Source organism: Bacilli bacterium (genome assembly GCA_035326105.1).
Taxonomy (GTDB): domain Bacteria; phylum Bacillota_I; class Bacilli_A; order RFN20; family CAG-826; genus UBA7706.
Genome location: DAOKYO010000002.1, coordinates 173,015 through 288,357, shown reverse-complemented (window position 1 = coordinate 288,357; position 115,343 = coordinate 173,015). Strand labels below are relative to the sequence as shown.

Genomic DNA, 115,343 nt, shown 5'->3' with positions numbered 1-115,343 from the left:
TTTGTTTTTGTTACCGGTAGCCAAAACAATTTTTTTCATTGAGTTATTCCTCGACTTCACATTCCTATTCTACGCTTTTCAAGGACTCAATCATATTGATTTTTTTTAAGATGTGATGAGCGATAAAAATTACGATGATGGCAAAGATTACCGACATCAGTCCCGAGTAAATAAAACTAAGTGGTTTTATGTGATGAATGAAACGGATGCGCTCGATTTCCACCGTATTGACAATAAGATCAGTTAAAAAGTAGCCCATCACCAGTCCAAGAGCAATTCCCCCTAGGGTCAAGAGAATTAGTTCTTTATTGATATAGTTATCTACTTCCCGATTGTTAAAGCCCAGCACTTTCAACGTAGCCAGTTCGCGTTTTCTCTCACTGATATTGATATTTGTAAGGTTAAACATGACAACAAATGACAGCATTGCGGAAAGAATGAGCAAAATAAGGACAACATTATTAAGGGATTGCAAAGTGTTTTCCACGGACTTAATTAAGGAACTGATAGAAGTAACCGTCATCACTTTACTATGGGCTAAAAGCGACAGCGCCAATTCGGATTGAGCTTCACTCGATAAAGGAAGCGTTTTTACGTAAATGGTATTGGCGCTAAAAGCCGTAAAGTTGCTTTCAAAAGTTGCCTTATTCATATAAATCAAATGGCCAACGTAATTTTCGGCAATGGCGGAAACTTTTAAGGTATGGGCAACATTATTCGTGTCAACGATGGATATCTCATTACCCGCACTTATCTTTGCTAGGGCGGCTAACTTGTCGGTGATAACCACCGCATTATTTTGAAGAAAAATAGTATTTTTCGTATCAACATCGCGTAGATTTACCATAGTTGCCAAATCAGTGCTGGGAACAAAAACGTTAACTTCATAGTCATCAACAGTAGCAGGCACCATATCGACAGGTAAAAAATCAGTAATCGCCGGATCAGAAAAAGTTTGGTTGAGTTCTTCGTCACTAATGCCACTTTGAACCAAAACGACCTGATCATAGGTAAATATTTGACCATAGTTGGTGCTAGCGATATCGATGATGGCATCGCGAAGTCCAAATCCCGATAGCATTAGGGCTGTACATCCCATGATACCAATTATCGTGGCGACAACCCTTTTCTTATAGCGGCCGATATTACGTATGGTAATTTTGTTTGAAAACTTTAAATGCTTCCAAATAAAGGGCAGTTTTTCTAAAAAAATACGCTTTCCTGGTTTGGGGGCTTTGGGGCGCATTAACTGCGATGGGTTTTCCCGGATTGTTTTGCCGACCGAATAAATGGAGGAGCCAACGATACACGCTAAAGCGATGGCTATGCCCATGCCGACATAGGTCATTTGGTAGGTAAAAACGAAGTGAGGAATGGAAAAAATAATTGTATAAATATTCCAAATTAGTAAGGGGATAATGTAAAAACCGAGAGTTGATCCGATTAATCCCCCCAATAGAGTTGCCAACCCGCTATATGTGACATATTTTCCCATAATGTGGGCGTTAGAAAAACCCAGCGACTTTAAAGTTCCGATTTCTAAGCGATTGTCTTCAACCATCCGTGCCATCGAAATTAAACTAATAAGAATGGCGACAATATAGAAAACAGTTGGAAAAACCTTAGAAAGATTATCGATGCTTCGGCTGGAGCCGATGTAGTCACTATAAGTGGCATCATCTTCCCGATCATATATTTTTATGATGTTATTTGAAAAGGTATTCGTGTTGTCAATCGTCGATTCATTTACAGCCGATGAGTGGTTTTCCGTCGATTGATCCAAAATTTGCAAAACCGAATTTTTGGCTTTTGCAATCAAGTCAAGATAAGCAGAACTTGATGTAACTTTTTGTTTTGCTTTATCGACAGTCATATATAGATCAGTATAAGTAGAATAGTTAAAATTGTTTTTAGCAATAAATGAGTAATAGTTGACGATACCTGCACCAACATTGGTGTTGCCACGGGAGCCGCTTCCTAGAGCAGTTCCAATATAAAGAGGAGACATGACTTCCCCCACGATTATAAAATCACTATTTTTTAAAATACTCTGCTCGTTATCAAGCGTAATGGAGTCGCCGAGCAGTAAATTATTATCCGTTAAATAACGTTTTTCAATAACAATCTCATTCTCGTTTTCCGGCAATCGCCCAGCAATCAAATCAAGGTTATTAATTTCTTCCGGTAGCGAAATAGTTCGGATAACAAATTGCTTTTCATTAATTAGCGAAAGGCCGTCATAATACTTGCTTCCCTCAACATTGTCGATTTCAGGTAGGGCTTTTAATAGTAAAACAGACTCATCGTTAAACCCGTAGGTGGCTTGAAGATGAAGATCGTAGGTCTGGTGTTGGTCAAAAAAATTATCCAACGAAGTGAGCATATCCGGGCTAGTGGCCTTTAATCCGACAAAGGTTCCCACCCCGAGTAAACTCATGATTAATAGCGAGATGAAACGGCGAAAAGAGGAGAAAATTTCGCGTTTAGTTGAAGTGAGTAAGCGATTCTTTCCCATAAGCTTTACCATTCAATTGATTCAATCGGGGCCGGGTGTTCGTTAACGATTATTTTTTCGACACCACCATTTTTGAATTTTATAATGCGGTCAGCCATCGGAGCAACCGCTCCATTATGGGTGATAATAAGCACAGTCATTTTCTCTTTCCGGCAAGTGTCTTCCAGCAGTTGAAGAATTTGTTTACCGGTTTTGTAGTCAAGGGCTCCGGTGGGCTCATCGCAGAGCAGAAGTTTTGGATTTTTGGCAAGCGCGCGGGCGATGGCAACCCGTTGCTGCTCGCCGCCCGAAAGTTGCGAAGGAAAATTGTTAATACGGTCTTCGAGACCGACTTTATCCAAAACCAGTTTGGGATCAAGTGAATCTTTGCATAGTTGAACCGCCAGTTCGACATTTTCGACTGCGGTTAAATTTTGAATAAGATTGTAAAACTGAAAAACAAAACCGATATTATTCCGGCGATAATTGATTAGTTCCTTCTCATTAAGTTTTGAAATTTCTTTGCCATCGACTATAACCTTCCCTGCGGTAACCGAGTCCATGCCTCCCAAAATATTGAGACAAGTGGTTTTTCCCGCCCCACTCGGTCCAAGAATAACAATTAATTCTCCCTTTTCAATTGTAAAAGACGCCTTATCAAGGGCTTTAATATTGACTTCACCCATGTGATATATTTTGTCGACTTCAATAAAAGATATGTATGCCATAAAAACACCCTTTTATATTATATATTCAAATGTCCTTTGGCACACGATTTTTGAAATCAATGTCCGCGGTAATTATAAAATTAAAAAAACAAAGAGACGGCTAATTATAAAATATTTTAATGTTAGCACCGCTTCCACTGACACTATATAGGGTTATGGATAAAGTGTTGTCACTGACTAAAATTAGGGTGGCATTTGTCGTCCCTTCCATGTCGCTGGCAAAGGGGCGATAAGTTCCAAAGTTACTGAAGCCATCGCTTCCAGAGGATAAGGTTATAGTAATCGTGTCATTTGTTTTTACATAGGTAAAGTAGATTGTATATATTCCGTTTGCACTGCTTCGAACAAAAGTACCGCTTCCTTCTTCCTCAAAAGAAATCGTAAAGGTGGTGTCAACACCGCCAATCCTGGTTGTTAAGGAATAAGAACCTGTCAGTTCATTATTTATAGGTGGAAGGTTGTTGTCGACAACATTAATATTGTAGGATGCGGTCCGGGTTATTCCGCCTTCCGTATAACTGACAATAACGATTTGATTTCCGGCTTCACTCATCTCATAACCAGAGAAAGTTACAAGATGGGTGACATTTCTTTCTGAACCATCACTATAATGGGCGATTACCTCTCCTTCAAACGAATAAACATCGCCTAAGTCAAATGAAGTTTGCATATCAAAAAGCGATATCGATGATAAGGTAATATCACTTCCGTTTTCATTGGATAGATGAGCGGAAATAGTTGCGCTATGATTGGGCATAATGAAGTAATAACTATTATTGCCAAAAGGATTTTTAATAATATTTATCGAGGAATCTTCCACGATAAAAATACTCTCTAGAGTAAACGCATCATTTACGGACACCGTAAAGCGAACCTGTTCTCCTTCAAGAACATAGCCTTCTACGGGCGATATTAAGTTAATTGAGGCACCGATAATTTGGTCGTCAACTTTCAAAAGGTGACCAGAATTATCAATAATTAAAACGAGAGTGACACTTTCTAATGCAATCGCACTTGGTTTAATCTCCCATCTTCCTTGGCTTGAATCGAAAATACATGAGGCATTGCTATCTTCCAAAATTGATAAACTAGAAACTATGAATCCCTCTTCGACGACAAATGAGGCATAAAAGAAACCACCGTCTATACTTGCATCATAAGAAGATAGAGGAGTTCCATTCAAATCAGTAATGCTATAACTCAGTAAATGTGCGTTTGATTGAACGGATATTCTGGGATAATTATCGCCACCAGGGTTATAGTCATCAGGTGTGTAGATGTTAAAACGCATTTGGATGTATCCAAGATAACTACTTTCATTTACATAACTAAAATCAGTAATGGCTACAAAGGAGTCATAAAGAATATTATTCTCTGTATTAGCTATCATTTTTATGCCATTTGATGAGGTTACTTCGGTATAGCCAAAAGTGGCCAATAGAGCAATATAGTTTGTAGCAGCATTTTTGGCCAACTGATAATCACTGATATAGAAGCGGATAAAGGACGTGCTGGTGTAGAAAAAATAATCATCACCATCACCGTATAGTTGATTCATGTTTGCCGTTCGGTCATCAAAATTGGCAACGGAAGTGCATTCGCTACCGAAGGGAACAAGCGGAATAAGATTACTGATGTCATTAGCAATTAAGTAATTATTTAATGCTTGTACGGAATCGACGGCATTATTCATAATTCGACATGAAAGCAGAGCTTGGAAAACACCGTTGGGATAATAATGACCGATTGTATGCTGACCATACTCTTCGCCTGGATGAACATAAACCATTTCAATGGTGTAAATTGTAGTTTTTTGGTCTTCTTCATCAACTTCAATTAATTGATATTTATTGACATTAGTTCCCATCTGAACAAAGCCAACATTTGTTAGTAAACTTGTATAAGCGGGAATCTGATTTCCACATCCATAATCGGTTAAAAGAAGATCAACGCCATTGTATGTTTCTTTGCTTTTAAGGGACAATGTATAACTGGCGTTAGGAAGAAAAGGGATTATATTTCCCTTGTAATAGTAATTAAATAGACTAATATCGTTGCTGCTCCAAGAAGTGGGATTAGAAAAAGTTTGTGTTGGATTAGTGATGTAGTTCTCTAAAACACTATTGGATGCAAGACCAAGATTATAAAGAGTAAGAGTCGTATAACCATTTTCAAAAGTCTCCTCTCCGGTTTCACTATCGATGTAGGCTACTTGAAAGGTAAAGCTAAATATTAATTCTTCATTTTCAATCTGGGCGGTTATTTCACTGGGGGCTATAAACCAGGCCGAGTCAATGTAACCAGAAAAGTTTGAGGCTACAGCAATGACGTCTTGGTCGACGCAATAATAAAGCGAAGCATCGTTTTCATCTTGCCGATAATCAGCTAAAAATAAATTTTCTGCGACTACGTCATATAGCGAGGATATGCCTATTTCATAGTTGGTGGCATAAAAACCGTTGTAAACGACGCTTCCCTCGCTTTGAACAAAGTATATATATCCTTGGTTTTTCTGAAGAATAATCCCGCTATAGTTTCCATAATAGTTGCTATAGTATGCTTGATTATTGAGGTTTATAAAAGTATCGGAATAGACATCACCAGGTGTTCCTTCCAGGTAAGAATTGACATGAATGAAGTAATTATGACTGTTTAAAACATTATTTTTAAAATCGTTAAATTGAGTGCTTTCTAACGATGAGTTCGTATCTATAGATGAAGATGGACTACTTTCAAAACTATTAGATGAAAGCGTCGAGTTCCGATTGCAACCGGAAAGAAAAAGCATAAGTCCTATAAGAACTACCGAAAAATTTTTTTTGCTCATTTTGTAACCTCTTTTATTTTCGAATCAAAGCCTATCTTTGATAAATGAAATAATATTAGAAACACCGACGATATTTATTCACACTGATAGTTGATAGTTATGGAACTAAAGTAAGTGTTACTGGAACCATCGGAAATAAACTTAATATATCTATTCGCAGTGGAAGGAATTTCAACCAATGTTGTTCCCGAAGCTACACTCGTATTGACCCATTCCGAACCATCTTCAGAACTTTGAATAATAAATCCCCCATTTGCGGTTCCATAGGTGATAGCCACTGAGGTTATGTTTTGGAAACTGCTGACGTCTTGATCGTTCTCCGGTGAAAGGGGATCGATATAAAATGTGATTGAAGCACCTTCATCCTGTTTAAAACGTGTTACATCATTTCCAAGAACGGTGGTATATGAGACCACGATATCAGCAAAAACTTTGTAATTACTTTGGCCTAAGCGCGAGGATATTGTGTATGCGTTTGCTGAATATGCGCCACTTTCAAGTGTGGATTGCGATTTCTTAAAAGTCACAGAAAACTCTTGCCCAGGGGTTGCACCGACGACGAATTTGGCTGGGGAATTCAATATTGAATTTGAACATATCCCGCCAAAAACTCCGACTGAAACAAGAGCAAAAACGTCAAAAGCCTTTATTTTTTTCCCATTGTTGCGAATAACCATAATAAGTCCTCCATTTTGTAAAATATGCGAATAAATGCAAAGCGCCCAATCCGCATTAATTGTATTTATATACATATATAATCATTTTAGTTATTTACCTAAATGAGATGTAATAAAACAATGCTTTTTGGTAATGGAAAAGTGTTCAAGAAAGTAAGTGTATCCACTTCCTTTTCAATATTGTTAAGTCAACTCTTTCTGTTTCTTTTCTAATCTCAGTCAGATGACTGTCGATTTCTTTGATTCTAAGATTTAAATTCATTATTGAATACTCCTTTTTGCTTTGATTAGTATTCGTTTTCTTGCCAGTATTGACTTCTCGTTTTGTTCTTCCTTATCCAAGGCAGTAAGTTCCATTTCCATGTCCAAACTGCGAGCATAAACGAATGTGTCCTCATAAGCTGGTGCATTCACGATCAATACATCGTATAATCTTTCGATAGATTTGATATGACGTTTTGGAATCGTACCACTTCTCTATCCCATGACCGATCTTTAACTGTGAAAGCAAAGTTTATCTTATCCAAGAGACCTGCGACCACAGTTCGATAAATTTCTTTGTTTGAGCTTGTTTCAAGGAGTTTGGCAGAAACTTTAAGCCCAATATCATCAACAAGTAACGTGAGTGATCCATTTCTTGTTCGTGCAATCACTAAGATATTATCCTGTTGGTTATACTTGAGAGGAACATCTTTCATATTGGTTGAGGTTAATGCTGCTGGTTCAATGACTTCAATGAATCCACGCTTTTCGTTCCTATTAGTGTTTCTATATTAAATACAATGGGATAACCTTCTAAAGTCATCCCTTCTGTTTCTTGATTAAATCTAATCTCTGATAATCTGATTTCTTTATTCATAACGATAAAAACTCCTCCGATACATTGATTTTATCGAAGGAGTTTCTTAAATCTGATACCCAGACTGAAGACTCGTGAAGAAAATTTATTGATTTTTATCTAATTTGTATTAAGATAGGCAATCGCAACATTTATAGGCACTGAAAATGCTATGCCATATACTGGATTTCCAGTACTATCCTTTATTCTAAAGGTGGTTATTCCAATTAACTCACCATATTCATTTAATAGAGCACCGCCACTATTTCCGTCATTTATAATCAAATCACACTGTATGACATTTCTTTCTAAATCATTATAGTTTATGTTTACTTGTGGTAGACTCACAATACCTTTTGTTATACCTATTCCATGATTCAATCCATTTCCAACCGCATAAACTATATCACCAGAATGAATTTTGGAACTATCTGAAATAGTTGATGGTTTTAACTTTATATCCGTAATATCATTCATTTGTAAAAAAGCAATGTCCAAATTTAAATCATATTTGATTAAATTTACTTCTCTATATTCATCTTCATATGAAAATCTTATTTCGAAATACTCATATGAAATATACAATCCAGATTGCTTATAAGTGACCATGTGTGCATTTGTTACTAACGTTCTATTTCCATCAATGATAACTGCAGATCCATATGTAACCAGTGTTTCCCCTGTATTGGATTTTAATTCTACAACGAAGTTTTGAGATGCTTCAAATACTTCCTTTGAAGTTGGCGTTTTCCATAAGAACATATAAATTAAAACTAAAACTAAAGCAACCCAAGTTACTGTAGAAATAGTCAATATTATTTTTAATATTCTACTTTTACTCATAAACATTTATGAACTATGATTTATTGGTTATTGATTTCCAATATTTGGAACCCCAACATGTATTCCATTTGTCCATAATCCATCTCCACCATATGCCATTTCAGGATACTCATCCTCGGAAAATCTTAAAATATATAAAGACCAAATTCCAACATTACCAGAATCACTAGTATCTTTGACATACCAAATAATTGCTATACGATAAATATCCTCGGTTGTTGTAACATCATAGGACATGTTAAACCATTTCTTTTCGACTCCAGAATTTCTGTCAACTTCGGATCCTAAACCACCTGTTGTATATGTATCAAAAATTCCATCATAATAGTTAAGGAGTTCTACAACACTAGAATCAAAATCATCTATTTGAGTCGAAATATTGGGAGCAAAAAGTTGCTTCACTTGATTAATATCTTCGCTTTGTATAGCAGTTAATAGTTTTTCTAAATTATCTTCAGATATTTCACTATCACTTTCAAAATTACATGATACTAAAAATAAGGCACCACTTGTGAGCAGAAAAACTAGTGTTTTACGTATAAAATTAAACATTTTTGTTTCCTTTTTAAATGAGTTTTTACGATGATCTTGGTTTACCAACTTGAATGCCTGGTGTCCATTCTCCATCGCCACGATATGCATAATCGGGATTTGAATCTTCACTGAGTTTTAGGATGTACAAAGACCATATTCCCACATTAGCACCATCGCCCGTATCTTGAACACACCAATATATTGCTGTGCGATATACATCCGTAGTTGTTGTAACATCATAAGATATATTGAACCATTTTTTTGTGATTCCAGAATCTACATCTATATCCGTTCCTAATCCCCAATTTCTGTATGATGAATGATTCCCTTGATAATATGCAAGCAGTTCATCAATATCATCATCAAAATTAGATATGTTATTAATTTTATTATGGGCAAATAAAGCATGGATAGTATCTTTGTTTTCCGTCTCAATGGCATTCAGTAAACTATCAAGTTTATCTTCAACTATTTTATTATCATTATCAAAAAAGGCAAAATCACACCCAACCAGTGTCAAACCTAATACAATAAATAGTAAACATGTAATACAATATTTTAATATGTTTCTTTTCATAAACACTACTACAACACCCCTAGTCATTATATTGCTAATCTTGATAGACCTTTGCAATATTAATTCCATTTGTCCACATGCCATCACCCCAATATGAATAGTTTGGATTCCTATCATCCGAAAACTTAATAATATACAGCGACCATATTCCAACATTATCAATATCATTTGAGTCTTTTACATACCATCTGATACTGATTCTGTATATATTGTCGATAGTAATTATATCATTTGACATATCTTGCCACTTAATCACTCTATCACCATTTTTATCAATATTTGTTACTGGTCCACTATCCTCATATGATTCATAACTACCTACATAATAATCAATTAGATTTTGGATTTGAGTATCAAAGTCTTCAATATTTTCTAAAACATTTGGTGCAAACAATTCTCTAATATTCAAAGCATTTTCAGAATCTAATGCAGTGATTAGTCTTTCAAGATTCACTTGTGCAATTTCTTCATCATTATCTACTGAAAAACATCCAACTAACGAAATCGAACTGACCAGTGTAAAAACTATATATATAAATGATACTAATTTATGTTTCATTTGTTTCTCCTAAATATTTTACGTTCATTTCAATTTCTAAAAGGTGTAATTGGCAATCAAACCGTCGAACCCCCAACCATAATTTTTGTACTTGTTACTGAAAGCATTGAACATTGATGTGTTATTAAAAGTGACCGAAAATGACGCTTTCAAATCATCTCTTTTTACATTTTGATACTTGTAATTAAACCCTGTGATCCACCATTGTTTTGCCGTTGGTTCCCAATTGATAATGTTTGTGTTCTTATAATTCAATTGTAATGTCATAGTCATAGCTAAGTTTTTATCGACTATCCAAATTATATCACTATATGACCATCGTTTATAAATGCCAAGTTCTGCTCCAGCGCCAAGGTTTAGATAGTCACCTTTCCAAGCCCATAAAATATAATCATCAATACCATCAGAATTTATATCAAATGGAAATTTTTTTGATCTCATACTTGTTGAAGCATTGAAGACGGTATCATAAAAATCTGTGTATCCAAAATACTGTTGCCAACCATCAAACGACGCATGATAAATTCCTTGATCGTCTTTTCCCATGTTCAATAGCCAGGCACCTACACTCGCGGCAAGATCTGGTCCCAATATAGTAATAGCGACTGTAGTGGCAATTCTAACGGCTGGTTTTAATAAGGATGCAACTGCGTTTACTATTGCTGTTGCCGCTGTAGAGACGGCATTCACTACCGTATTAACAAGTGCAGAAAACCAATTGTTTTCATCAAATAAACCAGATTCGGTCAAGTCAGATAGCCACAATAACTCATCATCAATTACAAATAGAACATCCGGTTCGTTTGCGGCATTCGGGGTTATTATTCCAGGTATTGTTTCAAAAATTGGAATGTCCTCTATACCTTCGATAATAACACTTAAAAGTACTGTGTTTTCTTCGTCAGTATAATTTATTTCATAACGAACCATAAACGTATCTTCAGTGTTGTCAAGTCCAACCAAGTCGAGTTCATCAAGTATTGACATATTAAATGATTTCTTGGCAATTAATCCTAAACTATTATCCTTTACTTGCAAAGAATGCTCATCGAATTCTTCTAAAAAACTTGAATCCAGTTCATAGTTATCAGTATAGTAAACTGTTCTTGTTTGCTGTGTTTGTTCAACATTAAAATGTGCATTAAAACCACTAAATGTTAAAATTGTTGCAAGATAAACTAAAGCCAATGCAAAGTGTTTTTTCATCGCATCCTCTTTCTAGCTATTCATTAAATTGAGTTGTAAAGACCTCTTGATTCATTTTTACCACTTACTATTATTTTTTTGCAAGCACTACCATTTAGAATATCATATATTGAAAAACCATTTTTTGTGTAAAGTTGTAAACAATGTAAGACCAAATTCTTCAAAAAAAGAAGAGTGATTTGATAATATCATTAGGCAATCATTCCTTTCTTGATTAATTGGTTTTTTCTAAAGGTGTGAGCCTCCCGATTGAAGAACGGCAGATATTGTTTGATCTAATAAAGTAGGCTTTCATTTGTTTGATTAAGTCGTTGCAGTTATAAAACTTAAGGGTTGAATAGAAACGATTGTTGTCATTGCGATGGCGGCGTTCAATTTTGCCATTGTGACGAGGGGCGCGGGGCCTAATCAGTTTGTGTTCAATGCCTAGTTCGCTACATAAAGTGTCGATTGGGTGGATTGTCTGATTTGCTTGATTTTAACAATCTCGTAGTAACCATTTGCCTTAAGAGCCAGCGCTAGAGACTAACTGGGTGACGGGTATAACCAATCGAAAGTCTTAGCTTGGAAAACAATTCATGAAGTCCAATCTTGGGATTACGTCGCATCAAATCAACAATTTTCTTGATTTCATCTGTGGTATGGCTGTTGGACTGAGAAGTATGAGGGCGAGGTGATTTGTCGAGAAGTGATTCTTTGGTCCTGTCAAACACTTTATTCCATCGCATTAGAAAAGCTTTGGATAAGGGACACTCCCGCGTGACATACTTAATTGAATATCTTTTTGATTGTAAAGTAGAACAGCATAATAACGAGTCTATGCCTCGCACGGGAAATACAATAAACTTTGCAGGGGTGATTTGTATACCTTTCTGTAAAGATTTCAGGCCTTACAGAGATACTGTAAACCACCTCTTTTTATTTCTAAGAAAAGTCTCACAGCAATTGTAAAGAAACAACATTAAGGGCCTTTATTTTTTTCATTATTGCGAATAACCATAATAAGTCCTCCATTTTGTAAAATATGCGAATAAATGCAAAGCGCCCAATCCGCATTAATTGTATTTATATACATATATAATCATTTTAGTTATTTACCTAAATGAGATGTAATAAAAAAATGCTTTTTGGTAATGGAAAAGGGTTCAGGAAAGTATAAGAAAACAACTTGCATTTTTTGAAACTATTTTTTATAAAAAAGTTAGAATGAACTGATTTTGATGTATTTTGTGTGACAAACCGGATTTTTCTTTTCTTTTATTGGTTTTCAAATTGGTTTTCCCGCTCTTAATTTTGTCTAAGGAATTCCTTACTATTCTTATATCGCATCCATGATTGAAACAATTATTAGTTTTATTTTTAAGCACATTAAGCATCAACAGCATAATTATTTCGGTAACAAACGAAAATATATTATCGATACAAACATCTAACTATTATTTCCACTTGCGTTTTCCTTAAACTCCCTCTTTTTTATAACGATTGAATCGGTTGTCGATCACTTTGCAAGAATAACGCTAGATTTTCGTATTCTCATTCCCGCTTTAATTCCACGATCAATTATCTTTTGAATCTATATGGAATATTCTACGCATAAGCCGGTGGGTGATAAAATTAAAATATATAAAAAAGCAGAAAAGCAAACGGATAACAATCTCATCTGAATCGGCATATGGTGAAATTTTTACATATTTCATTTAAGTTGGGATTTATTAAAAATGTAAGTTTGTAAATGATGTGAGACCAGAATTAGAAAGAAAAAATGAGTGATATGTTAGGCTATAGATGCTACAAGATGTTTTTCATCATGTTCTTTCCATGTTTCCTCATAACCTAGAATCAATTGATGCGTTTCTTCTGTAATTAATAAATCATAGACATCTGTATCTAAATATCTTTTAATCACTTCATGAATTATAAAGAGATGATAGTTTCTGTTATATCAGATATAAGTTATCCAGTTGTACTTTAGGTTGAACACCTTGTCGTTTATACTTTTCTAAACATTATCGACTTCAATATTGAGTCTATACAAATATGAATTTATTTGTGTCAGGCTAATTTTTTGTACAAAAAAAGCCCTAAATTGGCTAATTTATGTGCATTTTCGGTTGTTTTATCAACCAATCTAAGACTATTTTGGAGTCTCTTTTCACCTTAACTGAAGTGGCTTTTTAAGGCGAAAATATTACAACTGCTGCGAAAATGTCGAAATGGGAAAAAAGTGAAAATTAAAACTTTTTTAGCTGAAAAGCTATTTTCTCGATTAATGTATTAACAAAATTTTCAATTGCATATTACTCTGTAATGAAAGGTTCAAATCAAAAATTACTGGCACATTTAAATATAGAATCTAAATAATTTTTATAAGAATAAGATGCAAGATAACTTTTTTGTCTTATCAGAAAAATATTGATAAACTTCCTGATAGCAGAATTGAATAATACTTGTAGTAATTAACAGATTATGACGATTAATTGTTTGGTCTATGAAATAAAAAAGTGGGAAATCAAATAAGCTTGCCCCCCACTTGATTTCATCGGCCCTAATTTTTTTAAAAAACTTTGCTACGAAGAGTGTACTGTTAGTTTGCCTATACAGATTCTTCCTCTATTATTGTTATTTGTACTGATCATTTGGTTTACTTCAGCGTAAAATCTAAAACCGTAAACTGGTTTATTGAAATTAACGGTATACGTTGTTGGATTATCCCTGTTTCTTGGCAAATTTGTTGTATCAGAAAGAAGATCAAGCTTTCTGTTCCAATCTCCCTTTGCATTAATTTTATATGCATCTGTTTGTACTTGTAACTCAGCCTTACCAGTATTTTTATCTAACAACTCAACTTGAAATTCACGCCAATGTGTCAATTCCACATTAATTTGAAAAACTGGAACTGAAAATTTGTATTCAATAAAAGCATATTTTACTCCATCTCTAATTGGTGATAGAACAACGTATTGGTTTTGAATGAAACCAGTCCTAAATCTTCGTGTTCTTAATCCTATATGGTCTACATTAAGATGAGTGTTATATAAAACAGCAGTCCTTATGTCGGTCGGATAATAATCAATAAATTCATAATCGCTTTGATTTATAACTGTCTCTTCAGAAAACTGTTCTCCTGATGAACTAATAAACTTATTAATAGTACTGGAATAATAATTGTTCGTTCGCTGGCGAGGTAAAGCATTCATATTTAGGCTATAGTAATCAGCAATTTTGATATTAAAATATTCATCTATGTTTCTCTCTGTTTGATTTATATTCCATCCCATATTTCCATACAAAATGTCATTAACTTCATCGTAGCAATAAGCAACAACTAGATGCCCACTTGCGGCCTCGTTAGGGTCTTTAATTCCATTGTTATTAGTATCATTATAGTGACTCCCGCCAACAAGAACTGGCTTTCCCGATTGAACTAGCGCAATTATTTCATTTCGAAGACGCGCTTTTTCTAGTGGGGTTTCTTGCTGAAGTTTGCTTGTATTAAGTGTAACAACGTTTGCAATTGCTTCGTTGTTAAGCAAATAATCATTTATAGTATTTACAACTATATTGTAACTAACACCAATTCCATTCAAATAACTTTGATTACCAGAAGAATAATAATCATAAGTTTGTGATGGTTTAATTGATCCATTATTTAATGCAATAGAAAACAACTTACCAAGAAATGTATCATTATCTATTAATAATTTAACTTCTTGCATAATGCCAAATTCAAAAGCCCTTGGAAAATCACTTGAAGCAATAAACTCATCTCTCGTCATATCATCAGGTTTTATTTTCTGAATAATTGCATTTTGTGAAGGCATAGTGTCATTCTGAACGCCTGGTGATGCGACAGTAAGATTTTGTAAACTAGCGCCGATAATTGCTACTGGAGAATCATACTTTTCATCAATTATTGCATCATTCCAATACGTATCATAAAAGGACAGCAACATCGAAATCCCTGTGTAACCACATATCCCAAAAGAATTAGATGGCTTATTGGTCGCCAAATTTCGATAATAAGTTTCTAAAAAACTAGAGTCTTGTGAAAAATTAGGATCACCCAAGCCGGTGTCATCTGGGGCTGGTTCATAATACAAATCATTCTTTCTTTCGATCAAAGTCTGATTGGAAAAATCATCTGCAAAAACCTCATTTTTAATATCTTTTTGTTGAGGTGTGTACATTCCTGTTAAAAGAATTGAGCCAATAAGTAAAAAAACATTCATAAATATATTCCCTTTAATAATCAACCTTCGATTCCGAAATAATAAATTTCGTGATCAGAGATTATTGTTTCTGGTGTAAGCTGAGTCTCATTGTTAGTTATATAACGATCATAGTAAAAAAAGGTAAACATGAAATATCCGTTAATAAGAGGTGGAACCTTATAGTTCAACACTTTATTATCTTCCAAGCCAAAGATTTCCTCTTGTGTTAATTTCTGCCCTTTTTCAAATATTAAGATTGTTTCCGCAAGAATTGTATTGCCAAATCCGCCCCCTACAGTAGAAAAATTAGTGGCATCTAATTGAATAAAATGAATGTCAACTTTGTTGTCAGTAGGACTTTGTTCTGAAACACTAATAGTTGAACACCCCAATAGACAAGAAATAATAAAACTTAGTAAAAGTAATTTGGTGGTATTTTTAATCATAAACTATTATCCCCTTATATATACTTTTTACATTATTTACAAAAAAAATTGTTAAGTCAAGTTTGGGCAAATAATTCTTTTCCAATTGCATCTGAATATTCTTTAATAACAATAGTTATAATCACTGATCAATTAAGCGTAATTATTGTCTAGAATTACGGCACAAACGAAAAAATCGAACTATTGATGCACTAGTAATCGTACTACTAATATTTGTTTTATTTGTAAATGTACATCACGTTTTTATAAATCATTTTTTCAAATGTTATCAGTGGATAAATGTCCTTTCTCATCATCAGTTCTCATTTCATTTATCTTATTAGTTTGAGAAACTACTTCTATTTTTCGCACTGCTTGTGCAGTAGGTGTTTATACCAACTCAATATGGATTTTTACCGCATGACTTATTTTCTATGGGTTGGCTGAGAGCATACAAATTAAAAAAAGAACCAATCGTCTTGTTCGGTTCTAATGTTCTAAATAGGACTAATGTTTGGAAGTTGAGTCTTGACTAGATTTAATAGTTACTGTTTATTTCTAAATGAACTTAAATGCTCTAGTGTCGACTGCACTCAGCAATGTGAGCTCCTGTTGCCTATTTGAATAATAAAGGTTTAATATGTTTGTTTTGCTTCTACAATAAAATTATTAATACTTTTGTAGTTTTAATTCTAATATTTTCGATTCTTTATTTGCCATTAAAAGTGGTGATTTTAGCGCAATTTTTGATTTACACGATTTTTCCACTATTTGCATACCTATTACCCATAGAAGTATATCATTTTCTGCTTTAAGCATCCAAAAACCGCTATTACTTAATAGATCATCTACAAACATGTTTTAAATATATATCTTCTTAATTGTTTAATAATAATTTATTCTTAATTTTTATGTTAATGCCCTTTATTACCTACTTGCGCACCTTCCACAAATTTAATGTACTTTGGATTTTTAGAAAAATCTTGCCACTCGATAAGAAAATCTGCTTTTGAATCAATAAAGTTACTATTTTTACTAATGAAATTTTCTATCAATAAAACATCACTTCTATCACAGTGTTCTATTTTATTAAAAACATCAGAATGAGGATTAAATATAATTAGAGAAATATTAAACATTGTATTTTTAACTAGTTGTTCTATTTTGGTTGATTTAGTAACATTATAAATGGAACTGAAGGGCTTGAGGTCGAGCAGATCCTTAAGGACTACGCAGAGAGCAAGCTCTGGGTGGACTCCGCTCGCCTGTCAGAGCTCTATTCGTCCCTGGAAGGGAAAAGCCCCAGGGATCAGCTTTCGATCTATTCCGAGATTTCCTCTCTCCTCGTTTCCATTGCCAAGAGAAAGCTCGTCGATGTCTCAGGGAAGCGCATCTTCGATCTGGCTGAGAAAGTGACCAGTACATTTGATATCTATTCTGCCAAGGAACTCTTCCCGTCATGCATCATCAAGGGGAATGATGTCTATCTAGGAGCATCTCTATTCGGCTCTAGGACATGCGATGTCCCTTCTCCTGAGAGCATCCTCTTCTCTGGGGATAAGGAAATAGTGGAGAGATACAGGAAGGCCGTCCTCCGCTTTCACCTCTTCATCGGTCTGTGAGGTTCGTCCTTCCGTACCCTCGTTTTTGGCGGTTCGTCCTTCCGTGACTGAATACTAGAAAAGAGGGAATCTGAAGGATGAAAATACCAATTCGGGCAAACAATTGAAAATGGCAAAGAAAAACCACTCAGTGATGAGTGGTTTTCTCTCGATAGATACTGGCTTTTTCGGTAGTGGTTACCTTAGCCATCAACAGCGATTTGGAGCAGGTGACGGGAATCGAACCCGCATAATCAGCTTGGAAGGCTGATGTTCTACCACTGAACTACACCTGCATCATGGCGGACTAGAAGGGAATCGAACCCTCGATCTTCTCCGTGACAGGGAGACATGTTAACCGCTACACCACTAGTCCACATGGCTTTGCGAAAAAGATTGTATCATACTATTAGCTTTTGGACAACAAAAAAATAGCGGATATCCGCTATTTTCTTACTTTGTGTTTAAAGCCCAAGCTTCCAATGGTCCCTTAGGAATATAACCAACTTTTGTTCCGACAATTTTTCCTTCGTTGTAGAGGATCATAGTTGGAATTGAGTAAACGGAGAATCGAGCGGCAAGTTCGCCTTGCTCGTCGACATTTACTTTCAAAACAGTAAGTTCTTTTCCCTCCCCATCAATCTGTTCAAGCACGGGGCCAAGCATCCGGCATGGGCCACACCACGGAGCCCAGAAATCAACTAGTACTCTTCCCTGTTTGGTCAATTCATCGAATTGTTTGGCGTTTTCAACATGGACAATCATATTTTTTTCCTTTCTTGCCTAATGGGCAATTAGATACATTACTAGAGCTATAATCGCAATATGAGTCGGATAATACAAGTAATAAGTTATTTTAAACCATTTTGGGTTGTATCCGATTTTTCCACTGTAAAATAGAAGCGGAATGGCTGCTAATAATGCGTAACTTTGAACCGCTTGATTTAAGACATCAAGTTGAGGATCAATCGCAACGATAATATAGCAAACTAACTGAATGAATAAAAGAAAAACGCACTCAATAATATTTGCAAAATTTTGAAATTCGCGGGTTTCGGTAAAAGCGGGGTTATCGATATTGTATTTTTTTAAGCTTCGATAGACATATTTTGTAGCAACGATTCGACCTAAATAAAACCCAAGTATCGTCGCTAATCCATATATTCCATACATCGGTTCCAAAAATTGGGGAAGGGGAAGTCCCACGTAAGAGTATAAAATATCGTAAACAATTAAATATATGGCCGGAAGCATAAAATACCATATTTTTTTATCGGGTTTTCTAAAAAAGTAAACCGTCATAATGCTGGCAATTAAAGTGAAAAAGATATTGCCATTAATTGCACTTTCGCCGTAACCCAATTCTAGAATCATTGATGGAATCAAGATTACAAGAGCTAAAAGTGCCAAACGCGTTAAATACTTTTTAATGTTTTTGGTGTGCAAAGCCCCCTCGAGAGCCAGGAAAGCATATATCGGAAAGGCGATACGACCAACGATTCTAAGCGGAACCAGCACACTTTCATCGGTAAAGATGCCAAAATAGTATAAAAAAGCCGCCAAATGGTCAATCGTCATTGTGATGATAGCGATGACCTTTAAAAAGAAAGATGAAAGAAAGTTTTTCGGTGTATGGTTCATCATAGGTACGCGGTAATAAGAATTGCGACATAGCTAAATAAATTATTTAACACATGGGCAATGATTGAACTCGGGGCTCCGTCGCGGTCATAAGCATAGCAGAATATGATACCCGCAATAAAGTAGGAGGGTAGATTTAACAATTCGTTCGTTAAGTCGGCAGTTGCAAAGTCAAAATGAATAAAACCGAATACCAACATAACCACAAAGTAAGCTAGGTATTTGTTTATTTTCCTAACGCCGTCAAAAAGGCCGACTCGATAAGTCAATTCTTCAACGATAGGTCCAAGAAAAGGAATCCAAATAAAACTGGTAACGGGGTGCGATAGTATTACGTTAACCACGGCATTCTGATTGGCGTTATCGGTTACTCCACCCTTATATATTACATTAATGAAAATACTGTAAGCAGTAGAAGCAATCATCGCCAGTAAGCCGTAGGATATACCTCGAACCCAAGTTCTCTTTTGTTTAAATGCTTTTTTAAAACTGGGGAGCAAAGGATAGGTGAGACCAAAAAGAAGCGCCAAAGCGGCCATATAGCGAAGGCCATTGACTGTGCTCAGATAGTCGACACTTGACTGATACACCAAAAGGGGAATAACGCCCTCTTGTTTAACAAAGAACACTGCCAAATTGCCAAATATAACTGAAAGAATATCCAGGCCTAAAAAGCCCAAGATAAAAACAAAAAAGTTAGTTGTGCCACTAATACGTGGATAAGTAACTTTAGGTTCTTTTACCCTTTCGATGTCATAGTTAGCCGTTGAAGTTTCATTCATAAATAAGCATCCCCTACATGTATGTAGTATATATTTTTGGAAACAGTCGTGCAAACAAATATCATCATCGTAAACTTTTTTGTATCATCCTTTTATAATTTTACGAAAAATATATACTATTGTTATGGAGGATCGAGTTTATGAGCATGAATTTTTCCCTAGACCCGACTGATTTCGTAAAAATTCTAAATGGCATCGCCATTGGGCTGGCTGCCCTACTGGTAATCGCCTTTGTCGTAGGTATCTTTCGCAAATTTTGGCGTAATACGTTGAATTTACTTATTTTCGTTGGACTTTTGGTGGTTATATTTTTCACGATTAATCCTCTGCTGAATTGGTTCTTGGCCCTTCGTTTGCAAAGTATTCCTTTGGTCGGAGGTTTCATCCCCGCAACATTTAACTTGACGATATCGGGGACCAGCGTCCCGATTTCCACCTCGACGGTTGAATTGACTCTAAGACAGATGATTGAAAGTTATTACACGGCTAACGGCTTAAGCGTAGCGGAATCACCGGATTTTAGCAGTTACGCATATGGTCTGGCCTTGGTCTTTGCTCGTTACGCTTTATATTCTTTACTAGTAACATTGGCCATAATCATCACTCCGATCATAATGCTTTTGTTCCGTCTTATCGGCCTTTTGTTGCCCAAGAAAAAAAAGATTCGCATTTTTCAGTTTCGGCGTTTATTTGGCGCCGCCTTTAATACGATTCGCGTGGCGATTATCGGCTTGGCAATTTTGATTCCGTTTACTTCGTTCGCCAACACAGTGGCACGGGCTTTCAGCGATCCCAATAATGCCGAAGTGGATGAAAATGCCGCCGGGTATACCGGTATCAAACAGATGAGTGATGCCTATTTCGACTCTTTTCTTTATAAAACGCTTTTTGGCTGGAGTGCCAACAGCGAAGGCGAGACATTTGACACTACGTTGATGAATATGATGACGGATGGGGAATATAATGGGGAGTCGATAAGTTTAACTACTGAAATCACCACATTAGCCGGTATCGGAAAAACGGTTCTTAGCAGTGGAATCGGAACGGAAAATTTCGACTATAATGATTTTTTTACCCCCGATGTGATTAATTCGCTTTTCAACAACATCGAGAACAGTAATTTGATGGTTAGTTATATGCCGATTATGTTCCATGGATTTTTTTCAGCCGCAGACAATCCCTTGGTCAGTGACTCATTCCGGCCATTTTTTGCCAATGATGTTCTTGGATTTAACTACGAACAAGAATTGGAATCGATGAAGCAACTTTTGCTCGACTTAATTGCCGGGGATGCCATTAATTCCATCTATCAAGTATACGCGGACGAAACGGCAGGTAATGCCGGACCCACGGCTTTCTATGACGCTATTTTCGCCCCGAGTGTAAAAGATGCGATGATCGGTGTTTTATCGCAGATGGGAACATCACCTTTCATAAGCGGAGTATTCAGTAATTTCTTCTATGCCGAAGCCACTAAATCAACGGGAACTAGCAATGCTTTGACGCTTATTTTTCCTAGTGACTACGAAGAGTTCTCCACCCAAAATTGGGCGCATGAACTAACGGAAATATACGAAGCGTTCGCAAGAATGTACGGACTTGATAATAACGTTGCCGCAGTTTTAAACGGTGATGAATCCAATTTATCTTGGGATGAGTTCGTAAAAGATCATACGGATGATTTCAAGAGTATTCTTGGCGGAGATTATAATGCCGTAACTGGTGATCTAGAAAACTACGACCCGAATAACTTCAACTATTCGACAGGAACTTCGGCATTGTTTGACAGCGATTTGTTGATGAAGAATGCGAAGCCATTCTTGGCTTATATCTTTGCCGACTACATCGCCGCTTCGCCCGTCAATGCAACTGTGTTTAATCTGGCAGTTGATTCCTGGGATGACAGCAATCTCGCTACAAAGCGTTTGAACTATAAGAATGGCATCAGTGATTTATTGGATCTCGTTACGGTCATATAATGAGTAGTCTAACAGTCAAAACGACATCGATATATGTGATTGAAGTCGATAAATCGAAGTTCATTGCTCTTTTATTCCCAATTAAAAATGATGAATCCTTCAAATCGCAAATTGTCCTTTTAAAAGAAGAGAACAAGGGCGCCAGTCATTTTTGTTTCGCCTATCGAAACGAAGATAGCGAGCGGATGTCGGACGATGGAGAACCGCATGGAACGGCTGGTTTGCCATTGTTAAATCTTCTTAAAAATGAGAATTTAAGCGATTGTGCCCTAGTCGTTGTCCGCTATTTTGGCGGTCATAAACTTGGGGCGGGACGGCTATTACGCACCTACGTAAAAGCGGGAAAAGGGGCAATAAGTGCCGGCGAAAAATACGAGCAAATTCCGGGGATAAAACTAAAAGCGGCTTTTGATTACTCCCAATGGGAGATTATTAAAGGAAAACAGGTTGTTTTACGGGACGAAATAATTAAAATGGACTATAATGTCAAAGTTGAAGTGACACTTCTTCTTGCAGAAGAAAGGCTTACTTCATTAATTGATTACTTGGATAGTGATGACTTTATTATCACCCGAGAACCAGCAAATATTTTAAGGAAAGTTGAGGTTGTTTAATGGCGGATTGTAACCATGATTGTGAGCACTGCGAGGAGAATTGTGATTCGCGCGCGGCGCCTCAGAGTTTACGCGTAAATTTAAATACGCGCAGTAAAGTAAAACACGTAATCGGAGTTGTTTCCGGAAAGGGCGGAGTTGGAAAGAGCCTTGTAAGTTCTTTGACCGCGGTTGGGTTGGCCAATAATGGTCATCATGTCGCAATTTTGGATGCGGATATTACGGGTCCATCAATTCCTCAAGCCTTCGGCATAAAAGAGAAAGCGATGGGCGATGGCGAGTTGATATTTCCCGCTCGTAGCGAGAAAGGCATCCAAATTATTTCAGCCAATATGCTGCTCGATAATGATGAAGATCCAATACTTTGGCGCGGAACGTTAATCTCCAACTTGGTCAAGCAGTTTTTTACCGATGTTTTTTGGGATGATGTCGATTATATGATAGTTGACTTACCGCCAGGAACGGGCGATGTTGCCCTGACTGTTTTCCAAAGTTTGCCTTTGGATGGGATTATTGTCGTAAGTACCCCCCAGCAATTGGTGGAAACTATCGTCAAAAAAGCCGTCAACATGGCTAAACAGATGAATATACCGGTTTTAGGACTGGTGGAAAATATGAGTTATATTACCTGTCCGGATTGCGGAAAGAAAATTGCCCTGTACGGCAATTCCCAACTGGATGTTTTAGCGGGTAAATATAATGTTCCTTTACTAGCCCGGTTACCGTTGGTTCCGGCAAACGCAACCCTAATCGATGCGGGTTTAGTAGAGAATACCGACGTGGAAGAATTTGCTCCGGTGATCGAAGCAATTGAGAGGATTAAATAAAATGAAACAGAGTGAATTTGTTTTAAGAAGAAAAAATGCTTTTGATAGGATGGCTTCAAACTCAGTTGCCGTTTTATTCAGCGGGATTGCTCCCAAACGCTCAGCAGATGAGAATTATGCATTTGAAGTTAATCGCAACTTTTATTATTTGACGGGTATTGATCAAGCCCATTCAATGTTGCTCTTAATTAAAAAGGACAGTGAAGAGGAAGCGGTTCTTTTTGTCGATCGGTTTGATGAGTATAAGGAAAAATGGACGGGAAAACTTTTGACTGTCGAGGAAGCGAAGCGCCTAAGCAGTATTGACGATGTTCGTTTCAGTGATGAATTCGACAATGATATTGGAAAATTGATGGCTAAAGATACCGTTAATTCCGTTTACTTTGACCTCGAAAAAGATTTAAAAATCGGTGAGAATCAAACTACGATTGATTATGCGACGGCATTTGAAAGTAAAACCAAAGCGGAAGTCAAGAACATTTACCCGTTATTGATGCGCTTAAGAATGATTAAAAGTACGGAGGAGATCGCCAGTTTACGCGCGGCAATTCATACGACATGCGGCGGACTTGAAGCCCTTCAAAAAAATATTCGCGGGGGAAAATACGAATATCAAATGGCGGCTTTGTTTGAATATACGATTCGGGATTTAGCCAATGCCGCTCTTTCCTTTCCGACGATTACCGCCGGTGGAAAGAATGCCATTATTCTCCATTATCCCACTCCTAATGCGGTGATTAATGATGGTGATTTGGTTTTATTTGATTTGGGAGCGAAGGCGGATTTATATTGTGCGGATATTTCGCGAACCTATCCGGCTAGCGGCAAGTATTCATCCTTACAAAAGACCATATATGAAACCGTTTTAACCGCGAACAAAAATGTTATCGCAATGATTAAGCCGGGATTAACTTTAAAGGATCTTCAGGACTACACCATCGCTTTTTATCAAAAAGAATTAGTGCGACTTGGACTCATAGATAATCCGGATGAGGTAAAGGACGTCTACTACCATAACGTATCTCATCATCTGGGAATTGACACGCACGATGTGAGTGATCGTTCGTTGCCGTTACAGGCGGGAAACGTCATCACCGTCGAACCAGGATTATACTTCAAAAAATATGGCATCGGGATTCGCATTGAAGACGATGTCCTCGTAACGGAAACGGGCAGTGAAAACCTCTCAAAAGAGATTATTAAAGAAACAGCCGATATTGAAAAAGCCATCCAAAGTCGCTAAATAAATGAGCGTCTTAGGCAACAAAGTGGCCTTTAAGTTGAGCACTTTAATGGAAAGTTTTAAAACAAGAATCGTTATTGATTCTTGTTTTTTTATTCGAGTCGCATTATAAATACCAGTTTCTTCTGCAAAGAGTTAAATGAGCTGTTTTAATAATATGATAAGCGATGATATGATGGTTATATAAATCGATAATTGTTGAGAAATACGCCCGTTTTTTATCATAGGTTATATAGCAGTATCCATGCACTATATCTAATTTTTGCTTTTGGCTTTGCACTGTTTTCTGAGATTTGTAATTTTTAGTAGCCATAATAAAAACTCTCTACTGACGTTATATGATGAAAAGCTTTTTTATTTCTTGTGCACTAAATGGTACTCAGTTCAGCAACTAAGACTTTTTTCTATTGTTTAGCACAGCAAAAGCAACTAGAATAAAATTAATCGAGGAGCGAATATGGAACAATACATCATGACCATTGACCAGGGAACAACTTCCACGCGGGCGATGCTTTTCAACCGCCGCGGCGAAGCCCAATTCATTGCCCAGCGCGAGGTAGAATGCCTTTATCCAAAGCCGGGATGGGTGGAACAAAATGCGCTTAGTTTATGGGTGAGTGTTGTCGACGTCGTCAACGAAGTGTTAATTAAAGCGGATATTACAATTAAGGATGTGGCGGCGATTGGAATTACCAATCAACGGGAAACGACGGTTGTGTGGGAGAAATCAACCGGGCGCCCAATTTACAACGCAATCGTTTGGCAATCACGCCAAAGCGATGACATCTGTGATCGCTATAAGACAAGCAAGAAAATGATTCACCAAAAAACCGGACTACTTTTGAATTCATATTTTTCAGCCAGTAAAATTCGCTTTATTCTCGAAAATGTCCCCGGAGCGGAAAAGAAAGCTCAGGCGGGAGAGTTGATGTTTGGCACGATTGATAGCTGGATAATTTACAAAATGACAAACGGCAAAGTTCACGCGACCGATATAACCAATGCCTCCCGGACAATGCTATTTAATATCGTGGAGGAAAGGTGGGACAATGAACTGCTGAGTTTGTTTCAGATACCTTCCTCAATGCTTCCCAAAGTCGAATCGAGCAGTTTTGTTTTTGGAAGGGCATCATTTTTTGATTCTAACGTTCCAATTACTGGAGTGGCGGGCGACCAGCAAGCCGCCCTTTTTGGTCAAACATGCTTTCATAAGGGCGAGTCAAAGAATACATATGGAACCGGCTGCTTTATGCTGATGAACATCGGTGATAAACCGGTCATGAGCAAAAAAGGGCTTTTAACGACCATTGCGTGGCGGATTAATGGCAAAACCACCTATGCTTTGGAAGGCTCGGTCTTTGTCGGCGGGGCTTCGGTTCAATGGCTGCGAGATGAGATGAAACTTATCCGTGATGCCGCTGATAGCGAAAGATCGGCAAAGATGATCACCGATTCGGAAGGAGTCTATGTCGTACCTGCTTTTGTAGGACTTGGAACTCCATATTGGGATGATGAAGTCCGCGGAGCTATATTTGGCATCACGCGCGGCACATCTAAATATCACATCGTGCGCGCTACTTTGGAGTCGATAGCCTACCAAAGTAAGGATGTTATCGAAGTGATGAAAAAAGAAGCGCATCTGAGTCTTCCGCTTTTAAAAGTCGATGGCGGAGCGACCGCCAATCGCTATCTGATGCAGTTTCAAAGCGATATTCTGCACTGCACAATCAAAATACCTAAGGTTCAGGAGACCACGTCGCTTGGTGTCGCCTATCTTGCAGGTTTGGCCATTAAGTTTTACTCGTGTTTGGATGAAATAGAAAACATTCATCAATATCGGGAGGAATTTCTTCCTAAGATGAGTATAAGCGAAATTAACCGTCGTTATAAAGGCTGGAAAAAAGCGGTTGCTGCCGATCGTGTTTTTAAATAGTTTAGTTGAATATATCGGCATAAGTCGATAAAATTGTAATATGCAATCGATCATGGATAAAGTCTTTAATTACGACGTTTTAATTTTGCCGCCCGCGGTTAAAAAAACTTTTGTTCGGTTGCATAATTATTATCCTACTTCGCATTTGAAAATCATTACTTTAGACGACTTAAAGGCGGACTATTTTTTTGGTTTAGGGCCAAAAGAGGAAATGTTTCTCTTTAATAAATTTAATCTATCAATAAATGATGCGCATTTTATCGCTGATGCCTTTTATGATTTCAAATTAAATCCCGGCTCTTCTATGCGTTTAAGCAAAGCGAATGCTATCAAAGAAGCATTAAAGAAAAACGGGTACTTGCAAGCCAACCATTATTTTGCCAGCGATTTAAAGGCGAAAAACATCATCGTTATCGGTTATGAACCCCAAAATGAAGAATTGGCGTTCTTTATTCGGAAATATAACTTAATGGTTGATTTTGTTCCCTTTCCCCCGGTCAAAGAGCAACTAAGAATCAGAGTCTTTAATGATTTGGAAGCGGAAATCAGCGCTTTTTTTAATGATGTATCCCGTTTATTAGTGGCCGACAAAAAATTAAGCGATATCGTTCTTCTCAATCCACCGACAGAATATCTTCCACTTTTAGAGCGCTACTCACATCTATATCGCATACCGCTCAATTTACCGGTGGCTGAACCTTTAATCACTTTTCCCTTAGCTCAGGCGTTCCTAGCGAGTGGAGATGAGAACTTGTTAAAAGACGATATAGTAAGTCAAAAGATACGCGCGTTATGCGGCCAATATCCGGCTCGCGATATCGCCGATTATAATTTGTTTTTAACTCAACTTTTTTCCCGGACAAAAATTGCTTTTTCCAAATATCAAACGGCAATATCTGTGATGGATTTTCTCCCTTTGGATGACAAAAAGGAAGTGTTTGTATTGGGCTTTTCCCAGGGACACTATCCGCATCAAGGCCGCGATTTTTCTTATTTGAATAGCCAAGAGAAAATGTTGCTTGGGCAAAACGATATCCATTTGCTTAATGCTGAAGATCGACATTTGCTCTTCTGGGCACTTAATTTAGAGAAAAACCTGCATTTAAGTTATTCAAAATATGTTGACGGAGAGGAAAATTTTCCGCCCTCTTATCTCGATAAGATTTCAAAAATTACCTTTGAATCGCCGACCTATGATTTTGATTTCAGTGCCAAACGGATTGCTTCTTATCATGCGACACTTCTCGACTGGAAACGAAAATATGACTATCTATCCTCCGACCTATTGATCCTCGACCGAAGTGAAAAGATTCCTTACCGCGAATTTGATAATTCGTTCACGGGAATCGACGTTGATTTTAGTTCAAGACCATTCGTTCATTCCTATTCATCTTTTAAAACTTATTACGAGTGCGCTTTTCACTATTATCTTGAACGAATTATCGGCCTGCGTGATACTACGGAATCATTTAATTTGAAATACGGAACGCTAGCGCATAAGTTACTTCAAGAATCGTATAGTCCCGGTTTTAATTTCGAAAAATGTTTTGCTGAAACAAAAGCGATAATCGAATTAAATGTGGATGAAGAAATATTTTTAATGCGCTTAAAGGAAGAATTGAAAATGGCAATTAATTTTATTCATCGCCATGAGCAAGGAATGAAGTTAAATCATGTTCTTGTCGAAAAAAAGTACGACTATCAAATTAATAAATATACGCGAATTGTCGGCACAATCGATAAGGTATATTTTATAGGCGAAGAAGGTAAGAAGGTTGTTCTCGTTGATTATAAAACTGGTTTAGAACGGTTTAATCCGGCACTTGTAGAGTACGGAGCTTCACTGCAACTGCCATTCTATGACTTTCTTTTTCAAACTTGCGAGGCAGATGACTATCAAATTATCGGCCTTTACATTCATCCGTTATTCCTAGATGAACGTATTTTTTTGCCGGAGGGCCATGATGAAAGCTATTATTTCTCTCGCCAGCGGTTACAGGGCCCATCGAGTGAAGATACTTTTGATCAGGCGGCATTCAACATCCATGATGGGGAATACTACTATGTTAGTAACGTCAAATATAATAACGACGGTAATTTATCCAAATCTTCAAAGACATTCAGTGCCGATTTTTTCGTAAATTTGGCCAGCGTTGCCGAAGAGAAAATCATCGCCGGGGATAGGAAGATCCGGGAGATGGATTTTGCTATAAACCCGCTTCGAATCGGGAAAAAAGTCGATGCCTGCAGTCACTGTCCTTTCCGCGATGTCTGCTATCGTCAAGAAAAGGATTATCGTAATTTTGAGATAAAGGAGGAATTGGCCGATGAGCAATAAATTTACTCCTATTCAAGAAAAGGCAATTGACATCGATGGCAGCAACGTTTTGGTCTCCGCCGGCGCGGGAAGTGGCAAAACGGCTGTTTTAACTGAGCGCGTCTACCGACTCATCGCCGAAAAAAGCATTTCGTTGGATAGCATACTCGTCTTGACCTTCACCAATGCTGCGGCCCGCGAAATGAAAGAAAGAATTCGCAAGAAACTGGCGGCCAACCCCTTAACCCAGGCGGTGGCGGAAGATATCGATAGTTCGTATATTATGACATTTGATGCTTATGCCCTCTATTTGGTGAAAAAGTATCACCTTGATATCGGCGTCGATCAAAATATTGATATTGCCGATCAATCGCTGTTTACCATCGAAAAGCATCGGATAATAGACGACGTCTTTTGTCGACACTATCAAAATCCCGATTTGCAATTTTTAAACTTGATCAAAAAGTATTGTTATAAAAACGATCATGATTTAAAGGAGTTGATTCTTTCGATATTAGATGCGAGCAATCTTTTGATTAATCCCGATAAAATGCTTCTTCAGTATGAGGACAATTATCTTTCCGCCGGTTTCTTTGAAGATAACTATGGGCAGTATTCAAGAATTTTTGCAAAACGGATTGAACTGCTGGATGATATGACCAATTATTTGCAGAGCCCAAACGAGGCATCGCGAATAAACGATTACATCAAAACTAATTTTATAAACGGAAGCAAAGAAGAAATTATTCGGCGTATTTTAAATCTGCCTTCATTCCCCCGGAAGCAAAAAGACACCGATGCCAGCGATGAGAATATTCGAAACCAACAAAAAGACCTAATCAAGAAAATTAAAGCGATGGCGCCCCTGCTTATAAAGGCTGATTCAAAAGAGGATTTTTTAAGCACAAAGGAAGAAAAAATCACTTTAATTAAACTGGCTAACGAAGTTAATCGGCGACTGGAAGAATTCAAACAAAAATATGGTTTATACGATTTTTCATCCATCGCAAGGCTCGCATTGAAGGTTTTGGATAATCCGGCGATAAGTGAGGAAATAAGGTCCTCTTTAAAGTACATTATGGTGGATGAATATCAGGATACCAGCGATATCCAAGAAGCGGTTTTAAATCGTATCGCCAATAATAATTTATATATGGTGGGAGATGTAAAACAATCGATATATCGCTTTCGTAACGCCAATAGCAAAATCTTTTCCGATAAGTACATGACGTATGGTAAAGGTGTAGACGGACATCGAATCGACATGAACAAAAATTTCCGTTCCCGCCGAGAAGTTTTAGAAGATATAAACCAAATGTTTTCATCACTGATGACCTTGGAGTATGGCGGCGCGGATTATCGGGACAGTCATTTAATAGAATTTGGCAATCTGAATTATGATAATCAAGGTTCGGTGGACCAGAACTGCCATACGGAAATTATTCCTTATGACAACAAAAAGATGCTATCTTCGGACCGGGTTGAATATGAGATTCGAATTATTGCCAGTGATATAGCGAGCAAAATTTCCGGCAATTATCAAGTCATGGATAAGAGTACGGGACAAAAGCGCTCCATATCCTTGGAGGATTTCGCAATTTTGGTTGATCGGAAAAGAGACTTTTCTCTTTTTAAAAAGATTTTTGACGAATATCAATTGCCCCTCCGTATCGAGCAAGACGAAGGCATGGCCAGCAGCGATGTTATAATGGCGTTTCACTCACTTTGCTTGCTGGTCGATTCGATAGGCGACGACGTCAACTATGATGAGGTTACAAAGAAACATGCTTTCCTTAGTCTTTCCCGCTCATACATAATCAATGATAGTGACGAAACGATCTATCGGGTTATAAAGGATAATACCTGGGCTAATTCTAATTTGATGCAAAGAATCAACTCCTATAAAACAATAAACAGTCTGCCGTTAAACCAGCTTTTGAGCAGATTACTGATTGATTTTGAAGTTTATGACCGTTTGATTTTGATTGGAGACATTCAGGCCAATATCGCTAAACTGGATAGTTTGGTGGCATTATCTAAAACACTGGCTACAATCGGCTTTACTTTGCACGACTTTGTAAATTACTTTTCATATATGGATGATTACGGAGTCGACTTATCCGTCAATGCAAGCGAAAATTTGAATGATGCCGTTAACCTAATGACGATTCATAAGTCCAAAGGTTTGGAATTTCCCATTGTCTATTTTCCGCATCTTTTCAATCGATTTAACCGAACCGACGTGGGTGATAAGGATATCGTCAACCCCGACTTAGGTATCATTATTCCAAACGGCACCCGAAAAAACGGGCAAAATATGTTTAAAGACTTATTAAAGTATCGTGAGATTAAAGAGGATATAAGCGAAAAAATACGCCTTTTTTATGTCGCTTTAACCCGGGCTCGGGAAAAAATCATTATTCTTCACGGCACGGAGGAAAAGAGTGTTTATGCCATTGAAGATGCCACTTCCCTCGACGACTTTATTACCCTTTTACCCAATAAAGAATCTTACTATGTCAGCTCGGATAAGAATATTAATCCTCCGTCAAAGCGGGAGATAAAAACCATGGATGATAGTGAGCAATTATTAAAAATTCATGCTCTTGACTTCTCCTTTGCCCAAAAAGAGGACAGGCAAATTTCGAAAGTGATGGCATCTCCAGTTGAAGATCGTTTGTTGGTGATGGGCGAGCGGTTGCATCATCTTCTAGAGATGAGTGATTTTATCAATAAGAAGGTGCCGGCTTACAGTACGGAAAGCGAAACAAAAATAATTACTAAGGTGTTAAATTTACCTCTTTTTGATGGGGTTACGGCGTCAAATTTATATCGTGAGTATCCATTCTTTGATAAGGCAACTGAGCATGAGGGTATTATCGATGGCTTTATTGTTGAAAAAGACACCATCACTCTCTTTGATTATAAGCTAAAGCATTTTGATGATGTGGCCTATGCTCGGCAATTAAGAATATATGCCGACTATTTGAAGACGGTATTTCAAAAGCCCGTCAGGGCTTATCTAATAAGTATTTTTGATGGAATCTATCGTCCGGTCGACATTTAATTTTACTAATAGATTCCAAAAAACTATAATAGATTATCTTTAAAAAAAGAAAGAAGGTTAAATTCATGCAATACAGTGAACCGATTAACGAGACTTTATTTGCTTCGATTCTCGAACGTGTCAAATTACCGGCGAATGTTGATCGTCACTTTCTTTATGAAATATATTTGCAGTCGATCGATAGTATCGGCCAATTCAGCGAAAAAAATCATATTCTTGAAGCCCAGGTCATCAATCACATTGATGTTATTTTATACATTGTAAGTGAACACCTTTATCATTTAAGCGGACCCGAGCATTTTGAAGAAAATAAACTGATTGACAATGAGGGGTATCAGTCATTGCTTTTAAGCGCCGTGGTCGACAAATACTTGACAAACAACCATTTGGATTATCGTACTGGCAGTGGTACAAGCCGATTTTATCCCCCGATTTCGACTCTGAGCCTATATTTGAATTTCGTTTTGGGAATGCTCAGCCGACTTCCCAAAAACGATCCCGGCAAAACACTGGTAGTCGATATTATGACCAAAGCGTTTACGATTGGAAAATGCGTAGTCGATCTTCTTGTCGGCGGATTTGAAACCGAAGCTTTTGCTACTTGGAGAACCTTGCATGAAACCGAATGCGTTCTAAAAGTACTCAGTGAAAATGGTGAAAAAGTGCAAGAAGCCTATCTTCGTCACCTAACCTACGGAGTTGCCTTTCGTCAGGGTCTTGGGACCGTTACATCCACCGATGCCGTCTTTCAAGAGATTAAGATCAAGATGAAAAAGCAAGGGCTTAAAAGCAAAGATATGAAGCGCTTTATCGAATACGGGTGGCTGGACGCCATCGCAGAATTCAATCTTGAAGATTATAAATATAATTTTCGCGATGGACTGGAAGCTATCGCTAAACTTAAAGAATATAGCCGTTGGTATGAAATGAGCAGCGAAGTCGCCCATTCATCGCCGGTTTTGATTTATGCCTCTTCGCGCTATTTCGGCTCGGTCACACTCATTAATCTCTTCGAATCATTTTTCCGAATGGAGAAAACTTTTTCAGAGAAACTGGATTCGACGCTTTCGGAAAGTGAGCGGGCAAATTATCAACTGATGCGAAAGATTCACTTTCGGCAGATGGAATATATGCATAACCGAGAAAAGGCGACCTTTCTTAGGGAGCAAGAAGAAAGACAGCGTCTTGAAAAAGAAAAACGGGGAAATTAACCAAAATAATTTAAGACAAATAAAAACGTGGAAATAGCATTCCACGTTTTTTCGGGTCAATAATCAAACGTCTTGATAGCAGCTGCCGCCGATAAACTCCCGCATCAAAGAATTGCACGGTACCCAGGTGTCATCCATATCCGCAAAATACTTTAGCATCCGAATGAGCCGCTCCGCTACAGTGAAGTAGGGGGAGTCATCCTGAATGGATCTCAGTAACGGCAAGGCGACTTTTTTCATAACCGGGAGTTCATAACTCAAAAGAGAATTATAAACGTAGTCGGCGTCCTCTTGCGTTTTATAAATCCAAGTAAATTCACCTTTACGGACACTGGGCCACATGGATAGGGTTAACTCAGCCGGAGCACTCCGGAATTTGAAATCCCGGACTAAACGCCGAATCAATCTTAAATCAGTAAGGGAAATCGGATTGTGATTATCCAAATTTATCTGCGCTTGCGGAGCGATATAAATCTTAAATTTTTGATGGCGAGGAATAAGTGTGGTCAATTGATCATTAAGCGCATGGATGCCTTCGATAATGATGGGCTCACTTTCGCCAACCTGAAGTGTTCTTCCGGGAACTCGCTTGCCAATCTTAAAATCAAAATGGGGAAGAGTGACCGAATTGCCATTGATGAGGTCGAGCATGTTTTGATTGAATAAATCAATGTCGAGGGCATGAATCGATTCCAAGTCCGGCTTTCCATCTTCGTCCAGTGGAGCTTTATCCCGCGGCAAGTAATAGTCATCGATGCTAATTCGAACCGGTTTTAATCCCCGGGACATAAGTTCAATTCTTAACCGGTTGGCAAAAGTCGTCTTACCGGAACTGGAAGGTCCAGCAATGCAAATTAAGCGGATGTTATCGCTATCCTTGCTGATGGTATCACCGAGTTCACTCAACATATGATTATGCCGGGCTTCACACATATTGATAAAATCAATCGGCGAGCCATTGAGAATATAATCATTGATGCTGGCGACACTATCGGTTCCCATTGTCATTGCCCAGTTGTGGGCTTCTTTTAGCGTATGGCCAAAAGTGGGCATCTCTTCAAATGGAGGAATTTCACCGCCCATTTCGGAGCGGGGATATTGAATAATCACGCCGGGACTATACTGGCGGATAATAAACTTTTTAAGATAACCGGTCGAGGGAACCATATATCCGTACATATAGTTCAAGTAGCCATCACATTCATAAAAGTGAACGGTTTTTTCCGGGCGATATTTCAGAATAGACAATTTGTCTTCAAAACCTTTGTCGACATAAATTTTCGCCGCCTCATCGTTTGGGACAACTTTTCTTTCGAAAGGCAAATCGAGATCGACAAGCCGCGCCATCTCCTTATTCAAATCATCCACCAAAGCCCGGTCAGCCCGGATGCCTTTGTTGAGGATCTGCATAAAAATGGAGCGCGAAACATTGTATGAAAAACGAATTTCAAGTTCGGGGTGAATACGCTCCATCGCCATCGCAACTAAGTAACGAAGCGAAGTCTCATAAATCCGAATTGAATCTTGATCTTTACAACTTAAAAACTGAACATCGGCATCGTAATAGACTTCATAGGTCAATTCCCGAATACGATTGTTGACACGGGCACAAACGAGATTCTCATCGACACTATCAAGGAGATCAAGCAACTTAACTTTTTTCTCATATGTCCTTTCAGTGCCATTAACTTTAATTTTAAAACTCACAATCAACACCTCCTGTGACGTAGGGTCATTTTAATACGGTCATAAAGTATTTGCAAGCGCTTTCAGCAAATCTACCCTTCGATATGACCTTTTATTATATCGACTTCATCGAAAAAAAGATAGAAAAATTTATTTCTTCGTTTTTCGCCTCAAAGATGTAATATATAATAAGAAAAGAGGTTATTTCTATGAGTGAAATTTGGCAATTTATCAAAGATTTTTTTCAAAAAATAGCTGATTTTTTCGTTAATAACGGAATGGAAGTTTTCGCCAGGGCAATATTCGCCCTGATTCTTATTTTCGGCGGTCATTTTCTTATTAAATTAGTAATCGGATTACTGAAGAAATCAGTTAAGAAGAATAAAATAAAAGTCGACAAAAGTGTGCGGTATTTTATAATTGATCTTTTTAATTTTATGCTCCGCTTTATTTGGTTGGTGGGAATTTTGGCGGTTATTGGCATTAATATCACCGGCATAACGACAATAATTAGCAGCGCAATTCTGGCCGTCGGGCTTTCTTTGCAGGACTTGATTGGCAATTTTGCCTCCGGTGTGATTATTTTAACCAACCATCCGTTTGGAGTCGATGATTACATTTCCATCGGCAGCAGTGAGGGAACCGTCAAGATTATCGGCATGCTTTCAACAACCCTAGCGACAATCGATAACCAAAAAGTGGTCATTCCTAATAAAACGATAATCGCAAGCAATGTTGTCAACTACTCGGAAAACAAGTTACGGCGAAAAATGATTAGCCTCACCTTTAACTATGATCAAAATCCCGATGAAGTCAAAACGAGTATTTTAAAGGTTTTTTCTTCAGATAACAGAGTGTTAGCCAATCCGAAACCAAATGTTGTGGTCGGTGGAATCAGCGATCAAGGCTATTCGATCACGATGTGGTATTGGACACGGAATAGCGAATTCTGGGATACCTACTATGATTTAATGGCCTCGCTAGCAAAAACCTTTGCCAAGAAGAATATTCATCCGGCAATTCAAAAGTTGGAAGTTAAACAAAAAGAAGAAAATTAAGCAATTAAGCAATTGATATTAAGTGGTTCTTTTGCCATAATTAACCACATTAAAGGAGATAAATATGAATATTTGGCACGATGTTAGCCCCGAGCGGGTTACTCCCGAAGAATTTGTGGCGGTTGTTGAAATCAACAAAGGAAGTAAAAATAAGTATGAACTGGATAAAGAGACCGGTCGGCTAAAGCTGGATCGGGTGCTCTATACATCGACGCACTATCCGCAAAACTATGGTTTTATTCCCTTGACTTATGCCGAAGATAACGACCCGCTTGATGTCTTGATTATTTGTTCGGAGCCGATTATTCCTTTGACGATTGTCCGCTGCCGACCAATCGGCATTATTCGCATGATCGATCGGGGCGAAAATGACGAGAAGATTATCGCCGTGGCAATCGATGATCCATCATATCGAGATATCTATAATATCGATCAATTACCGCGCCATTTATTTGAAGAAATCAGACACTTCTTCCAAGTTTATAAGAGTTTAGAGGGTAAGGAAACCGTCGTTCATCATATTCAAGGTCGGGACTTGGCCGTTGAAGTAATAACCAAAGCCCTAGCTTACTATAAGGATAAATTTCCTAAAAAATCGCGAATTTAATGGTTAAAGGTCTCCATCAGGAGACTTTTCTTTTCGTCGGCAATCAAAAGGAAAAGCGCGCGATTGGTCTTTTGATACATATAGTAGCCCCAGTAGCACCAAAGAAGATTGAGTGCGTTTTTGAAAATATCCAGCTTATGATGATCAAAACCGTCGGGATAACGAGTTTGAAGAAAAAGTTTTTCCTGAGTCGGTGAGAGATGATTCTCCGTTATGAATGAAGCGTCATCAAACATCGAATCATTTAAACCGGCGAATTCAAAATCGATGATATACAATTTGTCGCCCTTAAAAAGAAAATTATTTTTGACGAGGTCGTTATGCGATAAAACCAGATGGGATTTATCGACAAAGCGATTATATTCACGAACGATTTTTTCTTCATATGCTGGCGAGAAAACTTTCTTTGAACATTTGCTACGGTAAAAAATATATCTTTCTTCGAGATTAAAGGGGACTAATGATGAATTATCAAAGGATTGATAAGTGGTAATTAGCTGCGCGATTCGAATTATTTCTCTGTTGGCGTACAAAGGACCGTGGCCTTTATGCGATGATGACAAAAATTGACTTAAAGAATAATTAAATTGCTCGTTGTAGGTTAGGTACTTAGGGCTCAAGTCATGTTGATAAAAGATATCGGCGATTATATTTTCCTGAGCGTAAGAAAAAAAAGGATCCAGCCCCAGTTGCCTAACCTTCAAGACGAATTGATCATTAACTAAGAAATTTTGGTTGGTAATCCCCGTGGGCAAAGGTTTGAGACTATAAACGGCAAACTCTAAATCAAAGGGCAAAATATGTTTCATTCAATTGTTTTTTTCTCCAAATAGATTATATATAATACTGAATACAAAATCTAAAGGAAGTTATGCTTATGTTAAATATAGTTTTATATCATCCGGAGATTCCGGCCAATACAGGTAATATTATGCGGACTTGCCAAGCCACTAGGAGCCGGCTTCACATCATCGGACCGCTGCCGTTTTCGCTTGATGAAAAAAGTCTTCGCCGCGCGGGTATGGACTACATTAAAGAGAGCGATTATCATTACTATTCCTCATATGGGGAATTTCAAAGCGAAAATGATCAAGTGGAAATTTACTATATAACCAGATATTCCAATCAGGTTTATACGCGGGTGGATTTTTCTCATGGCGAAAAGGATTATTGGATTATGTTTGGACGTGAATCAACCGGAATTGATCACGATATATTAAGGCATCATTTAGACCATACCTTACGCATTCCAATGGTTCCTGATGCCCGAAGTTTAAATCTCAGCAATTGCGTGGCCTTGATTACCTATGAAGTTCTTCGTCAGCAAAACTTTTTAGACTTGGCCACCAGCGAATGCCTGAAAGGGGAAGATTTTCTCATCAAGGAAAAATAACCGGTTATTTGCGATGCGCAGATTGAATGGTCGCTAGGGTATCGAAAGCTAATTGGCGAAGAAAGAGGCTCGTATAGCGATTGATTTTTACTCTTCCCGGGCGATCTAAATGTTTGACATCTTTAATTTTTGCGACCATCACCTCGCCGTCGTTTTGGTGGGAAAGCGCCAGCGAAATAGAAGCCGCCATATCGAGTACCTTGGGACTAGGATTCATATCAAAAATCACTATATGGCTACCGCTATAACCCTTGATGTGAATAAAGGTGTCGAATGGTCGGGCATATTTGAAGGTAAGTTCATCGTTTTGCAAATTGTTCTTTCCAAAGCCGATTTTAACGCCGTCAATATCGACGAAATATGGCATATAACTATGCTTTTTACTCGTTTTATTCGCACTTTTAGGAAAGTAACCATTGAGCGAAAGCTCGGTTTTTATCTCTTTTAAATCAGTTTCGTCGGCATTGGCAATTGTAACCTGCAGATCGGAAAAATATTCGAGTTCATCGCTAGCGATATTGATCTGCTTTTGGATTTCATCTAGAGCGACCTTGGCTTTTTTATATTTTTTAAAATAACGGTTGGCATTTTCTACAGCTGAAAGTTGAGGGTCTAATAGAATAACTCCATCTTCCGTTACCAATTTGGCGGCGCCGTTTTCGATGCTATCGACATATGTTAAAATTAAATTGGCTTTATTTTGATCATCCAGGTGCACCTTGGCATCATTCAAATCACCATTCAGACGTTTAATCTTTTGTTTGATTAATTTGTTTTTACGATTTACTAAATGAATAATGTCGCTAAACAGTTCAGTTTTTCTTTTATCGGTCAAATCTTGTTCGCGACGATCAAAAATATCTTGTACAGAAACTTTATGATATTTTTCATTAAGCGGAAAAACGGCAAAGTTTCCTTTATCATCGCCATAAATGTCAAGGAAAGAAGCAAAATCGTTTTGATGATTGCCCAAGTAATCTTTTTCCAAGGGAGAAAAACTTTCTTCCGCATGAAAATTAACCGGGCATTCATAGGTTAAACCGATGGCTAAAGGGCGCATTACGTCAAGCGACTTCGATGCCCGCCAGAGGGCAATTATTCGGTTTTCATCATCGATGACAAACATGTTTGGTTGCATCGGTATAAGTTCAATAATCAGAGTCAGTTTCTTCTCAATTACAGCAAGCGAGGAAACCTTTAAAGATATGCGAACAATGCGATCATGGGAATCGAGGTCAACACTTTCAACAAAAGCGCCCGATACTTCTTTGCGAAGTTGAAGAAGAAAATTGCTACTTGTGCCGTCACCGGAAAGTTCGCGATCAGTCAAGGCCAAAAACGGTTCACTATTATCCAGAGAAATAATTAATTTTTGCGATTTTGATCGGGATATTGACAGGGAAAAAGAATTACGGGAAAAATGAATGATTCGATTTAAAAATGCGCCCTCAATTTCATTTTTTATCACTCGGGTAATCTGCTGAACCAACGAATAAGAAAATGCCATAAATACCTCAAAAAAAATTATAGCATATCCTTACTGTTAGTTTGTAAATGATGTGAGACCGGAATTAAAAAGAAAAAGTAATAATGTTGATGTTGGTGTTGTAAATAATCAAGGCAAGAGTGTTTTAAAGAGTGCTGAAGTTGACTTTGTTTGCAACCAAGCTGATGTAAGACTTTATATCCAAGCAGTTTATACCATTGAAGGTGAAGAAAAACTTAAACAAGAACAAAAGTTTCTTTTAAATATCTCAGATGCCTTTAAAAAAATTGTTATTGTTAAAGATTCCACTAGAGCCCATTACAATCAAGATGGTGTTTACATCTTGGGTTATATGACTTTTTACTAAATGAACATAGTTTAGATTAATATCATTTGCGTCTTTTAATTGGAACGTTTTTTTATTTAGATTTGGCTCTTAATCCATTCTTCTAAAACAGGTACAGAAATCTTTAAAGCCACAATTAATATGAATATAATTCCAAAGCCAATGATGGTTCCGATTGAGGGACATACCCGAAGAAAACGATGTCTCTCTTCACAAAATCAACCATGGAGTAGGAAGAGTGTTCTATATAGGGATAGATGAATCGCTCGTGAGAAGCTTCTGACATGATTTACAAACATATGACCCTTTGAGTATGTAAGACGGGCATAGTATTTAGTGTTCAAGTCATGTGGGAGTCGTGTTATAACTTCCATGGTGATTTAGAGCCTTCCGGTAAAGTTGTTAGGCCTTACAGCATCTAGTATAAATCACCTTTTATATTTCTTCCTCTCAAAGTCTCACATCAATGGTAATACAACAGAAAAAATTTATAGCATATTCTTACTTTATTGACATAAAGGGTTTATTATTAGACAATGATAAAACACCGAGGTATTTGCAATGAAAAAAGGCTTGTTAATCATTCTTTCCGGCCCTAGCGGTGTAGGCAAAGGGACAATTAGACGGAAAGTTATGGAAGATAACGATCTTAATCTAGCTTACTCGATTTCCGTGACCACTCGGGCGCCGCGCCCGAGCGAGAAAAATGGCATCGATTATTTTTTCGTATCAGATAAGGAATTTGACGATGATTTGGCAAAAGGAAATTTCTTAGAGCATGCGGAATTTGTTGGGAACCGGTATGGTACACCCAAGGATTTTGTTGAAAAATTAAGGAATGAAGGTAAAAATGTTTTTCTTGAAATTGAAGTCTCAGGAGCAACGCAAATTATGGAAAACTATGTCGGCAATGACTTAGTCACCATTTTCCTCATTCCCCCATCATATGACGAATTAAGGGCGCGTATTTGCGGTCGGCACTCCGAATGTGAGGAAGTTATTTCCGCGCGGCTCGCCAAAGCAAAACGCGAGATGAAGATGAAATATCGCTACCAGTACATCGTTCTCAATGATGATATTGCCCGTTCTAGCGAAGAGATAAAAAGCATTATTCGCAATAAAATTAATGCCGTAATTATTTGAGAAATGGAGGTTGTTCATGCAGATCGTAAGTGTCCTAATTGAACATCCTACTATCAGTCTCAATCGCCCCTTTTCTTATGGCTACGCAGGCCGGGAAAAAATATTTATTGGGGAGCGGGTTCTCGTTCCGTTTAATAATCGAGATTTGGTTGGCTATGTGATCGACGTTGAACTGACGATGAAGTCCATCGCGGAACTGGAAAAAGAAAAAGGGTTCCGCATTTTGATGGTAAAACAGATAATTGATAGAAAACCTTTATTAAGTTTAGAGTTGATGGAGCTAGCGCAGCAGGTTGCGGACTATTATATCGCTCCCCAAATCAGCGTCTTGCAAGCGATGTTACCCCCGACTCTTCGCCCGGCTTCAAGTTTTGCAAAACAACCGAAAATCGCCTATGAGGATTATTTGGTTTTTGTCCGCGATGAAGAAGATTTAAGCCCTAAACAAAAGGAAATTCTCCTCTTAATCAAAGAGAATTCGCCGGTAAAAAAACGGGAGATAAAATCGCCTTCAATCATAAAAAAGCTCGTTGATTTGGATTTAATCAAAATTGAAAAAAAAGAAAAGATCCGCTTTTTGATTCCGGATGAAAAAACGGTTGTCGCCCCACCGCTTACGGGTGATCAAAAGCAGGTTGTCGATGAGTTCTGTAAAAGCGACGATCGGGTGTTTTTGCTTGAAGGAATCACCGGAAGCGGTAAGACAGAAGTCTATCTAGCGCTGGCGGAGAGAACACTTAAAACCGGAAAAAATGTTTTGATGCTCGTTCCGGAGATTGCCCTTACACCGATGATGGTCGCGCACTTTGTCAGTCGCTATCATCAAAATGTCGCCGTCTTGCATAGTGAACTTACGCCGGCGGAAAAGTATGATGAATACCGGCGCATTGCCGAAGGTAAAGTACGGATTGTCGTCGGTGTTCGCTCGGCAATTTTTGCTCCCTTGTCCAATATCGGGCTGATTATTTTGGATGAGGAGCATGTCGAATCATATAAACAAGATACCCTTCCTTTCTATCATGCTCGGGAAGTGGCAATTATGCGAGCCATGCCATTAAAGGCGAAAGTTCTGCTTGGCTCCGCGACTCCTTCGCTTGAAAGCCGAGCCCGGGCGCTTAAAGGTGTTTATCACTTGCTTCAACTTAAGCAACGAATTAACAAACGTGAACTTCCAGTTACCGAAATCGTCGATTTAATGAATGCGAATAATTTATATCCGCAGAGCATTATTTTTTCAAAGCAATTAGTCGCCGAATTGAAAACAGTAATCGAACGCCATGAACAAGCAATTCTACTGATTAACCGCCGGGGCTATGCTACTTACGTCAGCTGCCGCCAGTGTGGTTACGTTTTTCGCTGCCCCGAAGACGACATGGTTCTGACTTATCATCTCAGCGATAAGTTGCTGAAGTGCCACCATTGCGATTATGTTGAGGAATTGCCCACCGTTTGTCCGCAATGCGGCTCAAAACATCTATGGCAAACCGGTTTTGGCACCGAGCGAGTCGAAGATGAGATTCACAAATTCTTTCCCCAAGTTAAGACTTTGCGATTAGATAGCGACACCTCAAAAGTTCGCTCCCAGGTGGGAAAGATCGTTAAATCATTTGCTAGTCATGAAGCGGACATTCTCATCGGGACACAGATGATTGCCAAGGGACATGATTTTCCTTTGGTGACACTGGTAGGAGTAATTCTGGCCGATATGGGACTATATTATCCTTCCTATCGCAGCGCCGAACAAACATTTCAACTCATAACCCAGGCTGTTGGACGAAGCGGACGAAAGGATCGACCGGGAAAAGCGATTATTCAAACAAATATGCCCGGACATTATGCGATTGTTCTTGGCTCTAAACAGGATTATTCTTCGTTTTTTGCTACGGAAATGAAAATTCGCAAATTAAGCGGCGACAGCCCCTTTTCCTTCGAGATGGTTATTTCCCTTTTAAGTAAAAATGCCGAGGTCCTCGATGAGGCTATTATGCAACTTGCGAATGATATGAAAAATGCGATTAAGGATTTTGGGGAAGTCCTCGGGCCGACGACACCTTTTTATAATCGCGAGCGCGATTATTACCGGCGAATTTTAATTATCAAGCATCGTAATTATTTTCGAATTAGACCGATTATTGCTAAACTGGTCTTTCCTTTGGCGGCAAATTCAAAATTTAAAATCAAAATTGATGTTGATTCCTTCGAAATTTGATATAATTCAGGCGATTGTGAGGTATCGACCATGATTACGATTTCGATTTTGGGACTGGATGAATATATTACGGGACGTTTTAGTCGCGAAGCAACATCTAATTTGGCTAAATTATTGGAGGTTGAGCCGGAAGAAATAGTCTTCTTTGCACCGAAGAGTTATATTTTTCATGCTGGCGTTGAACAAACTAGCTGGCAAGGTTTAATTATTGTTTCACTGCCGGAAATTTTCCGCTCGCATGAGAAGGATGTGGCGGCATATCTTCTTTCCGCAACGTCCGATTTTCTTGTAAATTTAACGGTGGAGTTTCATTATTTTGCCAGCGAATCGAGTTACTCGCGTATAAATGAAGAATATCCTCGGTTCATTAAAGAGGAAGATATTGTTGATGAGTATGACGAGGATGAAGAAGATAACGACGATGAAGTGACGGATAAAGAAGCGGATAATGGACCCTATATGGGAAACATTTTTGAGGATTTCGAAGAGAAAGCTCGCGAGCATGGACACGACATTGAAGTCGGGAATAAACCGGAATTTGAATGTTGCGAAGGCGAAGATTGCGATGGGGAAAACTGCCAAGATGAGGACTGTGATTGCCATCATCATCATCATAATTAGCCCAAAAATAGAAAAAGTTTTTAATAACGCCCTAAAAGGGCGTTTTTTTCTTGGCATTGTTTGGTTGGTAATGATACTATTTACATAGAGGTGTAATTATGAACGTTATTGATGCGGTAAGCGAAACTTTAGGATATATTTTCGATGAAAAAATTCCTTATGCACACGCTTTAAAAAGGGTACAGGATGCTCATCCTAGCGGACATGAGGATCTACAGTTTGTTCGTTCTCTTACAAGTTGCACCCTTCATCATTACTTAGCCATTGAGGACTTATTGACACGCCTTGATAGTGGTTTTAGTACTACGAAAGATATGCTGTATATCTATGCAACGATTGTCTCCGATTTACACTTTTTTAGACGTTTGGGAATACAACGACTTTTGCTTGAACTCAATGAAATAAAAGCGAAAAAAGAATTTGCGGTTAGTCCTGAAGTAGAAAGCAAAATATTTGCTATTGCGGAGAACGAAGAAGAGTTTATCGATAGCACGGATATGGATAGCCCGGAATATTTAAGCCTTAAATACAACAATCCCCTCTGGCTTACCAAAATGTGGATGAAGCATTTAGGATTGGAGGTCACCCGACGTTATCTAAACGCCAACACCCATTCGGTGGCGCAGTCGCTTCGAGTCAACCCTTTGGTCAATACGCAATCCGCCATTTTGAATGAGAATCCCGATTTTAGTGCGGGTCCCGCTTCAGATACGCTCGTCTATCGGCATCACGAAAGAATTCAAAGTCATCCCTTATTCGTTAACCACACTATCTTCCAACAGCGTTTTGCTTTGAGCGAAGTTATTAACGCGCTGCCGATTCAACGTATTCGCGACTGTTTAATCTATGAGGAGCGCCCCCATGCAGTTTATCTGGATCTTTCGCTCCGTTCGAAAACCGAAATGAAAATCGATATGGCGGTTCCAAGCGATAAGCGACGGTATGATGTGGAAGGAGCCTTAAAAAGCTGGAATCTTCCCAATGTTCATGTATTTGAATCAAAGGCCAATTCACTGATAACCGCGATTCGGGATGAAAAAGACCTGGTCGTTGTCCTTCCCGATTGCTCAAAATTTGATTTAATCCGCACGATTCCTGACTTTTTATATCACTTTGATCAAAGTGCGTTGGATAATTATATTTTCTCTGAAGCAACGGCATTGCGGGAAGCATCTGCTTTCGTAAAACCGGATGGCTTATTACTGTACATTATTAACACTTGCTCGAATAAGGAAGGTCATGCGTTGATAATTGAATTTTTAAAGAACAATGTTCAATTTGATTTGCTCAGCGAAAAGCAATATTTACCGATTGATCGCTTTAATTCCACCCTTTACTATGCGCTTTTGAAACGGAAAGATAAGGAAAAATAATGATTAATTTATATGGAGCTGAACTATCAAAATTAGAGCAGCAGATGTTGGCGTTGGACCAAAAAAAATATCGGGCCACCCAATTGTTCAAATGGATATATGAAAAGAAGGTTAACTCTTTCGACGAAATGAGCGATATTTCGCTTCGTTTTCGTGAGGTTTTAAAGGAAAAATATGAACTTCGCAAACCTAAAATTTTTCAGCGACAAAACAGCAATGATGGCACGGTAAAACTATTATTGGAACTGGATGATGGCGCAAAAGTCGAAACAGTTTTGATGCGTTATAACTATGGCAATGTGGTATGCGTATCCAGTCAGGTTGGATGTAATATGGGCTGCTCATTTTGCGCTTCGGGACTACTGAGAAAGCAACGCAATTTATTGCCCGAAGAAATGATTGGACAGATTTTGATCGTAAATGATCTGCTTGATGAGGAAAATAAAAATGAGCATGTAACGCATATTGTTGTCATGGGAACCGGCGAACCGTTTGATAATTATGATAACGTCCTTGACTTTGTTCGTATCGCCAACAATCCGCATGCTTTAGCCATCGGGGCTAGACATATCACGGTTTCAACGTGCGGCATCCCAGATCGTATTCGCCAATATGCCAATGAAGGCATTCAAATTAATTTAGCAATCAGCCTGCATGCTCCTACCGACGAAATAAGAAGCCGGATTATGCGTATTAATCAAGCCTATCCTCTGAGTCAACTGATGGACGCGGTTCGCTACTACGAAAAAACAGCCGGTCGGCGTGTGACCTTTGAATATATTTTATTGAAAGGTATCAATGACAGCATTGACAATGCCAACCAATTGAGTGACTTAATTCGGGGCACTTTGGCCTATGTTAATTTGATTCCTTATAACGATGTGCTTGAAAATGGTTACCATCGAAGCGAGGACGGAACCGTTAAAAAGTTTTTAAATCAACTTACCAAAAGAGGCATTACGGCGACGATACGCAAAGAATTTGGTACCGATATTGATGCCGCCTGCGGCCAATTGCGGGCCAAAGAGGAAAAAATATTATGAAGAAGGCCAGGATGGGAAGTTTTTGCTATCGTACTGATCGAGGATTAGTACGAATGACAAACGAGGATCAAGCTCTCGTCCTAATCAACAATTCGGGAAATGTTTTTTTAGTGGTAGCCGATGGAATCGGCGGACAGGCCCAAGGTGATTTGGCAAGTAAAATTGCGGTTGATACCTTGGCTGAAGAATTTCGTAATAAATCAAGTTTCTGGTGTTCGCTCGATGCTAGAAATTGGCTGTTAAGAGCAATCAGAAAAGCCAATAAAGCGGTTTTTAATGAGGCGCAAAGCAACAAGCAGTACAAGGATATGGGAACAACTCTTGTCGTGGCTTTGGTGCACAGGCATCGTCTGATAGTGGCGAACATTGGTGATTCGCGGGCATATCTATGCGATTTTTATCATCAAATGAGACGATTAACGGAGGATCAGACATTTGTCGATTATCTAGTTAAGGTTGGCCAACTGGATCCCAAGGCCAAGGATATAGATCCAAGAAGACATGTTCTGGTCAATGCCTTAGGGGTATCGCTAGCGGCCAGTATTGATATAAAATCATACCGTTATCGAGGAGAGACCATTCTTCTATGTTCGGATGGCTTGTATAACAATATAATTGAACCTCATTTAGCGGACATTATTTCCGCACATGAGAACATTGAAACTCGAGCGGAGAAAATGATTGAAGCGGCAAATATAAACGGAGGAAGTGACAACATCGCTGTTGCACTATGGGAAGACGAAGTATGATGGATATTAATGCAATTATTGACTCTCGCTACCGGGTGGTTTCGTTACTTGGCGAAGGGGGAATGGCGGAAGTTTACGAGGCGCAGGACATCATTACGCGTAAATTAGTCGCAGTAAAAATTATTAAGGATGATGTCTCGCTCAATCAGCAGAACATTATCCGTTTTGAACGTGAAGCACGGGCCTCGGCAACAATTAGTCATCCTAATATCGTCCGAGTTTTAAACTTGGGAACCTTTAAAGGTAAACCCTATATGGTAAACGAGCTTGTAAAGGGTGTAACCCTTGAAGAAGCCCTTCAAAATCGCGGGCGTTACACCTATGCTGAAGCCCTCGACATTATGGATCAACTCTGTGTGGCGGTTGATGTCGCTCATGAAAACATGGTTATTCATCGCGATATCAAACCAAGCAATATTTATATTACTCCCGATGGTATTTTGAAGTTGGGCGATTTTGGAATTGCCATCTATTCCAATGCGATTAAAATTACCAAATCGGATGATATAGTCGGCAGTGCCCACTACTTGGCTCCTGAGATATCCCAGGGAAAGGTCGCTACCGCTCAAAGCGATATTTATTCGATGGGGGTTACTTTTTTTGAACTGATAACCGGACGGTTACCTTTTGAGGGCGAGTCTAATATTGCGGTGGCGGTTAAGCATATCAAAGAACGTTTTCCAAGTCCGCGGAAGTATATTTCGTCGTGTCCGCGGGCGATTGAAAAAATTATTATGCATGCCTGCCGTAAGCGCCCATCGGATCGGTATATTAATGTTCGCGAGATGCAAAAAGACATTAAAAAAATTAAATCCAATCCCAAACTGATGGAGCCGCATCGCAGTTTTTGGGTAAAATATTTTGGATTTGCGACGGATGATTGATGCAAGGTAAAATTATTGGGCATAACTATGCCGACTTTGATATCTTTTCACAGGGTGACACTTTCCACTTAAAAGCGGTTGGTAAGTTGCGTTTTCGTGACCTCTCACCACTGGTGGGTGATATTGTGTCTTTTAACCTTGAAAAGGAACTTATCGATGATATTCTCCCCCGAAAGAACGAATTGATTCGGCCGCGATCGGCTAATGTCGATCAAATATTTGTCTTGATCAGTTTGAAAGAACCCGACTTTTCCTATTATCTTGCCTATCTTTATCTTTCCTATGCGTTTTTCATAAATATTCCGGTAACATTAATTCTTACAAAGAAGGATTTATTGACGGAAAGCGATGTCAAGGCAATCGAAGACCATTTCACAAAGGAAGGGTTCTCCGTTTATGCGGTTAATAACAGCGATTCAAATTTAGAGGTAATCCATCGTTTACTAAAAGACAAAACCACAATTTTAATGGGACAGACCGGAGTTGGAAAATCATCGCTCATCAATGAACTGTTTCCGAATCTCAGCCGTGAAATTGGCGAGTATTCAAAGCGGGGTGGACGGGGCAAGCATATGACCAAAGAAGTGCGTTTTTTCCCAATTGATGCGAACTCTTTTATCGCTGATACGCCCGGGTTCAGCAGCTTTGAGCTTCCTATCTCCCGCGAAGATTTTGTGGATAATTTTCCGCCTTTTCGCCCTTATCAGCACCAATGTTTCTTCAATGATTGCAATCACATCCATAGCAAGAATTGTGCGATTGAAGAGGCTTTAAGAAAGGGTGAAATAAGTAATGTTACATATGATAATTATGTTAAAATATATAATAGCCTAGAAAAGCAAAGGAAGTGGTGAAATGAAAGTCGAAATTTCTCCCTCGCTCTTAGCCGCCGATTTTCGGTTTTTAGACCGAGAAATAAAACAAGTCAGCGAAAGCGGATGCAAGTATCTTCACTTTGATGTGATGGATGGAGCATTTGTACCTAATATATCTTTTGGGATTCCCGTTCTTTTAAGTTTGGCCGGCAATTATCCCTTGATTTTTGATGTTCATATTATGATTAAACGGGTTTTAAAATACATACCGGCCTTCCTGGATGCTGGAGCCGATATCGTCACCTTTCACTATGAGGCGCTCAAAAGGAACGAGCAGATAAAAAAAGCTATCGCCATGATTCATGAGGCTGGTAAAAAGGCGGGAATTTCAATAAAACCCCAGACACCGATTGAAGTTTTAGTGCCATTTATCCGGGAACTGGATCTTATATTAATCATGTCGGTTGAACCGGGGTTTGGCGGTCAAAAATTTGATCCGCGCGCTGTGGATAAAATCCGTGAACTCAAGAAAATAATCGTTTCTAGCGGTAGTCAGGCATTAATTGAGGTTGATGGTGGAATAAACGATATTACCGGTCGGCAAGTTCGACAAGCCGGGGCGGATATTTTAGTCGCCGGGAGTTATCTTTTTGGTCATGCGGACTTTCAAGCCCGCGTTGAAAGATTAAGAGGTGAATGATGGTATGAGAGATTTAGTGTTCATTGTTCCCGTCGTAATTCTCGTGGCCTTCGCTATAGAAATTATCGTCGGTCTCTATAGCTATCAGATTAGTCAGCAACGCCATTACTCGTTTTGGAATGAACTTCCGTTTGAGTTGGCTCAGGGGGCGAGTAAATCCTTTCTGCCACTGCACTATTCGGCTGTGGGCGTGTTTACTATTCTATGGATATTTTACCCCATTTTTCTTTTTTATGGACAGATGACAAATTACTACTATGTCCTTACTTTTATGGCTTCGTGGGTAGTAACAGGAGTCGCGATGGCCGCGGTTTTCATTCTTACCTATGTAAATATAAAACGGCATCTTTTCTTCTTAAGTATCCTGTTTGTTACCACGATGCTAAATAGTGCCATGTCGGCAATATTGTTCTTCCGTTTCCCCTACTTTGCCTATCATCCAATTATCCTATCCACTTTACTCGCTCTTCCCGCGATCGCCGCGTTGCTATTAGCCATAAATCCAAAGATGAAAAAATGGCCGATTATGGACAAGATTACTCGTCAGGACGGAACAATTGAAATTCTTCGGCCCCGGCATTTCTTTCTTGCCTATACGGAGTGGGCATTAATCGGTTTGAACTTTATATTGTTGATTCTCATTAGTATCGGATTAGTCATAGTCAGAATTTAATTGAAAGATGCAATAAAAAAAGCCGCTTCACAAGCGGCATTTTTTAAGCCTTTTTAGCGGTTTTATTAAGGGTCCGATATGCACGGGCGGACATCCTCACGGTTTGAACCTTGCCATCAACTTCAATTTTGTATGGTTGAAGATTGACGCTCCAACTGCGGCGAGTAGCGCGTAGCGAGTGAGAACGGTTATTTCCGCTCATCGGTCCTTTACCGGTGACGGGGCAAAATTTACTCATATAATCTAAACCTCCCTTAACTTAAACATGCTTTTAGATATTATCATTTTGTAGTGTCTTTAGCAATCTTTTTTCATCGCATTTTTTTATTTTTTAGAACTTTGCCTTCGGAAAACGCTTTTTTAAATCTTCAAAGTTCAATAGATGATTGCATTCCTCACACATTCGTTTATAAACGAGGCGATCTTTGTCGAGAGGAAGGAATCTTTCATCCCCTTTATTTGTATAGAATCGGACTGATTTATGATGACGGCTATAGTCATGATCAATATAAATAATTTCCGAATAGTAATAGAATAATTCCTTCTTACCCCGGTGAAAAACAATCCGCTTTTTCTCCAGCAAAAAATAATTCATCTTAAGCGCATAGATAACAAATCCCAGAGCGATTATTGTCGGGATGGTTAATAAAATAATATGCAAAGGCCGAAAGGGATTATATGGATAGCCGAGCGTTAAATAAAACGCTCCGCTGGTGCAAATTCCAAGAATTAAATAAGAGAAAAAAGTACGAATTGGGTCGGGTTTAAGTTTCATTTTGTGCTCCTTTTAAATAATATATCATAGTCGAAGGAGCGAATAAACATAATAAATAATGTGCCTGTTTTATCGATGAAATAAAAATATAACCTCTAAAAGTCATTTGGGTTTTTAATTTTTTCTGCCGTTATATCAGTTAAAATTTTGGTGATAAAAAAGTTTTTCTACAAGTTAAAAAAATAAATTTATTTTTCCAGGATAGCGAAAGATGGATGGACGCTTAGCGGACGAAAAACTTTTTAAGACTCCTCAATTAAATAAATTAGGAAATATGTATAAATTTTTATATTTTTCTTTATTTTGGCGTATGGTAAAATAATAACATATAAAGAGGAGGAGAAAGTTGATAAATGAGTCTTTTTAACGCAATTCCTGCCCACTTTTTTTCAATTCTTTCAAGTCCCAATCGCGATGTCTATGCGGATGCGCTTCTCGTCCTTTTTAATTCTCTTGAAAGTGATGAATTATCAATAAAGAAAAATGACTATATTCGGGCTTTAAAGGACAAGGCAAATAATGAGTTACTGAAATTTGATCTTTCACTGGAAGAACCGGATGAGACTGATGAGGATGATTTTTCCGATTCGTTATCCAGCGAGGGAAAATTGCAACTTGAAACCATGGCTTTGAAAGCGGCTTTTATCGTTCGTCGACTTGAGGAAACCGGCTGGATCGATATCGAGATTGATCCGGAGAGTTTTGATGAGTATATCGCCTTGCCCGCTTATTCAATTCAGTTTCTTTCATTACTTAATACGATCGCCAACGCGAGTGAAGCCCCCTATACCAGTCTGGTTCACGCCACGTATAGCGAGTTAAAAATGGAAGACGGGGAACCTGATGAATTTATGTATGCGACGCTTATTCGAGCTTACGAGAATACCAAACGCTTGCGGACCGAATTAGTCACACTCGGCCATTCAATTCGGATATTTCAGAATCGCCTGGGCAAGGTCTTTACCACAAATGGGATTCTCCATGACTATTTTGATACATATAAAGAGACGATTTCCGATCGATACTATCACCCGCTTAAAACCTTCGACAGCGTGGCCAAGTATCGCCGCCCGATCATAAATATGCTCCAGCGCTGGCTTCACGACGAAGACGTTCGTTCGCAGCTTATCGCTCAAGCCCTGGTTTATAGTCCCCGCGGTGATCGCAATCAGATTGAGACAGATATAATTGCGAAGATTAATTATGTTTGCGACATGTATGATACCCTCAACAATATGATCGATAGTATTGACGAGCGCCATCAGGACTACACGCGTTCTTCCGCCAATAAAATATTATATTTGAACAATAATGATAAAACGATCAAAGGCCATCTCGATACGATTTTTCGTAGCTACGCGAAATCGGCTGTCACTGGCGAAGGATTGGCCAACATTCTATCCAAAATGCAAGATGCGATACCGTTGGAAAGTCAATCCTATGTCGACAATGATTCGTTGACCCTGCCTTACACTCGCCAATCCCGTTTGTTTGGAGAGCCGATGGCGGTGCCCGATTTTCTCGATGTCGACTCAATGTTAATGACCGATTTCTTAGCCCAGACAAAAAATGAATTCACGGATGATCGGGTTTTTGACTTTATGGAAACTGCCTTTGGCGAGGCGGATGAAATAAGCATCGAGGAGATTCCTCTTCCGAATTTTGACGCCTTTATTCTTTTAATTTTAGCTAGCATTAAAGCGAGTGATGAGAAATGTTTTTACTCAATCGAAGCCCTTGAGGGACAGATTATATCCTACGGATATTCATTGCCTCGCTTTATATATAAACGAAAGGAGCTTATCGCATAATGTTTGAAGAGGAAATAGTTAAACTTTCTCGTTCTGATCAAGATACCTTTGCTCACGTGGTAAATAGCCTTCTTCTGAGCGGGTTTGTGGTGCGTGACCAGTTTGATACACGTGAAAAAACGATGAAAATAAATCCGTCATTTCGATTTTTGGAACGCTATTATGAAATTGTAAATGATTACCTTTCTTTTGCTGGTTGGGAAATTGATCGCGATTTGATCAATGGGGTATTTGCCCTAAAGAATGAGTATCGGGAAAATCGGGCCAAATTGGATCGCGAGACTTCGCTGATTACTTTTGTGCTTCGCTTGATATACGAATCGGAAAAATCGGAGTCTAGTCAGACGGGGGAAAGCATATATGTTACGACGCCTCAAGTGCAAAAAGTCATGCTTGATCGCGGCATCCTTCTTCCCGGCAAAAAACTTACCGGTCGTCTTGTCGATCGCTGTCTACGGATTTTAGCCGGATACAATATCGTCAGCAAAGTGAGCGGTTCCTATGATGAAGGCAATGTCTCATTTTACATTTTGCCGTCCATCTTATACGCGGTTGACAGTGATATGATCGCCGCGATGGGTAATGCGCTTGATCAGATAAGCGCTAAGCAAAATGATGGGGGATCAATCGTATGAAAACATTAAAAAAACTAAAAATAATCAATTGGCACTATTTTTGGAATGAAACAATCGATTTCGGCGGTATTAACTTTTTAACCGGACTCAATGCTTCCGGCAAATCGACTTTAATCGACGCAATCCAAGTTTTGCTTTTGGGCGACACTTCGGGAAGATTTTTTAACAAAGCGGCCATGGATAAAAGCAATCGTACATTGAAGGGGTATCTGAGAGGAGAGTTAGGCGATAATCTTGATGGCGGCTTTCATTATCTTCGTAATGGGCGATTCTCAAGTTACATCGCGATGGAGTTTTTCGATGATAAGAATACCACTTCCTTTACCATGGGAATCGTCTTTGATATTTATGACGATGGTGAAGAAGAGCACCGCTTTTTTGAAATTGACGCCCCCATTCCGGAAAATCAATTTATCATTAACCGGGTTCCGATGGACTATAAGCAATTAAACAGTTTTTTATCGAGTAATTATGCCGGTAAATTTATGTTTTTTGATTCCAATCGCCAATATCAGGAATACCTAAAAAGATCGTTTGGCGGATTGAAAGATAAGTATTTTTCACTGTTGAAGAAATCGATATCTTTTACGCCGATTACCGACATTACTACTTTTATTACCGAATATGTGTGCGATCCGCAGCAAAATGTCGATATCACTCCAATGCAAGATAATATTCTTCAATATCGAAAATTGGAAAAAGAAGCTCAGATAATGCGGGAAAGGGTTAATCGCCTGGATGCTATTCATAGCACTTATAAGCTGTATCAAGACAACTTTGAACAAAAATCAATTTACTCTTATATCGTAGAAAAAGCGAGTTTTCAAAATGATCGCGAACGCTTGGATAGTTACTATCATCAGATAGACGATGCCACCAAGCGATTGGCTTCAATTGATGTTGATATCGCTGAAGTGGATCATTCCATCGCGGAATTGAATCGCAAGAAGATGCATCTTATTCAAGACAAAGCCAATAGTGACATCTATCGTATTACCGATGATTTACGGGCCCAAAAGGCAAGTGAAGAGAAACGCCTTTTGCAACTGAATGAAACGGCCAAGCGTATCAATGAAAACCTATCTCGCTACGTGAGCAACTTTATCTCTATCGGTCAATCATTGGCCGACACGTTGACATCATTTGATGTTAGTTCAATCAGCGATGAAGCGCTGATCCAAGAAATTAACGATCTGCGGGCTTCGGCGCTTGATGTTTTAACGCAAAGCATGAACTTACGCGACAAGTTTTTGGATAATATCGACAGTCTATCCACCGATGTTCTCTTTGCTTGGCGGGATTCGTTGGGCGTTTTTAAGCAAAGAGTTGGCGGTCTTGCCATCTTTATTGGAAAGTTAATTACTAGTTATGATCAAAAAACCGCTTTATTGAAGCAGCAAGAAATTGATATGCAGGGGGGCGGCAAATCATATGAGGCGCGCCTACTTGCCGTTAAACGCGAGCTCGAGACTGAACTCAGCCGTCGTCATAATCAAAGTATCCGTGTCTCAATCTTCGCTGATTTGATTGATATAAGACATCCGGAATGGGCGAATGCCATCGAGGGTTATTTGAATAATCAGAAATTTAATTTTTTCGTCGACGATGAGTACTATATGGAATCCTATGAGATAATGCGCTCACTTTTAGAAAAGTTTAACTATTATGGTTTGACCCTAATTGACGCCAATCGACTTATTGAACGCGATTATCGAGCGGAAAAGAATTCTCTCGCCGAAGAAATTAAGACCGATCATCCGGGGGCCGAAGCGTATGCCAATTTTTTAATCGGACGATTGATGAAATGCCGTAATTTAACGGAAGCACGCGCGGCGGGAAATGGAATAACCATTGAAGGTGATTTATACCGAAATTTTGCGTTTGGAAAAATTAATCCCTATCTTTATCGGGAACATTTTATTGGTCGAGAAATAAGTCAAAATCAACTGACGAGCAAGCGGTATGAAATTACGGCCAATGCCGAACTGGTAAAGAAACTTCGGGATTTGGCGGTGATAATAAATGAAGCTAACCGCATGGAGATTATAAACAGCAATGAAATTGCTACGGTGAATGCGGAACTAGAACAGTTGAAGGACATCAAAGGCATTAAGGAAAATATCGCCTATGTTGATGGCGAACTCAGCAAACACGATTTATCGCAATTAACGACTCTCGATAAGCGAATCGATGATATCGGGGAGGACATTACCGGTTTGGAAAGTGACCGCGCTTCTTTGTTTGAAGAAAAGGGCAAGATCACCAATTTGATTGAAACACTTAAAAATGACAAGATTCCCAGCGAAAAAAAGAGCGTTGAAGAGAAGGAAAATCGGCTTTTGGAAAACTTTGATCCCTTCTTGGTAAGTGAAAAAGCCGAGCCCTTATTTCAAGAGGAGTTAGCTAAGGGAAAATCCCCTCTCGACTTAATAACCGAGTACAATATTTCGCTCGGGCACGCTCAATATCTAGTCAATAACCTATTTACGCAACTGACAAAACTGCGGCGGGATTATATCCGCGAATATCGGCTGACTTACGACACCGAGCAAGAAGATAACGAAGTATATGAAGCCGAGTATCGCGATATGACGGAAGTTCGCTTACCCGATTATGAGGTGAAAATTCATGATGCCTACGATAAGGCAGTAAAGCAATTTAAAAATGATTTTATTTCAAAACTTAGAAGTGCGATTGAAGCCGTCGAAGATCAAATCAAAGAATTAAACTTCGCCCTGTCGGCTTCTACCTTTGGAGAGGACTCATATCGATTTACGGTTCGACCCTCATCAACTTATCGTGTCTATTACGATATGATCATGGATGACTTACTGCTGGAAATGGGAGATGACGACAGCGAATTCTTAACTAAATATGATTCGGTAATGCGCGATTTGTTTGCCCAGGTGGCTTTGGCCAATGATGCGGCCAACAATGCGGCGGTTTTGGTTAACGTGGAAAAATTCACCGATTATCGGAGCTATTTGGACTTTGACTTAGTCGTTAAGGATAAGTCAGGCAATGAGCAACGGCTGTCGAGGATGATTAAAAAGAAATCCGGTGGTGAGACGCAAACGCCGTTTTATATTTCCGTGCTAGCATCTTTTGCACAGCTTTATCACGTTAACGAAACGGGTGAACTAGGCAATACGCTTCGCCTAATCATTTTCGATGAAGCCTTTTCAAAGATGGATGGAGGCCGTATTAAGGAAGCGATTAGACTGCTCCGCAAGTTTGGACTTCAGGCCATCGTATCCGCTCCGAGCGACAAAGTGGCGGAAATTAGCGGTTTAGTTGATGAAACACTCGTGGTATTAAGAGGAAAAAATGCTTCGTCGGTTCGTCTATATGCAGAAGAAGACAAACTGGCTTAAAAAAGACCTTCAAGGTCTTTTTTTTGATTTGGCTTTAGTTTATTATATTAAGTGAAAGAAGTGGGAAAAATGGATCGGCAGTTATTAACCAAGAAACTTCAAAAACTGCAAAAAAATCATCTTTGGCGCGTTTTTTCACATATTTTATTTTTGTTTCTTTCGCTGGCTGCGGTCTATCTTGTTATACTGTTTTTACTAATTTTTAAGGTGATTAATGTCAGCAATCAAACTCATGTCCTCTTAATTCTTCTTTTGGCAATGGTTGTTGTCTTTGTACTGGCATCATTTATCGTCTATCCGCTTCAGCTCAAAAAGGAAAATCAACGCTTTGCTAGGGCTTACGATGCATTAATTGATCAAGAGATGAAGGTTGGTCATTTAAATTGGACCAGCCGTAAAATTATTGATGACGATCCGCTTATATCGAATTTAAACTACTCGCTAAAGGGCCATTGGTATGAAGCTGAATTTGCCATGGACGATAACAATGGAAAAATTGCCATCAATCATTTTGAAAATAAAAATCAATTAATTATCGTTTCAACCGTCTTAAAATCATGGCCAGATTTTTTCTATCAGCTTCGCGGTGATCGATTTCACCAACCTCGCCGTTGGGCTGATGGCGAAAAATCAATTGTTCAGCGATCTTCGATTCGAATCGGAGAACGAGATTATCTTCAATTCACCAGCCGGGAGTTAGTTCCGGATTGGAGTGATATTCGGCGCGATGAATTATTTAAGCCGATTTTATATCGTTTGCAGTATCTGGTGGCTCGTCCGGTAATAACGCTTGATGAAAGCAAAAATTATTCTCTGAGTTTCTTTGACTGGGATTTTCATTTTGCACCGAATATTCGGGTTCCAGTGACATCGGAAATAATTAAAGCCAGTATTGATGATCGCAATAATTTGATTATGGCTGTTCGGGAATGGAAGCGGACGATAAATCTAATTGATAATGACAAGTGAGGAACAATTTATGGCAAAAAACAAAGTAGCGGCAATGTTGTTAGCAGGAGGAAAGGGCTCCCGTCTGCTCGATTTAACACGTAAAAGCGCTAAACCGGGCATTCCTTTCGGAGGGAAATATCGAATAATCGACTTCACTATGTCGAATATCGCCAACTCAAATATTAATATTGTCGGCGTTATGACCCAATATGAGTCAACGTTTCTTAACACTTACATCGGAAATGGGGATAATTGGGGACTGAACGGAGTACGGTCATTGACGGCCACCTTAACTCCTCGGCAGACGGAAAAAGGCAGTAACTGGTATGCGGGGACGGCGGACGCAATTTATCAAAATATTGATTTTCTCGATAACATGGATCCGGAATATGTCTTAATTTTAAGCGGTGACCATATCTATCGGATGAATTATCAAACCATGCTTGACGCGCATATTAAAAGCAAAGCTGATTTGACGATCGCCGTTATTCGCGTTCCGCTTGAAGAGGCCAAGCGCTTTGGAATAATGGATGTTGACGGCAGTAATTTCATCACGAAATTTACCGAGAAACCCGCCAACCCAACGTCTAATCTCGCAAGTATGGGAATCTATCTTTTTGACTATAAGATTTTGCGTTCGGCGCTTATTGAAGATGATAAAGACAACCAGAGTGAACACGATTTTGGCAAGAATATTATTCCAAATCTGTTGGCAAAAAAGAAAAAAATACTCGCCTACCAATTCGATGGTTATTGGAAGGATGTCGGAACTATCAATTCTTATTGGGAAGCAAGCATGGATTTGCTTAACCCCGAGATCGAACGGGAATTCTCTAAGGATGGAAAACTCAAGATATTTACTGAAGATACGCACTCCGTTCCCCAATATGTCGGAAAAAGTGCTGCGGTGAGAGATTCGCTGATTAATCAAGGAGCGATTATTTTAGGAGAAGTCGATCATTCAATCGTCTTTAACGAAGTCATCCTCTCCCATGGCAGTTCAATCCGTAATTCAGTGGTTATGCCTAATGTCACGATAGAAGAAGGAGTCGAAATTGATTATGCCATCGTCGGCCCGGATCAAGTGATAAAGAAGGGTTCAATGCTTAAAGGTGAGCAAGGAAAAATTGCTCTTTTTGCCAATCAGGGAGGTAATTTATGAGTGGAAAAATGCTTGGTCTTTTAAATCTTCATCATTCACCTAATTTAGGAGAAATGACTACCGATCGGACATTGGCCTCAACATCATTTTTGGGTCGATATGCTTTTATGGATTTTGCGCTATCAAATTTTACCAACTCGGGAATTGACCAAGTGGGTATTTTAGTCAAAGAGAAACCGCGCTCATTATTAAAGCACTTAGGTTCCAGAAACACTTGGAACGTCAACACCAAGACGGGATTTGAAAACATCATGTACAACGAAAGCGCGATTTTCAATCGCCGCTACAATACCGACTTCGCCAATATACGGACCAACGATTGGGTGATGCGCAAAAGCACCGCTGATTATATTGTTTTTGCTCCGGCTCATTTTATTTGCGCGATCGATTATCGAAAAGTCCTTCAGGAGCACATCGCCAATAACGCCGCGATTACATTGATCTATGCTCCCGTTGATAGAGCGAAAGACCACTTTATCGGAAGCGATATCGTGACCCTTAATAACGACGGGCTGGTAATAAATCTTCGGTCAAACAAGGGAACGGCTAATACGGCGAACATTTCTCTCGAAATGTATATCATTAATCGCCCCAAACTGATGGAATTAATGGAAAAAAGCAATGAGATATCTTCCTTCTTTGGTCTTCACGATATCATTGCGTTTAGTTGCAATGCCGGCGAACGGGTACATGGCTATCGATACGATGGCTTCGTGCGTTGTTTCGATAGCATGGAACATTACATCGAATACTCCTTGGAGTTGCTTAACTACAAGTATCGGCAGCAGTTATTTTTGCCGGAATGGCCGATATATACGGTCACTCACGATACGCCACCGGCCTTTTATGATCAGGGGGCCGAAGTCCGCAATAGTTTTATAGCCAATGGGGCCCAAATTTATGGCAAAGTTCAAAACTCGATCATCTCGCGGGATGTGGTCATTGAACCGGGAGCCAAAGTTGTCGATTCGATAGTTCTTACCCAATCGGTTATTGGCTCTAATGTTTGCTTATGTAATGCCATTGTGGATAAATACTGTCACGTCAAGTTTGCCAAGGAAGTAAACGGTGAAGAAAGCCACCCCGCCTACGTCCACCAAGGAGATCAAATTTAAATGAAAATATTAATGGTTAGCAGTGAAGCAAATCCCTTGGCCAAAACGGGTGGATTAGCGGATGTCGTCTATGCTTTAAGCAAAGAATTGGTTGCCTCCAAGCAGGAAGTGGCGATTGTTATGCCCCTTTATGGAACGATATTCAAAGATATGAATTATCCTATCCGCCAGATTGCCAGTTTCGATGTCATTCTCGGTTGGCGCAATCAAAGAGCTAATCTTTTTACTACTTCTATTGATGGCATCACCTACTATTTGATTGATAATGAATACTACTTCGCCCGTGAAGGGTTATATGGATATGGTGACGATACGGAACGATTCGCTTTTTTTACCCAAGCGGTGTATGACATGTTAAAGCAAGGAGTGGTGCCATTTCCCGATATTGTTCATGTTCATGACTGGCAGGCGGGCATGTTGCCCGTACTATTCAAAGAGCGTGAAAAAGGCAATGCGCCGTTTGCGAAACTAAAGACGGTACTGACAATTCATAATCCGGCATTTCAGGGGATTTTTGCACAGGATTTGCTGACGGAGTTTTATGGTTTGCCCCACCAGCTTTACGATAATGGTCAAGTACGTTTCGGCAATCAAGTGTCAACCTTAAAATCGGCGATCATTTATGCGGATATGATTACGACAGTTTCGCCCACACATGCCGAGGAACTATTGACTTCCGAGGGTGGCAAAGGGCTGAATTCCGTTATTGAACTCCGGCGCGGCCGTTTTGTGGGGATACTAAATGGTATTGACTATCAGGAGTTTAATCCGGAAAACGACAAGTATTTGGCCTCTAACTATTCGCAAGCAAATTTCGGCCTCGGTAAAAGCCTTTGCCGAAAGCAATTATTGCAAACCTTCCATTTGTCAAATGATGAGAAGCGGCCGCTATTTGGGCTTGTTTCACGCCTGACTTGGCAAAAAGGAATCGATCTCATCGAAAAGGCTATTCGCCCGGCATTAGAAAAAGGCGATTACTTTGTCGCTCTGGGTTCAGGAGAACAAGCCTGCGAAGATTTTCTCGAAAACCTAAGACGGGAATTTCCTGAGCAAGTCGGTATTTATCTTGGATATAACAATGCGCTGGCGCACGAGATATATGCCGGATCGGATATCTTTTTGATGCCATCATTGTTTGAACCCTGCGGAACCGGTCAGATGATTGCCCTCCGTTATGGGACTTTACCCTTAGTTCGTTATACGGGAGGGTTAAAAGATACCGTTTTAGGATATGAGAATAATCCAATTTCTAAGGCCAACGGCTTTGGTTTTTATGAGTATAATTCCTCGGCGTTAAATGAAGCAATTATGCTCGCCGCGAAGACTTATCAAAAACCAAAGGTTTTTAGTCGGCTCATCCAAAATGCCATGTCCGCTAATAATGATTGGGAAAAATCCGGCGAGGAGTATTTAAAACTTTATCAACAACTTAAGGAGGAGTAATTATGGACTTATTGGCAGGCCTGGCTTTAATTTGGCTAGTTGTCTTATCGCTAATTCATCTTGTACTTTCCTATAAGGAAAAAAAGTTATCGCGGGGAATCACAAAGGTGTTTTTAATGCCTTCGTTGATGTTGGTTATTTACTTTTTAAAAATTTCTAATGGGTTTTTATATTTGGCTTTAAGCTTTGGATGCTTAGGCGATTTGTTTATGCTTTTTAAGGATAAAAAAATTTTCTTGTACGGCGGTTTCATCAGTTTTGCCATTGGCCATATTTTCTATATATACTTAATACTGAAAATTGCCGGCATAAGCTTAAATCCACTATGGATTTCTTTATACGGAGTGGCGGTTGTATTTATAGTCATTTACTTGGCCTCCATCGTCTTGAAAGCGAAATTTAAAAATGATAGTTGGATTGCTACCATTTATGGAGCCATTCTTTTTACGGTTTTTGTATCTGCCCTTATCTTGACAAGCGCACGTCACGATCTTGCTTCCGGATTTGTCCTTTTTGGAAGCCTTCTTTTCATCGCAAGTGATGTCTATTTAGGGCACACAATATATGAACGCCGCGAACCGCACGAAAATTTTTATATTATGCTTCCATATTTGCTCGGTCAATATGGATTAGCATTGGGGTTAGCAATACTCCTTATGATGTAAAGTTAAGAATGATGTGAAATTACTTTCTTCAAAAAAAGAGTGACTGAATTATATATTTTAGGAAAATGCTATTATCTACAGCAGACATTTCTTTGGAAATGTTATGGAAAGTAAATAATGCCGCCTTGTTATACCACTAGCCACAATTTTATTCATTAAAGTCCCGTGAAGTTGGCGGTTATATTTTCCGGACTGGTTACTTTTGAACTACTCCCCGACCTTCCATTACCTAGTTGGCCATTATCATTACCTCCCCAGGCAAACACTTTTCCTAGGGATGTCACGGCAAAGGCATGGTTTGCGCCGGCTGAAACACTAACCACAGTTTCATTCGTGGCTAGTCCCGCGAAGTTGGCGGTTATATCTTGCGGACTGGTTACATCTGAACTACTCCCCGCTCCATTGCCGATTTGGCCATAATTATCACTTCCCCAGGCAAACACTTTTCCCAAGGATGTCACGGCTAAACTATGCTTTTCTCCGCCTGAAATTGAAACTAAATAATCTTTGTCTAGTTTACTAAAAAAATCCCATTCATGAATTGATAAATCAATTTCTCCGACATTACTGGTGCTTCCAGTTTTTGGAAAAACAAAATCCGCATAGGAAACGCTGACTCCACTGAGAATGGCAAGAACTGATATTAAAAGAGACTTTAGTATTTTTTTCATATACGCGTTTTAACATTAGACAAACACTACTTCCATTATCAACGTCATGATTTTTGAGTAATGAAAAATTAAACAAAGTAATCATTTCTTTCTTGATAAATTAGAATATTGTAAATATGTCGGCCACATAATAGGAAAACTGTAACTATTGTTCAATCGGATTAATGCATATTAAAGAATTTGATACTTCCGACTGGTAAGTTTAATGGCATGCCTGCTTATTCGTTAAAATATAACAATGTGATAGCAGCGTTTATTTTTAGAGGAATTGCACCAAAGTTTTTATAAGTGATTCATAAATCTTTCAGCAATTATTTTAAGATTTAAGCGATGTTGTTGGCACCTATTTTTATTTCTAAGAAAAATCTTACGTAGCTGGTAATACAACAATTAGGGCGAGCAATATGCTTATTGATTTGATTTACTAATCAAAAAAATATGGTAAAATAAATATATTCCGACATCACTAAACAGGATGTAAAGCCATTAGCGATTCGCTGACAGTGGAAGAGCGAACTTGAAACCTGTATCTCAGATTATCCGCGGAATGGATGCGTTGCCTTAAAACGTATAATGAGGCTAAATTTTAGCGAAAGTAAGGTGGTACCGCGATTCATTCGCCCTTCGTATCATCTTTTTTATTTTTTGGAGGAAAAAGCTATGGGCTACGATTTTAATTCAATTGATCAAAAATGGCAAAGAATTTGGGAAGATAAAAAAGCATACCATTGCGATGTGTATGATTTTTCCAAACCGAAGTATTACGTCCTGGATATGTTTCCTTATCCTTCCGGTCAAGGCTTGCATGTTGGACATCCGGAGGGGTATACCGCGAGCGATATTATCGCGCGTATGAAAAGAATGCAGGGTTACAATGTTCTCCACCCAATTGGCTGGGATGCTTTTGGCCTTCCGGCGGAGCAATATGCGGTTAAAACCGGTAATCATCCCGCTCACTTTACCGAGAAAAATATCGCCAATTTTCGTCGGCAAATAAAAGCTTTGGGCTTTTCCTACGATTGGGACCGGGAAATCGAAACTTCCAGTCCTAAATATTATCGCTGGACGCAGTGGATTTTTGAAAATATGTTTAAGGATGGATTGGCCTACGTTGATTATAAACCGGTGAATTTTTGCCCGGAATTAGGAACCGTTTTGGCCAATGAGGAAGTTATCGACGGCAAGAGTGAAGTCGGAGGCTTTCCGGTTATTCGCAAGCCGATGCGGCAGTGGCTATTAAAAATAACCGCATATGCGGATAAACTACTAAGCGGGCTTGAGGGTTTAGACTGGCCCAACTCGACAATTGAAATGCAAAAGAATTGGATTGGTCGATCGGAAGGAGCGGAGGTTGATTTCGTAGTGGCGGGGGTTGCCGATGCTATGTTTACCGTTTTCACTACCCGAGTTGATACATTATATGGCTGTAGCTATTGCTGCTTGGCACCAGAGCATCCGCTTGTAAATAAAATAACCACTTCTAAACACAAGGCGGAAGTGGACGCTTATATCGAAGAAGTGATGAAGAAATCGGATATGGATCGAACCGAGCTAAACAAGGATAAAACGGGAGTATTTACTGGTGCTTATGCCATTAATCCCGTCAACGAAGAGCAGGTTCCTATCTATGTGGCCGATTATGTGCTGGGTAGTTACGGAACCGGCGCCGTAATGGCAGTTCCCGCTCATGATGAACGCGACTATGCTTTTGCAAAAAAATATCACTTGCCGATTAAACCGATTATCGATGCCGACGTAAGCGAAAGCGCTTTTGTCGATGATGGAGCGCATATTAATTCGGATATTGCCAACGGACTGAACATTAAGGATGCGAAAACCGTTATTTTGGACCTGCTGATTTCTAAGAAAAAAGGTAGAAAAACAACCAACTATAAATTAAGAGATTGGTTATTTAGCCGTCAGCGGTACTGGGGAGAGCCGATTCCGATTATCATAATGAATAAGGATAAGCGTCTGGTTCCCGTTCCGGAAAATGAACTTCCGCTTGTTTTGCCGAATTTAGAAGAATATAAACCATCCGGTACAGGTGAGTCGCCGTTAGCCAATGCAACCGATTGGCTCAATGTTACAATCGACGGCGAAGAGGGAAAAAGAGAAACCAACACGATGCCGCAGTGGGCGGGAAGTTGCTGGTATTATATGCGCTATCTGGATCCGGATAATTCATCCGCCATCGCCGATCCGGTTTTATTAAAGCACTGGCTGCCTGTCGACCTATATATTGGCGGCCAGGAGCACGCCGTTTTGCATCTCCTTTACGCTCGCTTTTGGCATAAATATCTTTATGACAAAGGAATCGTTAGTACGAGCGAGCCTTTTAAACGTCTTTTTCATCAGGGGATGATTTTAGGAAGTAACGGCGAAAAGATGTCAAAATCGCGCGGGAATGTCGTCAACCCAGATGAAGTAATCATCAAGTATGGCGCGGATACCTTGCGTGTATACGAAATGTTCATGGGACCGCTGGAGGCCTCGCTTCCGTGGTCGGATACGGGGCTGGACGGAGCCAAAAGATGGCTCGACCGCGTGGAAAGAGTTTTTTCTGAACCGGAACAAACAAGTAAAGTATCCGAGCAAAACTCGCAAGAATTGGACTATTCATATAATTATCTGGTGCGAAAAGTTTCGGAAGATTACGAGAAACTGCAATTTAACACAGCGATAAGCCAAATGATGATTTTTATCAACGACGTCTATAAAGCCAAGTCTATTTATCGCCCATATCTTGACGGCTTTATTCGTCTTTTGGCGCCGATTGCTCCCCATCTAGGCGAGGAATTGTATCATAATTTCGGTCATGAAGAATTGATTACATATGCGCCGTGGCCGACCTATGACGAGAGTAAACTTCAATTGAATGAAATTGAGATTGCCCTGCAGGTAAATGGCAAACTCCGGGCATCGGTTAAGGTTCCTTTTGATATGGAAATCGAGGACTTGAAAAATGTGGCGCTAAGTAATGAGGCAATTACCCGTTATATAGATGGCAGGACCATCGTTAAGGTTATCGCGGTTAAGAACAAAATTGTGAATGTGGTAATACGGTGATTTTATGGATATCGTAGAAATTATTGCCCGCGAACTAGCGATTAGCTCCGCGCAAGTCAAAACGGTTTTTTCGCTTTTAGACGATGGAAATACCATTCCTTTTATCGCGCGCTATCGGAAGGAAATGCACGGGGGACTCGATGATGGAATTCTCCGTAGCCTTTTTACCCGTCGTGAATACCTAACTAACCTTTTGGAGCGAAAGCAAACAGTCATAAATAGCCTTCGCGAGCAAAAAGTTGAAGATGAACATATCTTTGAACAAATTGAAGAAGCTATGACTTTGGCGGAAGTGGAAGATATTTATCGGCCCTATAAGCCAAAACGTAAAACAAGAGGCACGATGGCTATAGCCAAAGGGCTTGAACCTCTGGCTAATATTATTTTAGCGCAAAAGGAAGTTTTGACTGATCAGGCAATTATCAGTCGTTTTGTGGGTGAAAAGAAGGCGGCTGATGTCGATGAAGCGATGGCGGGAGCCCGGGATATTATCGCCGAGAAGTGGGCCGACATCGCTTCATTGAGAGCGACTATCCGCACGGCGATTAAAAGCCAAGGTCAGGTTCACAGTACGAAGAAAAGTGAAGATGAAAAAGGAATATTTGCTAATTATTACGACTATAAGGAAGCGGTTAAATCGATTCCTAATCATCGAATTTTAGCCCTCAATCGCGGGAGTAAACTGGAAATACTAAAGATGGATATTCTGTTTGACATTGAAGAATTTGCCAAAGTAAAAGCAAAATCATTCTTTGCCCTTGAAAAGCCTTATGGCTCAGATTTGAATACGGCATTTCTTGATAGCATTAAACGACTTTTATTCCCGAGTGTTGAAAACGAAATTTGGAATGAACTGATGGAGCGGGCGGAAGACCAATCTATCGTTGTTTTTAAAGAAAATTTGCGTCAACTCCTGCTGACACCGCCACTGCATAACCAAAAAATTCTCGGTTTTGACCCGGCTTTTAGAACTGGTTGTAAATTGGCGCTCCTTGACCAGCATGGAACATTTATCAGTAAGGGAGTCATCTACCCGACGGCACCGCATAACGATACGCAAAAAGCCGAGGCCTTTCTATTAAACTGGCATCAGAAATATGGCTTTGACTATATTGCTTTAGGCAACGGAACGGCTAGCCGCGAATCAAAAACCTTTCTCGATAATTTTATAAATAACCATCATCTTGCGGTAAAAATTGTCATTGTCAATGAGGCGGGAGCAAGCGTTTACAGCGCTTCCGAATTAGCCGCCAAAGAATTTCCAACCTTTCACGTTGAAGAGCGTTCGGCGGTAAGCATCGGGCGTCGGCTGATTGATCCGTTGGCGGAATTAGTAAAAATCGATCCTAAATCAATTGGCGTCGGCCAATATCAGCATGACATGAATCAAAAGAAATTGGGAGATGCTCTATTAGGGGTAGTCGAAGCGACCGTTAATGAGGTTGGAGTGTATTTAAATGAGGCTTCCGCCAGTTTGCTCAGTTATGTCGCGGGAATATCCGCTTCGCTTGCCGACAGTATAATCGCTTATCGGGAGACAAATGGACCATTTAAATCGCGGAAAGAACTTTTAAATGTTCCCAAACTCGGGCCCAAAGCTTTTACTCAAGCAGCGGGTTTCTTACGTATCCGGGATTATAATCCCTTGGATAATACCGGTATTCATCCGGAAAGTTATGCCATAGCCGAAAAATTGCTTGCGGATAATCAAATCGATATTTCTACTCTCGGCAGCAACGAAGCCAGCGAAAAATTAAAACTTATCGATATTAGTGCTTTTGCAAGAGAAAACAAAGTGGGATATCCGACCGTCAAAGACATAATTGAGGATCTGGTTAAACCCGGCCGCGATCCGCGCGACAAGGCGCAGAGCGCCGATCTGCGGAATGATGTGAAAGAAATTTCCGATTTAAAGGAAGGAATGATTTTAAACGGAACTGTACGTAACATTATGGATTTTGGGGTCTTTGTCGACATCGGTGTCCATAGTGATGGCCTTGTCCATATCAGCGAAATGGCCGACCGTTTTATTCGCTCTCCTCTGGAAGTTGTAAAGATCAATGATATCGTGAAGGTCAGAGTTATAAGCGTCGATGAAAAACGCAATCGGATTGGCCTATCAATGAAAAACGTAAAGTAATCATTGAGTTTGTCATTCAAGAGATTTTTCCGTATAATTAAGACGCACGATACCTGCATAGGCAGGATGGTAGCGGAGGATTTGATTATGCTTTTAACAGTTGATATGGGAAACACCGATATCACGTTGGGATTTTTTGAGAAAGAGAAGTTAATAACGACTCTTCATACCCTAACCGATGCGAAGAAAACCCAGGATGAGTATTTGAGTCTATTCAAAATGTTGTTTCGTGAGGCGGAGATTAGCTATCAGAAAGTTTCGGGCGGAATCATAGCCAGTGTTGTTCCTTCTTTGACAGAAAGAATAAAAAATGCTTTGGAATCCGTCTTTTCTTTTACTTTTCTACTGGTGGCACCTCCAATCAAGACGGGCCTATCAATTCGTATAGATAATCCGCTTGAACTTGGCGGCGACCTGGTGGCAGATGCGGTTGGCACAAAGGAAAGGTTTGGTTTTCCGTCGATTATGATTGATTTAGGAACAGCCACCAAAGTAATTGTGATTGATCGGGACGGTGCATTTATCGGGGGAGTCTTTACTCCAGGCCTAAAGGTCTCGGTTCAGGCTTTGGTGGGATCGACGGCGCTTCTTCCGGACATATCCTTAAAACGACCGAAGAAAATCGTCGGCCGCAACACTTCCGATTCAATGAACAGCGGAGCGATTTATGGCTGCGCGGCCATGATTCGCGGACTAGTTGATGATATTGAAAAAGAATTAGGCTACAGTTGTCACCATGTTCTTATGGGGGGATATGCCTATTTAGTTAAAGATCTTCTCAGCAGCGATTACTATTTTGCTCCCGACACGGTTCTTAATGGCCTACGAATTATTTTTGAACGGAATGCAACTGAAGGAGGAACGAATAATGCGTAATAAGCGTGTTCAAATGATGAGCGAAGATGCGTTATTTATCGCCATTATCATCTTGATGGCTACGGTTCCATTTTTGGGCTTTATTCCGATCGGACCATATACTTTAACAATCATCCCTATTGTTGTTATTTTAGGTTCATTCTTTTTCCGTCCCGTGGATGGATTTATTTTCGGATTAACTTTTGGCCTGACGAGTTGGATTAATGCGCTTACTAATCCCCGCAGTATTATGGATCCATTTTTTGCCCATCCCGAAGTTTCCGTACTTCCGCGGGCATTGTTTGGCCTTTTGGCGGGATTATTGATGTATTTCGTAAAAAAACACTGGGCAAGTAATCGCAAAATGCTGCTTGTATCCGTTCCCATTTCAGCGTTTATTTTAACGATGCTTCATAGTTTCTTTACCCTGGGAATGCTAATTGTCCGCGAGCCATCATATAAGGATGTTTTCTGGGTTATTATCGGCTCAAATTCATTGCTTGAGGCCGGATTGGCTGCGATTATATCGACCATTGTTATTCAGAGCATGTATCCGATCCTTAATCGATTCCTGCGCTACTGAATTTAATTGGCAAAATACTCTTCCGATACTGAAAAAATGTTATAGATAGAGTAAAATACATACATTGAGGTAATTTTTATGAAATACGATTTTAAAGAACTGATGAAAAATTATGAGACTGAGGCAATTAAAACACTCCAAAGTTTTGTGCAGATTGATTCCGTCTATGATGGCGCTACGGTGGCCAAGAATATGCCGTTTGGCGAAGGCGTTCATAAAGCCTTAACTTTCATTGGAAAACTAGCAGAAAAAGATGGCTTTTCGGTTGATTATTGCGATGGTTACGCAACCGAAATCAGTTTTGGAAGCGGCGATAAACTTATCGCAGTTTACGCCCATGCCGATGTAGTTCCGGTTTCGGGTGCATGGAAACATCCGGCCTTTTCGGGCGAAATTGAAAATGATGTGATGTATGGTCGAGGAACCAGTGATGATAAAGGCCCGGGAATTGCCGCATACTATGCCTTGAAGGCACTTCGTGACGCCCACTTGATTGATGGCTATAAGGTCACGATGGTTTTTGGCGGCAACGAAGAAAATGGTTCCGCTTGCTTGAAGTACTATTTTGATGAATTAAAGAAGCCCTATCCGACATATGGGTTTACACCCGATGCGGATTTTCCGTTAATTTATGGGGAAAAGGGAATAACCAATTATCTTCACCAGGCGCAGATTGATCTATTTCCGGTTATCTCAATTAATGCCGGTACGGCATCGAATGTAGTCATCGATACCGCGGAGGCGGTCATCGTTAGCGATGATACCATCGATGGTGAGTTAAAAAAGCGCAAGTTAAAATATTCACTTCAAAAGGAAAACGATAAAATGCACCTTACCGTTTTCGGCAAAAGTGCTCATGGCAGTGAACCGGAACTTGGCATAAACGCAGGTTTGCAATTGATTGAATTTTTAGGCGATTATTATGATTTGGCCGCTCTTAAAAACTTGGCATCGCTTTATGCCGATCCGTTTGGCAAGGCGATGAATTTATACTTTGAGTCAGATAATCTTCATCAAACCACCTATAATGTTGGCGTCATCGAATATGTGGATACCGTTTTAAGAGTGACGGTTAATTTCCGTTATCCGGAGACGGTCAATGGCGAGGATATCGTTGAGCGAATTAATGAAAAAACGCTTGTTCCAACGGAGATTATTTCTACTTCACCATACCTATATTTTGATCCGGAAAGCCCATTTATTAAAGCTCTATATCAAATTTATGTTGAGGAAACCGGCGACACAGTTAGTAAGCCGATGACGATTGGGGGAGGGACATATGCCAAAGAGAGCAAGAACACAGTTGCCTTCGGTGCCACTTTCCCCGGAACGGACAACTTGATTCATTCTCCCAACGAACATTTTGAACTCAATGACCTACGGCGGTCGATGGCTATTTATGCGCATGCAATCTATAAATTAGGGCGGGATTTATGAGATTAAAATATAAGCCTTGGGGTAAGCCTTATATTGAAGATCACCGTGAAATTACATTTGATGCGAACAAATTGAACGATCCTCAGTTTCAAGAGTATCTGGATCATCAAGGCGTCTATATTGAAGTTGGTGCGGGACGAGGGGATTTTATCATCGGGTTGGCTAAGAAGTTTCCCCGGCGGCAGTTTCTTGCCATCGAAAAAAACTTATCGGCCGCTAGTGTTGCCACCAAAAAAATTGTCGAATCGGGTTTAAAGAACATTCGACTGGTGGACGCTGACATTTATGAGGTGGCGCCCTTTGTTCCTGATGAAACAATCAGCGGGATTTTTCTAAACTTTTCCGATCCTTGGCCGAAGAAACGCCATGCTAAACGACGTTTGACATTTGACAATATTATTCTCGAGTATCAACGGATATTAGTGCGGGGTGGAAAGATTTTTCAAAAAACGGACAATCTTGATTTATTCAATTACTCACTGGAAAATTTTCGCAATAATCGCTGGAAAATCGACTTTTTATCCTTTGATTATCCAGAATTGAGCGCCGATTTTGATTCCCTGAGCGAATACGAAAAAAAATTTCGTTTAGCGGGTAATAAAATCAATCGGTTAGTCGCTAAGAAAGGACTTAGGACGTATGGACCTGAACGCAAAACAATTGAACCTCTTCCAAACTCTGACCCAGATTAATGGTGTCAGTGGCTATGAGAAGGAAATTACCAACTTTCTTAAGGAAAAGTATTCTGAGCTGGGATACGAACTGATTTACGATAATCTCGGCAGCATTTTTGCCCACAAAAAGGGCAAGAAGAATAAAATTAAAGTCTTGATTGCCGGTCATATGGATGAAGTTGGTTTCGTTGTTCGCGAGATAACGGATAACGGGATGGTTAAGGTGGCGCCAATTGGCGGAGTCAATGATCAAACTCTGCTTGCCCATCGGGTTCACCTTCAGACCCGTGATGGCAACTGGATACCAGGTTCCATCGATGCTGTTCCTCCCCATCTTTTGAGCGAAACTGAAAGAAGCGTACCGACAAAAATAGCTTCTATGTTATTTGACTTCGGCTTTTCTTCAAAGCAGGGGGCACTGACAAACGGCATATATCAAGGCGCGCAAATTGTGGCTGACGGCCCATTTGAAATACTCACTTCAAGGAAACGGCTTTTGGCAAAGGCCTTCGACAATCGATATGGACTTGTTCTTGGCCTTGATATCCTTGAAGAAATCAAAAATCAAGATTTCGATTTTGATATTTATATCGGCGGAACTGTTCAAGAAGAAGTGGGAACACGAGGAGCTGAAACAATCGCCCACAAGATTCATCCTGATTTAGCAATTGTTCTCGATTGCTCTCCGGCGCGCGATTCAATGGGAGATCAAGGGGCTTTAGGTCAATTGGGAGCGGGCGTTTTATTGCGGTTTTATGATCGCTCGATGATTGCCTTTCCCGAATTGTTGGCTTTTCAGCGGGAAGCGTGCGAGCAAACGGGAGTTCGCTATCAATATTTTGACAGTAATGGGGGGACCGATGCCGGGGCTATTCATCGCCAATTTGATGGCATATTGACCTTGACACACTGCATATGCGCGCGCAACATTCATACCTGTTCAAGCGTAATTGATATCGATGATTATTTGGCCGCCAAAAAATCGCTTCTTTGGATGTTAAATCATATTAATGCTGAACGGTTTCAACTATGGCGCGAGGCCCGTCGATGACTAAAAGTCAGGGACTATTTTACAATCTGCCCTTATTTGGAGATATTCTCTGGGTGAAATTCTTTGATCGGGTTCCTTCGCGAAAAGAAAAAAAAGGAAAAATCACAGTTCTATATAACGATAATGAAATTATTGGCTATGAGATTTATGATTTGCAGCACATTATTAAAATTAAAAGTTCCGGTCTGGTAATTTTGCCCCCATCAGCATTAATCGAAGTGTTAAATTCCCTATTAGAGCCACTTCATCTTCCGCTTTTAGAATATAGTTCATCTTCGGGATTTGTCGCGGCAAAAGTTGTTTTCATTCAGAGTATAAGCAATCAAATTTCAAGTTATACTTTGGAAATAGGGCAAAAGACCACTACGCTAAATTCTAATTTGCAAGGGATTTATGTGAATGACATGGTCGTAGTTGCGCTTGAGCATACGACGCTTGCCAGCGGTCGTATCGTTGGTGATCGAGATAATGAAACGCAAGGAGTAATCTGCCGAACGGTTGATCTTGGAATTGAAGATGAAGCGAAAGAGATAGCTTTTAAACTCGATAAAACGATGAAAAGTGGCGACGATATTTTTCAAATAAGGAGAAAATAAATATGGAAGAACTTGAAATCAAACTTAAAGAAGCAGGCAAAATTAAACGCTTAACTAATCTGACCTTTTGCTTTCCAGAGAAAATCGGCGATGGTTTTTATACGGCTAATTATTTTTTAAAAAGCAAAAAAATAGTTCACCAATTTTTAAAGGACCATATTGTTACCGAGCAGTGGTTTCAACGCCGCGATGATACGATGGTATGCGGACTGGATGAAGCGATTGCACTTATTCATACTTTTGCCAATAAACCGGAGGATCTGATTATTGAGGCGCTTAATGATGGCGATATTATTCAGGCTAACGAACCGGTTTTGAAAGTCACGGGTCGATACGAAGATTTTGGCTTTTTAGAAAGTTTAATCGACGGTATTTTGGCGCGCAGAAGTAGCGTAGCCACCAATGTTCGCGAAGTATTAAAAGTGGTAAACGGCAAAAATGTTTTCTCCATGGCCGATCGCCAAGATGATTATTTGACGCAAGTAGGAGACGGATATGCTACTTATGTGGCGGGAATAGCAAAAGTTTCTACTGATGCGCAAGCTCATTGGTATGGAGGAAAGGGAGTTGGAACTATGCCCCATGCCCTGATTCAAATCAATGGCGGAGACATTTTGAAAGCCTGCGATATGTATCTAGCGGCGTTTCCGGATGAAAAAGTGACCGCGCTTATTGATTATCATAATGATGTTATTACCGATGGATTAAAGGCAGCACGCCACCTTAAGAAAAAACTTGCCGCCGTTCGCGTCGATACTTCAAAATCGATGGTTGATCATTATTTTGACGATAAGGATACTTCCCGTTTTGATCCGCATGGGGTGTGCAAGGAATTAATCTTTGCCCTTCGAGCGGCTTTGGATAAAGAGGGATTCAATTACGTTAAAATTGTTGTTAGCAGCGGTTTTAACCCGGATAAAATTAAGGAATTTGAAGATGCCCATACTCCGGTGGATACCTACGGGGTAGGCAGTTATTTTGTCATCAATGATACGGTCGGTTATACCGGAGATTTAGTCACTTTGGATGGCAGTGAAGAAGCCAAAGAAGGACGACATAATTATCCTAATTCCCGACTTGAAACCGTAGATTATCCAGTTAATCGGTAAAAAACGTCCTTTTGAAAAGCCTTTTGCTATATTTTTTCATATAATTGGCATTATCTTCGTTGACTATGAAAAAAATTTACATATAATGTAATTGTTAAGGGAGGACTTTATTGATGGATAATATTAAAGATCGGGTGACAATTTATGAGGTCGCAAAAGCCGCGGGAGTATCGCTTGCAACGGTTTCGCGAGTAATAAACAATCATAAGAATGTTACTTTAGAAACGCGGAAAAAAGTCGAGGATACCATTTCTCGCTTAGGCTATAAGCCGAGTGCGCTCGCTCAAGCCTTAGCCACGAATCGGTCTACCAATATCGGAGTTGTTATTCCCCGGGCCAATTATGTTTACATATCGAATATGCTCAATGGTTTAACGGAAGCGGCGCGGGATCGCGGCTATATGCTGTCGTTATTTGTAACTTCGCACAATAAAGAAGAAGCTATCCAGGCGATGAATAAAGTTATAACTTCCCATGTCGACGGGGCTATCATCTTTGATGATGAACTCGATGTTGAAGATACTCAAAAAATCTCTTCTTACCAAGTGCCGGTTATCGCTGTTAATAATAAAATAACCTCCGATAAGGTGGGGTGTATTACCTTTGGATATGAGCATCTTCTAAGAGACATATTGAATAGTTATTTTACGAGCGGCGAGAAGAAAATGTATTTCTTGCATGTTCATAATGCGGGACGGCTTTTAGCGAGAATCGAAAGAAGCTTTGTAACTACGCATATTGACGCGAATAAGAGCTATGGAATTCTAAGCTGCGATGACTCATATACGAAGACTTATTTGGACTTTATCGAGTTCTTTAAGACGACAAAGTCCGGTTACTTCCTTGCTTATCGTGATTCGCTCGCAGCGGCGATTATCAATGCTGCTCGCGATTCGGGATTGAGAATTCCTGAAGATGTCGAAGTCCTTTCAATTATTGGAACCAAATATGCTAATATTATCCGCCCGACCATTTCCAGTATGTATATTGATATGCAACTGGTCGGCCGGAAGGCGATGCAAATGCTAAGTGATCTTATGGCAGGTAAGCTTTCACAAAAGCAAATTAAAGTCGAATCGACCTTTATTAAGCGGGATACGACGAAGGAGTAGTTGTCGATTATCATTTATTTTGATAAAATATCTGTGCGTTGAAGAGACCCAGTACTCATCTTGCTTGAGCAAGTTTGAGGAATTACAACTCGGAGCATCTATTGAAAAATAGCGTTTACTAGCGTTAGTAGTATTGAGGGATGAAATATATTTTCATAACTAAGGTGGTACCACGTTTATCAAGCGTCCTTAGATGGGCGCTTTTATTTTGGAGGAAAGAAATATGGATATTTTCAATGATTTAAAGTATCGCAATCTAATCAAAGACTTTTCTAACGAAAATGAAGTCCGCGAATTATTAAAGACTCCGCAGACGATTTATTGTGGATTCGATCCTTCCGCGAGCAGTATGCATATTGGCAATTTTGTGATGATTTCACTTTTAATGCGACTTCAACAAAGCGGCCATCGAATTATCGCGGTTGTCGGGGGCGCGACTGGAATGATTGGCGATCCGTCGGGCAAAAGCAAAGAACGAAATTTGCAGGATAAGGATACACTGCAAGCCAATACTTTGGCAATCAAAAACCAATTGGAGCGGTTTCTTGATTTGAGTGATCCTCAAAAAGGTCTTATCGTAAATAACTATGATTGGCTGTCAAAATACTCTTATCTAGATTTTCTGCGCGATTTTGGGCGCTATTTTACAATTAACTATATGTTGGCAAAAGATGTAGTTGCCAGTCGTATGGAAACCGGAATTTCCTATACGGAATTCAGTTATATGATTCTTCAATCAGTCGACTTTTTAACACTTCATCAGCAATATCACTGCAATATGCAGATCGGCGGATCCGATCAATGGGGTAATTTAACCGCCGGCCTGGATTTGATTCGCCGTATTGAAGGTCAGGAAGCAAAAGTTGGCTGCATGACCGCCCACCTAATCACTAAAAGTGACGGAAAGAAATTCGGTAAATCGGAAGATGGGGCGTTATTTCTCGATCGGAAATTGACTTCCCCTTATAAACTTTACCAGTACTTTATCAACACCAGTGATGAGGATGCCATTCGTTACTTGAGGGTTTTTACCTTTTTAAGTAAAGATGAAATTGAAAGCATTGCGATTGAACATGGTAGAAACCCATCGCTCCGGCTTGCCCAAAAAACCTTAGCCTATGAAGTGGTAAAAACGATCCACAGTAAAGCCGATGCCGACCGGGTTATCAAGATGAGTGAGTCCTTGTTTTCGGGCGAAGTTACATCTTTGTCCGAGGAAGAAATAACGGAATTGTTCGCTTCATCAATCGTAAAAATTAAAGGTGAATTTGCGCTTGAAGACTTACTTATTGAGGTTAAAGCCGCCAAAAGCAAACGCGAAGCGAGAGAATTTATTCAGGGCAATTCAATCTTAATCAACGGAAATAAACATACCGATCCCACTGAAATTATTACGCAATCCGATGCGTTGTTCGGTCGCTATACTCTTTTAAGACGGGGGAAGAAAAATTATTATTTAATCGAACATACCAACTGAGTATAAAAAAATCATGTCAGTTTGTAAATGATATGAGACCAGAGTAAGGAAGAAGCAAGTAATATGTTAGGCGATGGATGCGACGAGATTTAGTGAGGTAAGTTGTTCACGTTGAGAACATATTTCGTTTTGGAAGATAATGCAATGCCTAAAAAATAACAGACAGTAGATTTTCTTAAAACTAAATCGCCAAGTACCCAAGGCGAATTGTCGGTAGAAAAATGTATGGTGACATTGCCGATTTTATTGTTGATTTTGTATTTTTTGAAAGCTGGATTTTTGGAATATTCCCTATGTCAGATTCTTCGCTTCTGAGACAGAATTTTTCTGTTGTTTTCTATCTCATCATTCGAATAGGTCTTGTTTTTCGGCTCCAAATCGATATGTTCGTTTCTTCATTTTGACATTGAATATTGCATCAAAAGCATTAATTAAAATGCAGTAAACGATTCTATATTGTTGAAATACTGCATTAAATATTTTAAAATAAATGCAGTAAAAGGAGAAAATGATGAGAAAATTTGATTATTCCTTCTTAAAAAACGACAATCTACCATCCGAACTATTAAATATTACTAATTACATTCACGAGGTGAAAAAAGAAGAAGAAGAAAAGAAAAAGCTTAATTCTGAGCTATTTAATAAGTTGATTACTATTGCTAAAGTCCAATCGGTTAAAGGAAGCAACGCGATTGAGGGAATCATTACAACAGACAAAAGAATCAAAGCACTGATGGAACAAAAAATCGAGCCATCAAATCATAATGAAAAAGAAATTGCCGGTTATCGAGATGCCTTAGATATTGTTCATACAAATTATAAAAGTTTATCCTTCGATGAGAAAGATATTCTTAGCCTTCATGACATCATGCTCGCACAAAGTGGATCGCCATTTCGAGGACATTATAAAACAGAAGACAACGCCATCATTGAAATTGACCAATACGGAAATCGTAAACTTAGATTTAAGCCGATAAATGCAAAAGAAACTCCAGAAGCGATGAATCAACTTGTTCTGGCGTACATGGACGCTAGACAAGATTCCAACATTAATCAACTTATTCTTATCCCTTGCGTCATTTTGGATTTTTTGTGCATCCATCCATTTGACGATGGAAATGGAAGAATGTCGAGACTTCTCTCTTTACTTCTTATGTACAAAAGCAATTATGATGTTGGAAAATACATCTCGTTTGAACAGCAAATAAACCTAAACAAGAGATCTTACTACGAGGCATTAAGATTTTCTTCGCAATCTTGGGAAGAAGGCAAAAATGATTACTCATACTTTATCAAAAACTTTATTATCACGCTCTATAAATGCTATTTGGAATTAGAAAAACGATTAGCAACAGTCGGGCTTAAAAAAATAAAGAAAGAAGAACGAATAAAAATGGTGCTGTTAAACAGCCTCCTTCCAATGTCAAAACAAGAGATACTCGCTATCGTGCCCGATATCAGCGGTTCAACCATCGAAAGAGTTTTAGCAAGCATGCTTAAAGATGGGCAAATAGAAAAATATGGTTCTTTTAAAGATGCGAAATACAAAAGAAAATGATACATGTTTGTTTCTTCCTTCCGCATGTTTATTTAATATGTGATTTAAGTAGTTTAGCCTGTCCTCGCACATCGAGACGGTGGTTAATATGATTTAAAAAAAGACTATAAACATCAAACATTTCTCTGTTTTTGGTGATTGCAATAATTAAAAGTATTTGTTTTAAGGTGCTAAAAAGTTTGTTAGTGTTAGTCTGAAATGATGTGAGGCCGGGGTGAGGAAGAAGCAAGTTATATGTTAGGCGATGGATGCGATAAGGTCTCATTTGTTTAATGAGATTTTCGCAAGAATATAATTTTGCGTAGTTATAAAAGTGGGCTCGATTATTATGGTGACTACGGTCGACCTTACATCGTGTCTTAAACATCTGGGGCGGATCAACTTATGCTGAATCCCGAGGGATTTACAAAAAACGTCGAATGGTTGAATAAGAAGAGTGTTTCCGATAGAGATATATAAATCGTTTGCGGTAAGTTCCGTCGATGGTGGTGTAGCGGTAGTAGCGCGGTTCGCATCCAAAGTATTAACTTTGCCCTCCATAGGAATGAATAATACATCCATTTGTCATTTTTTCACCGAGGGAAGTGGGAGTTTGACAGGGCTTAAAAACATATGGTTTGTGCTTTTTCTTGATCACATCACAAAAACCAGGACGTTTCAATGGGCGATAGCGGGAAGCGTAATGGCGATTTAGAACCTTTCTATAAAGTTATCAAGCATTACAGCATCCAGAATAAATCATCTTTTATATTTCTTCGCTTTGAAGTCGCACATCAATATTAATAAAGCAATCAATTGAGTATAAAAAAAGATCCGAACGATAAATTCGGATCTTTTCTTTACTAGTATCAATCACCCAGCCTAGCCAAACTTTAAAACTAAAGCAAGCGGTTGTAGTATTCGATAATTTGAGCTTCGTTGATGTCTTGAACAACTTCGCTACGCTCTGGTAAACGTTCAAACTTGCCGATAGCTTTTTCCTTATCGACGCTAACGAAAGCGGGAATAACCGCAACGCTATCGAGGGACTCCCGAACGACTTTGAGGTTAAGGCTATTTTCCTTAAGACCAATTACGTCGCCGGTGGAACAAAGATATGATGGTAAGTCGACTTTCTTGCCATTAACCACGACGTGTCCGTGATTGACGAGTTGACGAGCCGCTTTCCGTGTACGGGCTAAGCCCATCCGGAAAACGAGATTATCAAGACGACTTTCAAGAATACGAATGAAAGCAAGACCAGTAACCTCCTTGCTCTTTAAAGCAAGATGGAATAAACGTTGAAATTGACGCTCGTTAACGCCGTAGGTTTGCCGAAGCTTTTGCTTTTCAATAAGTTGCTTGCCATATTCAGACGGCTTCCGCTTCCGCGAATTGCCATGCTGACCAGGACCGTAAGGCCGTTTAGCAAGTTCCTTACCAGTTTCAAGCGTCGAGTAGCCAAGCCGCCGCGAACGTTTCCAATCAGAACCGGTATATCTCATGATATGTTTCCTCCTTTGGTATTATTTGCATAATAAGACAAAGGTGCAAATCCTCATTCCGGATGTTTCCATGATGGCTTTCACCTTGTAGCTAAGGGTACTCGACCGCGTAAAGTGGGAACATTAGACGAATGATATTTGCATGCTGCTTACATGCTTTTTGATTATAATAATTATCCGGGTCATTGTCAATGCAAAAGGGATATTTTTCTACGCTTGCCCAAAGGAAAAAAATAGATAAAAGAGAAGTATTGGTCGTAGTCAGGATGATAAAAAATAAAAATATAAGCGTTAATCGCGTAGGCAAGTATCATTGCAACAAATATATGCATATATTTGCGAGTTATCCGTAATCAATTTACTTTCAATAAGATCCATAATATACTAATTACAACAGGTGGAGGAGCGCGTATGTATTTAAGCATTGATTGGGAAAATATTGATATAACGAATCTAATTCTTTATATTTTAGGGGCTCTAGTACTGGTTTTTATTTTAATTTTAATCATTAGAAGAATCTTTTTTTACAACCGTAAAAATCGGAAGATGGTACGTGATTTAAAAAGAAAGTACGATTACATTCATAGCCTTTTACTCAATCAAGACGCCGGCTATATCAATCGCCTCGAAAGTGTAGCCAACGTTAATCTTTTGGCTCGTCCTCAATTTGAAGAATACAATAAACGCTATACGATGCTACGCGATCAGACCGATGCCTATGCGGTCCAAGCTTTAAGGAAGATGAATGAAAATATTCAAAGTAAACATAAACGCCAATTCAAAGAAGTCTACAACCGCCAAAAACCCGCTATTATCATTTTCGAACGCGATGTATTGGCGCTTAATAAAGAATTAAGCCAACTGGTTAAACCGGAGGAGGATGCCCGCCAAGCGGCCGTGGAGCAAAAAGAATACCTCCGTCAACTTGTCAACAAGTATCAAAACCATCGCGATGAATTAATGTTGGTCGAAGATAGTTTTGATAAAGCGTTTGCCAATATGGAGAAGATTTTTGCTAGTTATGATAAGGCCGTTGAAATCGGCAATTACGATGAATCCAAGGAAATACTTAAAAAGATTTCTAAGATTATACTTTCGCTTGATAAAATTACGGATGTGCTTCCTGAGTTGTGTTTAAAAGCCGCGACGGTGGTACCGCAAAAAATTGACGATATGGAACGCCAATTTAATCAGATGAGTGCGGAGGGCTATCCCTTACACCACATTACTTCACGTCCTGGCATCGATGGAATGCGGACGGACTTAAATGCGATTATTTCCGATATAAAACAATTTGATGTTCAAAATGTAAGCGAAAATTTAAATAAAATTTCCGATCGGATAAACGAGATTTTAACTGCCTTTGGACGAGAAAAAGATCAGCGCGTTATTTTTGAAAATGAGTATGACGGGGTTTACAACAATGTGATTGAAATCGAACGGTCATTCATTAAGCTGGCCAATAGAATGCCGACTATTCAAAACATTTACACCATGGACAACGAAAAAGTCCAAGAATTGGAGATTATTAAGAATCAAATAGATCAAGTTTCCTTGATTAAGCGCACCCTGGATACATTTATCCACTCGTCCACTCGTCAACCATACAGCCTTTTAGTTGATAAAATGCATAATTTGGCCGATAAGACGATAGCGACAAAACAATTAATAGATGCTTATCATACCTACCTAGAAAACTTGAAAACCGATGCTGAAAACGCCTTTACGCTCATCAATGCCCTGTTCTATAAACTTAAGGCGGCGGAGAAGAGCGTTCGTGATGTAGGCGTTAACAAGTATGCGGAGCAATTCGCCTCCAGTTTTGATAAGTGCTACTCGCTTATAAGTACAATCAACGACTTGCTTCATGTCCAGCCAATCGATTTGGTGGCGGTGAACGGTACGGTGGCCCAGCTACAGAATAAAGCCGAGACGCTTCTTAATCAAATTGATAAGGATTATAACTTGGCAATTTTGGCCGAGAATGCCATTGTGTACGCTAACGTTTATCGGGGGACATTTACCGATGTTCAAACCATGCTCCGACAGGATGAGTTAAGTTTCAATGATGGTGGCTTTGAACAAGCCTATATTGATGCCGGCAATATATTAAAAAGGTATCGGTCAAATTAATGATATATTTTGATAATGCCGCCACCACGGCTTTAGAGCCGCAGATTTTGCATGATTTTGAAAAGTTGTCGGTGAAATACTTTGCCAATCCCAACAGTGTTCATCAATTGGGCAATGAATCAAATAAAGTTTTAAATGAGTCTCGCAAGAGACTGATTGATAGTCTGGCCGATTCTTCTTTCAGGCTGATATTTACGAGTGGAGCTACTGAGGGAAATAATACTTTTATCAAAGGGGCGGCTCTCAACTACAAGAATCGCGGTATGCACTTAATCACTTCATTAGGTGAACATCCATCCGTACTGGATGCATTTTTTCAGTTGCGTGATCAATTTGGATTTTCTTTGACCATAGTTCCCCTGCAGAATAACGGGGAAATCAATTATGATTACTTGGCGAAAAGCCTTCGACCGGATACGATCCTAGTTTCCATTATGCAGGTCAATAATGAAACGGGCGCCATCAATGATATGAAGCGAATTAGCCAAATTGTAAGGCAAAATCCACGGACACTGCTCCATAGTGATGTCACCCAGAGCATTGGTAAAGTGGATATTCCATTTGCGTTACTTGACGCCTTTTGCTTCTCCGCGCATAAAATTCACGGATTAAAGGGTTCGGGGGCGCTCCTATTGCGCAAAGAAATAAATCTTATTCCGCTTTTTAGTGGCGGTGGTCAGGAGGAAGGGTATCGCAGTGGGACGCAATCATTGGTTCCGGATATTCTATTAGCCAAGACCGTCCGTTTGGCACTCGAGCAACAGTCGGGAGATTATATACAGGTAAAATCGGTATTCGACTATCTTTACCATGAATTAGGTCAGATAAATGACATTGAGCTAAATAGCACGGATTTATTCCCCTATATAATCAATTTTTCCTTAAAAACAGCCAAGGCTTCCGTCGTGGTTGAAGATTTGTCTAACCACGGGATTATGGTTTCGACGGTTGCGGCCTGCAGTGCAAAAAAACACCGGGCCAGTCAAGTTATAGCATCGATGTTTGATGATCAAAAGCGAGCCGAAAATACAATCCGGCTCTCGCTATGCTCTGATAACACCATTGAAGAAGCAAAAACATTTATGAGCGTATTGATTAAAATATTGCGAGGTATAAAAAAATGAATTCAAACTTATTTCATCGCTTGATGATTCACTATGGCGAACTTTCGACCAAGGGAAAAAATCGCGCCCAGTTCATACGGCGCTTGGAACATAATATTCGGCATTCACTCAAAGATTTTTCTATTTCAAAAATAACTTCTGTGCACGATCATATTTACATTGATTTTGACGAAGAAGAAGGCGACAAGATCATTAGGCGTTTGCAAGATGTGAGTGGCATTCACGCGATATCGCCGGTTATGAAAGTGAACTCTGATCTTGATTCAATTGAGAAAATAGCTTTAGAAGTAGCTATTGACAGCCAGGCAAGCACGTTTAAGGTCCAGACAAAGCGGTTAGATAAGGCATATCCGATTCATTCTGAAACCATCAATCGCAGTGTCGGGGGATTTATACTTGAAAACTCTTCACTTCGGGTGGATGTACATGATCCGGACTTTATTATCCGTATTCAAATTCTAAGTGATGGAGCATTAATTCTCGGCAAATCAGTTCCCGGGGCCGGCGGTTATCCGCTAGGAACCGGCGGGAAGGCACTATTACTGTTAAGTGGCGGTATCGACTCGCCAGTGGCGGCCTATTCACTTATCCGACGAGGAATTGAGGTTGAGTGTCTTCACTTTGCTGCCCCACCCTATACGCAGGTTGGAGTCATTGATAAGTTAGAGGATCTTTTGCGGGTTCTAACTCGCTATCAAAGTAAAATACGACTTCACATTGTCTCCTTTACCAATCTGCAACTATCAATTTATAAGTATTCAAACGAGGGATACCCGATTACGGTTATGCGGCGGATGATGTTAAGGATTGCCGAACGCTTTGCTGCCCATAAAAGAATATCGGCGCTGGCAACCGGTGAATCCTTAGGTCAAGTCGCTTCGCAGACTCTAAAAAGCCTTTATGTCATCAATAATGTCACGACGATGCCAATTATTCGTCCGCTTGCCGTGATGGATAAACTTCAGATTATAGAAATCGCCAAAAAAATCGGAACATATGAGATTTCTATTCGCCCTTTCGAAGATTGTTGCACGATATTTGCTCCCAAGAATCCCAAGACAATGCCCCATATGTATGAAGTGCGATCAATTGAGGAGAAGTGGGATTTTAAATCGGAAATCGATGAAATTATGAAGTCAATAACCGTTAAGGAAATTACCGAAAAAAGTAAATTAGACGATATTTTTTAAATCTTTACTTGCCTATTAAAAAATGAAAACCCCCTCATCGCAAAGATAAGGGGGCATTTTTATGTCGAAATTATATAAGCATCTGCATCATCGCTTACCCTGATCATAGGGGATGCCTTCACTCTTCGGAGCCCGTGAATTCCGCGATGAGAACATAAGCACGGCAAGGGTGGCGATAAACGGAAGCATTTTGAAAAACCACGCGATCGAAAGATCGCTGATTGCGGGAATTAAGTAGTAGGTTGAGGCAAAGGATTTGGTGATGCCAAAAAACAGTGCCGCCCAAACAATTTTCTCCGGTTTCCATTGGCCAAAAATTAAAACGGCAATGGCTAAGAATCCATAACCATTAACGTTTCCGTCAAAGGATACGGTCGAGGAAATTATGTAGGCCAATCCTCCTAGTCCGGCTAAGCAACCGGATATGATTGTGCCGGCCCATCGATAGTGATATACATTGATACCGACGGAATCGGCGGCTTGAGGATGCTCGCCACAGGCGCTAAGTCTAAGCCCAAATCTTGTTTTACGAATCACAATCCAAGAAATAATCCAAATGGCGATACCGATATAGAGCATGATATTTATCTTACGGAAAAAGATATCGCCTATAACTGGGATATCGCCCAAAAATGGCACTTTTTGAATTAAGAAACTGGTTGAAAACTGAATGTTCTTTACATCTTGCGGACTCAATGCCCGAGTTGCGTAGATCACTACGGCCGGAGCGAGCAAGTTCAAGGCGGTTCCACCAATTGTCTGATCGGCTTTCATGTTGATTGCTGAAAAGGCCAAAAGGCTGGAAAATAAACCGCCGGCAATCATCGATATGATACCCGCCAGAATAAGCATTAAATTACTATTTAGGGGCGAGCCGGCATTTTCCATAATGCGAATAAAGCCGATTCCAAAGAAGGCCCCAAAAACCATTGCTCCTTCAAGTGCAATGTTAATGACACCTGATTTTTCTGAAAACATTCCTCCGAGGGCAACAATTAAAAGCGGGACAGAGAAAATGAAAGACTCACGAATAATTGTATATAGTATGTCCATTACTTCACCAAAGTTCATATTTTACTCTCCTCTGAAGTTGCGGTTTCATTATCCTCAAGGGATTTGCGCTTTTCCTTCTTTTTCTGTCGATTGTAATGGAAGCGACGAATCACTTCGGAAGCTAAAAGAGCAAAGGCGGAGAAATAAACAATGATGGAAACAATGATGTCGACAATTTCCGTCTTGAATCCATATGATTGAATGAAGTGGCCTCCGCGTTCGATAAAGGTAATAAATCCGGAAGCGAAGATTATACCAATCGGATTCGACATACCCAGCAGGGCGACCGCGATACCATTAAAGCCCATTGCCGATAGACTGTCCTCCGGAGTGTAGAAAGTTCCGGATCTAAATGCGCCTCCGGCAAGAATGAAGATTGCCCCGCCTAGGCCGCTTAAGGCTCCGGCGATCGTCATCGAAAGAATAATATTCTTCTTCTCGTTGATACCGCCGTAGCGGGCAGCATCGCGATTTAAACCGCACGCCTTAAGTTCATAGCCAAATGTCGTTTTATTCAAGATAATATAAATGATAATCGCGGCTAGAATCGCTAGAATAAAGCCGATGTCAATCGCCGAATTGGGAAAAATATTACGTAGTCCCCATGTGGGAAGGTAAGCAGTCGAGGCAAAGGCTTTGGTTTGGGCCTTGTTGGAGTCATAAAGAATTCCTCCGCCGAGTCCGTAGATAAGGGCGTTGACCATATACATCCCAATGTAGTTGAGCATAATGGATGAAATGACTTCATTGGTATTAAAGTACGCTTTAAATAAGCCGGGAAGAAAACCCCAGATGGCTCCGCCAAGAATACCGGCGAGAATGGCAACCAACCATTGAATTTGACCGAATGATGAGCCTAAAACGCCAACTACGATGGCGCAAAACATTCCGACCGTATATTGCCCGGAGGCTCCAATATTGAACAATCCGGTTTTAAAGGCAAATCCGACGGATAAGCCGGTACAAAGTAACGGGGCGCCGTAATATAACCAGTTGCCAATTTCCTTACTGCCATAGCGAAACACCCAACCGCCAATCATCTCAAAAAAGCCGGGTATGGCGTAATTTGGCGAAGTAATAATCATTACCAGAAGTCCGATTAGCAATCCACAGACAATGGCTAATAAGGATGCGACGAATGATTTGAAACCTTTTTGGGCGACCAGTTTACGCATCATTTGCGGAAAGTTCCTGAAAAAAGAGGGGATTTTCTGAGTAAAAATGCGACTGACAAAAAGTCCAATCATGAGCAAGATATTTTTAATTTGCGGCAATAGTTTCATGATCTTTGTTTTCCTTTCCGCCCGCCATATAAATTCCCAGTTCGCGAACATTGGTCTTCTTCGGATCAAGCTCGGCGACAATCTTTCCTTCATACATAACCAATATACGATCACTCACGTTCATGACTTCATCCAGTTCGAGCGAGATAAGCAGAATCGCTTTTCCTTGGTCGCGCTGTTTAATCAGTTCTTTATGAATGTATTCGATGGCCCCGACATCAAGACCGCGCACGAGCTGAACCGCGAGCAGTACGTTGCCCCCGGTGGTGACTTCCCGAGCGATAATCGCTTTCTGTTGGTTTCCGCCGGACATTGATCGTGCACTTGTGCGCGAACCTTGGGCGGTTCGCACGTCAAATTGTTTAATAAGTTCGTCGGCATAGTTATAGACGGCCGGATAATTCAAAAATCCGTGCCGTGAAAAAGGTCTCCGATGATATTTCTTAAGTGCCATATTATAGGCTAAATTATAGTCGAGAATAAGCCCGTATTTATGTCGATCTTCCGGTATGTGGCTTAATCCGGCCTCATTGCGATGAAAAATACTGCGATGCGTAACATCTTCACCATTAAGTATAATTCTTCCCGACTCGGCTTTTAGTAAACCGGAAATTCCATAGGCAAGTTCACTTTGGCCATTGCCTTCAATTCCCGCGATACAGACAATTTCTCCGGCCTTAACTTCAAAGGAAACATTGTTTACCACCGCTTTTTTGGAAAAATGACTCCTGATAGTTAAATTTTCAACTTTAAGAAGAGTGTCTTTCACCACGGAGACTTGCTTATCGATGGTGAATTCGACATCCCGTCCGACCATCATAAAGGAAAGCGACTCCTTATTGACATTTTTGGTATCGACCGTACCCACAAGTTTACCTTTGCGCAGAACCGTGACGCGGTCAGAGATAGCCATGATTTCGTTAAGCTTATGCGAGATAAAGAGAATGGATTTCCCCTCTTTTGCCATCTCGCGCATTATCAGCATCAGTTCGTCAATTTCCTGCGGAGTCAAAACGGCCGTCGGTTCATCAAAAATCAAAATGTCATTATTCCGATATAGCATCTTTAATATTTCCACGCGCTGTTGCATACCAACGCTGATATCTTCAACTTTCGCATCCAAATCAATCGCCAATCCATACTTCTTGGATAATTCGACGATACTTGAACGAATTTTTTTGCGTTGTAAAAATCCATAATTGTTCGGTTCATTTCCTAAAATAATATTATCGAGCACTGTAAAACACTCAACCAGTTTAAAATGCTGATGAACCATGCCAATACCGAGGGCATTGGCATCATTGGGATTATTTATTCTTACAACTTCGCCATTTTTTAGTATTTCACCCTTTTCTGGTTTATATAAACCAAAAAGGACGCTCATAAGGGTAGACTTTCCGGCTCCATTTTCACCTAACAAAGCATGAATCTCACCCTTTTTAAGGGTTAATGATATGTCGTCATTAGCAATAATGCCAGGAAACTCTTTCGTAATATGGCGCATTTCAATCACATAAGGTTGATCCATATGCTGTTGCTCCTTTATAAAGAAAAGGAGGGCAAAATATTTTTGCCCTCCAGATAAAACTAGGCAATGTAAGTAATAGCAATATTGTCCAAAAGCGCGTCCGTTCCGGTTACGGCATCCTTTGGATCGGTTGGCATATAGTTTTCGACGATCATTGATAATGGAACTAATGTGCCATCGGCAATTTCGTCATAGACGGTTTGATATTCAGCTAGAGTCCAGGTGTTGAAGCCCCATGATTCATCGGCAGTTGGCAAGCCGACGCCGTCTTTGCTTGCGTCAAGATTCCAAGTCTCACCGCCAACCCAGGTGCCATCGTAGTGAGCGGTTAAAGCTTCGATAACCGAAGCGCCTAAACCTTTCATCGCAGAAGTGATGACCGTGGTCGGAGAATCGTTATATTGATCAACGTCAACCCCGATAACTTTTCCGCTTTCTTCAACTGCGGCTAGCATGACGGATTGACCAACCGAACCACCGCAGGCGAAAATCACTTCGGTTCCGGATTGATACCAAGTCTTGGATAGAGCTTTAATCTCGGGAGTGGCTTTGAAATCACCCGTGTAGTGATAAGTTAATTCGACGTTCGTCGACATTTCTTCCGCCGCTTCATTAGCGCCGGCAGCAAAGCCGAGTCCGTAGCGAACGACGGCAGGAACGGCCATACCACCCATAAAACCTAGCTTAGTAAAGCCATCTTTAACAGCGCCATAGCCGGCAAGGAATCCGGCCTGTTCTTCCGCGTAAAGAATCGGTTGGACATTACTGCTGGTCTTATATTCAGTATAATCGGCATTATGGGGTTCACCATCAAGAAGAATGAAATGAACTTCCGGATATTGATCTTGAACGAGGAAGATCGGTTCCTCAAAAAGATATCCCGGAGTAACGACAACTTTCGCACCATTGGAGATAGCCAGTTCAATCGCATCGACATAAGCCGTGGTTGACTTCTCAGATGGTCTGTAGTACTGATGGGAAATGGAATGTTCAGCCGTATAAGCCTTCACACCTTCCCACGCCCCTTGGTTAAAGGATTTGTCATCGATATCGCCAATATCGGTAATAAGGGCGATTTCCGCTTGCTTGGTTCCGCAACTGGATAGTCCAGCGGCAAGGCCAAGAGTAGCTAATCCGACCAAACTAAAACTAAGTGATTTTTTCATATTTCCTCCTTTTGAAAAAACGAGTCTTAGCATGCAACTTAGCAATTATGCAGTCCCATCAAGAAATCATCTGACAAATTTCAAGATGAAAAGACACGAATACTATTCAATAGTTTCGTGCAATATTAACGACCATCATTATCGTGTTCGGTTGCATACTTATAATATAGCGAGGCCGTTCTTCTTTGTCAATGATAATCAAATGAAAGCGGTCAACTTTACAACTAGTTAGTTATGTTTAACATTTTGCATAAAAAAAAGATTGCATTTGCAATCTTTTAAAATCAGAATTAATTACTTATTTAGCGATTTTTTAGCGACATCAACCAAGGACTTAAAAGCGTCAAAATCATTAATTGCCAATTCGCTAAGCATCTTGCGGTTAACTTCAACTCCCGCGAGATTTAAGCCATTCATGAAACGGCTATAGGAAATGTCGCACATCCGGCAGGCGGCATTAATCCGTCTAATCCACAATTTACGATAATCACGCTTAACATTCCGCCGATCGTTATACGCATAGCGTAAACTATGCATCACTTGTTCTTTAGCGGTCCGATATAACAAATGTTTTGAACCAAAATATCCGCTGGCTCTCTTCAGAATTTTCTTCCGCCGAGCGCGAGTCTGAACACTACCTTTTACTCTTGCCATACTTATTTTCCTCCTTACTTGACAATAAGATACTTAACCCGTTTGATATCGCTCTTACTGACGAGAGCGACCTTACGTAAGTGTCTCTTTTGTTTGTGGGTTTTGTGGGGCGCAAGGTGCGAAGTATAAGCATGATGACGAACCACATTACCGTCACCGGTAACCTTGATGCGCTTCATTAAAGCGCGTTTGCTCTTCATTTTTGGCATAAATGTATCCTCCTATTTTTTGACTTTTGATGCTAAAATGGCGTTTAAGAATCGACCGTCCATGAAAGGTTGCTTTTCAACGATTCCGTTTTCGGCGACAAGGGCAATAAAATCATTCATTACCTGTTCACCAACCTCGATGTGACTCATTTGCCGACCGCGGAACTTAATGGAAACTTTAACCTTATTTCCGGCGATAAGAAACTTGTTTGCCGCGCTGGCTTTGGTCTCAAGATCATGAGTATCAATAACCGGTGACATCCGAATTTCTTTTAGTTCAACAACTTTTTGAGCCTTCTTTTGCTCTTTGGCTTTTTTCTGAAGTTCAAACCGATACTTTCCGTAATTTAAAATCTTACAGACGGGTGGATTGGCTTGGGGAGCGACACAAAATAAATCAAGATTGTACTGATTATTGGCTAAGCGAATAGCATCATTTCGGGACATGACTCCGAGTTGATCGCCATCAGGGCCGATAACGAGAACAGTATTCGCCCGAATATTCTCATTGATTGGATCAATTTTTTTCTCCGGACGTTTGCGACTTTGATTGTTGTAATAAATAATGGTTTCCTCCTTAATTATTGCCTTGAATAAAGAAAACGGACGCGAAACGCGCCCGTTAAATTTCAACTCATCGTAGTTCACAACCTACCAGCCGAAGCCAATCAGGTGAGAAGCGGGCGCCTCTTCTTTCTACGTATTCTCTAAGCGCAGTAATACTATCATTATTACGCCTGCTTGTCAACGCTCGACGAAAATTATTTTAAATAAAGGCGAACGGAGGATATGTTTGCGATATGCCGCAAATGCTAGTTAACTATTCACGAACCGGCAAACTTTTGCTAACAACTTCCGTTTGTACTTTTTTCATAAAGTCGTCAAGGCCAACTTTTACCTGCAACTCACTTCCGTATGGACGGAAGGTTACGGATTTTTCTTCCATTTCCTTATCGCCAATAACCAGGGTATAAGGAATCTTTTTGATTTGGGCCTGTCTTAAGCGATAACCGAGTTTTTCGTTGGAATCATCGACTTTTGCCCGGATATTAATGGCCTGCAGTTTGGACAAAACCTCTTTGGCATAGCCACTATGAACTTCATTGTTAACGGGTAAAATTCGCACTTGTTCCGGCGATAACCAAAGTGGAAATGCTCCGGCGAAATTCTCGGTTAAGATTCCAATAAAGCGTTCCACGGAGCCGAAGATTGCCCGGTGAAGCATGATCGGGCGTTGCTTGGTATTATTCTCATCAATATAGGTAACGTTAAAGCGTTCAGGAAGATTCATATCGAGCTGAATGGTTCCGCATTGCCAAACCCGGTTTAATGAATCGCGAAGTTTAAAATCAAGTTTAGGTCCATAGAAAGCACCATCGCCGGGATTAAGTTTATATTCTTTGCCGACAGCGCGGCAGGCTTTCGCCAGGGCTGCTTCCGCTAAATCCCAAATTTTAATGTCGCCAATATATTTTTTCTCGGGACGAGTCGACAGCTCGATATTGTATGAAAGTCCAAAAACAGCGTATATTTTATCGAAAAGATGCAATAACTTTTCAAGTTCGTCTTCCAATTGGTCGGGCCGGCAGAAGACATGGGCATCGTCCTGAGTAAAGGTGCGAACTCGGAATAAGCCGTTTAAGGCGCCGCTTGCTTCATGACGATGAACAAGTCCCAGTTCCCCCATTCTTATTGGCAGGTCTTTATATGAATGTAAATCGTTCTTATAAACAAGGATGCCACCCGGGCAATTCATGGGCTTAATCGCGAATTCTTGCTCATCAATTTTTGTCGTATACATATTGTCCTTGTAGTTTGACCAGTGACCGGAAATTTCCCATAATTGGCGATTGAGCATAATCGGTGTCTTCACAAAAACATAGCCCTCTTTGGTGTGAATGTCATACCAGAAATTCTCAAGCTCGTTGCGAAGAATCATGCCATTCGGTAACCAAAATGGCATTCCGGGACCAAACTCACTAATCATGAATAATCCCAACTCGCGCCCCAATTTCTTGTGATCGCGCTTCTTGGCTTCTTCAAGATTGGCTAAGAAATTCTTAAGATCTTCCTCATTAAAAAATGCCGTGCCATAAATGCGAACTAACTGTTTGTTTTTCGAATCGCCGCGCCAATAAGCGCCGGCAACCGACTGTAACTTGAAATGCTTAATGTAACCGGTTGAAGGCAGATGGGGACCCGTGCATAAATCAACGAAGTCGCCTTGCTCATAAACGGATATCTGCCCCTCAATTCCAGCGATTAACTCAAGTTTATAGGGGTTATTTGCAAAAATTTTCTTAGCCTCATCCTTGGTAACATCGCGGCGAATAATCGGCAAATTTTCCTTGCTGATTTTCTTCATTTCCGCTTCTATTTTTGCAAAATCACCATCGGTAATAATCGCATCTTTAAAGTCGATATCATAATAAAATCCATCTTCGATGGCAGGTCCAAAGCCGAATAATGCCTGCGGGTAAAGATGACTGATTGCGTGGGCCAATAGATGGGAAGTACTATGACGAAGCAGTTCGAGTGCCTCACCATCATCTTCCGTCAAAAATGATAAATCACCCTCATCGAGAATAGGCGAACGTAAATCGAAAAGCTGCCCATTTAACCTATAGGCCAAGGTTTTCTTAATGCCAAGCAATTTCATCAAGTCGAAGCCAGAAAGTCCTCTTTCAACCGACATTTCCTTTTCATCAATAATCAATTTCATGCGTTCTCCTCCTAAATAAAAAGGCATCCGTATAAGGACGCCTGAACGTGTTACCACCTTAATTCGAAGAAACAAATTCTTCGCACTCAAATCCATAACGGGGAATCCGTCTAATTCATCATTAGAAGCTCCAGAGCGGTTTCATTCAATTCCCCTATTGGCTTGCACCCAACGCCAACTCTCTAAAAAGTAAGACTTGAAGACATGTCTCTTTCGTCGCAAGTAAACTATATACTATTTATTCAATTAAATAAACTACTTTACACCAATTTTTTTAGAAAGCCCGCAGCCGATGGTTCCCGGACCGGTATGGGCACAGACATTAATTGATAGGTCAGAAACATTCAGATCAAACTTGGGCATCAATTCGCCGGCTGCTTTTCTAACCATTTCTAACAATTCGGGTTTAGTGTCAAAAACGACAACATTAAGATTATATTCATCAGGCGAAAGTTTCATATTTGCCAGTTTAACAATCTCTTCGCGAATGGTCTTTTTAATATTGCGCGTAGTCGCTTCTTTTTCAATCACACCATTCTTAAATGCTAAAATGGGTTTAATCCCTAATAGATTGCCGACCGCCGCGACTGTCGGGGATATTCTTCCGCCATTTTTAAGATGAGTTAGATTTTCAGGAATAAAGAAAAGCCAGCCATCGGTACGGCGATTTAAGCAGATCTTCTCAATCTCGTCGCGTCCGAGACCTAAATCCGCGTAGTGTTTGGCGGTAAGAACGTTTTCGGCCATATACCGGCATATTGACAATGAATCGATGACTGTAATTTTTCCCGGCCAATTCTCCCCACAGGTTTTAGTAAATAAATCGTACATACTGGATAAATGACTCGAAATAGTAAAGTGTATGATTTCATCGTAACCTTGCGCAAAGATATTGTTAAAATATAATTCAATTTCGTATGGAGTCGGAGTTGATGTCTTAATTTTATGACCGCCTCTCATCATTTTGGCTAGTGAAATATTGGTTATATCAATTCCATCATGGTACTCGGTTTCATCGACAATAACGTTTAATGGAAGGACAAAAATACCTAATTCGTGGGCTTTTTCTTGGCTGATGGAGAGCGTCGAATCACTGCTGATGGCAATCTTACTCATGGAATTAATCCTCGTTTCATTAACATTATAATCAAAAACCTAGTTGTTAGCACTACCTTTATTCAGAAAGCCGAAAGCGGCTCCGCCAATTAATCCCGCATCCTGATCAAATCCGGCTGGTTTAATTATAACTTCGGGGTGACGGCGGATTAGTTCATCCAGAAAAACATCGGCGCTCTTCATAACCCCACCAGTCAAAACGATGATTGACGGAGAAAAAGCCGCGACAATATCCGAAAAAAAGGAATCCAAAATATCCACCCAATCATTAAAAACGGGGAAAATTTCGGTGTCACGAAGGCGGATACGTTCAAAAAATTGCGATGTTCTTTCAATTTCAATGCCGTTTAAACGGCATAAAGTGATAATTCCTGACCCGGAAGCGATTTTTTCAAGTTCATAATAAGAATTATGATAATTCACAAGCGTATGACCGATCTCGTTGGAATATTGACAAATCTTTCGATCTTGAATATAGGCGCCGCCAATTCCGGTCGATATGGTGATAAAAAAAGTTGAATAGAAGTCCTTACCTTGACCTATCGCGGCTTCCGCAAGCCCAGCCATCTCGGCATCGTTACGGACCATGGCGGGAATTTTAAAGTAATATTCGATATACTCGCGAAGCGGAATGTTTTCGATATGAATGTTCGGTAAGGCATCGATAAAACCATTAGACCGAACTCTACCGGGTACCCCCATCGAAATTGCGATCGGATTATACTTTTTATAGTCGAGATCAGTAATTATTTCCGCAACTTGCTTCAAAAAGAGATCAACCGATCCAACTATAGTCGAACGTCTAAGCGAATTGACAATTTGATATTTGTCATTGATAATCGCCGCCCGTAAATTTGTACCGCCAATATCCAAAGAGATAACATACTGCATTTTAAATATCCTTTATTTCATTGACATTAACAATCCGCATAAAATTTGTTCTTCCACTGCCTGTAGGAGTTCCGCCGGTAATGATGATTGGACTGCCTGCGAGAAGACCTAAATCATGAGACTTAATAAGAGCCAGCGCTTCCATATCTTCAATTAGTTGCGGAAGTTGCTTTATTACGATGGTATTAATTCCCCAATAAAGACCAAGATTCAAAGCGGTCTCACGCCGATGTGAAACAACGATAATTGGGCAAGAAGGCCGGGCTTTTGAAATGCGGCATCCGGACATTCCGGTTTCCGAAAAACAAAAGATCAAACGAGCTCCGATCAAATTGGCAGTATTGGCAACCGAATTTGCAATCGCATCGGAATTGTTCTTTTCCGAAGTCGAATAAGCTTCTTCCGCCAATGCGCGATAATCAAGGTGCTGTTCAATGGTGGCACTAATTTTCGCTTGCATAGCCACCGCTTCTATTGGGTAATCGCCAGAAGCGCTCTCGGCGGATAGCATTACGGCATCAGTTGACTCGCGAATTGCGGTGGCAACATCACTTACCTCGGCCCGCGTGGGAACAGGATGGGTTACCATCGAGTCCAGCATCTGGGTTGCGGTAATAACCGGTTTTCCGATTTGACGGCATTTCCGAATTAACTCCTCTTGGTAAACGGGGACTAATTCCGGAGGAACTTCCACTCCTAAGTCACCCCGTGCAACCATAATACCATCGGCGACTTTCAAAATTTCGTCAATGCGATCAACGCCTTCTTTATTTTCAATTTTAGCGATAACGGGGACATTGTTCCTCCCGGCATCTTCGCACACTTTTTTAATTTGCAAAATATCATCCGGTCGCCGACAAAAACTGGCGGCAATCATGTCGATGCCATTTTGGCAACCAAAAGTAATGTCGTCACGGTCAATATCGCTCACATAGGGCATCGACAGCCGAGCAAATGGGGCATTCACGCCCTTACGGTTTTTTAGAAAGTGACTATTTAGCGCCTGACAAACCAATTCGTGCTGACTATCATCCTTTTCAACTATTAAAAGATTCAAATTGCCGTCATCGATTTTAATGTGATCGCCAATTTTAACATCATCATATAGGCCGGGATAAGAAACCGAAAACTTATCGGCCGTTCCCAAGACTTCATCCATCGATATGCGCACAATTTTATCGCGATCTATTTTCACACCCCCATTTTCAAACAGGTGGCAACGAATTTCCGGCCCTTTCGTATCGAGCATAACCGGAATAAAGACTCCGCGTTCTTTCTCAATTCTTCGGGCAATCTTAATGCGATTGAGATGTTCATCATAACTGCCATGGGAAAAATTTAAGCGCATGACATTCATTCCCGCATCCAAAAGGGCGGATATTTTCTCATAAGATTCGCTGGCGGGACCGATGGTACAAACGATTTTAGTTTTTTTGCTGATATTGAACATTTTCTTACCTCAAAACTTTCTACGATGTGATTACTTTAAGGTGGCAATGACATCAATTAATTCTTTTGTTGAATCCTTCTTCATAACCAAAGCTTCATTGATGTCAAAATCAACGAGTTTTCCGTCTTTCATTCCGACGCATCTTCCGCCCTTGCCTTCAAGCAACAAGTTGATAGCGTAAACACCAAGTCGGGCTGATAAAACGCGGTCAAAAGCGGACGGAGATCCACCCCGTTGAATGTGGCCAAGGACAGTCGTCCGAGTATCAAATCCAGTTTTTTCGGCAATCATTTCGGCAAACTGATTAAGATCGGGAATTAATTTTTCCGAGACTATGACCAAAGCGTGACGAGCCCGATTCATATGAATATGCCGCAGTTTGGCGATAACTTCATCATCATCTGGTCGATACTCGGGAGATAATATCAAATCTGCTCCGCAGGCAGTACCGCCGAAAAGAGCCAAATCACCGCAGTGATTGCCCATAACTTCAATTATTGAACACCGTTGATGAGAAGAGGAAGTATCCCGTAATTTATCAACGGCTTGAACGATTGTATTTAAACAGGTATCAAAACCGATAGTGTAGTCGGTAGATGAGATATCATTGTCAATAGTGCCAGGAAGGCCAATGCAGTTAATTCCTAACTTGGTTAAAGCCATCGCGCCTTTGTAGGTCCCATCGCCACCGATGGTCACAAGCGCATCGATTCCATGACGCTTCAAATTCTCCACGGCTTTTTTCTGGACTTCGATGGTTGCAAATTCAGGAAGACGGGCGGTACGAATAATCGTTCCCCCTCGCATCAAAATTTCACTCACGAAACTACGATCGACTTCGATGATGTCATCATCAACCAAGCCTTTGTAGCCTTCAAAAACCGCATACATTTTTAGACCGTTTTTAATTCCCGCGCGGACGATTGCTCTAATGGCAGCATTCATGCCCGGTGCATCACCGCCGGAAGTCAAAACACCGACTTTTTTAATCATAAAAAGATAACCTCCTAGTTTCAATGAAACTATCAAACTAATGTTAACACATACATGGGGTAAAATTAAAGATAAAGACGATACGAAACCACGTTTTCGTTGGACTAAAAATAAGCGATGTTATATTATCAAAGAAGAGGTAAAGTATGACCGCAGTTAAAGAGAAAGATTTTGCCGAAATTCGTTCGGCCTCACTAATCAGTGATAATGATACAACGGTTTTGTTGGCTTTATATCAACCGCTGGTCGGTCATGTTTCAATCGCCTTGTTTTTGACTCTTTTCAATGCGTGGAAACTCGAACGGGATCAGGTGTTCTCAATCGGTGACTTTCTTTCTTTGACCGATATGAATTTAAATGCTTTTAACTTGGCGCGCCAACGACTCGAAGGAGTTGGTTTACTGCGAACATATTATGAACAGGAAAAGGATTTTTCCTTCTATACATTTGAATTATATGCCCCTAAATCGCCCTATGATTTTTTTGACGATCAACTTTTTAAAGGAATGCTCATCAAGTCAATTGGTTTGAAGGCGACCAATCACCTTTTAAAACTTTTTCAAGCGGATGAAGTTGTCAACGGCAAGCAGGAAATATCGGCATCATTTGTTGAAGTTTTTCGCCCTGACTTCAATGATCCAGCTTATAACAACGCCCTTAATAATTTTGCCTCCTCCATTCGGCACGGAAAGCTCGATGTCGATTTTGACGATGATAAGTTTTTTGAGGAACTTTTAAAGCAAGGTATGATTAAAAGAGATGCTCTAGCAAGTGATGAATATAAGCACGCCAAGCAATTGGGGACTTTATATGGTGTCGATGAACAGATTTTGGCGAAATGCGTTATTTCAAGTTATGCGCCCGACGAAACTTTAGGTCAAAGAGTGAATTTTTTAATCTTGAAGAATTATTTGGATGAAGAAAAAAAATACACTTTTGCCCAACCGAAAAGTAAAAGGAAACAACTTTTACATAGCGAGGCTGAAGTTAGTAAACTTATTAACGCAATGGAACTGAGCTCGCCCATCGATTTTTTGGCTTTGCTTCAGGGAGGGCGACCGATCGTTCCCAGTGATCGCCAACTTTTAGAGGACTTATCAATTAAATACGGACTTACGAATGGCGTTATTAATGCCTTGGTATTTACGGTTTTAAGACTCAAAAACAACCAATTATCATATGCATATACGACTAAAATTGCCGGGGCTCTCGTGCGTGAAAAAATAGATAGCGCTCTCGATGCGACCAATTACTTACGCGATAACCTAAAGGGATTTGCCAAAAGAAAAAAAGGTCTTCCTAGCAACGAAGAAAAAGGCGATGACCAAGACAAAGTCAAGATTGCAAATGAGATTAGTGATGATGAATTGAAAGAATTGGAACGGGCACTTAAGGAGCAAGGTAAATAAATGGAAAAAATTGATGTCAGCAAATTTCAAAATAAAGATTACCAAACTGCGATTGAAGATCTTTTAAGAAAAATTTTCAGCGACCGAAAAGTTTGGACGGCTCTACAGGGGGTGGGGGTCGATGAGGCCATCGCCCGTGCAAATTTAGGGACGATTCTGGAATTTTATGACAATTTTTACGCTTGCGAGAAGTATAATTCTAATCCGGGTGATGACGATAAACGCGGGCCACTTCAACTTAATCTTCGGCTTGAAGACGGGGTCTTGATGCGAGAGTATGCCCACTGTCAGGCCGATGATGCAAAGATAAAGCGCAGCAAAAATGTCATTTGTAGCGATTTACCATCCGCGTGGAGCAAATACCGTTTAAATGGCGATTATACTGCCGATATTACGACCAAAAGAGGACCGCTTATTCTTGAGTTTTTAGGCAATCTTAAAGATCCTAAGCACTGGATTTTTATCAGCGGTGATCACAACAAAGGAAAAAGTTTTTTAGCCGGCATTTACTTTAATGAAATAATCAGCCGAAATTTGGGAACAGCCGCTTTTATCGACACTCCCAAGACGATTAAAGAAGTAAATGACACCTACTTTAATAATCGGGATGAAGCTGACAAAGTGCTTCAACAATTATCCGAAGTTGATTATCTTTTCCTCGATGGCTTCGGCAACGAATACATCAGCGATTTTACGCGCGATAACTTTATTTTACCTTTAATCAACGAACGTTCCAAAGAAAGAAAAATAACTGTTTTCATAAGCAACTACCATCTCGAGGACATCGATGTTGTATATGGCCTCAGAAGCAAAGCCGGACAACTGAAGGCCAAACAAATAAAAAGTATTATAAAAGCCAATATTGTCCAAGAATATTATTTGGATGGAATTGAAACTTATTGACGCGAACTTTTGATATCAAAAATAATTTTGTTTACAGTTGTTTTCAGCTCTTCTTGAGAAAAGAGGTTGATTATCAAATAGTCGACCTTTTTTTCATAGCGAGCAAATTTGTTCGAAGCATTTAAATTTAAAGATAAATCAACATCGCTGCCGCGATTTTTGAGAAACTCAATCTGCTTGCTGGTTTCGGTGGTAACACCGACTACATATTGCATTAAATCCTCAAAACCACTTTCAAAAAGAAGCGGGACCTCCGCCACTAAAAACGGTGCCGAAGAATTGGCAATCGCCTCTTCAAGTTTCGTCCGTACTAGCGGGTGAATTACGTGTTCAATCGCCTTTCTTTTCCGATCATCACCGGCGATGATTTGCCCGATTTTTCGCCGATCGATTCGGCCCTCACTATCAGTAATATTTGTTTCCAAGATTTTTTCAACGACATCTTTAAATCCGGCATCATCATATAGCCCTCTGACAACCATATCGCTATCAAATGGCACAAATCCCGCCGCGGTGAATATTTTCGTGACAAGGCTCTTTCCGCTGGCCACGGGGCCGGTTATTCCGACAACAACCGGTTTTGTGGGATTGATCTGGCAGTAGGGACAATAGGTTGTTCCCCGTCCGCCGACACGAATTTTTTTCATAATGTGCCCACAGCGAGAGCATTTTTCGCCTTCCCGGCCATAAGCCTGAAGCGTATTTTGAAAATGACCATCAATGCCTTTTGAGGGGTGATAACTACGAATGGTTGAGCCTCCAGCGGCGATGGCTGCGTTTAAAATACGAATCGAAGACGAGATAATATCATCGGTCTGCGATTTCGACAGCGTACAAGCCGGAGTTTCAGGATGAATTTTTGTCGCAAAAAGGACCTCATCCGCGTAGATGTTGCCTAATCCGGTCATTATTTTCTGATCCAAGATTGCTTCTTTTGTCGACTTCTTCAATCGATGAAGCCGTTGGTAAAAATAGTCCTTATCAACAACGAATGGTTCCGGACCGACATTGGTTAACTCCTTTTCCGTTAAAAAGTGCTTCTCGTCGGTCAATTTCATAATTCCGAATTGCCGCGAATCATCATAGCAAAGACGTTTTCCGCTTTTAAAAACGAATAAAACACGACAAAAGCGACTAATTTGATCCTTAGGACCAATCTCGATATACTTTCCTTCCATCCGTAGATGAGATAGCAACACCAAATTATTATCCAAATGAAAAATCAAGTACTTACCAATACGCGAAATGCTCGTAAAATGATGTCCCCGAAGGGTATTAATAAATACATCGGGGCTTCCTTGAACAATGCGTTTTTTATAGACGACAATATCGGCAATTTCTTCATTTTTAACCACCGGCTCAAGCAATTTGCGAACCGTCTCTACTTCAGGTAATTCCGGCATTTTTCTTTCCTCACTTATTTAGCATCGTACCAAGTGTGACCATAATGGCCATCGACTTTTAACGGAACATCAAGCGCGATAGCCTGTTCCATAATTTCCCTTATCGCTTGATCGACAATTCCCTTTTCCTTCTTGGGCACTTTGAATATCAATTCATCATGTATTTGTAAGACCATCTTTGTTTCAAATTTTCGTTTTTCCAACATCGCCTGAACTTTTACCATGGCAATTTTAATTAAATCCGCGGCCGTTCCTTGAATCGGGGCATTCATGGCGGCGCGTTTGGCAAATTCTCTTTTCTGGTAGGCGGAATCATTTAATTCAGATAAGTATCTCCGCCGACCGAACAAGGTTGAAACATAGCCGTCTTTTTCGGCGTTGCTGATAATCGATTTTAAGAATAGATCTATTTCGGGGTATGCAAGATAAAAGTCTTTGATGATCGTGCCGGCTTCGTGCGGAGATATAGACAATTGTTCCGCCAATCCCCAATCGCTAATTCCGTAGACAATCCCGAAATTTACCGCCTTTGCTTTCCTTCTTTCATTGTCGCTCACGGGGGAGTGATGGAAGACATGGCTAGCCGTCAAGGTATGAATGTCGGCCCCCTCCTTAAATGCGGTAATAAGTTTTTCGCAGTGACTAAGACTCGCGAGGATGCGAAGCTCAATTTGCGAGTAGTCAAAGGAAAGAATCTGGAAGTCCTTGTCCGGATAAAAGAAGGCCTGACGAATCATCTTCCCCTCTTCGTCCCGGATCGAAATATTCTGCATATTTGGGTCCGAACTGGAAAGACGTCCGGTGGTGGTTTCCGTTTGATTGAAGTTAGCGTGAATCTTTCCGTCAGGGAAAATGTAATTGACAAGACTATCGATATAGGTGGATATCAACTTGGCATACTTACGAAATTCAAGGATTTTACCAACAATCGGATGCTTATCGAAAAGATGCTTAAGCTGATCTACGGACGTTGATTTTTTTCGATTTGCGGGAAGTTTCAACTCGTCAAAAAGGACATTTCCCACTTGCGCCGGAGAGGCAATGTTAAACTCATGACCGGCTAAAACATATATCTCTTCCTGCAGAGTATTAATCTGCGCCTTAAATCTTTCCCCGATACTTTTGAGCGTTGTCTGATCAAGAGGAAAGCCTTCCACTTCCATATGGCTCAGTACCGAAGCCAACGGAAGTTCAATTTGAAAGAAAAGCTTATCCAACTGACTATTCTTTATTTTCATTAACGCCGAATCCGCTAACTCAAAGGCTCCAATAGTCTGTAAAATTATTTCCTCCTCGTCAGTTTCAACGGCAATCGCCGGCACAGGGGAGGCAAAGTAGGCATAAATCTGTCTTATTGAAGATGAAAGCGAAGAATCCAAAAGGTACATTGCTAACTTTAAGTCAAAGCAAATTCCGTCAATTTGCATTTGATTATCAAGCATCAAGACTTCGGATACTTTGGCATCAAAAACATATTTTTTTATATTTTGATCAATTAGCATTTTGCGGATAGCGTCGCTTTTTAAGTCGGAGGAAGACAAATGGAAACAGTGCTGATCAGCGGTATATATGTAGGCGGCCATAATAGCCGATTGGTGGTAATTTTTACCTTCATACACCAGACCAAGACCAATCTTGTCTTCAATGTGCTTAAGACTTCCTTCACTCCATTTTTCGATTTCAATCGTCGGGGCGGCCGTTTCTTTTACGTATTTTTTATTTTTCGAGACACGATTTTGCAGTTGATTAAGTTCATATCGCTGGGTAAAGGGCAAAACAACATTCAGATCGTAGCCCGAAAATTTCGTTTCGGCAATGGAAAAGGGCAAAGGGACATCGGTCATAATCGTCGCCATTCGCTTGTAGAACAAGCCATCTTCCTTATAAGTAATCAGTTTTTCACCAACTTTATTATGCATATTCGGCGCTGCCTCAATAGCTTTTTCCAGTGATCCATACTCAATTAGCAATTTAGTGGCGGTCTTTTCACCGATTCCGGGAACGCCGGGAATATTATCGCTACTGTCGCCGGAAAGACCTTTAAAATCGCGAATGGCATCGGGTGGGAATCCATATACCTCTTTAACTTTATCGGGAGTCATATCAATTGTTTCAGAAAGACCCTTTTTCAATATTCTCACCGTAATATGATCGTCGACCAATTGCAAAAAGTCACGGTCGGAAGTATAGAGTAAGACCTCATATCCCTCCTGTTCGGCTTTTTTAGCGGCCGTTCCGGCAATGTCATCACCCTCAAAACCATCGAGTTCAAAAGTAAAAATATTAAGCGCCTTTAAAAGCGATCTGGCGATTGGAAATTGGGTGACCAATTCTTCCGGGGCCGGCTTACGATTGGCCTTGTATGATTCCATTTCCTGTTTTCGAAGGGTGTTTTTGTTAGTGTCAAAAGCCACTAAAATGTGTGCGTCATCCGGCATTTCATCAATTATTTTGCCAATCATGTTCGAAAAAGAAAAAATTGCGTTAGTGGGGATTCCATCCTTTGTATGCATTAATTCCGGGCCATTATAGGCGGTCGCATAATAGGCGCGAAATAAGAGCGAGTTGCCGTCGATAATAATCATTTGTTTCATGTTCTAGTCCTCCAATAGTTCGACTTTATTAACAATATAAGTATTCGGCCGTTGGTAATCTTGGCGGGCAACGACAATGACGATGTTATTTTTTTCTAAAATAGATATGTACTGTTGGTAGGTTGAAGGAAAAAAAGTAAAATCGAATTCGCTGTTTTGATCGTAGAGTTTGACAAAAGCCATCGGTTTTCCCGCTTTTGTTCGGATTACTTTAATGCTTTTAATGATACCCACTAATGAAATGTCATTTTTGCTGGTAAGAATATCCGCTAATGGATGAGCACCTTTTTGTAATATTTGTTCTTGCTTATAGCGGAGTGGATTTTCCGAGAGCATTACTCCAAGCGTCTCGTATTCGCGGTTAAGATTATCCAGAGGGTCGTCCTCAACGCGTTCAATGGCCGGAGCAGGTGTTTTTTCAAGGGTGAGATTTACCTGTTCGGGGTCGTTACTGCCGATGAGCGAAGCAAAGGAAAATAAAAGCGGAGCATTTTTTCTCAGACTGGCACGCGAGTCATATATTTGGTCAAATGCGCCGGCATCAATCAATTTTTCTACTTGATTGATGGTTATTTTATAGGGGTGAAGACGCGTGATGAAATCGGCAAAACTCCTAAATGGGCCGCGAAGATCCCTTTCTTTTAAAATGTTGTTCGATGTCTGATTATTTATGCCGTGAATGGCGACGATGGGGAAAATAAGCGCCCGGTCTTTTACCACAAAAGAAAGATTTGATTCATTAATTGAAGGACCGAAAATCTTTAAGTTTCGTTTTCTCATCTCGGAAAGATAGGATTGAAACTTCGTATCGTTTGTAGAATTGGTCGCATCGAGAATGGAGGCATAAAATTCCGCCGGATAATGAACTTTCAAATAAGCCATCTGGCAGGCAAGTTTGGCATAGGCGACGGAATGTGATTTATTAAAGCCATAGTCAGCAAACTGGTATATGGTGTCAAAAATCTTTTCCGCCAAATCTTTGGGATAGCCGTTGGCGATGGTTCCATTAATAAACGTCGCTTTTAACTCGGCAAGTTTTTCCGCATCTTTTTTGGAAATAGCCCGCCGAAACAAATCGGCTTCCGCTAGACTCATGCCGGCTAACACCTGAGCGATCTGCATAATTTGCTCTTGATACACGATGATTCCGTAAGTTGATTCAAGGATGGGCCTTAACACTTCCGCATCATAAACGATGGGTTCACGTCCCTCTTTTCGCCGCGCATATAAAGGAATATTTTGCATTGGACCCGGTCTAAATAAAGCCAAAATTGCCACGATATCTTCAAAGGAAGACGGTTTTATTTGATCGATGGCATTGACCATTCCCGTACTTTCGAGTTGGAATATTCCCATCGTCATTTTATTGGAAATAAGTTCAAAAACTTCCATTTCGTCGTAAGGAATATTATCGACGGTAAAAGCGGTTGCATAGTTGGTGTTTATATTAACCAAGCATTTTTGGATGGTAGAAAGATTTGTGAGGCCAAGGATATCCATTTTTAAATACCCCTGACTTTCAAGATAGTTCATTTCGTATTGAACCAAAAGATTGCCATTGCTGTCGCTTTGAACCGGTATCGAGTAAAATAGGTCATCATTGCTAAGAACGACGCCCGCGGCATGCATTCCGCTTTGCCGGGGCAGTCCCTCAATTTTGCTGGCCAAAGTAACGATTCGTAAATAAAAAGTGTCGCTATCGATAAGACGCTTAAAGGCGGGAATTTTCAGGTAAGCTTCCCGGAGAGAGTAATTATAGATCCCGAGTGATTTGCTGAGAAGTTCAATGTGGCGAATCGGAAAATCAAACACCCGGGCTACATCGCGTAAAGACTGCCTTGCACCGATGGTCTGGAAAGTTACGATGTTGGCCACGCGATTTTTCCCATACTTATCTTTCAAATAATCGACGATTTCCTCGCGCCGATCATCGGCGAAGTCGATATCTATATCCGGCATTGTTTTGCGTTCAGGATTTAAAAACCGTTCAAAAAGAAGATTCTCGGGCAGCGGATCAATCTCGGTAATTCCCAAAGCATAACTTACTAATGATCCGGCCGCTGATCCTCGACCGGGACCAACGGGAATTCCCTTTTGGCGCGCATAATTAACGTAATCTTGAACAACTAAAAAATAATCATCATATCCCATCGAATGAATGACACCAAGCTCATAATCAAGGCGCTTTTGATATTCACTGTTTTGCGTAAGACCCAATTTTTTAAGCCCGGCATTGGCAAGACTGGCCAACAGTTCCCGTCCGGGAATTGAACTTGGAAATTGAATGAGACGACCACGCTTACTCGAAATCGCATAATCGGGCATGTCGGCTAAAGTGAACGTGTTTTCAATTTCTTTTTTTGTGTAAAATTTCTCTATTTTCCCCGGTTCAAGAAAGTAATAAGGCCCGGGCAAAGGAGTGGTGTTATCCTCTAGCTTATTATCATGGCTGATAGCCTCTAGAATCTCAATCGTATAGGCATCTTCGGCCTGGGCATAGATTATTTTTGGAAAGGCAACAACCTCATAGCCATACTTATCGGCAAATTTTCGACTGTATTCAGCCGCGGATAAATCATTGTCCGAGTTAATTTCTATTCCCAAAAAGAAAACAGAGAAAATGTTCGCATAATCACGAATCATTTTTATTAGTTGCGGATTTTCTTCTTTTAAGAGGCGGTCGATCGGATCCTGACGAGTATTGATGATCAAAGCGACACCATCACTATGCTTCCTCAATAAATCAAGGGTAATAGTCTGGAAACTTTTCGCATAAACTAAATAGGCGAGGTTACGATATCCATTTTCGGAGACGGCGTAAAAGGAAAGAATCCAATCCTGACATTCGAGATCAACGCCCAATATTGGTTTTATATTAGCCAAACGGGTCTTTTCAGCAAATTCCATCCATCCGTAAGCGACATTTATATCGGTGATTCCCATCGCCGAAAACTTCATTTTCTTTCCCACATCCAAAATGCGATCAACAGTTAATGCCGATTGCAAAAACGAATATCCACTGCGAACGTGAAGAGGAACAAAATTCATAATAAAACCACATCAGTATTTTATCACAATGAACGGGCTCTTGGGGCTAATAAGAAAAAAAGATTGTCAGTGACAATCTCATTTTGCAAATAACTTATCCAACTCGTCGATTAATTGGGGAAGCTCATCAAGACTAAAGAGGGTAGCCCCGCTAGCCTGTGGATGACCTCCGCCATGAAAATGCGCGGCAACACCATTGATTGACTTTTCTTTGCTGCGTAAGGAAACCCGCCATTTTTTGTTTGGCCGATCTTCAGTTATCGATGCCCAAGCATTGATGCCATCGGTTTCGGCAAATAAATTAACGTTTTCCTTTCCCCGTTCAACGGGAATATTTAGCTTGTTTAAGTCTTCATCGGACAAGACATAGTAGGCAACGCCATTCTTTGTCACTGAAAAGTGATTTAAGATATAGCTCATAACATATAGATCATTCAAAGTTCCCCCATACATTTTAAGGTAGACATCGCGTGATAAATCAATTCCGGTATCCATCAATACCGCGGCCGTCATAAAAGTATGAGGGGTAGTCGATGAGTATTGGAAACGTCCCGAATCGCCGGCGATGCCCGTATAAAGAAAAATCGCGGCTTCCTTTGATAAAACGTTGGTTTTGCGTGGGCAGTTGACGATGAAGTCGGCGATAAGTTCAGAAGTAGCGCACATGGCGGTATTGACTAAATTTAAGTCGCCGTATTGTTCAACCGCCGGATGATGGTCAATTTTTATCACAAAATCGGCATAGTGGAATCTTTGATCTGCTACCCGATCGGCGTTGCCGGTATCGACGACGATAGCCAGAAAAGGCTTTTTTAGCCACTCGTCGTCCACTTTGTCAAGAGGCGGATATAACCGAGGGGTAAAAACGACATGATTTTGCCCTAAGGCCACAATTTCCTTTTCTGGAAAATTATCCCTTAGCCAAGTTGTGAGCCCCATTTGGGTACCTAGGGCGTCATAGTCGGGGGAAGCATGAGCGAAAACTGCAATTCTTTTGTATTTTAAAATTTTCTTATAAATAGCATTATAAGAAGCTTGATACTGCGTTTTAGTTTGCTTAAAGTAATCGGTTCTGATTTGCATAAATTTTATCTCCTTTCAAAAGATAGACTATTGTAAAGGCAAAAGATAAAATTATCAACCTCAAAACACATAACTTTTACTTTTTGAAAATTCTCGCCATGCCACCTTGGACCGTTTCCCGGTAATTAACGTTTAAATCGCGGCCGGTCTCAAGCATGGTGGTTATCATCTGATCCAAACTAACACGATGATCATAACTGACATATTGAGCCAGAAAAACCGCATCAAGGACCTGCAGAGCATTAATCGCATTTCTTTCGATACAAGGAATCTGCACATAGCCGTCAATCGGATCGCAAGTAAGACCCAAATGGTGCTCCAATGATACTTCGGCCGCATATTCCATTTGATCAATTGATAATTTATGAAGATAGGCAATTGCCGATGCCGCCATCGCCGAAGCCACACCAATCTCGGCTTGACATCCGCATTCCGCCCCTGAAATAGATCCGTTTTGCTTGATGGTCACCCCGATAATCCCCGCAACCAAGAGCGCCTCATAAATTGATTTCAAAGGGTATTTCAAATTATGATGATAGAAATATAATAACGCCGGCAATACACCACTAGAACCGCAGGTCGGAGCTGTAACAATTACTCCTCCAGCCGCATTTTCTTCACTGGTAGCGTAGGCATAAGCCATTATTATTTGTGCGCGTTTTTCCGCTCGGGTGGGGAAAGTGTCATTCAGTTTCAGCAGTTGCCGGGCTTTTCGCTTTAAATGCAACGTTCCCGGCAAAAAGCCTTCGCTTTTAAGTCCCTTTAGAATGGCGTTTTCCATTGTTTTAAAAACCAATTCAATATGAGCCATCAGAGTTGAATCTTCGAATTTTTTAGCAAGCAGCGGTAAAGACATATTATTGTCAAAGCAGTATTTTTTAATAGCGGTAAAATTAGCAAACGGGTAAGTTTCTTTAATCAGCAGTGGGTCTTCGCCTTTTTGCCGAATGTTGCCGCCACCAACCGAGAAAAAAACCCGGTCTCCCAAAATATTGTCATTGCTGTCAAACGCCAAAAAGCGAATGGTGTTCGGATGCTCCAAATTTAAATTCTTAAAGTCAAACACGATATCTAATGGTTTATTTTCGGATTTAAAAAGTGTCGCTAAAACATGATCAGTCAAATGACCATGTCCCGTCAGCGCCAACGAGCCATATAAAATAGTTTTATAATGGTCGGCACAAGGAAAAACCGATAAAAATTTTCTTGCCGCTTGGGCCGGTCCCATCGTATGCGAACTGCTCGGACCAAAACCTATCTTATAGAGCTCGCTGATTGATTGCATATTCTATTTTAAATTAAGCAAACGCACAACGTCTCTTGCAATCATAATCTCCTCATCGGTTGGAATGACCGCGACCTTAATCTTGCTGTCGGGAGTAGATATGATTTCAGTTTTACCGCGGAGTGGTAAATTCAATTCTCGATTGATTTTGACGCCTAAAGCCTCGCCGATTTGATCGCAGATTAACTCCCGATAAAATCCGGAATTTTCTCCGATACCGGCGGAAAAAACAATAATATCGGCCCCGCCAAGACGAACAAAATATTGACCGATGAAATCGGCCACTCGGCGCGCAAAAAGTTTGTTCGTAATATCGGCTTGAACATTTCCTTTTTCGGTCGCTTCTTCGATATCACGGGTGTCGTTGGAGATTCCTGAAACGCCAAGCAATCCGCTCTTTTTGTTGAAAATGTCATACATTTCATAAACATCTTTTCCCGTGCATTTGCAAGCGTACATCATAACGGACGGGTCAAGATCACCCGTGCGCGTTCCCATCATAATGCCACCAAGCGGGGTCAATCCCATCGATGTGGCGACGCATTTACCATCGCGGATGGCGGTAATTGATGCTCCGCTTCCTATGTGGCAAGAGATAACGCGGGGATGGGCAATCTCAGGTATAAGTTTTGCCGCTTCTTCACCGAGATATTTATGGCTAGTGCCGTGAGCGCCATAGCGGCGAATATCGTATTGCTCATAATATTCGTAGGGGATGGGAAAAAGAAAATCTTGCGGCTCCATTGTCTGATGAAAAGCAGTGTCAAAAACCGCGACGGCGGGAACATTTGGCAGGACATCTTTAAAGGCATGAAAACCGACCAAATGGGCTTTATTGTGGAGAGGGGCCAGAGGAATAAGACTGGCGATTTTGGCCTCGGTATCGTCATTAAATATCGCCGAATCGGAGAAGTATTTTCCGCCCTGGACCACGCGGTGGCCAATACCGCCGATTTCATTAAGACTATTCAATATCTTATAATCAATCAACGCGTCAAGAAGAAGTTTAACTCCGACTGCATGATTAGGAAGCGGAAGAATTTTTTTGATGGTTTGCCCACCGAAAGAAATCTTAAATATTCCATCGTCATGGCCGATTCGATCAGCGATTCCCGAACATATAATCGTCTCTTCTGGCATTTGATACAACTTAAATTTTAGACTGGAACTGCCGGCGTTAACGGCCATAATTTTAATGCTCATAATTATCTCCTAAAACATTTTCAAATTATAGGCGCTCAATGGCTTTTTCGCAACCTTTGCAAAGAAAAATGTCTTAATTATACGGAAAAATGTTTTCTAATATGAATTATCTTAAATTACAGTTGATTTTGTAAGAATAAATCCCGATAAAATCGTTTGATTGTCTTTGATAATTTTCTTAACAGGAAAATGTAAGCGGTTTACTTAATATTGCTTAATTTTTTTAAGTAAAGAATAAAATTCCTTTTTTTGTCAACCGGTTTTATTTATAATGAAATAGTAAAAACAGGAGGATGATATGGCATACGGAATGCTCTATGACTATCTTACTGGTCAGTCAATTGACGGTTTTCGTTATTTTGGCGCTCATTTCATCGAGGATGTAGTCGAAGAAATTGATATCCTGCCTCCGATAGAAAAAGGAAAAAAACCGACGAGTGAAAAGAGAAAAATTACTCGTAAAGGAGTTGTTTTTCGTCTCTATGCGCCGCTGGCGGCTGATGTCAGTGTTATCGGTAGCTGGAACAACTGGCAACCGGGAGCAAATCCTATGAAAAAGATCGACCCGGCGGGTGTTTTTGAAACGACAGTCTGGGGATTGGAAAACTATGATTCATATAAATTTCATTTTCTTGATGCCAAGGGAAATTATGTAGATAAAGCCGATCCTTTCGCTTTTTTCTCGGAACTTCGGCCTAATTCATGCTCACGCTTATTTAATATCGATGGGTTTATATGGCACGACAAGCCCTATATGAATAATCGGAGTCGCAATTTCGACCGACCGATGAGTATATATGAGATTCATTTAGGATCGTGGCTCGGCAAGATTGAAAATCGCTTTTTGAGTTACGAAGAGGTTGCCGATTATCTTATTCCCTATGTTAAGGAACATGGTTACACCCATGTTGAGATTATGCCGATTACCCAATACCCATTCGATGGAAGTTGGGGCTATCAGGCAACTGGCTTTTATAGCGTGGACAGCCGTTATGGCAATCCAATGCAACTTATGAGTTTTGTTGATCGTCTTCACCAAGCGGGAATCGGCGTTATATTAGATTTCGTTGTCGTTCATTTTGCTCCGGATCCGTTTGGATTGATTAACTTTGACGGTTCTCACGTTTATGAATACGATGATCCAACCAATACCTTCTCCCAATGGGGTTCCCCTCAATTTGATTTAGGAAAAGACCCCGTCCGAAGTTTTCTTATGTCGGCAATTGCATATTATGTTGAGTATTTCCATTTTGATGGTGTGCGGGTCGATGCGGTTAGCAATATCATCTTTTGGGATGGAAACCGCGCCCGTGGGGAAAATTCGGGAGCCATTGAATTTGTCAAGCGTCTAAACGGAAAACTACACTATCGTTTCCCGGCCCTGATGATGATAGCTGAAGATAGCAGCGATTATTCGGGAGTCACTCACTCGCTGGAATACGGAGGTTTAGGTTTTGATTATAAGTGGGATTTAGGTTGGATGAACGATACTTTAAAGTATTATGCCCTCGATCCGGTGTACAAGAAATACGATCATAACAAACTTACCTTTTCTATGGCCTATTTCTACAGCGAGAATTTTCTGTTGCCCCTTTCGCATGATGAGGTTGTCCACGGCAAAGGAACATTAATTAACAAGATGTGGGGCGATTACGACCAAAAGTTTGCTCTTTTGCGTAATCTTTATGTTTATATGTTTGCTCATCCGGGGAAAAAACTTTCTTTCATGGGAAACGAATTGGCGAGTTTTGATGAATGGAACGAAGAAAAATCACTTCCGTGGGAACTAAAGAAATTTCCTAAACACGACAGCGTTTCTCGGCTTGTCCGCGACTTAAATCGAATCTATGTCTATGAGGAAGCACTAAGTTTTGAAGAGTATAATCCGTCGCATTTTAATTGGTTGATGGTCGATAACAGCAATCAATCGGTTTTTGCCTTTGAAAGACGGGTTGGAAAGTCACATTTGATATTTATATTCAATATGACACCGGTTTATTATGAGCAATATGACATCGGCGTTACGCGCGCCGGTCAGTATATTGAACTGTTTAATTCCGACAAGGATGTCTATGGCGGCTGGAACCAATACAACGGACTTCCCTTGGACACCATTTCAACTTCCGGACCGGAAAATCACCCCTTCCGCTTAACGATAAAACTGGCGTCTTTGGGAGCGATTATCTTAAAGTACAACGAAAAGTAATTACAAGTAAATTAGAGGAAAGAATTATGGTACACAGCAATATGTTTGATAGTAAAGAAGTCTTTAAAAGCGAATTTGAAAAACGTTTGATTGAGAAATATGGCCGCTCGGTTAAGGAAAGTCACATTACCGAACGGTATGATATTTTAGGCACGATGGTTCGCGATTTTAGCGCTTTTAATTGGCGCAATACCCGCGATGAAATTATGGCCGATAATCGAAAACAATTGATATATTTTTCAATGGAATTTTTAATTGGCCGCTTGCTGGTCAACAATATGATGAATTTAGGAATCTACTCGGTCGCGCGCGATGGTTTAAAGGAAATGGGAATTGATATTCACGATCTAGAAAACCAGGAAGCCGATGCTGGACTGGGCAACGGTGGCCTCGGACGGCTAGCGGCTTGCTTTATGGATTCAATCGCCTCGCTGGGCTATCCAGGCCACGGCAACTGCATTCGTTATGAGTATGGATTTTTTAAACAAAAAATCGTAAATGGCAGTCAGGTGGAAGTTCCCGATCAATGGTTGGTAAATGGCAACGTTTGGGAAGTTAGAAAACCCAAACACTCGGTCGAAGTAAAGTTCTATGGACACGCCGAGACTTATACCAAAGCGGACGGTAGTTATGGCATTCGAACGGTGGATCCGGTCTGTGTTAAGGCGGTGCCCTATGATATGTCGATTATTGGCTATCGTAACGGCGTGGCTAATACGCTCCGTCTATGGAGCGCCGAACCTAGCGAAGAAAATCTTCCCAAGGATCAGGCTTTTGAAGATTACCTGCAGACCCTTAAAGAACTCTGCCACGGCCTATATCCCGATGACAGTACGGAGCACGGAAAACTTCTGCGTTTACGTCAACAATACTTTCTCGTCAGCGCCGGACTTCAATCGTCGGTTCGCGGGCATCTGAGAAAGTACAGTTCGTTGAAGAATTTTAAAGATAAGTTTGTTTTTCAGCTTAACGACACGCATCCGATTTTAGCGATACCTGAGCTGATGCGAATTCTAATGGATGAGTATGGCTTTGGTTGGGATGAGGCTTGGGATCAAGTCACTCACGTTATGGCCTATACCAATCACACAGTTATGGTTGAGGCGCTGGAAAAATGGCCGATACAATATGTTCAGACGCTGACCCCACGTTGCTACATGATCATTGAGGAAATTCATCGCCGGTCGCAAATATTCTTTAACGAAAGAAAATTGTCCGATGATGCCAAACGCAATATGGCAATTCTTCGCGATGGCATGGTCCATATGACTAATCTTGCGCTATATACCGTCTATAGCATTAACGGAGTCGCGGCCCTACATACCAAGATTTTGGAAACGCAAACTTTCCCGGATTTTTATAAATTAATGCCTCAAAAATTCAATAATAAAACCAATGGTATTACCCATCGCCGGTGGTTCCTGTATGCCAATCCTGAACTAGCGAAAGAAGTGACTAACCGGATTGGCGAAGGCTGGATTACCGCCCCTTCCGATTTGGAAAAATTAAGATCCTTTGTCGATGAAAAGGAACTTCAGGACGAATTTTTGGCGATTAAACTTGAGAATAAACGAAAACTTGCCGCCTATGTGAAAAATCATAATAATATCGACATTGACGTCAATTCAATTTTTGATGTTCAAATTAAGCGTCTTCATGCCTATAAGCGCCAGTTGATGAATGTCTTTCGGATTATGTATCTATACAATAAAATTAAGAACAATCCCGATTATAAGCCGATGGCAAAGACGTATATATTCGGAGCGAAAGCGGCGCCAAGTTACTTTTTTGCCAAAAAAGTAATTGAATTAATCAATGCGGTGGCCGATATGGTTAATAACGACGAGTACGTATCGCAATTTATGAAGATTGTCTTTATTGAAAACTATTCGGTAAGCAGCGCGGAAGTTATCATCCCCGCTGCGGATATAAGTGAACAAATATCAACAGCGGGAAAGGAAGCCAGCGGCACTTCCAACATGAAGTTTATGATGAACGGCGCTTTGACCCTGGGCACTCTAGATGGTGCTAATGTCGAAATCAGCGAGCGCGTGGGGTCGGATAATTGTTATATTTTTGGGTTGAAAGAAGAAGAAGTTATGGCTAAGCGGAACAGCGGTTACAATCCTTGGGATGTCTATAATTCCGATGCTGATGTCAAGATTATCATCGATAGTTTGATTAATGGTTTCTGGAGCAATGGGGATAACGATAAATTTCGGGCGATTTTTGATGAAATCATGTATCGGGGCGATGAGTATCTAATTTTAGAAGACTTTCGCGCTTACCTGGAGGCTTCAAAAAAGATCGACCAATTCTACTATTCAAATCGCAACGAATGGGCGCGGGCATGTCTTTACAATATTGCCATGAGCGGTTTCTTTTCCACCGATCGGACCATCAGCGAGTATAATCGCGATATCTGGCATTTGGAGGTCTTATGAGCGAAGTCTTTGCCCTCAATCTGCTGTTTTCTAAACAAAGCGAGTTGGATAGGCGAATTCATGCCGATAAAAATGTTGATTATGCATCGACATTAGTTAAAAGAAAACTCGCTCTTCTGGTTGAACTCGGTGAATTTGCCAATGCCACGCGCACTTTTAAATTTTGGTCTACCAAGACCGGTGAGTCGAAAGAACGACTATTGGATGAGTACGCGGATGTTCTACACTTTTTGCTTTCGTTGGGACTGGCTAAAAATCTTAAAGTTGAACAAATTGAATTTTTGGAGCCGAGAACAAATGTTCTCTCAACGCTTATTCTTGATGTCTATCAGAAGTTCGAGACATTTTTTATCAAGGAATCTCTAGCGGAGTATAAGGCTGCTTTCGCTTCTTTTTTAACGATATCCAAGGCAATAAATTTTTCTGAAAGCGATATCATAGACGCCTATTTAAAAAAAAATGCCGAGAATTTTAAACGTCAAGACAATAATTACTGAAGTGAGGATTTTATTATGAATAAAGAAGAAAGATTACTTTTACTTAAAGAAGTCTCGGAAGTTCGGGGAATTTCCGGGAATGAAAGGGA

At 40.1% G+C, this 115,343-nt stretch carries 99 protein-coding genes, 2 tRNA genes and 2 other annotated features (2 of these 103 running past the window's edge); of the genes, 52 read left to right on the top strand and 49 right to left on the bottom strand.

What is annotated here, in order from left to right; translation table 11 throughout:
* The 18 genes from rdgB to PKC96_05510 form a co-directional block, all read right to left on the bottom strand.
* On the bottom strand, window positions 1-39 hold the 5' end (the start) of the coding sequence (gene rdgB / locus PKC96_05595; GenBank protein HMM00798.1) for an RdgB/HAM1 family non-canonical purine NTP pyrophosphatase. The gene continues 555 nt to the left of window position 1, outside the view; the window shows 39 of its 594 coding nt (coding positions 1-39); the start codon lies at window positions 37-39; its stop codon lies beyond the left edge, outside the window.
* Window positions 40-64: 25 nt separating this feature from the next.
* Complete coding sequence (locus PKC96_05590) at window positions 65-2,515, bottom strand: FtsX-like permease family protein (GenBank protein ID HMM00797.1); 2,451 nt, start codon at window positions 2,513-2,515, stop codon at window positions 65-67.
* 5 nt (window positions 2,516-2,520) lie between these two features.
* Window positions 2,521-3,222, bottom strand: coding sequence for an ABC transporter ATP-binding protein (locus PKC96_05585; GenBank protein HMM00796.1), 702 nt, complete (start codon window positions 3,220-3,222; stop codon window positions 2,521-2,523).
* Window positions 3,223-3,322: 100 nt separating this feature from the next.
* Complete coding sequence (locus PKC96_05580) at window positions 3,323-6,049, bottom strand: hypothetical protein (protein HMM00795.1); 2,727 nt, start codon at window positions 6,047-6,049, stop codon at window positions 3,323-3,325.
* 74 nt (window positions 6,050-6,123) lie between these two features.
* Window positions 6,124-6,726, bottom strand: a complete 603-nt coding sequence (locus PKC96_05575; GenBank protein HMM00794.1) for a hypothetical protein — start codon at window positions 6,724-6,726, stop codon at window positions 6,124-6,126.
* A gap of 261 nt (window positions 6,727-6,987) precedes the next feature.
* Window positions 6,988-7,140: a hypothetical protein gene (locus PKC96_05570; protein HMM00793.1), complete on the bottom strand. Its 153-nt coding sequence runs from the start codon at window positions 7,138-7,140 to the stop codon at window positions 6,988-6,990.
* Window positions 7,141-7,435: 295 nt separating this feature from the next.
* Window positions 7,436-7,585, bottom strand: a complete 150-nt coding sequence (locus tag PKC96_05565; protein ID HMM00792.1) for a hypothetical protein — start codon at window positions 7,583-7,585, stop codon at window positions 7,436-7,438.
* Between the two features lie 99 nt (window positions 7,586-7,684).
* Window positions 7,685-8,407: a trypsin-like peptidase domain-containing protein gene (locus tag PKC96_05560; protein HMM00791.1), complete on the bottom strand. Its 723-nt coding sequence runs from the start codon at window positions 8,405-8,407 to the stop codon at window positions 7,685-7,687.
* A 27-nt stretch (window positions 8,408-8,434) separates the two neighbouring features.
* The gene (locus tag PKC96_05555) at window positions 8,435-8,959 is read right to left on the bottom strand and encodes a DUF5104 domain-containing protein (protein ID HMM00790.1); all 525 of its coding nucleotides are present in this window, start codon (window positions 8,957-8,959) and stop codon (window positions 8,435-8,437) included.
* 25 nt (window positions 8,960-8,984) lie between these two features.
* Window positions 8,985-9,518: a DUF5104 domain-containing protein gene (locus PKC96_05550; protein ID HMM00789.1), complete on the bottom strand. Its 534-nt coding sequence runs from the start codon at window positions 9,516-9,518 to the stop codon at window positions 8,985-8,987.
* A gap of 34 nt (window positions 9,519-9,552) precedes the next feature.
* Window positions 9,553-10,077, bottom strand: coding sequence for a DUF5104 domain-containing protein (locus PKC96_05545; protein ID HMM00788.1), 525 nt, complete (start codon window positions 10,075-10,077; stop codon window positions 9,553-9,555).
* Between the two features lie 36 nt (window positions 10,078-10,113).
* Window positions 10,114-11,283, bottom strand: coding sequence for a DUF4474 domain-containing protein (locus tag PKC96_05540; protein HMM00787.1), 1,170 nt, complete (start codon window positions 11,281-11,283; stop codon window positions 10,114-10,116).
* A 214-nt stretch (window positions 11,284-11,497) separates the two neighbouring features.
* On the bottom strand, window positions 11,498-11,707 hold the full coding sequence (locus tag PKC96_05535; protein ID HMM00786.1) for an integrase core domain-containing protein: 210 nt from the start codon (window positions 11,705-11,707) through the stop codon (window positions 11,498-11,500).
* A 94-nt stretch (window positions 11,708-11,801) separates the two neighbouring features.
* Window positions 11,802-12,011, bottom strand: a complete 210-nt coding sequence (locus PKC96_05530; protein ID HMM00785.1) for a hypothetical protein — start codon at window positions 12,009-12,011, stop codon at window positions 11,802-11,804.
* 1,839 nt (window positions 12,012-13,850) lie between these two features.
* Complete coding sequence (locus PKC96_05525; protein HMM00784.1) at window positions 13,851-15,512, bottom strand: hypothetical protein; 1,662 nt, start codon at window positions 15,510-15,512, stop codon at window positions 13,851-13,853.
* 20 nt (window positions 15,513-15,532) lie between these two features.
* On the bottom strand, window positions 15,533-15,940 hold the full coding sequence (locus PKC96_05520; protein HMM00783.1) for a hypothetical protein: 408 nt from the start codon (window positions 15,938-15,940) through the stop codon (window positions 15,533-15,535).
* Window positions 15,941-16,588: 648 nt separating this feature from the next.
* Window positions 16,589-16,777: a hypothetical protein gene (locus PKC96_05515; protein HMM00782.1), complete on the bottom strand. Its 189-nt coding sequence runs from the start codon at window positions 16,775-16,777 to the stop codon at window positions 16,589-16,591.
* Between the two features lie 56 nt (window positions 16,778-16,833).
* Window positions 16,834-17,058, bottom strand: a complete 225-nt coding sequence (locus PKC96_05510; protein ID HMM00781.1) for a hypothetical protein — start codon at window positions 17,056-17,058, stop codon at window positions 16,834-16,836.
* 111 nt (window positions 17,059-17,169) lie between these two features.
* Here PKC96_05510 and PKC96_05505 point away from each other — a divergent pair, with 111 nt between their 5' ends.
* A complete protein-coding gene (locus PKC96_05505) occupies window positions 17,170-17,541 on the top strand; it encodes a hypothetical protein (protein HMM00780.1) in 372 nt (123 codons plus the stop codon).
* Between the two features lie 201 nt (window positions 17,542-17,742).
* Here the strand turns inward: PKC96_05505 and PKC96_05500 are convergent.
* The 5 genes from PKC96_05500 to PKC96_05480 form a co-directional block, all read right to left on the bottom strand.
* A tRNA-Gly gene (locus tag PKC96_05500) sits at window positions 17,743-17,816 on the bottom strand.
* Between the two features lie 4 nt (window positions 17,817-17,820).
* Window positions 17,821-17,896, bottom strand: a tRNA-Asp gene (locus PKC96_05495).
* Window positions 17,897-17,973: 77 nt separating this feature from the next.
* Entirely contained in the window at window positions 17,974-18,285 is a 312-nt protein-coding gene (trxA, locus tag PKC96_05490; protein ID HMM00779.1) for a thioredoxin, read from the bottom strand.
* A gap of 18 nt (window positions 18,286-18,303) precedes the next feature.
* Window positions 18,304-19,164, bottom strand: a complete 861-nt coding sequence (locus PKC96_05485) for a TraX family protein (GenBank protein ID HMM00778.1) — start codon at window positions 19,162-19,164, stop codon at window positions 18,304-18,306.
* Window positions 19,161-19,943: a type II CAAX endopeptidase family protein gene (locus tag PKC96_05480; protein ID HMM00777.1), complete on the bottom strand. Its 783-nt coding sequence runs from the start codon at window positions 19,941-19,943 to the stop codon at window positions 19,161-19,163. The genes PKC96_05485 and PKC96_05480 overlap by 4 nt, the downstream gene beginning before the upstream one ends.
* Window positions 19,944-20,083: 140 nt before the next feature.
* Here PKC96_05480 and PKC96_05475 point away from each other — a divergent pair, with 140 nt between their 5' ends.
* Genes PKC96_05475 through PKC96_05460 form a run of 4 tightly spaced genes read left to right on the top strand, consistent with a single transcriptional unit; the run spans window position 20,084 to window position 24,606 of the window.
* The gene (locus PKC96_05475) at window positions 20,084-21,922 is read left to right on the top strand and encodes a hypothetical protein (GenBank protein HMM00776.1); all 1,839 of its coding nucleotides are present in this window, start codon (window positions 20,084-20,086) and stop codon (window positions 21,920-21,922) included.
* Entirely contained in the window at window positions 21,922-22,536 is a 615-nt protein-coding gene (locus tag PKC96_05470) for a YigZ family protein (protein HMM00775.1), read from the top strand. The genes PKC96_05475 and PKC96_05470 overlap by 1 nt, the downstream gene beginning before the upstream one ends.
* Window positions 22,536-23,363: a P-loop NTPase gene (locus PKC96_05465; GenBank protein ID HMM00774.1), complete on the top strand. Its 828-nt coding sequence runs from the start codon at window positions 22,536-22,538 to the stop codon at window positions 23,361-23,363. The genes PKC96_05470 and PKC96_05465 overlap by 1 nt, the downstream gene beginning before the upstream one ends.
* Before the next feature lies 1 nt (window position 23,364).
* Window positions 23,365-24,606, top strand: coding sequence for a Xaa-Pro aminopeptidase (locus PKC96_05460; GenBank protein ID HMM00773.1), 1,242 nt, complete (start codon window positions 23,365-23,367; stop codon window positions 24,604-24,606).
* A gap of 106 nt (window positions 24,607-24,712) precedes the next feature.
* On the opposite strand, the gene PKC96_05455 is transcribed toward PKC96_05460, so the two are convergent.
* Window positions 24,713-24,919 carry a hypothetical protein gene (locus tag PKC96_05455; GenBank protein ID HMM00772.1) on the bottom strand — a complete coding sequence of 69 codons (207 nt, stop codon included), beginning with the start codon at window positions 24,917-24,919 and terminating at the stop codon, window positions 24,713-24,715.
* Between the two features lie 144 nt (window positions 24,920-25,063).
* On the opposite strand from PKC96_05455, the gene glpK reads away from it, so the two are divergent.
* The 4 genes from glpK (at window position 25,064) to PKC96_05435 (ending at window position 33,134) form a co-directional block, all read left to right on the top strand.
* Complete coding sequence (gene glpK, locus PKC96_05450; GenBank protein ID HMM00771.1) at window positions 25,064-26,539, top strand: glycerol kinase GlpK; 1,476 nt, start codon at window positions 25,064-25,066, stop codon at window positions 26,537-26,539.
* Between the two features lie 52 nt (window positions 26,540-26,591).
* Window positions 26,592-28,877, top strand: a complete 2,286-nt coding sequence (locus PKC96_05445; GenBank protein HMM00770.1) for a PD-(D/E)XK nuclease family protein — start codon at window positions 26,592-26,594, stop codon at window positions 28,875-28,877.
* Window positions 28,867-31,923, top strand: coding sequence for a UvrD-helicase domain-containing protein (locus PKC96_05440; protein ID HMM00769.1), 3,057 nt, complete (start codon window positions 28,867-28,869; stop codon window positions 31,921-31,923). Before PKC96_05445 ends, PKC96_05440 begins: the two co-directional genes overlap by 11 nt.
* Before the next feature lie 65 nt (window positions 31,924-31,988).
* Entirely contained in the window at window positions 31,989-33,134 is a 1,146-nt protein-coding gene (locus PKC96_05435; GenBank protein HMM00768.1) for a DUF5677 domain-containing protein, read from the top strand.
* A 63-nt stretch (window positions 33,135-33,197) separates the two neighbouring features.
* On the opposite strand, the gene PKC96_05430 is transcribed toward PKC96_05435, so the two are convergent.
* Window positions 33,198-34,841, bottom strand: coding sequence for a nucleoside kinase (locus PKC96_05430; protein HMM00767.1), 1,644 nt, complete (start codon window positions 34,839-34,841; stop codon window positions 33,198-33,200).
* 188 nt (window positions 34,842-35,029) lie between these two features.
* On the opposite strand from PKC96_05430, the gene PKC96_05425 reads away from it, so the two are divergent.
* Window positions 35,030-35,878: a mechanosensitive ion channel family protein gene (locus PKC96_05425; GenBank protein HMM00766.1), complete on the top strand. Its 849-nt coding sequence runs from the start codon at window positions 35,030-35,032 to the stop codon at window positions 35,876-35,878.
* Window positions 35,879-35,942: 64 nt separating this feature from the next.
* Window positions 35,943-36,485 carry an inorganic diphosphatase gene (locus PKC96_05420; GenBank protein HMM00765.1) on the top strand — a complete coding sequence of 181 codons (543 nt, stop codon included), beginning with the start codon at window positions 35,943-35,945 and terminating at the stop codon, window positions 36,483-36,485.
* Here the strand turns inward: PKC96_05420 and PKC96_05415 are convergent.
* A complete protein-coding gene (locus PKC96_05415; protein HMM00764.1) occupies window positions 36,482-37,294 on the bottom strand; it encodes a phosphotransferase in 813 nt (270 codons plus the stop codon). The two genes, PKC96_05420 and PKC96_05415, sit on opposite strands and share 4 nt — an antisense overlap.
* A gap of 68 nt (window positions 37,295-37,362) precedes the next feature.
* On the opposite strand from PKC96_05415, the gene PKC96_05410 reads away from it, so the two are divergent.
* Window positions 37,363-37,878, top strand: a complete 516-nt coding sequence (locus PKC96_05410) for a tRNA (cytidine(34)-2'-O)-methyltransferase (protein ID HMM00763.1) — start codon at window positions 37,363-37,365, stop codon at window positions 37,876-37,878.
* A gap of 4 nt (window positions 37,879-37,882) precedes the next feature.
* Here the strand turns inward: PKC96_05410 and PKC96_05405 are convergent, their stop codons facing one another.
* Complete coding sequence (locus PKC96_05405) at window positions 37,883-39,385, bottom strand: NFACT family protein (GenBank protein HMM00762.1); 1,503 nt, start codon at window positions 39,383-39,385, stop codon at window positions 37,883-37,885.
* Window positions 39,386-39,437: 52 nt separating this feature from the next.
* Between PKC96_05405 and PKC96_05400 the strand changes: the two genes are divergently transcribed.
* The 11 genes from PKC96_05400 (at window position 39,438) to PKC96_05350 (ending at window position 49,920) form a co-directional block, all read left to right on the top strand.
* Window positions 39,438-39,731, top strand: a complete 294-nt coding sequence (locus tag PKC96_05400) for an ATP-binding protein (GenBank protein HMM00761.1) — start codon at window positions 39,438-39,440, stop codon at window positions 39,729-39,731.
* Window positions 39,732-40,271: 540 nt separating this feature from the next.
* Window positions 40,272-40,853, top strand: a complete 582-nt coding sequence (gene gmk, locus PKC96_05395; protein HMM00760.1) for a guanylate kinase — start codon at window positions 40,272-40,274, stop codon at window positions 40,851-40,853.
* Window positions 40,854-40,869: 16 nt separating this feature from the next.
* A complete protein-coding gene (gene priA, locus PKC96_05390; GenBank protein ID HMM00759.1) occupies window positions 40,870-43,062 on the top strand; it encodes a primosomal protein N' in 2,193 nt (730 codons plus the stop codon).
* Between the two features lie 30 nt (window positions 43,063-43,092).
* On the top strand, window positions 43,093-43,683 hold the full coding sequence (locus PKC96_05385; protein HMM00758.1) for a hypothetical protein: 591 nt from the start codon (window positions 43,093-43,095) through the stop codon (window positions 43,681-43,683).
* Between the two features lie 98 nt (window positions 43,684-43,781).
* Window positions 43,782-45,056, top strand: coding sequence for a hypothetical protein (locus PKC96_05380; protein ID HMM00757.1), 1,275 nt, complete (start codon window positions 43,782-43,784; stop codon window positions 45,054-45,056).
* Complete coding sequence (gene rlmN, locus PKC96_05375; GenBank protein ID HMM00756.1) at window positions 45,056-46,099, top strand: 23S rRNA (adenine(2503)-C(2))-methyltransferase RlmN; 1,044 nt, start codon at window positions 45,056-45,058, stop codon at window positions 46,097-46,099. Before PKC96_05380 ends, rlmN begins: the two co-directional genes overlap by 1 nt.
* Window positions 46,096-46,848, top strand: a complete 753-nt coding sequence (locus PKC96_05370; GenBank protein ID HMM00755.1) for a Stp1/IreP family PP2C-type Ser/Thr phosphatase — start codon at window positions 46,096-46,098, stop codon at window positions 46,846-46,848. The genes rlmN and PKC96_05370 overlap by 4 nt, the downstream gene beginning before the upstream one ends.
* Entirely contained in the window at window positions 46,845-47,732 is an 888-nt protein-coding gene (locus PKC96_05365; protein ID HMM00754.1) for a protein kinase, read from the top strand. The genes PKC96_05370 and PKC96_05365 overlap by 4 nt, the downstream gene beginning before the upstream one ends.
* The gene (rsgA, locus tag PKC96_05360) at window positions 47,732-48,586 is read left to right on the top strand and encodes a ribosome small subunit-dependent GTPase A (protein HMM00753.1); all 855 of its coding nucleotides are present in this window, start codon (window positions 47,732-47,734) and stop codon (window positions 48,584-48,586) included. The genes PKC96_05365 and rsgA overlap by 1 nt, the downstream gene beginning before the upstream one ends.
* 1 nt (window position 48,587) lies before the next feature.
* Window positions 48,588-49,247 (top strand): ribulose-phosphate 3-epimerase, encoded by a 660-nt coding sequence (gene rpe, locus PKC96_05355; GenBank protein ID HMM00752.1) that lies wholly within the window; start codon window positions 48,588-48,590, stop codon window positions 49,245-49,247.
* Window positions 49,248-49,251: 4 nt separating this feature from the next.
* Window positions 49,252-49,920: a hypothetical protein gene (locus tag PKC96_05350; protein HMM00751.1), complete on the top strand. Its 669-nt coding sequence runs from the start codon at window positions 49,252-49,254 to the stop codon at window positions 49,918-49,920.
* 43 nt (window positions 49,921-49,963) lie between these two features.
* Here PKC96_05350 and rpmB read toward each other — a convergent pair whose 3' ends face one another.
* Both rpmB and PKC96_05340 read right to left on the bottom strand, forming a co-directional pair.
* Window positions 49,964-50,158: a 50S ribosomal protein L28 gene (rpmB, locus tag PKC96_05345; GenBank protein ID HMM00750.1), complete on the bottom strand. Its 195-nt coding sequence runs from the start codon at window positions 50,156-50,158 to the stop codon at window positions 49,964-49,966.
* 93 nt (window positions 50,159-50,251) lie between these two features.
* The gene (locus tag PKC96_05340) at window positions 50,252-50,695 is read right to left on the bottom strand and encodes a hypothetical protein (GenBank protein ID HMM00749.1); all 444 of its coding nucleotides are present in this window, start codon (window positions 50,693-50,695) and stop codon (window positions 50,252-50,254) included.
* Window positions 50,696-51,048: 353 nt separating this feature from the next.
* Between PKC96_05340 and PKC96_05335 the strand changes: the two genes are divergently transcribed.
* The 8 genes from PKC96_05335 to PKC96_05300 all read left to right on the top strand — a co-directional run bounded on the left by PKC96_05335 (window position 51,049) and on the right by PKC96_05300 (window position 61,851).
* Entirely contained in the window at window positions 51,049-52,506 is a 1,458-nt protein-coding gene (locus PKC96_05335) for a DUF5716 family protein (protein HMM00748.1), read from the top strand.
* Window positions 52,506-53,141: a DUF4194 domain-containing protein gene (locus PKC96_05330; GenBank protein HMM00747.1), complete on the top strand. Its 636-nt coding sequence runs from the start codon at window positions 52,506-52,508 to the stop codon at window positions 53,139-53,141. The genes PKC96_05335 and PKC96_05330 overlap by 1 nt, the downstream gene beginning before the upstream one ends.
* Window positions 53,138-56,515: an SbcC/MukB-like Walker B domain-containing protein gene (locus tag PKC96_05325; protein HMM00746.1), complete on the top strand. Its 3,378-nt coding sequence runs from the start codon at window positions 53,138-53,140 to the stop codon at window positions 56,513-56,515. Before PKC96_05330 ends, PKC96_05325 begins: the two co-directional genes overlap by 4 nt.
* 69 nt (window positions 56,516-56,584) lie before the next feature.
* Window positions 56,585-57,484, top strand: coding sequence for a hypothetical protein (locus PKC96_05320; protein ID HMM00745.1), 900 nt, complete (start codon window positions 56,585-56,587; stop codon window positions 57,482-57,484).
* 10 nt (window positions 57,485-57,494) lie between these two features.
* Window positions 57,495-58,628: a glucose-1-phosphate adenylyltransferase gene (locus PKC96_05315; protein HMM00744.1), complete on the top strand. Its 1,134-nt coding sequence runs from the start codon at window positions 57,495-57,497 to the stop codon at window positions 58,626-58,628.
* Window positions 58,625-59,743, top strand: coding sequence for a glucose-1-phosphate adenylyltransferase subunit GlgD (glgD, locus tag PKC96_05310; protein HMM00743.1), 1,119 nt, complete (start codon window positions 58,625-58,627; stop codon window positions 59,741-59,743). Before PKC96_05315 ends, glgD begins: the two co-directional genes overlap by 4 nt.
* Window positions 59,744-61,186: a glycogen synthase gene (locus tag PKC96_05305; protein ID HMM00742.1), complete on the top strand. Its 1,443-nt coding sequence runs from the start codon at window positions 59,744-59,746 to the stop codon at window positions 61,184-61,186. It abuts the gene before it with no gap.
* 2 nt (window positions 61,187-61,188) lie between these two features.
* Window positions 61,189-61,851 (top strand): lysoplasmalogenase family protein, encoded by a 663-nt coding sequence (locus PKC96_05300; protein HMM00741.1) that lies wholly within the window; start codon window positions 61,189-61,191, stop codon window positions 61,849-61,851.
* A gap of 155 nt (window positions 61,852-62,006) precedes the next feature.
* On the opposite strand, the gene PKC96_05295 is transcribed toward PKC96_05300, so the two are convergent.
* Complete coding sequence (locus PKC96_05295; GenBank protein HMM00740.1) at window positions 62,007-62,522, bottom strand: hypothetical protein; 516 nt, start codon at window positions 62,520-62,522, stop codon at window positions 62,007-62,009.
* Between the two features lie 660 nt (window positions 62,523-63,182).
* On the opposite strand from PKC96_05295, the gene leuS reads away from it, so the two are divergent.
* From leuS to PKC96_05235, 12 genes are all read left to right on the top strand, one after another.
* Window positions 63,183-65,591, top strand: a complete 2,409-nt coding sequence (gene leuS / locus PKC96_05290) for a leucine--tRNA ligase (protein ID HMM00739.1) — start codon at window positions 63,183-63,185, stop codon at window positions 65,589-65,591.
* A gap of 4 nt (window positions 65,592-65,595) precedes the next feature.
* The gene (locus tag PKC96_05285; protein ID HMM00738.1) at window positions 65,596-67,731 is read left to right on the top strand and encodes a Tex family protein; all 2,136 of its coding nucleotides are present in this window, start codon (window positions 65,596-65,598) and stop codon (window positions 67,729-67,731) included.
* 87 nt (window positions 67,732-67,818) lie between these two features.
* Window positions 67,819-68,607, top strand: coding sequence for a type III pantothenate kinase (locus tag PKC96_05280; GenBank protein ID HMM00737.1), 789 nt, complete (start codon window positions 67,819-67,821; stop codon window positions 68,605-68,607).
* On the top strand, window positions 68,600-69,169 hold the full coding sequence (locus tag PKC96_05275; GenBank protein HMM00736.1) for an ECF transporter S component: 570 nt from the start codon (window positions 68,600-68,602) through the stop codon (window positions 69,167-69,169). The genes PKC96_05280 and PKC96_05275 overlap by 8 nt, the downstream gene beginning before the upstream one ends.
* Window positions 69,170-69,247: 78 nt before the next feature.
* Window positions 69,248-70,606, top strand: a complete 1,359-nt coding sequence (locus PKC96_05270) for a Sapep family Mn(2+)-dependent dipeptidase (GenBank protein HMM00735.1) — start codon at window positions 69,248-69,250, stop codon at window positions 70,604-70,606.
* Window positions 70,603-71,298 carry a tRNA (guanosine(46)-N7)-methyltransferase TrmB gene (trmB, locus tag PKC96_05265; GenBank protein HMM00734.1) on the top strand — a complete coding sequence of 232 codons (696 nt, stop codon included), beginning with the start codon at window positions 70,603-70,605 and terminating at the stop codon, window positions 71,296-71,298. The genes PKC96_05270 and trmB overlap by 4 nt, the downstream gene beginning before the upstream one ends.
* Window positions 71,246-72,331, top strand: a complete 1,086-nt coding sequence (locus tag PKC96_05260; GenBank protein ID HMM00733.1) for a M42 family peptidase — start codon at window positions 71,246-71,248, stop codon at window positions 72,329-72,331. Before trmB ends, PKC96_05260 begins: the two co-directional genes overlap by 53 nt.
* Window positions 72,328-72,927 (top strand): hypothetical protein, encoded by a 600-nt coding sequence (locus PKC96_05255; protein ID HMM00732.1) that lies wholly within the window; start codon window positions 72,328-72,330, stop codon window positions 72,925-72,927. The genes PKC96_05260 and PKC96_05255 overlap by 4 nt, the downstream gene beginning before the upstream one ends.
* 2 nt (window positions 72,928-72,929) lie before the next feature.
* Window positions 72,930-74,036 (top strand): nicotinate phosphoribosyltransferase, encoded by a 1,107-nt coding sequence (locus PKC96_05250; protein HMM00731.1) that lies wholly within the window; start codon window positions 72,930-72,932, stop codon window positions 74,034-74,036.
* Window positions 74,037-74,149: 113 nt separating this feature from the next.
* Window positions 74,150-75,148 carry a LacI family DNA-binding transcriptional regulator gene (locus PKC96_05245; protein ID HMM00730.1) on the top strand — a complete coding sequence of 333 codons (999 nt, stop codon included), beginning with the start codon at window positions 74,150-74,152 and terminating at the stop codon, window positions 75,146-75,148.
* A gap of 223 nt (window positions 75,149-75,371) precedes the next feature.
* A complete protein-coding gene (tyrS, locus tag PKC96_05240; GenBank protein ID HMM00729.1) occupies window positions 75,372-76,625 on the top strand; it encodes a tyrosine--tRNA ligase in 1,254 nt (417 codons plus the stop codon).
* Window positions 76,626-77,133: 508 nt separating this feature from the next.
* A complete protein-coding gene (locus PKC96_05235; GenBank protein HMM00728.1) occupies window positions 77,134-78,183 on the top strand; it encodes a Fic family protein in 1,050 nt (349 codons plus the stop codon).
* An 878-nt stretch (window positions 78,184-79,061) separates the two neighbouring features.
* On the opposite strand, the gene rpsD is transcribed toward PKC96_05235, so the two are convergent.
* Window positions 79,062-79,670, bottom strand: a complete 609-nt coding sequence (gene rpsD / locus PKC96_05230; GenBank protein HMM00727.1) for a 30S ribosomal protein S4 — start codon at window positions 79,668-79,670, stop codon at window positions 79,062-79,064.
* Between the two features lie 408 nt (window positions 79,671-80,078).
* Between rpsD and PKC96_05225 the strand changes: the two genes are divergently transcribed.
* From PKC96_05225 to thiI, 3 genes are read left to right on the top strand one after another with little or no spacing between them, the layout of a single operon-like run.
* Window positions 80,079-81,800: a septation ring formation regulator EzrA gene (locus PKC96_05225; GenBank protein ID HMM00726.1), complete on the top strand. Its 1,722-nt coding sequence runs from the start codon at window positions 80,079-80,081 to the stop codon at window positions 81,798-81,800.
* Window positions 81,800-82,924, top strand: a complete 1,125-nt coding sequence (locus PKC96_05220) for a cysteine desulfurase family protein (GenBank protein ID HMM00725.1) — start codon at window positions 81,800-81,802, stop codon at window positions 82,922-82,924. Before PKC96_05225 ends, PKC96_05220 begins: the two co-directional genes overlap by 1 nt.
* Window positions 82,921-84,114 carry a tRNA uracil 4-sulfurtransferase ThiI gene (thiI, locus tag PKC96_05215; GenBank protein ID HMM00724.1) on the top strand — a complete coding sequence of 398 codons (1,194 nt, stop codon included), beginning with the start codon at window positions 82,921-82,923 and terminating at the stop codon, window positions 84,112-84,114. Before PKC96_05220 ends, thiI begins: the two co-directional genes overlap by 4 nt.
* Window positions 84,115-84,201: 87 nt before the next feature.
* On the opposite strand, the gene PKC96_05210 is transcribed toward thiI, so the two are convergent.
* The 12 genes from PKC96_05210 to pfkA all read right to left on the bottom strand — a co-directional run bounded on the left by PKC96_05210 (window position 84,202) and on the right by pfkA (window position 97,176).
* Window positions 84,202-85,167 (bottom strand): ABC transporter permease, encoded by a 966-nt coding sequence (locus PKC96_05210; protein ID HMM00723.1) that lies wholly within the window; start codon window positions 85,165-85,167, stop codon window positions 84,202-84,204.
* A gap of 14 nt (window positions 85,168-85,181) precedes the next feature.
* Entirely contained in the window at window positions 85,182-86,345 is a 1,164-nt protein-coding gene (locus PKC96_05205) for an ABC transporter permease (GenBank protein ID HMM00722.1), read from the bottom strand.
* An 82-nt stretch (window positions 86,346-86,427) separates the two neighbouring features.
* Window positions 86,428-87,978, bottom strand: coding sequence for an ABC transporter ATP-binding protein (locus PKC96_05200; protein ID HMM00721.1), 1,551 nt, complete (start codon window positions 87,976-87,978; stop codon window positions 86,428-86,430).
* 59 nt (window positions 87,979-88,037) lie between these two features.
* Window positions 88,038-89,144, bottom strand: coding sequence for a BMP family ABC transporter substrate-binding protein (locus PKC96_05195; GenBank protein ID HMM00720.1), 1,107 nt, complete (start codon window positions 89,142-89,144; stop codon window positions 88,038-88,040).
* Window positions 89,145-89,438: 294 nt separating this feature from the next.
* A complete protein-coding gene (gene rplT / locus PKC96_05190) occupies window positions 89,439-89,798 on the bottom strand; it encodes a 50S ribosomal protein L20 (GenBank protein ID HMM00719.1) in 360 nt (119 codons plus the stop codon).
* A 14-nt stretch (window positions 89,799-89,812) separates the two neighbouring features.
* The gene (gene rpmI, locus PKC96_05185; GenBank protein ID HMM00718.1) at window positions 89,813-90,007 is read right to left on the bottom strand and encodes a 50S ribosomal protein L35; all 195 of its coding nucleotides are present in this window, start codon (window positions 90,005-90,007) and stop codon (window positions 89,813-89,815) included.
* A 12-nt stretch (window positions 90,008-90,019) separates the two neighbouring features.
* A complete protein-coding gene (gene infC / locus PKC96_05180) occupies window positions 90,020-90,520 on the bottom strand; it encodes a translation initiation factor IF-3 (protein ID HMM00717.1) in 501 nt (166 codons plus the stop codon).
* 75 nt (window positions 90,521-90,595) lie between these two features.
* Window positions 90,596-90,708, bottom strand: a sequence feature (ribosomal protein L20 leader region).
* 119 nt (window positions 90,709-90,827) lie between these two features.
* Window positions 90,828-92,729, bottom strand: a complete 1,902-nt coding sequence (thrS, locus tag PKC96_05175; GenBank protein ID HMM00716.1) for a threonine--tRNA ligase — start codon at window positions 92,727-92,729, stop codon at window positions 90,828-90,830.
* A 30-nt stretch (window positions 92,730-92,759) separates the two neighbouring features.
* Window positions 92,760-92,955 (bottom strand) — a binding site (T-box leader).
* Between the two features lie 29 nt (window positions 92,956-92,984).
* A complete protein-coding gene (locus PKC96_05170; GenBank protein ID HMM00715.1) occupies window positions 92,985-93,845 on the bottom strand; it encodes a DegV family protein in 861 nt (286 codons plus the stop codon).
* 39 nt (window positions 93,846-93,884) lie between these two features.
* Window positions 93,885-94,736, bottom strand: coding sequence for an ROK family protein (locus PKC96_05165; protein ID HMM00714.1), 852 nt, complete (start codon window positions 94,734-94,736; stop codon window positions 93,885-93,887).
* A 1-nt stretch (window position 94,737) separates the two neighbouring features.
* A complete protein-coding gene (pyk, locus tag PKC96_05160) occupies window positions 94,738-96,186 on the bottom strand; it encodes a pyruvate kinase (protein ID HMM00713.1) in 1,449 nt (482 codons plus the stop codon).
* A 30-nt stretch (window positions 96,187-96,216) separates the two neighbouring features.
* Entirely contained in the window at window positions 96,217-97,176 is a 960-nt protein-coding gene (gene pfkA / locus PKC96_05155) for a 6-phosphofructokinase (protein HMM00712.1), read from the bottom strand.
* A gap of 149 nt (window positions 97,177-97,325) precedes the next feature.
* On the opposite strand from pfkA, the gene PKC96_05150 reads away from it, so the two are divergent.
* Complete coding sequence (locus tag PKC96_05150) at window positions 97,326-98,588, top strand: DnaD domain protein (protein ID HMM00711.1); 1,263 nt, start codon at window positions 97,326-97,328, stop codon at window positions 98,586-98,588.
* Window positions 98,589-99,491 carry a hypothetical protein gene (locus tag PKC96_05145; protein HMM00710.1) on the top strand — a complete coding sequence of 301 codons (903 nt, stop codon included), beginning with the start codon at window positions 98,589-98,591 and terminating at the stop codon, window positions 99,489-99,491.
* Here PKC96_05145 and mutM read toward each other — a convergent pair.
* The 6 genes from mutM to PKC96_05115 form a co-directional block, all read right to left on the bottom strand.
* Window positions 99,485-100,894 (bottom strand): DNA-formamidopyrimidine glycosylase, encoded by a 1,410-nt coding sequence (gene mutM, locus PKC96_05140; GenBank protein ID HMM00709.1) that lies wholly within the window; start codon window positions 100,892-100,894, stop codon window positions 99,485-99,487. The two genes, PKC96_05145 and mutM, sit on opposite strands and share 7 nt — an antisense overlap.
* 14 nt (window positions 100,895-100,908) lie before the next feature.
* Window positions 100,909-103,488, bottom strand: coding sequence for a DNA polymerase I (polA, locus tag PKC96_05135; protein ID HMM00708.1), 2,580 nt, complete (start codon window positions 103,486-103,488; stop codon window positions 100,909-100,911).
* Window positions 103,489-103,491: 3 nt separating this feature from the next.
* On the bottom strand, window positions 103,492-106,536 hold the full coding sequence (locus tag PKC96_05130; protein HMM00707.1) for a DNA polymerase III subunit alpha: 3,045 nt from the start codon (window positions 106,534-106,536) through the stop codon (window positions 103,492-103,494).
* Between the two features lie 78 nt (window positions 106,537-106,614).
* On the bottom strand, window positions 106,615-107,619 hold the full coding sequence (locus PKC96_05125) for a bifunctional oligoribonuclease/PAP phosphatase NrnA (protein HMM00706.1): 1,005 nt from the start codon (window positions 107,617-107,619) through the stop codon (window positions 106,615-106,617).
* Between the two features lie 76 nt (window positions 107,620-107,695).
* Entirely contained in the window at window positions 107,696-108,904 is a 1,209-nt protein-coding gene (locus tag PKC96_05120; protein ID HMM00705.1) for an L-serine ammonia-lyase, iron-sulfur-dependent, subunit alpha, read from the bottom strand.
* Between the two features lie 3 nt (window positions 108,905-108,907).
* Window positions 108,908-110,107: an acetate kinase gene (locus PKC96_05115; GenBank protein ID HMM00704.1), complete on the bottom strand. Its 1,200-nt coding sequence runs from the start codon at window positions 110,105-110,107 to the stop codon at window positions 108,908-108,910.
* Between the two features lie 298 nt (window positions 110,108-110,405).
* On the opposite strand from PKC96_05115, the gene glgB reads away from it, so the two are divergent.
* The 4 genes in view from glgB to PKC96_05095 are tightly spaced (at most 41 nt apart) and all read left to right on the top strand, a layout consistent with a single transcriptional unit that may run on beyond the window.
* Window positions 110,406-112,313 (top strand): 1,4-alpha-glucan branching protein GlgB, encoded by a 1,908-nt coding sequence (gene glgB / locus PKC96_05110; GenBank protein ID HMM00703.1) that lies wholly within the window; start codon window positions 110,406-110,408, stop codon window positions 112,311-112,313.
* Window positions 112,314-112,354: 41 nt separating this feature from the next.
* Window positions 112,355-114,757 carry a glycogen/starch/alpha-glucan phosphorylase gene (locus PKC96_05105; GenBank protein ID HMM00702.1) on the top strand — a complete coding sequence of 801 codons (2,403 nt, stop codon included), beginning with the start codon at window positions 112,355-112,357 and terminating at the stop codon, window positions 114,755-114,757.
* Window positions 114,754-115,254 (top strand): dUTP diphosphatase, encoded by a 501-nt coding sequence (locus PKC96_05100; protein HMM00701.1) that lies wholly within the window; start codon window positions 114,754-114,756, stop codon window positions 115,252-115,254. Before PKC96_05105 ends, PKC96_05100 begins: the two co-directional genes overlap by 4 nt.
* 15 nt (window positions 115,255-115,269) lie before the next feature.
* Window positions 115,270-115,343, top strand: the 5' end (the start) of a protein-coding gene (locus PKC96_05095) for a M42 family metallopeptidase (GenBank protein HMM00700.1). 1,012 nt of this gene lie beyond the right edge of the window; the window shows 74 of its 1,086 coding nt (coding positions 1-74); its start codon is at window positions 115,270-115,272; the stop codon falls past the right edge of the window.

What these genes read in the sequence shown, in the direction of transcription:
- PKC96_05225 (HMM00726.1), top strand. Translation starts at nt 80,079, where the DNA reads ATGTATTTAAGCATTGATTGGGAAAATATTGATATAACGAATCTAATT.
- rpmB (HMM00750.1), bottom strand. Translation starts at nt 50,158, where the DNA reads ATGAGTAAATTTTGCCCCGTCACCGGTAAAGGACCGATGAGCGGAAAT.
- PKC96_05210 (HMM00723.1), bottom strand. Translation starts at nt 85,167, where the DNA reads ATGGACATACTATATACAATTATTCGTGAGTCTTTCATTTTCTCTGTC.
- PKC96_05340 (HMM00749.1), bottom strand. Translation starts at nt 50,695, where the DNA reads ATGAAACTTAAACCCGACCCAATTCGTACTTTTTTCTCTTATTTAATT.
- PKC96_05590 (HMM00797.1), bottom strand. Translation starts at nt 2,515, where the DNA reads ATGGGAAAGAATCGCTTACTCACTTCAACTAAACGCGAAATTTTCTCC.
- PKC96_05575 (HMM00794.1), bottom strand. Translation starts at nt 6,726, where the DNA reads ATGGTTATTCGCAACAATGGGAAAAAAATAAAGGCTTTTGACGTTTTT.
- priA (HMM00759.1), top strand. Translation starts at nt 40,870, where the DNA reads ATGCAGATCGTAAGTGTCCTAATTGAACATCCTACTATCAGTCTCAAT.
- PKC96_05475 (HMM00776.1), top strand. Translation starts at nt 20,084, where the DNA reads ATGAGCATGAATTTTTCCCTAGACCCGACTGATTTCGTAAAAATTCTA.
- rpe (HMM00752.1), top strand. Translation starts at nt 48,588, where the DNA reads ATGAAAGTCGAAATTTCTCCCTCGCTCTTAGCCGCCGATTTTCGGTTT.
- PKC96_05380 (HMM00757.1), top strand. Translation starts at nt 43,782, where the DNA reads ATGAACGTTATTGATGCGGTAAGCGAAACTTTAGGATATATTTTCGAT.
- PKC96_05145 (HMM00710.1), top strand. Translation starts at nt 98,589, where the DNA reads ATGGAAAAAATTGATGTCAGCAAATTTCAAAATAAAGATTACCAAACT.
- PKC96_05510 (HMM00781.1), bottom strand. Translation starts at nt 17,058, where the DNA reads ATGTTTAATATTTCTCTAATTATATTTAATCCTCATTCTGATGTTTTT.
- PKC96_05580 (HMM00795.1), bottom strand. Translation starts at nt 6,049, where the DNA reads ATGAGCAAAAAAAATTTTTCGGTAGTTCTTATAGGACTTATGCTTTTT.
- thrS (HMM00716.1), bottom strand. Translation starts at nt 92,729, where the DNA reads ATGAAATTGATTATTGATGAAAAGGAAATGTCGGTTGAAAGAGGACTT.
- PKC96_05445 (HMM00770.1), top strand. Translation starts at nt 26,592, where the DNA reads ATGGATAAAGTCTTTAATTACGACGTTTTAATTTTGCCGCCCGCGGTT.
- PKC96_05350 (HMM00751.1), top strand. Translation starts at nt 49,252, where the DNA reads ATGAGAGATTTAGTGTTCATTGTTCCCGTCGTAATTCTCGTGGCCTTC.
- trmB (HMM00734.1), top strand. Translation starts at nt 70,603, where the DNA reads ATGAGATTAAAATATAAGCCTTGGGGTAAGCCTTATATTGAAGATCAC.
- PKC96_05410 (HMM00763.1), top strand. Translation starts at nt 37,363, where the DNA reads ATGTTAAATATAGTTTTATATCATCCGGAGATTCCGGCCAATACAGGT.
- PKC96_05460 (HMM00773.1), top strand. Translation starts at nt 23,365, where the DNA reads ATGAAACAGAGTGAATTTGTTTTAAGAAGAAAAAATGCTTTTGATAGG.
- PKC96_05315 (HMM00744.1), top strand. Translation starts at nt 57,495, where the DNA reads ATGGCAAAAAACAAAGTAGCGGCAATGTTGTTAGCAGGAGGAAAGGGC.
- PKC96_05170 (HMM00715.1), bottom strand. Translation starts at nt 93,845, where the DNA reads ATGAGTAAGATTGCCATCAGCAGTGATTCGACGCTCTCCATCAGCCAA.
- PKC96_05425 (HMM00766.1), top strand. Translation starts at nt 35,030, where the DNA reads ATGAGTGAAATTTGGCAATTTATCAAAGATTTTTTTCAAAAAATAGCT.
- PKC96_05550 (HMM00789.1), bottom strand. Translation starts at nt 9,518, where the DNA reads ATGAAAAGAAACATATTAAAATATTGTATTACATGTTTACTATTTATT.
- PKC96_05275 (HMM00736.1), top strand. Translation starts at nt 68,600, where the DNA reads ATGCGTAATAAGCGTGTTCAAATGATGAGCGAAGATGCGTTATTTATC.
- PKC96_05455 (HMM00772.1), bottom strand. Translation starts at nt 24,919, where the DNA reads ATGGCTACTAAAAATTACAAATCTCAGAAAACAGTGCAAAGCCAAAAG.
- gmk (HMM00760.1), top strand. Translation starts at nt 40,272, where the DNA reads ATGAAAAAAGGCTTGTTAATCATTCTTTCCGGCCCTAGCGGTGTAGGC.
- PKC96_05470 (HMM00775.1), top strand. Translation starts at nt 21,922, where the DNA reads ATGAGTAGTCTAACAGTCAAAACGACATCGATATATGTGATTGAAGTC.
- PKC96_05540 (HMM00787.1), bottom strand. Translation starts at nt 11,283, where the DNA reads ATGAAAAAACACTTTGCATTGGCTTTAGTTTATCTTGCAACAATTTTA.
- trxA (HMM00779.1), bottom strand. Translation starts at nt 18,285, where the DNA reads ATGATTGTCCATGTTGAAAACGCCAAACAATTCGATGAATTGACCAAA.
- PKC96_05235 (HMM00728.1), top strand. Translation starts at nt 77,134, where the DNA reads ATGATGAGAAAATTTGATTATTCCTTCTTAAAAAACGACAATCTACCA.
- PKC96_05335 (HMM00748.1), top strand. Translation starts at nt 51,049, where the DNA reads ATGAGTCTTTTTAACGCAATTCCTGCCCACTTTTTTTCAATTCTTTCA.
- PKC96_05555 (HMM00790.1), bottom strand. Translation starts at nt 8,959, where the DNA reads ATGTTTAATTTTATACGTAAAACACTAGTTTTTCTGCTCACAAGTGGT.
- glgD (HMM00743.1), top strand. Translation starts at nt 58,625, where the DNA reads ATGAGTGGAAAAATGCTTGGTCTTTTAAATCTTCATCATTCACCTAAT.
- PKC96_05300 (HMM00741.1), top strand. Translation starts at nt 61,189, where the DNA reads ATGGACTTATTGGCAGGCCTGGCTTTAATTTGGCTAGTTGTCTTATCG.
- pyk (HMM00713.1), bottom strand. Translation starts at nt 96,186, where the DNA reads ATGTTCAATATCAGCAAAAAAACTAAAATCGTTTGTACCATCGGTCCC.
- PKC96_05320 (HMM00745.1), top strand. Translation starts at nt 56,585, where the DNA reads ATGGATCGGCAGTTATTAACCAAGAAACTTCAAAAACTGCAAAAAAAT.
- tyrS (HMM00729.1), top strand. Translation starts at nt 75,372, where the DNA reads ATGGATATTTTCAATGATTTAAAGTATCGCAATCTAATCAAAGACTTT.
- PKC96_05415 (HMM00764.1), bottom strand. Translation starts at nt 37,294, where the DNA reads ATGAAACATATTTTGCCCTTTGATTTAGAGTTTGCCGTTTATAGTCTC.
- PKC96_05220 (HMM00725.1), top strand. Translation starts at nt 81,800, where the DNA reads ATGATATATTTTGATAATGCCGCCACCACGGCTTTAGAGCCGCAGATT.
- PKC96_05150 (HMM00711.1), top strand. Translation starts at nt 97,326, where the DNA reads ATGACCGCAGTTAAAGAGAAAGATTTTGCCGAAATTCGTTCGGCCTCA.
- PKC96_05385 (HMM00758.1), top strand. Translation starts at nt 43,093, where the DNA reads ATGATTACGATTTCGATTTTGGGACTGGATGAATATATTACGGGACGT.
- PKC96_05420 (HMM00765.1), top strand. Translation starts at nt 35,943, where the DNA reads ATGAATATTTGGCACGATGTTAGCCCCGAGCGGGTTACTCCCGAAGAA.
- PKC96_05480 (HMM00777.1), bottom strand. Translation starts at nt 19,943, where the DNA reads ATGAATGAAACTTCAACGGCTAACTATGACATCGAAAGGGTAAAAGAA.
- PKC96_05305 (HMM00742.1), top strand. Translation starts at nt 59,744, where the DNA reads ATGAAAATATTAATGGTTAGCAGTGAAGCAAATCCCTTGGCCAAAACG.
- rplT (HMM00719.1), bottom strand. Translation starts at nt 89,798, where the DNA reads ATGGCAAGAGTAAAAGGTAGTGTTCAGACTCGCGCTCGGCGGAAGAAA.
- PKC96_05520 (HMM00783.1), bottom strand. Translation starts at nt 15,940, where the DNA reads ATGATTAAAAATACCACCAAATTACTTTTACTAAGTTTTATTATTTCT.
- PKC96_05115 (HMM00704.1), bottom strand. Translation starts at nt 110,107, where the DNA reads ATGAGCATTAAAATTATGGCCGTTAACGCCGGCAGTTCCAGTCTAAAA.
- PKC96_05565 (HMM00792.1), bottom strand. Translation starts at nt 7,585, where the DNA reads ATGAATAAAGAAATCAGATTATCAGAGATTAGATTTAATCAAGAAACA.
- PKC96_05330 (HMM00747.1), top strand. Translation starts at nt 52,506, where the DNA reads ATGTTTGAAGAGGAAATAGTTAAACTTTCTCGTTCTGATCAAGATACC.
- PKC96_05285 (HMM00738.1), top strand. Translation starts at nt 65,596, where the DNA reads ATGGATATCGTAGAAATTATTGCCCGCGAACTAGCGATTAGCTCCGCG.
- PKC96_05545 (HMM00788.1), bottom strand. Translation starts at nt 10,077, where the DNA reads ATGAAACATAAATTAGTATCATTTATATATATAGTTTTTACACTGGTC.
- PKC96_05200 (HMM00721.1), bottom strand. Translation starts at nt 87,978, where the DNA reads ATGGATCAACCTTATGTGATTGAAATGCGCCATATTACGAAAGAGTTT.
- PKC96_05130 (HMM00707.1), bottom strand. Translation starts at nt 106,536, where the DNA reads ATGAATTTTGTTCCTCTTCACGTTCGCAGTGGATATTCGTTTTTGCAA.
- PKC96_05120 (HMM00705.1), bottom strand. Translation starts at nt 108,904, where the DNA reads ATGCAATCAATCAGCGAGCTCTATAAGATAGGTTTTGGTCCGAGCAGT.
- PKC96_05560 (HMM00791.1), bottom strand. Translation starts at nt 8,407, where the DNA reads ATGAGTAAAAGTAGAATATTAAAAATAATATTGACTATTTCTACAGTA.
- thiI (HMM00724.1), top strand. Translation starts at nt 82,921, where the DNA reads ATGAATTCAAACTTATTTCATCGCTTGATGATTCACTATGGCGAACTT.
- PKC96_05260 (HMM00733.1), top strand. Translation starts at nt 71,246, where the DNA reads ATGGACCTGAACGCAAAACAATTGAACCTCTTCCAAACTCTGACCCAG.
- PKC96_05325 (HMM00746.1), top strand. Translation starts at nt 53,138, where the DNA reads ATGAAAACATTAAAAAAACTAAAAATAATCAATTGGCACTATTTTTGG.
- PKC96_05250 (HMM00731.1), top strand. Translation starts at nt 72,930, where the DNA reads ATGGAAGAACTTGAAATCAAACTTAAAGAAGCAGGCAAAATTAAACGC.
- mutM (HMM00709.1), bottom strand. Translation starts at nt 100,894, where the DNA reads ATGCCGGAATTACCTGAAGTAGAGACGGTTCGCAAATTGCTTGAGCCG.
- PKC96_05585 (HMM00796.1), bottom strand. Translation starts at nt 3,222, where the DNA reads ATGGCATACATATCTTTTATTGAAGTCGACAAAATATATCACATGGGT.
- PKC96_05270 (HMM00735.1), top strand. Translation starts at nt 69,248, where the DNA reads ATGAAATACGATTTTAAAGAACTGATGAAAAATTATGAGACTGAGGCA.
- rsgA (HMM00753.1), top strand. Translation starts at nt 47,732, where the DNA reads ATGCAAGGTAAAATTATTGGGCATAACTATGCCGACTTTGATATCTTT.
- PKC96_05205 (HMM00722.1), bottom strand. Translation starts at nt 86,345, where the DNA reads ATGATGCGTAAACTGGTCGCCCAAAAAGGTTTCAAATCATTCGTCGCA.
- PKC96_05465 (HMM00774.1), top strand. Translation starts at nt 22,536, where the DNA reads ATGGCGGATTGTAACCATGATTGTGAGCACTGCGAGGAGAATTGTGAT.
- glpK (HMM00771.1), top strand. Translation starts at nt 25,064, where the DNA reads ATGGAACAATACATCATGACCATTGACCAGGGAACAACTTCCACGCGG.
- rlmN (HMM00756.1), top strand. Translation starts at nt 45,056, where the DNA reads ATGATTAATTTATATGGAGCTGAACTATCAAAATTAGAGCAGCAGATG.
- PKC96_05245 (HMM00730.1), top strand. Translation starts at nt 74,150, where the DNA reads ATGGATAATATTAAAGATCGGGTGACAATTTATGAGGTCGCAAAAGCC.
- rpmI (HMM00718.1), bottom strand. Translation starts at nt 90,007, where the DNA reads ATGCCAAAAATGAAGAGCAAACGCGCTTTAATGAAGCGCATCAAGGTT.
- PKC96_05530 (HMM00785.1), bottom strand. Translation starts at nt 12,011, where the DNA reads ATGCGATGGAATAAAGTGTTTGACAGGACCAAAGAATCACTTCTCGAC.
- PKC96_05195 (HMM00720.1), bottom strand. Translation starts at nt 89,144, where the DNA reads ATGAAAAAATCACTTAGTTTTAGTTTGGTCGGATTAGCTACTCTTGGC.
- PKC96_05485 (HMM00778.1), bottom strand. Translation starts at nt 19,164, where the DNA reads ATGATGAACCATACACCGAAAAACTTTCTTTCATCTTTCTTTTTAAAG.
- PKC96_05440 (HMM00769.1), top strand. Translation starts at nt 28,867, where the DNA reads ATGAGCAATAAATTTACTCCTATTCAAGAAAAGGCAATTGACATCGAT.
- PKC96_05295 (HMM00740.1), bottom strand. Translation starts at nt 62,522, where the DNA reads ATGAAAAAAATACTAAAGTCTCTTTTAATATCAGTTCTTGCCATTCTC.
- glgB (HMM00703.1), top strand. Translation starts at nt 110,406, where the DNA reads ATGGCATACGGAATGCTCTATGACTATCTTACTGGTCAGTCAATTGAC.
- PKC96_05515 (HMM00782.1), bottom strand. Translation starts at nt 16,777, where the DNA reads ATGTTTGTAGATGATCTATTAAGTAATAGCGGTTTTTGGATGCTTAAA.
- PKC96_05165 (HMM00714.1), bottom strand. Translation starts at nt 94,736, where the DNA reads ATGCAGTATGTTATCTCTTTGGATATTGGCGGTACAAATTTACGGGCG.
- PKC96_05255 (HMM00732.1), top strand. Translation starts at nt 72,328, where the DNA reads ATGACTAAAAGTCAGGGACTATTTTACAATCTGCCCTTATTTGGAGAT.
- polA (HMM00708.1), bottom strand. Translation starts at nt 103,488, where the DNA reads ATGAAACAAATGATTATTATCGACGGCAACTCGCTCTTATTTCGCGCC.
- PKC96_05365 (HMM00754.1), top strand. Translation starts at nt 46,845, where the DNA reads ATGATGGATATTAATGCAATTATTGACTCTCGCTACCGGGTGGTTTCG.
- leuS (HMM00739.1), top strand. Translation starts at nt 63,183, where the DNA reads ATGGGCTACGATTTTAATTCAATTGATCAAAAATGGCAAAGAATTTGG.
- PKC96_05280 (HMM00737.1), top strand. Translation starts at nt 67,819, where the DNA reads ATGCTTTTAACAGTTGATATGGGAAACACCGATATCACGTTGGGATTT.
- PKC96_05525 (HMM00784.1), bottom strand. Translation starts at nt 15,512, where the DNA reads ATGAATGTTTTTTTACTTATTGGCTCAATTCTTTTAACAGGAATGTAC.
- PKC96_05435 (HMM00768.1), top strand. Translation starts at nt 31,989, where the DNA reads ATGCAATACAGTGAACCGATTAACGAGACTTTATTTGCTTCGATTCTC.
- PKC96_05125 (HMM00706.1), bottom strand. Translation starts at nt 107,619, where the DNA reads ATGCAAATCAGAACCGATTACTTTAAGCAAACTAAAACGCAGTATCAA.
- PKC96_05105 (HMM00702.1), top strand. Translation starts at nt 112,355, where the DNA reads ATGTTTGATAGTAAAGAAGTCTTTAAAAGCGAATTTGAAAAACGTTTG.
- PKC96_05405 (HMM00762.1), bottom strand. Translation starts at nt 39,385, where the DNA reads ATGGCATTTTCTTATTCGTTGGTTCAGCAGATTACCCGAGTGATAAAA.
- PKC96_05100 (HMM00701.1), top strand. Translation starts at nt 114,754, where the DNA reads ATGAGCGAAGTCTTTGCCCTCAATCTGCTGTTTTCTAAACAAAGCGAG.
- PKC96_05370 (HMM00755.1), top strand. Translation starts at nt 46,096, where the DNA reads ATGAAGAAGGCCAGGATGGGAAGTTTTTGCTATCGTACTGATCGAGGA.